Here is a 108895-nt window from a genome sequence, read left to right as displayed (position 1 = left end):
GTGCCACGGGGTACGTACGGCGCGTCCAAGGCGTGGGTCGTCCAGTTCACGCAGGGCGCGGCGCGGGACCTGGCGGGCAGCGGGGTGCGGCTGATGGCGCTGTGCCCGGGCTTCGTACGGACCGAGTTCCACGAGCGGGCCGGGATGGGGACGGACAACATCCCGGGCTGGATGTGGCTGGACGCCGACAAGCTGGTACGGGAGGCGCTGGCCGACCTGGCGCGCGGCAAGACCGTGTCCATCCCGGATCCGCGGTACAAGGCGCTGATGGGTGTGGTGAAGCTGGCGCCGCGCGGGCTGCTCGGCGGGGTGAGCTCCCGGGCCGGGCGCAAGTTCGGGCCGCAGTAGCCGCGGGTTCCGGCGGCCGGGCCTCCGCCGGGAAGTCGGCGGGGCCGGGCGCCCTGCTGACGGAGGGACGGATGCGTGGGCGCGTTCGCCGGGCGCAGTGGTCGGCGGATTCGCCGGGCGTTTCGCCGGCGGATGTGTCGGGCCCGGCGGGAGCGAGCGATCGATCCGTCCCTGCTCCGAGCCGACGATCGGACGCCACCCGTTCGGTCGCGGCACCCGGTGGGGCTCGGCCACGGCGCGCCCCTGCCGGTGGCCGGGGCGGACGGTCCGACGGCGCCGGCGGTGCGCGCCGGGGGCGCGTGGCTCCCGGGAAGGTGGCCGGCCCGGTGCCCGCGGGTGCTGGACCAGGAGGGGTTCGAGGAGGCGGTACGAGCGCTGCACGGGGCGGTCGACCCCGGAGGCGTCTGCGCGGCCCCGGTGCACCACGACGTGGACGCCGTCCTTGTGGTGCAGCGCCTCGCCGAGCCGGGCGTACGGGCGTACGTGCGCCTCGGGGCCTGGCGCTGATCGCGTACGCCGACGAGGCGGCCGCGCTCGCCGGCACACCGCTGACCGCGGTGGCCCCGCCCGAGCGGCCCGGTGCTCCCGTCGCGGGAACACCGGGCTTCCAGCGACACTGGAGAGCCGGACCGACCGCCGGCAGCGTCACGTGAGGAGCCCGGTTCCCCCCATGCACCACGCCACCGACAATCGGTCCGCCGAACGCCCCACCGTGCTCCTGGCCATGGCTCCCGGCATCGCGGACCGCCTGTTCACCGAGGCCCACCGCACCCGCCTCGCCGCCCTCTCCCGTACGGATCCGCACCTCGTCGCCCACGACCTCGCCGCCCCCGCCCCGCAGGTCGCGGCCGCGCTCGCCGGGGCGGAGGTGCTGTTCACCTGCTGGGGCGCCACCCCGCTGACGCCGGCGGTACTCGAACGGGCCCCGCGTCTGCGGGCCGTCGTCCACGCGGCCGGCTCGGTCAAGCACCACGTCACCGACGCCTGCTGGGAACGCGGCATCACCGTCACCTCGGCCGCTGCGGCCAACGCGCTGCCGGTGGCCGAGTACACGCTCGCGGCGATCCTGTTCTCCGGCAAGCACGTCCTGCGCTCGGCCCGGCGGTACGCGGACCTGCGCGTGCCCCACGACTGGCGCGAGGAGCTGTCCGCCGCCGGGAACTACCGCCGCACCGTGGGCATCGTCGGCGCCTCCCGCATCGGGCGCCGCGTCATCGAGCTGCTGCGCCCCTTCGACGTACAGGTCCTGCTGTACGACCCGTACGTGACGGCCGGCGAAGCCGGGGCCCTCGGTGTCGTCCCCGTTCCCCTGGACGAGCTGTGCGCGCGGGCCGGCGTCGTCTCGGTCCACGCGCCGCAATTGCCGGGCACCCGCCACCTGATCGGCGCGGCGCAGCTGGCCCGGATGGCGGACGGCGCCACGCTGATCAACACCTCGCGCGGCTCGCTCGTGGACGAGGCCGCTCTCCTCCCCCACCTCACGTCGGGCCGGCTGCACGCCGTGCTCGACATGACCGAGGCCGAACTCCCGCCGCCGGACTCCCCGCTCTACTCGCTCCCGAACGTCCTGCTCACCCCGCACATCGCGGGCTCCCTCGGCAACGAGCTCCACCGCCTGGCGGACCGGGCGCTGGACGAGCTGGAGCGGTACGCGCAGGGGGTGCCCTTCCGGGACCCGGTGCGGCCGTCGGAGCTGGACCGGTCGGCGTAGCGCGGGCGGGAGGGGGCCGCTGGTGGCGTGAACGCCGGAGGCCCGGTGCTCCCGCGACGGGAGCACCGGGCCTCGGTGACGTTCGGGCGCCGGACGGTCAGGCGTCAGGTGCCGGGCGTCCAGGCGTCAGTGGGAGTGGCCGTGACCGTGGCCCGCTTCCGCCGGCTCCTCTTCCTTCTTCTCCACCACGAGGGTCTCGGTGGTGAGGAGGAGGGAGGCGATCGACGCGGCGTTCTCCAGCGCCGAGCGCGTCACCTTGACCGGGTCGATGACGCCGGCCTTCACCAGGTCGCCGTACTCGCCGGTCGCGGCGTTGAAGCCCTGGCCCTTCTCGAGCTCCGCCACCTTCGCGGTGATGACGTAGCCCTCGAGGCCGGCGTTCTCGGCGATCCAGCGCAGCGGCTCGACGGCGGCACGGCGGACGACCGCGACACCGGTGGCCTCGTCGCCGTCCTTGCCGAGGTTGTCCTCGAGCACCTTGACGGCGTGGACCAGCGCGGAGCCACCACCGGAGACGATGCCCTCCTCGACCGCGGCGCGGGTCGCGGAGATGGCGTCCTCCAGACGGTGCTTGCGCTCCTTCAGCTCCACCTCGGTGGCGGCGCCGACCTTGATGACGCACACGCCGCCGGCCAGCTTCGCGAGGCGCTCCTGGAGCTTCTCGCGGTCCCAGTCGGAGTCGGTGGTCTCGATCTCGCCCTTGATCTGGGCCACGCGGCCGGCGACGTCCTCGGACTTGCCGCCACCGTCGACGATGGTGGTGTCGTCCTTGGTGACGGTCACGCGGCGGGCGGTGCCGAGCACGTCCAGGCCGACCTGGTCGAGCTTGAGGCCGACCTCCTCGGCGACGACGGTGGCGCCGGTGAGGGCGGCCATGTCGCCGAGCATCGCCTTGCGGCGGTCGCCGAAGCCGGGGGCCTTGACCGCGACCGCGTTGAAGGTGCCGCGGATCTTGTTGACGACGAGGGTGGAGAGGGCCTCGCCCTCGACGTCCTCGGCGACGATCAGCAGCGGCTTGGAGGAGCCGGCCTGGATGACCTTCTCCAGCAGCGGCAGCAGGTCGGCGATCGCGGAGATCTTGCCCTGGTGGATCAGGATGTACGGGTCGTCGAGGACGGCCTCCATACGCTCCTGGTCGGTCACCATGTACGGGGACAGGTAGCCCTTGTCGAAGGCCATGCCCTCGGTGAAGTCCAGCTCCAGACCGAAGGTGTTGGACTCCTCGACGGTGATGACACCGTCCTTGCCGACCTTGTCCATCGCCTCGGCGATGAGCTCGCCGACCTGCTGGTCCTGCGCGGAGAGCGCGGCGACGGCGGCGATGTCGGCCTTGTCGTCGATCGGGCGCGCGGTCGCCAGGAGCTCGTCGGAGACGGCCTTGACCGCGGCGTCGATGCCCTTCTTCAGGGCGGCCGGGGAGGCGCCGGCGGCGACGTTGCGCAGACCCTCGCGGACCAGCGCCTGGGCCAGGACGGTGGCGGTGGTGGTGCCGTCACCAGCGATGTCGTTGGTCTTGGTCGCCACCTCCTTCACCAGCTGGGCACCGAGGTTCTCGTACGGGTCCTCGATCTCGACCTCGCGGGCGATCGTGACACCGTCGTTGGTGATGGTGGGCGCGCCGAACTTCTTGTCGATGACGACGTTGCGGCCCTTGGGGCCGATGGTCACCTTGACGGTGTCGGCCAGCTTGTTGACGCCGCGCTCGAGGGCGCGACGGGCGTCCTCGTCGAACTTCAGGATCTTCGCCATGGGGCTGAGTCAGTCCTCTCGTTGCGATCCTCGGCCGCGCCTGCGGCCGCCATCGCCGTGAAACGAACCGCGCCCCTCGCCGCCCGGCACTGTGGAGTCAGCGGGGGCCAGGGGCGCAGCTCAAAGCATTCTCTGCTTCGGGTGACTTACTTCTCGACGATCGCGAGCACGTCGCGGGCCGAGAGGACGAGGTACTCCTCGCCGCTGTACTTCACCTCGGTGCCGCCGTACTTGCTGTACAGCACGATGTCGCCGGTCTTGACGTCGAGCGGCAGGCGCTCGCCGTTCTCGAAGCGGCCCGGGCCCACGGCCAGGACGACGCCCTCCTGGGGCTTCTCCTTGGCGGTGTCCGGGATGACCAGGCCAGAGGCGGTGGTCTGCTCGGCGTCGAGCGGCTGGACCACGATGCGGTCCTCGAGCGGCTTGATGGCAACCTTGGAGCTGGTGGTCGTCACGATCCGACCTCCCCCTTCGGAGATCTCACGGGGTTAACTGTCTGAGGTGGCGACCAGGTGGATCCGTCGTCGCGGGTGCCGGACCTGCCCGTCGCTGTGTTGGCACTCTCCGGGGAGGAGTGCCAGAGCCGAGACTATGACCGCGGTTAGCACTCGGTCAAGCGGAGTGCCAATTCACGACGGCGCGGCGTGTTCCCGGGAGCCTCAGCTACACGTAGTCCTCGAGCCGCGCGACCGCGTATCCCTTGGACGTGACGACGTTCATCACGTGGCGGATCATGTCCGGCATGGTGCCCTTCCAGTCATCGCGGCCACGGAAGTGCGTGAGGATGATGTCGCCGGGGTGCAGGTCCCGGTCCCACTCGCGCCACTCCATGCGGTCGGGGAACGCCTCGGCCGACCACAGGGGCACGGCCTTGACGCCGCAGGACCGGGCGGCGCGCAGCGTGTCGGCGTTGTAGTTGCCGTACGGCGGGCGGAAGAGCGGCGGGCGTTTGCCGTAGCGCTTCTCGATGACGTCCTGCTGGCCGCAGATCTCGCGCTTCTGCTCGGCGTACGACAGGGCGGGCAGGTAGGGGTGGTTGAGGGTGTGGTTGTGCAGGGCGACGCCGGTCCGCTGCATCTTCTCGAAGTAACCGTAGTTCTCCCTGACCAGGTAGTCGCTGAGGAACGCGCTGTACGGGATGTCGAGTTCGTCCATCATGCGCAGCAGCTCGGGGTCCTTCTCCGCGCCGTCGTCGATGGTCAGGAAGACGATCCGCTCCTTGGTGGGCACCGTGGTGAAGACCGGCGGCAGCGTCGCGTCGCCGGCCTCGAAGCCCTTGCGGAAGGTGATCTTCGGCTTGTTGCCGGGCGCGGGGGGCGGCGGGGCGACGAGGGGGGTGCGCGTCAGCCCCCACTTGCGGGCCACGACGGTACGGGCGGCGTGGGCGCGCTTGACCTTGTCGACGTACGCGGCGAGGGCGCCGGCCGGCCCGGCGGCGGCCTGCTGCCCGGGCTCGGGCTGTCCGGGCGCGGGGGCGACGTCGCGGCCGGGGTCGGTCGTGCAGGCGGCCGGGAGCGAGGTGAGGAGCAGCGCCACGAGCACCGCGCGGGCGCGGCGCGGGGTGCGGCGGCGCCACCACGGGAGAGCGTGCCGGGGACAGCGCCGCGCACCGTACATCATTTGTTCTGTTTGTCTTACTAGCTGCATGGCGCCGCATCCTGTCAGCGCCGTGCGCCGCCGCCGCGCCGACACCGCCGCCCGGCGTGCACCATCCCCCGCCTGGCCCACAATGGGGCGGGTGACCGATCTCGCCGCCTTCTCCGCGCTCCTCACCGACGAGGGCCAGTCGCTGCTCGCCGCCCTGCGCGACTACGACCCCGCCCAGGAACTGGCCGTCGCCTCCCGCCTGCGCCGCGAGCACCCGGCCGGGCTGGTCACGGCGGCCCTCGGGCAGGCCCGGCTGCGACAGCGGGCGGTGGCCAAGTTCGGGGCCCAGGACGCCCACCGGATGTACTTCACGCCCCACGGCGTCGAGCAGTCGACGCGGGCCGCGGTCGCGGCGTACCGGGCGGCGCGCTTCGCGGAGCTGGGCGTGCGCAGCGTCGCGGACCTGTGCTGCGGCATCGGCGGCGACGCGCTCGCGCTCGCCCGCGCCGGTATCCGCGTCCTGGCGGTCGACCGGGACCCGCTGACCGCCGCGGCCGCCCGCGCCAACGCCGAGGCGCTCGGCCTGGCCGGACTGATCGAGGTGCGCTGCGCCGACGTGACGGAGACCGACACCTCCGCGTACGACGCCGTGTTCGTGGACCCCGCCCGCCGGGGTGGCCGCGGCGGGGGCCGGATCTTCGACCCCGAGGCGTACTCCCCGCCCCTGTCCTGGGCCGTCGACACGGCGCGCAGCGCCCGGTACGCCGCACTCAAGATCGCCCCGGGCATCCCGCACGAGACGGTGCCCCCGGAGACCGAGGCCGAGTGGATCTCCGACGGCGGCGACGTCAAGGAGGCGGTCCTCTGGTTCGGCACCCGCCCCGGCACGGTCACCGCCACGCTGCTGCCCGGCCCCCGCACCCTCACCGGCCGCGGCCTGCCCGATCCCCCCGTCCGGGAGACCGGCCGCTTCCTGTACGAGCCGGACGGCGCCGTCATCCGCGCCCACCTGGTGGCGGAGGTCGCCGAGGAGCTCGGCGGGGCACTGATCGACGCGACGATCGCGTACATCACGGCGGACGAGCTGCGGCCCACCCCGTACGCCACCGCCTACGAGATCACCGACCGCCTGCCCTTCAACGTCAAGAAGCTCAAGGCGCTGCTGCGCGAACGGGAGGTCGGCACGCTGACGGTGAAGAAGCGCGGTTCCGCGGTCGAGCCGGAGGAACTGCGCCGCAAGGTGAAGCCGAAGGGGCCGAACGCGGCGACCGTGTTCCTCACGAGGGCGGCGGGGGCGCCGACGATGCTGATCGGCCGGCCTACGCAGGCTCCGGCCGTCCCGGCGCCCTGAGCAGCCTCACCGCGAACCGGTAGTGCCCCACCGCCTTGGCGAGGCCGATCAGGCCGTGCACCCACAGGAGCAGCCCGGCGCCCATGCCGTAGGCGACCTCGGCGTACGTGGTGGCGCCGGGGCGCGCCGCCGCCGGGACCGTGAACGACAGCCACAGGCCCGCCGCGCACAGCCCGAAGGACAGCAGGAACCAGGTCACGCTCGGGGCGGGGGCTCGCAGCCGGGCGTCGCGCGCCGGGTCCCGGTCCAGCGCCGCCCACTGCAGCAGCAGTTCGCGGGCCGCCCGGTCCCGGCGCACGGACGATGCCACGGCGTAGCCGGCCGGGATCATCACGGCCGCGCCGAAGCACGCGCCGAGGACGGCGAACAGGCCCGAGAGCGGGTCCACCAGCCCGTCGTCCAGCGACATCAGCGCCCCGCCGACGATCAGCCACCCCACGTGCAGGCCGGCGAGCAACAGCAGGAACAGGGTCAGCCGCTCGCCGCCCAGCAGACGCCGTGTCAACTCGCCCACGGCCAGCGCCCGGTCGGCGAGCAGGGCGTCGCGGTCCGGCCAGGTGCGCAGGTGGACGGGGGGCGGAGGCGGCGGCAGGGGGTTACGGGGCATCCCCCGAGGCTAGCTCCCGCGCCCGGGCGTGCAGGAGCGCCCTCTCCCGTTCGTTGTGCGTGAGGGCCGCCGCCCGCTCGAACTCGGCCCGCGCCTCCCCGGCACGCCCCAGCCGGGCCAGCAGGTCGCCCCGCACGCTGGGCAGCAGGTGGTAGTCCTTCAGGGCCGGCTCACCGGCCAGCGCGTCCACCAGTGGCAGGGCGGCGGCCGGGCCTTCGGCCATGGACACGGCGACCGCCCGGTTGAGTTCGACGACCGGGGAGGGGGTGAGGCCGGCCAGCCGGGCGTACAGGGCGGCGATGGTCCCCCAGTCGGTCTCCTCGTACGTCACCGCCCGCGCATGGCACGCGGCGATCGCCGCCTGGAGCGAGTACGGGCCGGTGCCGGCCCGCTCCAGCGCCGTGAAGCCGCGCCGGATCAGCAGGTGGTCCCAGCGGGCGCGGTTCTGGTCGGCCAGCAGCACCGGCTGACCGTCCGGGCCGGTGCGCGCCGCCGTGCGGGACGCCTGGAGCTCCAGCAGGGCGGCCAGCCCATGGACTTCGGGCTCCTCCGGCATGAGCCCCGCCAGCACGCGGGCCAGCCGCAGCGCGTCCTCGCACAGGGCGGGGCGCAGCCAGTCGTCGCCGGCGGTGGCCGCGTACCCCTCGTTGAAGACGAGATAGATGACCTCCAGCACGGAGTCGAGGCGGGCGGCCCGGTCGGGTCCGTACGGCACCTCGAAGGGCACCCCCGCCTTCGCGAGCGAGCGTTTCGCGCGGACCACCCGCTGGGCGATCGTGGGCTCCGGCACGAGGAACGCGCGGGCGATCTCCGCCGTCGTCAGCCCGCCGAGCAGCCGCAGGGTCAGCGCGATGCGCGCGTCGGCGGACAGCACCGGGTGGCAGGCGGTGAAGACGAGCCGCAGCAGGTCGTCGTCGATGCCGTCGGGGTCGTAGGCGACCTCCGGCTCGTACGCCTCGTCCAGGGCGCGGCCGACCTCGGCGAGCTTGCGGGCGTACGTCTCGCGGCGGCGTACGAGGTCGACGGCGCGGTGCTTGGCCGTGGCCATGAGCCAGGCGCCCGGTCGTTCCGGGACGCCCGACTCCGGCCACTGCTCCAGCGCGGCGACCAGAGCGTCCTGAGCGAGCTCCTCGGCGATGCCGACGTCCCGGACGATCCGGGTGACGGCCGCGATGATCCGCGCCGACTCGATCCTGAACACCGTCTCCACGGCATGGGGTGTGCTCACGGCACCTCATGGTGCCGTACGCCCCCCGGCACCGCGGTCAGGCTTCGGTGATCTCCCGGACCTCGGCGCTGATCGTCCAGTACTCCTCGTGGGTCCCCAGGAACCTCTTGGTCCACTCGATCGCCTCGGCCTTGTCCTTGCACTGGGTGATCCAGTACCCGCCGATGACCTCCTTGGACTCGGTGAACGGGCCGTCCGTGACGGACATCCGGCCGCCGGACCAGGTGACGCGGGTCCCCTCGGAGGTGGGGCGCAGCCCGGCGGTGTCCAGCATGACGCCGGCCTTGGTGATCTCCTCCAGCAGCTTGCCCATCCGCTCCATGAGCTCGGGGCTCGGGCCCTCGGCGGGCACGTTGTTCTCGTCGATGCGGATCATGGTCAGGAAGCGCGGCACGGTGGTCTCCTCGTGGTGCGGCGGCGGGGGCTGTTCCCCCGCCTCTCACCCTTACGTCGAACGGGAACGGGCCGGATCGACACACCGCGGGAAGAAATTTTTCAGAGGTAGTCCTCCAGGCGCGCCACGGTGAAGCCCTGCTCCTGGATGCGGCGCAGCATGTTCGCCGTCATCCCGGTCATCGACGTGCCCTTGAGGTCCTGCTTGCCGCGGAAGTGGGCCAGCACGATGTCGCCCGGGTGCAGCTTCCTGTCGCTGCGCTGGTACTGCATGTTCGTGATCTGCATCGACTCGCGCCACAGCACGATCGCCTCGACACCGCACGCCCGGGCGGCGGTGCGGGTGTCCTCGTTCCAGTTGCCGTAGGGCGGCCGGAAGAGGCGGGGGGCCGTGCCGTACGTCCTCCGGAGCTTCTCCTGCTGGCCGCAGATCTCCCGCTGCTGGGCCGCGGCGCCGAGGGTGCGCAGGTTGGGGTGGGTGAGGGTGTGGTTGGCGACCCCGGCGCCGAGTTCGGCGCTCAGCGGCGTGAAGTACGTGTAGTCGTCGCGTATCGCGGCGTCGGTGAGGAACATCGTGAAGGGGATCTTCAGGTCCCGCATCATCGCGACGAACTCCGGGTCCTTCTCGGCGCCGTCGTCGAAGGTGAGGAAGACGACCTTGTCGGTGGTCGGTATCTCGCTGATGACGGGGACCGGTCCGCCCCCGGTCCGTACGGGCTTGGTCCGGGGCGGTGCGGGAGGCGCCGCCAAGGGCTCGAGGCCCCATTTCGCGTACGCCGCGGCCGTGTCCGCCGCGGTGCCGCCGTCCTCGCCGGCCGGCTTGTCCGGTGCCGCGGGCGGCGGTGCGGCCGCCACCGTCGTCGGCGCCTGCGACGGAGCGGGCCCGTCCGCGTCCGCGGATGCCGTACAGCCCGATATGAGCAGGGCGGCCGCCAGTGCCGCCACCCCCGCGATGTGCTTCCCCACCCTGGAACCCCATGTTCGAACGCCTGATCAGCTGCCTACTGCAGGACGGCTGACCGGCGCCGGGGGTTGCGTCGGGGCTCGCCTCAGCCGGTCCCGTGGGACACGAAGCGCCAGCGGTGCACCGCGCGCGTGACCAGGTCGGCGGGCGGATCGGGCAGTTCGGGCAGGCCGGCGTCGTACGGGGCGTCCCACCAGGTCAGCACGAGCACCCGGTCCTGCGGGGCCGTGAAGGTCTCCCGGCGCAGCGGCCCGCCGGGGAGGCGCTGCGCCCGCGCCCACTCCAGGAGGTCCGCGCCGCGGCCCTCCGCCGCGCGGGCCTCCCACATCAGGGTGACCGTCATGAGTACAGGTTCTCCTTGCTGACCTCGTGCACGTGGTCGTGACCGTTCCCAGGTACGTGCGGGTCGGTCACCGGCAGCGAGGAGTCCGCCGACAGCTCCAGGTCGGAGGCCGGCCTCCCGCGGGCCACCATCTCGGCGCCCAGCGCCGCGACCATCGCGCCGTTGTCGGTGCACAGGCCCGGCCGCGGCACCCGCAGCCGGATGCCGGCCCGCTCGCACCGCTCCCCGGCCAGCGCCCGCAGCCGCGAGTTGGCCGCCACGCCACCGCCGATCATCAGGTGGTCGACGCCCTCGTCCTTGCAGGCGCGCACGGCCTTGCGGGTCAGGACGTCGACGACCGCCTCCTGGAAGGACGCCGCCACGTCCCGTACCGGCACCTCCTCACCGGCGGCGCGCCTGGCCTCGATCCAGCGGGCCACGGCGGTCTTCAGACCGGAGAAGGAGAAGTCGTACGCGGGGTCGCGCGGTCCGCTCAGCCCGCGGGGAAAGGCGATCGCGGAGGGGTCGCCCTCCTTCGCCAGCCGGTCGATCACCGGCCCGCCCGGGAAGCCCAGGTCGAGCACGCGGGCGATCTTGTCGAACGCCTCGCCCGCCGCGTCGTCGATCGTCGCGCCCATCGGCCGTACGTCGGAGGTGATGTCCGGCGCGAGGAGCAGCGACGAGTGGCCGCCGGACACCAGCAGCGCCATCGTCGGCTCGGGCAGCGGCCCGTGCTCCAGCTGGTCGACGCAGATGTGCGAGGCGAGGTGGTTCACGCCGTACAGCGGCTTGCCCAGCGCGTACGCGTACGCCTTGGCCGCCGAGACGCCGACGAGGAGGGCGCCCGCGAGGCCGGGACCGGCGGTGACCGCGATGCCGTCGAGGTCGCGGGCGGTGATCCCGGCCTGCTGCAGGGCCCGCTCGATGGTCGGGACCATCGCCTCCAGGTGGGCGCGGGAGGCGATCTCGGGAACCACGCCGCCGAACCGCGCGTGCGTGTCCACGCTGGACGCGACGGCGTCGGCGAGCAGGGTCGTGCCCCGGACGATGCCGACGCCGGTCTCGTCGCAGGAGGTCTCGATGCCGAGGACGAGGGGTTCGTCAGCCATGGCTCTCAGTGCTCTCAGTTCCTTGTGCGTCAGCTTGTACGGTCAGGCGCATGACGAGCGCGTCGACGTTGCCCGGCTGGTAGTAGCCGCGGCGGAAGCCGATCGGTTCGAAGCCGAAGCGCTCGTACAGCTTCTGTGCGCGGGTGTTGTCCACGCGGACTTCGAGGAGCACCTCGTCGCACTCGAAGGCGGTGGCGTGCCGCAGCAGTTCGGTCAGGAGCCGGGCCCCGAGCCCGGTCCCCCACTGGTCGCGGGCGACGGCGATGGTCTGGACGTCGCCGAGTCCGCCGGCCGCCGCGAGCCCCGCGTAGCCGGCGATCCGGCCGTCCGGGGCCGCGGCGACGACGTAGCGGCGGGTCGCCCGCGGGCCGCGCGCGTGGGCGAGCTCGGACCAGAACATCCCCTCGGACCAGGCGTCCTCGGGGAACAGCTCGTGCTCCAGCTCCAGCACGGGTGCGAGGTCCCACCAGCGCATCTCCCGCAGGACCACGGCCGGTCCGGGCTCCGCGGCCGCTCCCTGCGCTCCGGTCGGCCCGGTGGGCGCGGTAGGTCCGGTCACTTCGGGGTGACCACCTTGTAGTTCTTCGGCACCTGGGCGTCGGGGCGGCGCAGGTACATCGGCCGCGGCTCCTCGAAGGCCCCGCCGGTGCGGAGCCGTTCGGCGGCGAGCGCGGCGAGCGCCGCGGCCGACTGGTGCTCGGGGTCACGGGCGTCGGGGAACACCTCGCCGTAGAGGCGGGCGCCGGCTCCGACGGCGGGCAGGCCCGCGACCCGGTCGGCGATGTCGGCGGGCCGGTCGACGGCGGGCCCGGTCACGCGGGTGCGGCAGTCGTCGTACCGCGCCCAGTAGACCTCCTTGCGGCGCGCGTCCGTCGCGACGACGAACGGCTCCTCGATACCGGAGGCGTACGCGAGGCCGTCCAGCGTGCACAGGCCGTGCACGGGCACCCCGCCGAGCGCCGACGCGAAGGTCGCGGCGGTCACCAGGCCGACGCGCAGCCCGGTGTACGGGCCGGGGCCGACGCCCACGACGATGCCGGTGACGGCGTCCAGCGGCCGGCCCGCTTCCCGGAGCACCCGGTGCACGGCGGGCAGCAGCAGCTCCCCGTGGCGGCGGGCGTCGACCTGGCTCGATACGGCGAGGACGGAGTCGCCGTCGTGGAGCGCGACGGTGACGGCGGGTGTGGCGGTATCCATGGCGAGCAAGAGCACGCAAACAGCGTACGGCTCCGCGGGCGGGGGCACGGCGCCCCGGTGCGCGCTCACACTGCTGCTACCGTCACATCAATACGTACGCGTGCGCGTGAGAGGTGGGGAGCAGGGTGGCAAGGAGCAGCTCGGGATTCGTGGCCGGGCTCACCGCGGCGGCACTGGCCGCGGTCGGATTCCTCGCCTACCAGGCGGCGGCCCACGCCCCGGCCGGCCTCACGGAGAAGCGGCCCGCGGGAGCGGGCGCCGCACCGTCGTCGCCCGCGCCCGGCGGCAGCGCGCAGAAGCCTGCCGCGGACTCGCTGGCCCTGCCGGTGAACTCTGGCTCGGGCGTCCGGGTCGTGTACGCGCTCGGCGACCGGCGGGTGTGGCTGGTGGGCGAGAAGGAGCGGGTGGCACGCACCTTCGCGGTCATGCCGAGCACCGTGCACCCCGAGCCCGGCACGTACTCCGTGACGACCCGTTCGGGCCGGGTGGCCGGGTCCGACGGGGTGCAGATCGAGCACGTGGTGCGGTTCGCCACCGTCGACGGCGTGACGATCGGCTTCAGCGCGGCCGTGGACGGCTCGATGGCCAGTCCCGACCCGGCGCGCAGGACGGGCGGGATCCGGATGAAGCGCGCGGACGGCGACGCGCTGTGGACGCTCGCGACGGTCGGGGCGAAGGTCGTCGTCGTCCCGTAGCGGTGCTCGGGGACGGATCCGGCGTCACGCGGCTTCGGGCGCCTTGTCGTCCGGTGCGACGTCCCGCACCTCGTCCGCCGGACCCTCCGCGGGGTCCTCGGCGGCCCGGGGCGGTGTGGACACGGCACTGGCCGCCGCGCACGACGCCAGCAGATCGCGCATCGACACGTCCTGCTCGGATGTCGACATGGTGCCTCCTGAAGGTCCGGGGGCAGGGCGGGGTTAGGTACACCTAACCCCGTACGGGTACCCATGGGACCACGCCTCGGACGTACGACGCAACATTGTGCCGACGTCTTGTCGGAAAGTACGGCGGCCCGCCGCCCCGGGATTCCCCTACGGCGCCACGTCGAGGTCCACGCCCGCCCAGCGGGCGCCGATGCCGGTCAGCGTCACCACGCGGCGCTCGTCGTCGGTCGAGCCGACGACCCGGTGGAGGACGACGTGCAGCCGGTCCTCGGCCAGGTCCTCGACCCTGCCCTCGCCCCACTCCACGACCACCACCGAATCCGGCAGCGACACGTCGAGGTCGAGGTCCTCCATCTCGTCGAGGCCGCCGCCCAGGCGGTAGGCGTCGACGTGCACGAGGGCCGGGCCGCCGACCAGCGACGGGTGGACGCGGGCGATGACGAACGTCGGGGACGTGACCGCCCCGCGCACGCCGAGCCCCTCGCCGAGCCCGCGCGTCAGCGTCGTCTTGCCCGCGCCGAGCTCACCGGTGAGCAGGACCAGGTCACCGGGGCGCAGCAGCTTCGCGAGCGCGCGGCCCAGTTCCTGCGTCTCCTCGGGCGAGTGGAGGGTCGTACGGGCGGTGGCGGTGGCGGTGACGTCCTGTCCGTCAGCCACCGGGCTGTGCGGTGCTTCCATACGTGCCAACGTTAGTCGCTGCGGGCACCGCGCCCACCCGCACCAGCAGGTCCGCGAGCCGGTCGGTGACCGCCTCGGGGTGTTCCAGCATCACCAGGTGGCCGCCGTCCGGGACGATGACCAGCTCCGCGTCGGGGAGCAGATCGGCGATCGCCTCCGTGTGCGAACTCGGCGTGACCAGGTCCGTGTCGCCGGCGAGGGCGAGCACCGGCACCTCGGCGAAGACGCCGAGCGCTTCGGCCTTGTCGTGCTCGGTGAACGCCGGGTAGAACTCCGCGACCACGTCGATCGGCGTGCCCTCGATCATCCGCTCCGCGAACCGGGCGACGGCCGGGTCCACGTCCCGCGACGAGAACGAGTACCGCTTGATCAGCCCCGCGAAGAGGTCCGCGGTGGCCCTGCGGCCCCGCTCGACCAGCTCCGGCTGCGACCCGAGGGCCCGCAGCACACCGGGCAGGACCCGCCGTATCGCGTTGACCCCCGCCACCGGCAGCCCGTAGTTCACCTCGCCGAGCCGGCCGCACGAGGTGCCGACGAAAGCGACGCCGACGACCCGCTCCCGGATCAGCGCCGGGAACTGGTCGGCCAGCGCCATCACCGTCATGCCGCCCATCGAGTGCCCGACCAGCACCAGCGGCCCCTCGGGCGCCGCCGCGTCGATGACGGCCTTGAGGTCCCGGCCGAGCTGGTCGATGGAGACCGGCACCGCGTCGGGGCCGCGCCGCTGGGCCACTCCCCGCCCGGACCGGCCGTGACTGCGCTGGTCCCAGTGGACGGTGCGCACCAGGCCGCGCAGCGCGGCACGCTGGAAGTGCCAGGAGTCCTGGTTGAGGCAGTAGCCGTGACTGAAGACGACGGTGACCGGAGTGGGCGTCCGGCGCCCGAACAACCGCCGCCGGCGCGGCGCGCTGGTCTCCGCCTCCACCTCGTCGACCTCGTAGTACAGCTCCGTGCCGTCATCGGCGGCCGCCCTGCCGGGGGTGCCGCGCAGCGCGCCGTACGGGCCCGCCGCGTCCAGGGCGAGACGCGCCTTCCTGCGCATGCCGCGCCCGACGGTGAGCCGCTCCAGGGTGACACCGGCGGCCGCGCCCGCCGCGACCACCCCTATCGCCGCGCCGGCGAGACCGGCGCGGCGCCAATTGCCGGCGGCGGCGGCCTCCACCGCACTGATGTCACTCACTACGGCAGCTCCTCGGTCAGCTCGCGTGCGTCACGTTCGTATAGACCCGTGGTACCCGCGATCCGATCCGGGTCACGATCTCGTACGCGATCGTGTCCGCGGCACGTGCCCAGTCCTCCGCGGTCGGCTCGCCCTGATCGCCCGCCCCGAACAGCACCGCGGGCGCGCCGGGCTCCACGGCGTCGCGGCCGAGGTCCACCACGAACTGGTCCATCGCGACCCGGCCGGCGACCGTACGCACCTTCCCGCCGACCAGCACCGGGCCGCGGCCCGACGCATGGCGCGGGATGCCGTCGGCGTAGCCCAGCGGGACCAGACCGAGGTTCGTCTCCCGCTCGGTGACGTAATGGTGCCCGTAGCTCACGCCGTGGCCCGCCGGCACCGTCTTGACCAGCGCGAGGCTCCCGACCAGCCGCATCACCGCCCGCAGACCGAAATCGGCGGCCGTGCCCAGCTCCGGGCTCGGCGACACGCCGTACAACGCGATCCCGGCGCGCACGAGATCGAAGTACGACTCCGGCAGGGTGAGCGTCGCCGGGGAATTGGCGATGTGCCGCACCTCCGGCTCCACCCCCGCCTTCTCGGCGTAGCCGAGCATGTCGTGGAACGCGTCGAGCTGGGCGGCGATGGACGGGTGGCCGGGCTCGTCGGCACAGGCGAAGTGCGACCAGACGCCGGTGATCCGCACCAGGCCCTCGGCCTGGGCCTTCAGCGCCTCCCCGACCAACCGCGGCCAGTCGGCGGGCTGGCAGCCGTTGCGCCCGAGCCCGGTGTCGGCCTTCAGCTGCACCCGCGCGGTGCCGCCGGTCGCGCGGGCGGCCCGCGTGACCTCCTCCAGCGCCCACATCCCGCTCAGGGACATGTCCAGGCCGGCCCGGATGCCCTCGTCCCAGGGGTCGCCGGGCGTCCACAGCCAGCACAGGACGGGCACGTCGATCCCGGCCGCCCGCAGCGCCAGCGCCTCGTGCGGCGTCGCGGTCCCCAGCCAGGTCGCCCCGCCCTCCAGGGCCGCCCGCGCACACGGCACGGCCCCGTGCCCGTACGCATCGGCCTTCACGACGCCCATCACCTGGACGCCCGTCCCCACGCGCTCCCGCAGGGCACGCACGTTGCCGCGCAACGCCCCGAGGTCGATCTCGGCGCGGGCGCGAAGGGTCTGCGGTGTCTCACTCATCGCGCCCAGTGTCTCAGAGGTTTTTTCGAGGGCTCGGTTCGGCTCCGGGGCGCCTGTTGTCGGTGTCGACGGTCGATCTCCCCCTATGCCCGGCGGCGTGGGAGGTACCCCCGCTCGATTCGCTCGCACCTCGCGAATTTCCGCGCTCCCCCTGCCTTCGGCGGGGGGACCCTCATCCCTTTCGACACCGCCGCGTCCCTTCGCCCCACTCGCCACAGGGACCGGGAGTCGAGCCGAGAGACGCACCGGACCGGAACGACACCGCAGCCCGCCGCAGGCACCGGGAGGCTCAGCGGTCCGGGTGGGTGGAGGTGACGTCCCGCCACGCTCCCGGGAGTTCCGCCGCGACGTCGTGGGCCGCGATGGGGGCGCCCCGGGCGGCGCGGCGGGCGGCGAGGCCGTGGAGGTAGGCGGCCACCGAGGCGGCGTCGCGCGGGGCCAGGCCCGCGGCGAGCAGTGAGCCGGCGAGGCCCGACAGGACGTCGCCGCTGCCCGCGGTGGCCAGCCAGGCCGTGCCCGTCGGGTTGACGCGTACCGGGCCGTCGGCCGCGGCGACGAGCGTCGTGGAGCCCTTGAGCAGCACGGTCGCCCCGTACCGCGCCGCCAGTTCCCTCACCGCGTCCAGGCGGCGGGACTCCACGTCCTCGCGGGCGACACCCAGGAGGGCCGCCGCCTCGCCGGCGTGCGGCGTGAGGACGGTCGGCGCCGGGCGCGAGCGGACCGCGGGCGGGTCGAGCTGCCGCAGGCCGTCCGCGTCGACCAGGACGGGTACGTCGGAGGCGAGGACGTCCTCGACGCCGGGCGTGTCGCCGAGGCCGGGGCCGATCACCCACGCCTGGACGCGCCCGGCGTTCGCCGGGGGCCCGTCGTGGACGAGCGTCTCGGGGTGGCGGGCGAGCACGGCGTCCCCCGCGGGGCCGACGTAGCGCACGGCCCCCGCCCCGCCGCGCAGCGCGCCGGCCACCGCGAGCACCGCGGCGCCCGGGTAGCGCCGGGAGCCGGCCACCACGCCGACCACGCCCCGCCGGTACTTGTCGCTCTCGCCCGCGGGCTCCGGCAGCAGCCGGGCCACGTCCGCGTGCTGGAGCGCCTCCAGGTCGGGGACCGGCGGCAGGGACAGGCCGATGCCGACGAGCCGTACCGCGCCCGCGCAGGCGCGCGCCGGGTCGATGAGCAGGCCCGGTTTCCAGGTCCCGAACGACACCGTGGCGTCCGCCCGGACGGCTTCCCCGGCGACCTCGCCGGTGTCGGCGTCCACACCGCTGGGCAGGTCGACGGCGACCAGCACGGCACCCGACGCGCGTGCCGCCCGCACCACGGGCACCGCCTCCGGCCGCAGTCCGCCGCGTCCGCCGATCCCGGTGATGCCGTCCACCACGAGGTCGGCGCGCTCCAGCACCGCGTACGGGTCGTCGGCCACACGGCCGCCCGCCCCGCGCAGCGCCGCCAGGCCCCCCTCGTGGGCGCGCGGGCCGAGGAGCACGGCGGACACCCCGGCGCCGCGCCGGGCGAGCCGGGCGCCCGCGTACAGCGCGTCGCCGCCGTTGTCGCCGCTGCCGACGAGCAGCACCACGCGGGCGCCGTAGACGCGGCCGAGGAGCTCGGCGCAGGCCGCGGCGAGTCCCGCCGCCGCCCGCTGCATCAGCGCGCCCTCGGGCAGCTTCGCCATCAGTGCCGCCTCGGCGGCCCGTACGGTTTCGACACGGTGAGCGGTACGCATGGGGTCAACCCTCCGCGATCACCACCGCGGACGCCACCCCCGCGTCATGGCTGAGCGACACGTGCCACTGCCGTACGCCCAGTTCGGCGGCGCGTGCCGCCACCGTGCCGCGCACCCGCAGCCGCGGCTGTCCGCTGTCCTCGACGTACACCTCGGCGTCCGTCCACAGCAGCCCGCCCGGCGCGCCGAGCGCCTTCGCGATCGCCTCCTTCGCGGCGAACCGCGCCGCGAGCGACGCGACGCCGCGCCGCTCGCCGCTGGGCAGCAGCAGTTCGCGCTCCAGGAACAGCCGGTCCGCCAGGTGCGGCGTCCGCTCCAGCGCCGCCGCGAACCGGTCGATCTCCGCGACGTCGATCCCCACCCCGATGATCATGTGTGTCCTCACTCCACCGTCACGGACTTGGCGAGGTTGCGCGGCTGGTCGACCTCGTTGCCGCGGGCCGTCGCCAGCTCGCACGCGAAGACCTGGAGGGGCACCGTCGACACCATCGGCTGCAGCAGCACCGGCGTCACCGGGACGCGGATGAGGTGGTCCGCGTACGGCGCGACCGCCTCGTCGCCCTCCTCCGCGATGACGATCGTCCGGGCGCCTCGGGCGCGGATCTCCTGGATGTTCGACACGATCTTGTCGTGGAGCACGGACCGGCCGCGCGGCGACGGCACCACCACGACGACCGGCAGGTCCTCCTCGATCAGGGCGATGGGCCCGTGCTTCAGCTCGCCGGCCGCGAACCCCTCGGCGTGCATGTACGCGAGCTCCTTGAGCTTCAGCGCGCCTTCGAGCGCCACCGGGTAGCCGACGTGCCGGCCGAGGAACAGCACGGTGTCCTTGCCGGCGAGCGAGCGGGCCAGCTCCCGTACCGGCTCCATGGTCTCCAGGACCCGCTCGACGTCCTCCGCGATCCGCGACAGGTCCCGCACGACCGCCCGGATCTCGTCGCCCCACTTGGTGCCGCGTACCTGCGCCAGGTACAGGGCCAGGAGGTACACCGCCACGAGCTGCGTGAGGAACGCCTTGGTGGAGGCGACCGCCACCTCGGGCCCCGCGTGCGTGTACAGCACCGCGTCCGACTCGCGGGGGATCGTCGCGCCGTTGGTGTTGGAGATCGCCAGCACCTTCGCGCCCTGCGCCCGGGCGTGCCGCAGCGCCATGAGGGTGTCCATGGTCTCGCCGGACTGCGAGATCGCCACCACCAGCGTCTGCCGGTCAAGGATCGGGTCGCGGTAGCGGAACTCGCTGGCCAGCTCCACCTCGCAGGGGATGCGGGTCCAGTGCTCGATGGCGTACTTGGCGATCAGGGCGGCGTGGAACGCGGTGCCGCACGCCACGATGACGACCTTGTGCGCCTCGCGCAGCACCTCGTCGGGGATGCGCACCTCGTCCAGGCTCAGCGCCCCGGAGGCGTCGACGCGGCCCAGCAGCGTGTCGGCGACCGCCTTCGGCTGCTCGGCGATCTCCTTGAGCATGAAGTGGTCGTAGCCGCCCTTCTCGGCCGCCGAGGCGTCCCAGTCGACGTGGTACGCGCGGACGTCGGCCGGCGCCCCGTCGAAGTCCGTGACCGTCACGCCGTCCCGGCGCACCTCGACGACCTGGTCCTGGCCGAGCTCGATCGCGTTGCGGGTGTGCGCGATGAACGCGGCCACGTCGGAGGCGAGGAACGCCTCGCCCTGGCCGACGCCCACCACCAGCGGCGAGTTGCGGCGGGCGCCGACGACCACGTCGGGCTCGTCGGCGTGCACGGCGACCAGTGTGAAGGCGCCCTCGAGCCGGCGGCAGACCAGCCGCATCGCCTCGGCCAGGTCGCCGCAGGACGAGAACGTCTCGGCCAGCAGGTGGGAGACGACCTCGGTGTCGGTCTCCGACGCCAGGTCGTGGCCGCGCTCCGCCAGCTCGGCACGCAGGGCGGCGAAGTTCTCGATGATGCCGTTGTGGACGACGGCGACGCGCCCGGCGTTGTCCAGGTGCGGGTGGGCGTTGAGGTCGGTCGGTCCGCCGTGCGTGGCCCACCGGGTGTGCCCGATGCCCGTCGAACCGCTCGGCAGGGGCCGGGTGTCCAGCTCCTTCTCCAGGTTGACGAGCTTGCCCGCCTTCTTCGCCGCGGCCAGCCCGCCATCGGCGAGCACCGCCACGCCGGCCGAGTCGTAGCCCCGGTACTCGAGCCGCTTGAGGCCCGCGATCACCACATCAAGCGCCGACTGCCCGCCGACGTACCCCACGATTCCGCACATGGTCCGCAGCCTAGGGGGTGTCCCCTCGATCCGGCCGGACCGGTGAGCGGTGTCCGGTGCCGCGGACCAGCAGGCCGGTCCGGGTCACGCCTTGGCGCGGTACGCCCGCATGGCCAGCGGATAGAACACCAGGGCGATGCCCGCCGCCCAGACCAGCGACCACATCACCGGCCCCGCCACCTCGCCGCCCAGCAGCAGCCCGCGGAACGCGTCCGACAGGTGCGTGACCGGGTTGACCTCCACCCAGGCCTGGAGCCAGCCCGGCATGGTGTCCACCACGACGAACGCGCTGCTGGTGAAGGTGATCGGGAAGATCAGCGTGAAGCCGAACGCCTGCACCTTCTCCGCGTCCCCCGCCAGCATCCCGATGAGCACGGCGCACCAGGACACGGCGGCCGCGAAGAGCATCACCAGCAGCACACCGGCGAGGAACCCGCCGATCCCGCCGGTGATCCGGAAGCCGAGCGCCAGCCCGAGGGCGATCATCAGCAGCACCGCCCACAGGTGCTTGGCCAGATCGGCGGTGATCCGGCCGATCAGCGGCGCGGAGCGGGCGATCGGCAGGCTCCTCAGCCGGTCGAAGACGCCCTTGGTGAGGTCGGTGTTCAGCGCCATGGCCGTGTAGATCGTCATGAACAGGGTGTTCTGGACGATGATCCCCGGCAGCGCGTAGCGCAGGTACGCGTCGGGCGACCCGGCCATCTGCCCGCCCATCACGTACGTGAAGAGGAACACGAACATGATCGGCGTGATGCTGTAGTCGACGAGCTCCAGCGGGTTGTGCTTGACGGCCACCAGGCTCCGCCACGCCATGGTGGCGGTCTGGCGGAGGGCCGCCGCGGGCCGTACGCGGCCGCTCGCGGTGATCGGGGCGACCGGCCCGTCGGCGGTGATGCCACCGGCTGTCATGCCGAACTCACCACCTTCTCGATGTCGCTGTCGTCCGGCTCCGGGGTCTCCTGCCCGGAGTCGCGCTCGGCGCGGTGACCGGTCAGCGCCAGGAAGACCTCGTCCAGGGACGAGCGGCGCAGCGTCAGCTCCCCGACCGCGATCCCCGCCCCGTCCAGCCGGCGGACCACCGCGGGCATCAGTTCGGGGTCGTTCACCGGCGCGGTGATGACCTGGCCCTCGATCTGGGTCTGGCCGCCGGCCGCCTCCGCCACCAGGGCGTGGGCCGCCACCAGGTCCGCGTCCCGTACCGGCCGCAGCTGGAGGACCTGTCCGCCGACCTGGGACTTCAGCTCGTCGGGCGTGCCTTCCGCGATGACCCGGCCCCGGTCGATCACCACGATGTCGTCGGCGAGGACGTCCGCCTCGTTCAGGTACTGGGTGGTCAGCAGGGCCGTGACGCCGTCGGCGACCAGGCCCCGCACCATCTCCCACAGCTCGCCGCGGCTGCGCGGGTCCAGGCCGGTCGTCGGCTCGTCGAGGAACAGGATCCGCGGCCGCCCGACCAGGCTCGCCGCCAGGTCCAGCCGGCGCCGCATGCCCCCCGAGAACGTCTTCACGGCGCGCCCGGCCGCGTCGGTGAGGTGGAACCGCTCCAGCAGCTCGGCGGCCCGGGCCCGGGCCTCGCGCCGCGGCATGCCCAGCAGCCGCCCGATCAGCAGCAGGTTCTCCGTACCGGTGAGGTTCTCGTCGACCGCGGCGTACTGCCCGGTCAGGCCCACCATCGAGCGCACCACGCCCGCTTCCCGCACCACGTCGTGCCCCGCCACGGCGGCCCGGCCCGCGTCCGGCTGGAGCAGCGTGGCGAAGATCCGCACGGCGGTGGTCTTCCCCGCCCCGTTGGGCCCCAGCAGCCCCAGCACCGTCCCCGGACGGGCGGCCAGGTCCACGCCGTCCAGCGCCCGGGTGTCCTTGAACCGTTTGGCCAGGCCCTCGGCCTGGATCGCGTACGCGTACGTCATGGGAGTGTCCCTCGGCTCGGGGTCGCGGCTCGGGGTCGCGCTGCCGCGGGCGGACGACCTGCGCCGGCGCCCACCCTTCCCACAACTGTGACGCACGCCACTGACATTCCGCGTCCGGAGGTGCCACCCGCACCGTGACCGAGCCCACGGCCCACAACGCTGCCGCAGACCCGACAATGGCCGTGTGATCACCTCGTCGCCCCGAAGTGCCGCCGCCCACCGCCGCGCGGAGGCATCGCCGTACGTCGATCTCACCCGCGGGGAGTGGAGCGCCCTGCGGGACAAGACCCCGCTGCCCCTGACGGCCGAGGAGGTCGAGCGGCTGCGCGGGCTCGGCGACGTCATCGACCTCGACGAGGTGCGGGACATCTACCTGCCGCTCTCCCGGCTCCTGAACCTGTACGTCGGCGCCACCGCCAATCTGCGGGGCGCGCTCAACACCTTCCTCGGGGACGTCGGGCAGAAGAGCGCCCAGCGCGGCACCCCGTTCGTGATAGGGGTCGCCGGTTCCGTCGCCGTCGGCAAATCGACCGTCGCCCGGCTCCTCCAGGCGCTGCTGGCCCGCTGGCCCGAGCACCCGCGCGTCGAACTGGTCACCACCGACGGCTTCCTGCTCCCCATGAAGGAGCTCAAGGAGCGCGGCCTGATGTCCCGCAAGGGCTTCCCGGAGTCCTACGACCGGCGGGCGCTGACCCGGTTCGTCGCCGACATCAAGGCCGGGAGGGACGAGGTGACCGCCCCCGTCTACTCGCACCTCATCTACGACATCGTGCCCGGCCAGGTCCTGACGGTCCGCCGGCCCGACATCCTCATCGTCGAGGGCCTCAACGTGCTGCAGCCCGCGCTGCCCGGCAAGGACGGCCGCACCCGCGTCGCCGTCGCCGACTACTTCGACTTCTCCGTGTACGTCGACGCCCGCACCGAGGACATCGAGTCCTGGTACCTGAATCGTTTCCGCAAACTGCGCGCGACGGCGTTCCAGAACCCGTCCTCCTACTTCCGCAAGTACACGCAGGTCAGCGAGGAGGAGGCGCTCGCGTACGCCCGCACGACCTGGCGGACCATCAACAAGCCCAACCTGCTGGAGAACGTCGCGCCGACCCGCGGCCGTGCCACCCTCGTCGTACGCAAGGGCCCGGACCACAAGGTCCAGCGGCTCTCCCTCCGCAAACTCTGAAGGGGCGCCCAACGTGCTGCACCTGCGCCTGATCGTCCCGGACGGCCGCACCGACGAGGTCGTCCACGTCATCGAGAAGACGGTCGGCACCGCGCACCTCGTCGTCCTCCCCGGTGCCGCGCGCGACCCGGCCGGTGATCTGGTCCTGTGCGACGTGGCGCGGGAGGCCGGGGACGAGCTCATCTCCGACCTGTGCGCGCTCGGCCTGGACGAGTCGGGCTCGATCGCCGTCGAGGACGTCGGCCTGTCGCTGTCCCGGCGCGCCAAAGCGGCCGAGGAGGACGCGCCGGGCGAGGGCGCGGACGCGGTGCTGTGGGAGCACCTGTCGGAGGCGACGCACGAGGAGTCCACGCTCTCCGTGACGTACGTGGCGTTCCTCACCCTCGCCACCATGATCGCGGCCTGCGGAGTGGTGCTGGACAACGCCGTCCTGATCGTCGGGGCCATGGCGGTCGGCCCGGAGTTCGGTCCGCTGGCCGGTGTCTGCACGGCCCTGGTACGGCGCCGTCCCCGCCCGGCGATGCGGTCGCTCGTGGCCCTGGTGGCGGGGTTCGCCGCGGCCATCGCGCTGACGGTGGCGTTCAGCCTGGCCATGGACGCGCTGGGCCTGTTCTCCGAGACGAAGCTGCACGGCGACCGGCCCAACACCGGCTTCATCTACGCACCGGACCCGTTCTCGTTCGTCGTGGGCCTGCTCGCGGGCGCGGCCGGCACCCTGTCGCTGACCTCGGCGAAGTCGGGGGCCCTGGTCGGGGTGGCGATCTCGGTGACCACCGTGCCGGCGGCCGCGAACGCCGCCGTGGCCCTCGGCTACGGCGACCTCGCGCAGACCAGGGGCTCGGTGGAGCAGCTGCTGCTGAACCTGCTGGCGATCCTGCTCGCGGGAACGCTGACGCTGCTCGCGCAGAAGTTCTTCTGGACGCGGCAGCGGGAGCGGCGGGCCCGCAAGGCGGCGGCCGCGGAGCACGGCGCCTGAACGGCTCCGGCCGGAACCGCCCGGCGCACGGAAAAGGGGCGCCCCGCCGTGCGGCGGGGCGCCCCCTGACCAGGGGCCCCGGGGCCCTAGCCCAGGGCCGACTTCACGACGTCCGCGAGCTGCCCGGCGACCGCCCGCGCCTGCTCGATGTCGGCGGCCTCGACCATCACACGGACCAGCGGCTCCGTGCCCGAGGGGCGCAGCAGGACACGCCCGGTGGTGCCGAGCGTGCGCTCGGCCTCCGCGACGGCGGCACCCAGCTCGGCGGAGGTCTTCACACGCGACTTGTCGACGTCCTTCACGTTGATCAGCACCTGCGGCAGCCGCTCCATGACCCCCGCGAGCTCCGCCAGCGAGCGGCCGGTGGCGGCGACCCGCGCGGCCAGCAGGAGGCCGGTCAGCGTGCCGTCGCCGGTGGTCGCGTGGTCCATGACGATGACGTGCCCGGACTGCTCGCCGCCCAGCGCGTAGTCGTGCTCCTTCATCGACTCCAGTACGTAGCGGTCGCCGACCGCCGTCTGGACGAGCTGGAGGCCCTCGCGCTCCATGGCGAGCTTGAAGCCCAGGTTCGACATGACGGTCGCGACGACGGTGTCGCCGCGCAGGGTGCCGGCCTCGCGCATGGCGAGGGCGAGCACGGCCAGGATCTGGTCGCCGTCGACCTCGGCGCCCGTGTGGTCCACGGCCAGGCAGCGGTCGGCGTCACCGTCGTGGGCGATGCCGAGGTCCGCGCCGTGCTCGACGACGGCGGCCTTCAGCATCTCCAGGTGGGTGGAGCCGCAGCCGTCGTTGATGTTGAGCCCGTCGGGGGTGGCGCCGATGGTGATGACCTCGGCCCCGGCCTGCTGGAAGGCGGCGGGCGACACGCCGGACGCGGCGCCGTGCGCCTCGTCGAGCACGATCTTGAGCCCGTCGAGCCGGTTCGGCAGGACGCTCAGCAGGTGGGTGACGTACTGGTCGAAGCCCTCCTTGTAGTCGGCGACGCGGCCGACGCCGGCACCGGTCGGCCGGTCCCACGGCTCGCCGGTGCGGTGCTGGTCGTACACGGCCTCGATGCGGTCCTCCAGCTCGTCGGCCAGCTTGTGGCCGCCGCGCGCGAAGAACTTGATGCCGTTGTCCGGCATGGCGTTGTGGCTGGCGGAGAGCATCACGCCCAGGTCGGCGCCGAGCGCGCCCGTCAGGTACGCCACGGCCGGCGTCGGCAGCACGCCGACCCGCATGACGTCCACACCGGCGCTCGCGAGGCCCGCCACGACGGCGGCCTCCAGGAACTCTCCCGACGCACGGGGGTCACGCCCGACCACGGCGGTCGGCCGGTGTCCTTCAAAGGTCCCCGCTTCGGCGAGTACGTGCGCCGCCGCGACCGACAGACCGAGCGCCAGCTCCGCCGTCAGATCCGCGTTGGCGACACCGCGCACACCGTCCGTGCCGAAGAGTCGTCCCACAGCTGTCCTCCGAGTTACTCCGAAAAAGCAAGGTGAAGCGTATAGACGTACGCCCCGGCAGCACGGAGGTGCCGCCGGGGCGTACGTTGAGCAGACCGAGCAGGCGTGATTAGCGCTTGCTGTACTGCGGGGCCTTACGGGCCTTCTTGAGACCGGCCTTCTTGCGCTCGACGGCACGGTCGTCGCGGCTCAGGAAGCCGGCCTTCTTCAGCGGGCCGCGGTTGTTGTCCACGTCCGCCTCGTTCAGGGCGCGGGCCACACCGAGGCGCAGGGCGCCGGCCTGGCCGGAGACGCCGCCACCCGAGATACGGGCGATGACGTCGTAGCGGTTGTCCAGCTCGAGCACCTTGAAGGGCTCGTTGACTTCCTGCTGGTGGACCTTGTTCGGGAAGTAGTCCTCGAGCGTACGCCCGTTGATCTTCCACTTGCCGGTGCCCGGGACGATCCGGACGCGGGCGATGGCGTTCTTGCGGCGGCCCAGGCCGGCGGCCGGCTGCGGCTCGCCGAAGCGGGACGCGAGCGACTCGGAGGTGTACTCGCCCTCGACGGGCACCTCGGACTCGAAGGTGGTGACCTCGGCGTAGGTCTCCTCGCCCTCGATGGGGTTCTCAACAGTGGTCTCGGCCACGATGCTCCTCAGATTTCTTTCGTTCTTAGGGGGTGTGGCCGGAACTACTGCGCGACCTGGGTGATCTCGAACGGGACCGGCTGCTGCGCAGCGTGCGGGTGGTTCTCGCCCGCGTAGACCTTCAGCTTCGAGAGCATCTGACGGCCGAGGGAGTTCTTGGGGATCATGCCCTTGATGGCCTTCTCGACGGCCTTCTCGGGGTTCTTGTCCAGCAGCTCGTCGTAACGGACGGAGCGCAGACCACCCGGGTAGCCGGAGTGGCGGTAGGCCATCTTCTGGGTCTTCTTGTTGCCGGACAGGTGGACCTTGTCAGCGTTGATGATGATGACGAAGTCGCCCATGTCCATGTGCGGCGCGTAGACGGGCTTGTGCTTGCCTCGCAGGAGGTTCGCAGCCGTGGTCGCCAGACGGCCCAGGACAACGTCCTGCGCGTCGATGATGTGCCACTGGCGAGTCACATCGCCGGGCTTGGGGCTGTACGTACGCACTTCGTAGCCTTCGCTTCTTCAGTGGATGGAGTCCAGACACACCTGAAGCGATCATGCAGCTGGGGCCCACACTGCCGGGAACACCGCCCGTATGCGAGCCACTGGTAACTGCTCCAGGGAACTTGCGTAAGGGCTCTTCGCGTAAGAACGACGAAGCCAATACGCATAACAAACCGCAACAGTACCCGCGCCGCCCCCGACGGGTCAAAACTGGTCCGCCCCGCGTGGCACGGACCGGCCGGAACCGGTCAGGGCGCACCCAGGGCACGGGCGAGCGCCTCGGCCTGGCTCCGGGTGAATTTCCCGGTGATCGGAGCGCTCTTGCCCGTGAGCTTTGTCATCACCGTGAAGGAGCTGACCAGCCGGTCCTCCCCCAGGACCAGCGCGATCTGGTTCTCCGGCTCCGCCTGGCCCGCGACCTTCGCGCTGAGGGCGCTGAAGGCCGCCCGGTCCTGCTCACGGAAGGTCACCCTGACCTTCCACGCACCTTCGTCCTCCACGACCTCGACGTTCTCGAAGCGCTCGACGCTCATCCCGCCGGAGTCCTTCGCCACCACACACTGGTCCCGGTTGGCGGAGGAGAAGGAACGCCCCTCCGGGGGCGGGGACTCACCCAGGGGCAGCTGCACCGACTCCTTGTCCGGGTAGCACAGTCCCTGCCGGACGCTCTCCACCTCCAGGATCCGCAGCGGCTCGACCGGCGCGCCGATCGTCCGGGCCTCCCAGGGCCGTACGACCGCGAGCAGCGCCCCCGTCACGACCACCACCGCCGCCGCGGCCGCCCACGGCAGCCGCGGGCGCCGCGCCCACGGGCCGGTCCGGGCCTCCCGGCCGTCCCCGGCCGTGGCCAGCGCGGCCGTCCGCCCGGGTGCCGGCACCGGGCCGGTCGGCGCCTCCGGGTCCACCTGGCGCCGGGCCTCCTCGACCGCCCGGAGCCGTTCCGCCCGGTGGCGTTCGATCTCCGCCGTCCACGCGGGGCTGAGCCACTCGCGGCGCGCGTCCGCGCCTCCGTCCAGCCGTGCCGAGCAGTACGCCAGGAGGTCGGCCGGGGCGGGCCGGTCCGCCGGATCCAGGGCCAGGCAGGGCAGCACCAGGGGCTCCAGCTCGCCCGGCAGCCCCGACACGTCCAGGTCGCCGGTGGCGGCCCGTACCAGCTGCTCCAGTGCCGGGCCCGCGCCGCCGTCGCGGTACGGCGCGCGGCCGACGGCGAGGTGGAACAGGGTCGCGCCCAGCGAGAACACGTCCGACGCCGTGGTCGTCGGCTCGCCGCGCGCCTGCTCGGGCGCCGCGTAGGCGACGGTGCCGAGGGCCACCTCGGTCCGGGTCACGTCATGGGCCTGCGAGATACCGAAGTCGATCACCCGGGGGCCGTCCAGCGGCAGCAGGACGTTGGACGGCTTGACGTCCCGGTGCACCAGGCCCGCCGTGTGCAGGGACACCAGCGCCTCGGCCATGCCCGCCGCGACCCAGTACAGGGCTCGCGGGGCGAGCGGCCCGCATCGTTCGACGAGGTCCTTCAGCGAGGGCGCGGGGACGTACTCGGTGGCCATCCACGGGACCTCGGCCGTGGCGTCCGCCTCCACCACACTCGCGGTGTAGACGCCCCGTACCCGCTGGGCGAGGCCCACCTCCCGGGCGAACCGCCGCCGGTCGTCCTCGCCCACGTTGAGCAGCGTCTTGACCGCCACCAGCCGCCCGCCCGGAGAGCGGGCGAGATAGATCCGCCCCATCCCGCCACTGGCGAGCTCCGCGAGCACGGTGAACGGCCCGAATCTGTACCCCGGACGCATTGGCCCCACCCCCCGGGCGCACCCTACCCGGGCGCGCCCCGCCGTACCCGGCTATCGCGCCCGTTCCACACGACGCTCGTCCCAGACGGGCTCGGGGGTCTCGCGGACCACGCCGTCCGTGCCGAAGACCAGGTACCGGTCGAAGGAGCGCGCGAACCAGCGGTCGTGCGTGACCGCCAGCACCGTCCCCTCGTACGCCTCCAGCCCCACCTGGAGGGCCTCCGCCGACTCCAGGTCCAGGTTGTCCGTCGGCTCGTCCAGCAGCAGGGCCGTCGTGCCCGCCAGCTCCAGCAGCAGGATCTGGAAGCGCGCCTGCTGACCACCCGAGAGCCGGTCGAAGACCTGGTCCCCCTGGCGCTCCAGCTCGTACCGCCGCAGGGCGGACATGGCTCCGCCCCGGTCCTTGGCGTGCTCCTTCCACAGGATGTCGACCAGCGTCCGGCCCTCCAGCTCGGGGTGGGCGTGGGTCTGGGCGAAGTGCCCGGGAACCACCCGCGCACCCAGCTTCCACGCGCCGGTGTGGGCCACGTCCTCCCCCGCCAGCAGCCGCAGGAAGTGCGACTTGCCCGACCCGTTCGAACCGAGGACGGCGACCCGCTCGCCGTAGAAGACCTCCAGCGAGAAAGGCTTCATCAGCCCCGTGAGCTCCAGGTCGGCGCACGTCACCGCCCGCAGCCCGGTGCGCCCGCCGCGCAGCCGCATCCGGATGTCCTGCTCGCGCGGCGGCTGCTGCGGCGGTCCCGCCTCCTCGAACTTGCGCAGCCGGGTCTGGGCGGCCTGGTAGCGGGAGGCCAGCCCGTCGTTGTAGGCGGCCTTGTTCTTCAGGGTGTTCACCAGCTGCTTGAGCTGCGCGTGCTTCTCGTCCCAGCGCCGCCGCAGCTCCTCGAAGCGGGCGAACCGCTCCTTGCGCGCCTGGTGGTACGTGTCGAAGCCGCCGCCGTGCACCCACACGTCCGACCCCGCCGGCCCCGGCTCCACCGCGACGATCTTCTGGGCGGCCCGTGCCAGCAGCTCCCGGTCGTGCGACACGAACAGCACGGTCTTGCGGGTCTCGGCCAGCCGCTCCTCCAGCCACCGCTTCCCCGGCACGTCCAGGTAGTTGTCCGGCTCGTCGAGGAGCAGCACCTCCTCCGGGCCGCGCAGCAGCGCCTCCAGGACGAGCCGCTTCTGCTCACCCCCGCTCAGCGTCCGCACCTCGCGGAACTGCGCCCGCTCGTACGGCACGCCCAGCGCGGCCATGGTGCACACGTCCCAGGCGGTCTCGGCCTCGTACCCCCGCGCCTCCGCCCAGTCGCTGAGCGCCTGCGCGTACCGCAGCTGCGCGGCCTCGTCGTCGACGGTCATGATCAGGTGCTCGGCCTCGTCCACCGCGGCCGCCGCCTCCCGGATCCGCGCGGGCGCGACGGACACCAGCAGGTCCCGCACGGTCCGCTCGTCCCGCACCGACCCGACGAACTGCGGCATCACCCCCAGTCCGCCCCCGACGGCGACCGTGCCCCCGTGCGGCTGCAGCTCCCCCGCGATCAGCCGCAGCAGCGTCGTCTTGCCCGCGCCGTTGGCGCCCACGAGCGCCACCACCGCGCCTTCGCCCACCCGGAACGACACGTCACCGAGGAGCACCCGCCCGTCCGGCAGGTAGTACTCCAGATGCGCGACCTCTACATGACCCATGCCGGGCATTGTCGCCGCGGACCGGGCCCGTCCCCAACCGGTTTAGGATGCGCGGCATGAGCTTTGGGGGACCGCAGTGGCCGCAGGAGCCACACCAGCAGCCGCACCAGCCGTACGGGCAGCAGCCGTACCAGCAGTCCTACGGAACCGACACCCCGGACTGGAGCGCCCTCGCCGAAGCCTCGGCCGCCCGCGCCCGCCGCAGGCGCTGGCTCCTGATCGGCGGCGGCGCACTCGCCACCGCCGCCATCGGCACGGTCATCGCGGTCGCGATCGTCTCCGCCAACAGCGGCGGCGGCGCCACCGGCGACAAGGCGGCGGGCTCCACCACCGCCCCCGAGCTGCCGAGCGACACCACCCAGCCGCAGCCCTCCTTCTCCTCGGTCGCGCCGCCGCCCCCGCCGGACCCGATGGACTTCATCTCCACGGCGCAGAAGGACAAGGCCCCGCTCACGCCCGAATCGCTCTTCCCCGGCAAGAAGCTCACGGTCGGCGACCGGGAGTACCGCAAGGGCGCCGTCGCCTCCACCACCGACTGCTCGGCCGCCGCCCAGGCCGGCCTCGGCGCGGTCCTGCGGAAGCACGGCTGCGACCGCGTCATCCGCGCCACGTACGAGCGGGACGGCGTCGCCATCACGGTCGGTGTCGCGCTCTTCGACACCAAGGGCGACGCCCTGCGGGCCAAGGAGGACGTGCAGGGCGGCGTCACCCCGCTCGCCGGGTCCGGCGTCGGCGGCTTCTGCCAGGCCAAGACCGTCTGTCTGCGCCGCGCCAACTCCCTGGGCCGGTACGCGTACTTCACCCAGGCCGGCTACACCAGCGGCAAGAAGGTCACGAAGAGTGACGAGGTCGTCTTCAAGACGAGCGACGACCTCGGCACGTTCGCCTTCAACCAGATCTACGCCCGGGGCCGCATCCAGGCCTCAGCAGCAGCCGCCGCGCCCGGCCAGTGACCGCTTGTTGCGGGCCTCCAGGTTCCTGGCGGCCAGCAGCTCGTCGGCCGGGTAGCCGACCTCCTCCAGCGTGAGCCCGTGCGGCCGCACGACATGGACGGCGGAGTCCCGCACACCGGCCGCGAGCACCTTCCCGGGCCACTCCACCGGCCGGTGCCCGTCCCCGACGAAGAGCAGCGCCCCGACGAGCGAGCGCACCATGTTGTGGCAGAAGGCGTCGGCCTTGACCGTGGCCTCCAGCACGCCGGACGGCAGCCGCTCCCAGCGCAGCTCCTGCAGCGTGCGGATGGTGGTCGCGCCGTCCCGCTTCTTGCAGTAGGCCGCGAAGTCGTGCTCCCCGGTCAGCCGCTCGGCGGCCGCGTTCATGGCGTCGACGTCCAGCGGCCAGTCGTGCCACAGCACATGCCCGCGCAGCAGCGGGTCGACGCCACCAGGGTTGTCCGTCACCCGGTACGCGTACCGGCGCCAGATGGCCGAGAACCGCGCGTTGAAGCCGCTCGGCGCCTCCTCGACCCGCCAGATCCGGACGTCGTGGCCCAGCCTCCCGGCGAGCCGCCGCAGCAGCTTGTCCCGGTGCTCTGCCCACAGCGCCTCCGGCAGGTCGACGTGTGCGACCTGGCCGCGCGCGTGCACGCCGGCGTCGGTCCGCCCGGCCACGGTCAGCTCGTGCGTCTCGGACGAACGCGTCACCGTGCGCAGGGCGTCCTCGATCTCGCCCTGCACGGTGCGCTGTCCGCCGGCCTGCTTGGCCCAGCCGTGGAAGTCCTTGCCGTCGTACGACAGGTCCAGCCGCACCCGTACGTACCCGGGCCTCACCTCATCGCTCACGCGATCCATCCTCTCAAGCCGAACGGGCCCGCCCCCCGAGAGGGGGCGGGCCCGTCCGTCAGCCTTCAGAACGCGGTTCAGGCGTCCTTCGACTCCTCGGCCGGAGCCTCGTCAGCCTTGGTCTCCTCGGCCTTGGCGGCCTCGTCGGCCTCCTTGACCGCGCGCTTCGTCGCGGCCTCGGCCTCGGCGACGGTCGCCTTCTTCGCGATCTCGCCCTCGACCAGCTCGATCACAGCCATCGGGGCGTTGTCGCCACGACGGTTGCCGATCTTGGTGATGCGGGTGTAGCCACCCGGGCGCTCGGCGTAACGCGGAGCGATCTCGGTGAAGAGCGTGTGGACGATGCCCTTGTCCGTGATCGTCTGCAGCACCAGGCGACGGTTGTGGATGTCGCCCTTCTTCGCCTTGGTGATCAGGCGCTCGGCGACCGGACGCAGGCGGCGGGCCTTGGCCTCGGTCGTGGTGATGCGGCCGTGCTCGAACAGCGACTTCGCGAGGTTCGCGAGAAGCAGCTTCTCGTGCGCGGCGCTGCCGCCCAGACGGGCACCCTTGGCGGGCTTCGGCATGGTGTTTCTCCTTGAAATCTGCACCGGCCGTATCAGGTACCGGTGTCAGGACCCCGCAGGCGGACGCCTGCGGGCAGATGTCGCATGAACCGCGCTGATCCCGGTGAGGGGATCAGCGGCGGATCAGTACTGCTCGGTCTCGACGAAGCCCGCGTCCGCGTCGTCGTCGGCGCCGAAGGCGTCGGCGGCGGCGGTCGGGTCGAATCCGGGCGGGCTGTCCTTGAGGGCCAGGCCCATGCCGGCCAGCTTCGCCTTGACCTCGTCGATCGACTTCGCACCGAAGTTGCGGATGTCGAGCAGGTCGGCCTCGGAGCGCGCCACGAGCTCACCCACGGAGTGGATGCCCTCACGCTTGAGGCAGTTGTACGAGCGGACCGTGAGCTCCAGCTCCTCGATCGGCAGCGCCAGGTCCGCGGCGAGCGCGGCGTCCGTCGGGGACGGACCCATGTCGATGCCCTCGGCGTCGATGTTGAGCTCGCGCGCCAGGCCGAAGAGCTCGACCAGGGTCTTGCCGGCGGAGGCCATGGCGTCACGCGGACGCATCGCCTGCTTGGTCTCGACGTCGACGATCAGCTTGTCGAAGTCGGTGCGCTGCTCGACTCGGGTCGCCTCGACCTTGTAGGTGACCTTGAGGACGGGCGAGTAGATGGAGTCGACCGGGATGCGGCCGATCTCCTGGCCCACCTGCTTGTTCTGGACGGCGGAGACGTAGCCGCGACCGCGCTCGACGGTCAGCTCCATCTCCAGCTTGCCCTTGCCGTTCAGGGTGGCGAGCACCAGGTCGGGGTTGTGCACCTCGACGCCGGCCGGCGGGGCGATGTCGGCGGCGGTGACCAGGCCGGGGCCCTGCTTGCGCAGGTACATCACGACCGGCTCGTCGTGCTCGCTGGACACGACCAGCTGCTTGATGTTGAGGATGAGGTCGGTGACGTCCTCCTTGACGCCCGGCACGGTGGTGAACTCGTGCAGGACACCGTCGATGCGGATCGACGTGACCGCCGCACCCGGGATCGAGGAGAGGAGCGTACGGCGCAGGGAGTTGCCGAGCGTGTAGCCGAAGCCCGGCTCCAGCGGCTCGATGACGAACCGCGAGCGGTACTCGTCGACGACCTCTTCGGTCAGCGAGGGACGCTGAGCGATAAGCATGGTGTGTTTCCTTCAGTCGTGGACGCCCGCTATTTGACGTCCTCGGATAGTGCAAGGGTACGGGCGGCACGCCCCCGAAGAGGCGTACCGCCCGGAAATCCCTGCGTGAAGCAGCCGTGCGTCAGACGCGGCGGCGCTTCGGGGGGCGGCAGCCGTTGTGCGGGGTCGGGGTGACGTCCTGGATGGAGCCGACCTCGAGACCGGTGGCCTGCAGCGAACGGATCGCCGTCTCACGACCCGAGCCCGGGCCCTTGACGAAGACGTCGACCTTGCGCATGCCGTGCTCCTGCGCGCGGCGGGCGGCCGACTCGGCGGCCATCTGCGCGGCGAAGGGGGTGGACTTGCGCGAGCCCTTGAAGCCGACGTGGCCGGCGGAGGCCCAGGAGATCACGTTGCCGGACGGGTCCGTGATCGAAACGATGGTGTTGTTGAACGTGCTCTTGATGTGCGCGTGGCCGTGAGCGACGTTCTTCTTTTCCTTGCGGCGCACCTTCTTGGCAGCGCCCTGACGTCCCTTGGGGGGCATGTCTTTAACTCCTACGGGAGGTGGTCGGTCCTACAGCGAAGACCGTGGACAGTCGTCCGCTGCGGACTACTTCTTGCCCGGCTTCTTCTTACCGGCGATGGCGCGACGCGGGCCCTTGCGGGTACGAGCGTTCGTGCTGGTGCGCTGACCGCGAACCGGCAGACCACGGCGGTGACGCAGACCCTGGTAGGTGCCGATCTCGACCTTGCGGCGGATGTCGGCCTGGATCTCGCGACGGAGGTCACCCTCGGTCTTGAGGTTGGCGTCCACGTACTCGCGGATCTTGACCAGGTCCTCCTCGGACAGGTCACGAACGCGGGTGTTCGGGTTCACACCGGTGGAGGCGAGGGTCTCCTTCGCCAGGGTGCGGCCGATGCCGAAGACGTAGGTGAGTGCGACCTCCACGCGCTTGTCGCGCGGGATGTCAACACCGGAAACGCGTGCCATTCAATGGCTCCTGTGTGTTCGGGGGTCTTCCGCAATGCCGTTCCCGGCCGCCGTACGAGGTACGTTCCGGGTCCCCGGCCCCCGCCGGAGGTACCGCCGGCCCCAGGGGCTTGGCGGGCACTGCGTATGTACGAATTTGCTCGCGTCGCGCGAAGAAACTGCGAGGTGCAGGTCGGCGTGCGTCAGCCCTGGCGCTGCTTGTGGCGCAGGTTGTCGCAGATGACCATGACCCGGCCGTGACGGCGGATCACCTTGCACTTGTCGCAGATCTTCTTGACGCTCGGCTTGACCTTCATGGGATGTGAGGTTCTCCGGGTCAGTGCCACCACCCGCGCGCGGAGCGCGCCGGTGCGGGCAAGATCTACTTGTAGCGGTAGACGATCCGGCCACGCGTCAGGTCGTACGGAGACAGCTCCACGACGACCCGGTCGTCCGGGAGGATACGGATGTAGTGCATCCGCATCTTGCCGGAGATGTGCGCGAGGACCTTGTGACCGTTCTGGAGCTCCACCTTGAACATGGCGTTCGGCAGGGACTCGATCACGGTGCCCTCAATTTCGATGGCACCTTGCTTCTTGGCCACGCTTCGCCCTTCGAATCGGCTACCTTGATCAGCTCCCGTCGCCGTGTGCGGGCACACGGGTACACGAGAGCCGACGCATCAGTCTACGTCAGGGCTTTCGAAAAGACGAATCGGGGAAGTTTGCCCACCACCGTAGATCACTACGCCAGCGGATCCGGTGCCGCCGTGACGCCCAGCTCGGCCAGTTTCGCCCGGCCGCCGTCCGGGGCGGTGAGCACGAGGGGGCCGGCCTCCGTGAGGGCGACGGAGTGCTCCCAGTGGGAGGACCAGGTGCCGTCCGTGGTGATGACGGTCCACTCGTCCTCCAGGACCTCCGTGCGCGGCGTACCGAGCGACACCATGGGCTCGATCGCCAGGCAGAAGCCGGGGACCAGCTTGGGGCCCTTGCCGCGCTTGCGGGAGACGTAGTTCAGCAGGTGCGGGTCCATGTGCATCTCGGTGCCGATGCCGTGGCCGCCGTACTCCTCGATGATCCCGTACTTGCCGCCGCCCGGCTTCGGCTGGCGGCGGATGTACGTCTCGATCGCCCGCGAGATGTCGACCAGCCGGTTGCCGTTCCGCATGGCGGCGATCCCCTGCCACATCGACTCCTCGGTGACCCGGGAGAGCTCGACCAGCTCCGGGGCGTGACCGGAACCCACGAACGCGGTGTACGCCGCGTCGCCGTGCCAGCCGTCGACGACCGCGCCGCAGTCGATCGAGATGACGTCGCCGTCCTTCAGTACCACGTCGTCGCTCGGGATGCCGTGGACGACGACCTCGTTCACGGAGGTGCAGATGGTGGCGGGGAACCCGCCGTACCCGAGGAAGTTCGACTTCGCGCCGTGCTCGGCGAGCACTTTGCGGGCCACCTCGTCCAGGTCCTTCGTCGTGGACCCGGGAACCGCCGCCTCCCGCGTCGCCGCGTGGATGGCGGCGACGACCAGCCCCGCCTCGCGCATCTTCGCGATCTGCTCGGGAGTCTTGATCTGCACCATGACGGCTGACGCCTTTCCAAACGGAGAACGGGGTGACCTCACAACGATACGGCCGTACGACACCGGCCGCGGTGCCCCTGGGGGCACCGCGGCCGGTGTACGACACGTGAGGAGGAGGCTGCTAGGCGGCCTTCTCGCCCCGCAGGGCCTCCATCGCCCGGGCGGTCACGTCGTTGACCTTGCCGAGCGCGGAGATGGTGACCACCAGGCCCTGGGCCTTGTAGTAGTCGATGATCGGCTCGGTCTGCGTGTGGTAGACCTCCAGCCGCTTGCGCACGGTCTCCTCGGAGTCGTCGTCGCGCTGGTACAGGTCGCCGCCGCAGACGTCGCAGACGCCCTCGGTCTTCGGCTGCGAGTACGTCACGTGGAAGACGTGCGCGCTGTCGTTGCGGCAGATGCGGCGGCCCGCGATCCGCTTCACGACCTCGTCCTCGGGGACCTCCAGGTCCAGCACCGCGTCCAGCTTCATGCCCGCGGCGTCGAGCATGGCGTCGAGCGCCTCGGCCTGGGCCACGTTCCGCGGGAAGCCGTCCAGCAGGAAGCCGCGCTCGGCGTCCGGCTGCTCCATGCGGTCCTTGGCCATGCCGATCGTGACCTCATCGGGGACCAGCTCGCCGGCGTCCATGTAGGACTTGGCCTTCAGGCCCAGCTCCGTGCCCTGGCTGATGTTGGCACGGAAGAGGTCGCCCGTGGAGATGTGCGGAATCGACAGGTTCCCGGCAAGGAACGCGGCCTGCGTTCCCTTCCCGGCACCGGGCGGTCCGACGAGGACGATTCGCATCAGCGGAGGAACCCTTCGTAGTTGCGCTGCTGGAGCTGGCTCTCGATCTGCTTCACGGTCTCCAGACCCACACCCACGATGATCAGGATGCTCGTCCCGCCGAACGGGAAGTTCTGGTTCGCGCCACCGAAGCCCGCCAACGCCATCGTCGGCACGAGAGCGATCAGACCCAGATACAGCGAGCCCGGCCAGGTGATCCGGTTGAGCACGTAGCTCAAGTACTCGGCAGTAGGTCGACCAGCCCGGATACCCGGGATGAAGCCACCATACTTCTTCATGTTGTCCGCGACTTCCTCGGGGTTGAACGAGATGGCCACGTAGAAGAACGCGAAGAACACGATCAACAGGAAGTACACGGTGATGTAGTACGGGTGGTCACCCTTGACGAAGTGCGCTTCGATCCAGGTCTTCCAGCCCGCGGTGGAGTTCGAGAACTGCGCGATCAGCGCCGGGATGTAGAGCAGCGACGACGCGAAGATGACGGGAATCACACCCGCCTGGTTCACCTTGAGCGGGATGTACGTGGACGTACCGCCGTAGGAACGCCGACCGATCATGCGCTTCGCGTACTGCACCGGGATGCGGCGCTGGGCCTGCTCGACGAAGACGACGAGCGCCACCATCACGAAGCCGATCAGGATGACCGTGCCGAACTCGATCCAGCCCTTGGCGAGCTTGCCGCTCTCCTTGATGGCCCACAGGGCGCCGGGGAAGCCGGCGGCGATCGAGATGAACATCAGGATCGACATGCCGTTGCCGATGCCGCGGTCGGTGATGAGCTCGCCGAGCCACATGACGACCGCCGTACCCGCGGTCATGGTGATGACCATGGTGATGGTCACGAAGATCGACTGGTCGGGGACGACCTGGTTCGCGACGGTGCAGCCGCTGAACAGGGCGCCCGTACGGGCGGTGGCCACCAGGCCCGTGCCCTGCAGGATCGCCAGCGCGACCGTCAGGTAACGGGTGTACTGCGTGATCTTCGCCTGGCCTGCCTGGCCCTCCTTCTTGAGGGCTTCCAGGCGCGGGATGACCACGGTCAGCAGCTGCAGGATGATGCTCGCCGTGATGTACGGCATGATGCCGAGCGCGAAGATCGTGATCTGCAGCAGCGCCCCGCCACTGAACATGTTCACGAGGCCGAACAGGCTGTTGTTGCCCTGTTGGGCCTGGTCCACACACATCTGGACCTTCTCGTAGCTGACCCCGGGTACGGGGACGTGCGCCCCGAGCCGGTACAGCACGACGATGCCGAGCGTGAAGAGCAGCTTCTTGCGCAGGTCGGGCGTCTTGAACGCCCGGGCGAACGCGGTGAGCACGGTGCCTCCTGCGACCCCCGCGCTATGCGTCAGAGGTGACGGTCTTGAGGATCGACGAATACGAATCAGTCAGTGGTCAGTAAAAACCGCGTGGCCAACCCTGCGGGTGGACCGCGCGGCCCGGGGCGGGGCCCCAAGTCATTACAGCAACACAGTGCACGCCACCTTACCGGCGCACATGCCCCCCTAGGAACGACCAACCGGGGATGCCCCGTTTGAGAGGCATCCCCGGTCGGATGTTCAAGCCATCGAGTCGTCTCAGACGAGCTCGGTGACGGTGCCGCCGGCGGCGGTGATCTTCTCCTTGGCGGAGCCGGAGACGGCGTCGACCGTCACCTGCAGCGCCACGGAGACCTCGCCCTGACCGAGCACCTTGACGAGCTGGTTCTTGCGAACCGCACCCTTGGCGACCAGGTCGGCGACGGTGACCTCGCCACCCTGCGGGTACAGCGCGGCCAGCTTGTCCAGGTTGACGACCTGGTACTCCGTCTTGAACGGGTTCTTGAAGCCCTTCAGCTTCGGGAGACGCATGTGGAGGGGCATCTGCCCACCCTCGAAGCGCTCCGGAACCTGGTAGCGGGCCTTCGTGCCCTTGGTACCACGACCGGCCGTCTTACCCTTCGACGCCTCACCACGACCCACACGGGTCTTGGCGGTCTTGGCGCCCGGGGCGGGACGGAGGTTGTGGACCTTCAGCGGGTTCTGCTCCGCCATGTCAGTCGACCTCCTCGACCGTCACGAGGTGGCGGACGGTGTGCACCATGCCGCGGAACTCGGGGCGGTCCTCCTTGACGACCTGCGTGTTGATGCCCTTGAGACCAAGGGAGCGCAGGGTGTCGCGGTGGTTCTGCTTGCTACCGATGTAGGACTTCGTCTGCGTGATCTTGAGGCGAGCCATTACGCACCCGCCCCGGCACGCGCACGCAGCAGAGCCGCGGGAGCGACGTCCTCGAGCGGCAGACCGCGGCGAGCCGCGATCTCCTCGGGACGCTGCAGGCCCTTGAGGGCCGCCACGGTCGCGTGCACGATGTTGATCGCGTTGTCGGAGCCGAGCGACTTCGACAGGATGTCGTGAACGCCGGCGCACTCGAGCACGGCACGCACCGGGCCACCGGCGATAACACCGGTACCGGGGGACGCCGGCTTGAGCAGGACGACGCCCGCCGCCTTCTCACCCTGGATGGGGTGCGGGATGGTGCCCTGGATACGGGGGACCTTGAAGAAGTGCTTCTTGGCCTCCTCCACACCCTTGGCGATGGCGGCCGGCACCTCCTTGGCCTTGCCGTACCCGACACCCACGGTGCCGTCACCGTCGCCCACCACGACCAGCGCGGTGAAGCTGAAGCGACGACCACCCTTCACAACCTTGGCGACGCGGTTGATCGCGACGACGCGCTCAACGTACGCGGTCTTCTCGGCGGCAGCAGCGCCGCCGTCACGGCCCTTCCGGTCCCGCCGCTCGCCGCCACCGGCACCGCTTCCGCGGCGCTGGGGTCCAGCCATTGGAATTACCTCTCTTCGTTTTCCGCTGAGCTACGGAACCGGCTCAGAACTTGAGCCCGGCTTCGCGGGCGGCGTCCGCCAGGGCGGCGATGCGCCCGGCGTACTGGTTGCCGCCACGGTCGAACACGACAGCCTCGATGCCGGCGGCCTTGGCACGCTCGGCCACGAGCTGGCCGACCTGCTTCGCCTTCGCCGACTTGTCGCCTTCGCCGCCGCGGATGGACGCGTCCAGGGTGGACGCCGACGCGAGGGTGTGACCCGCGATGTCGTCGATGACCTGAGCGGTGATGCCGCGGTTGGAGCGCGTGACGACCAGGCGCGGACGCTCGGTCGTACCCGCGATCTTCTTGCGGATGCGGATGTGGCGACGCTTCAGAGCAGCGCCCTTGTAGGCCTTGCCCTTGGCAATCTTCACGCCGTATGCCATGGCTTACTTACCAGCCTTTCCGACCTTGCGGCGGATGACCTCACCCGCGTACTTCACGCCCTTGGCCTTGTAGGGGTCGGGCTTGCGAAGCTTGCGGATGTTCGCGGCGACCTCGCCGACCTTCTGCTTGTCGATGCCCTCGACCGAGAACTTGGTCGGCGACTCGACCTTGAAGGAGATCCCCTCGGGGGCCTCCACCAGGATCGGGTGGCTGTAGCCGAGCTGGAACTCCAGGTTGGAGCCCTTCGCGGCCACGCGGTAACCGACACCGCTGATCTCGAGCGCCTTCGTGTACCCCTGGGTCACACCGGTGATCATGTTGGCCACCAGCGTGCGGGACAGGCCGTGAAGGGCCTTGTTCTGACGCTCGTCGTTCGGACGGGTGACGTTCAGAACGCCGTCCTCGCCCTTAACGATCTCGATCGGCGCGGCGACGGTGTGGGTCAGGGTGCCCTTGGAACCCTTCACCGTGACCGTGCGGCCCTCGATGGTGACGTCCACGCCGGCGGGAACCGTGATGGGGAGCTTGCCGATACGCGACATTGGCTTTTCCTCCGTTCCCGACTACCAGACGTAGGCGAGGACTTCCCCACCCACGCCCTTCTTCTGAGCCTGCTGGCCGGTCAGGAGGCCGTGGGACGTGGAGATGATCGCCACGCCCAGACCGCCGAGGACCTTCGGCAGGTTGGTGGACTTCGCGTAAACCCGCAGACCGGGCTTCGAGATCCGCTTGATGCCCGCGATGGAGCGCTCACGGTTCGGACCGAACTTCAGCTCGAGGACGAGGTTCTTGCCGACCTCGGCGTCCTCGACCTTCCAGCCCGTGATGAAGCCCTCCTGCTGGAGGATTTCCGCGATGTGAGACTTGATCTTGCTGTGCGGCATCGTCACGGTGTCGTGGTACGCCGAGTTCGCGTTCCGCAGACGCGTAAGCATGTCTGCGATCGGATCAGTCATGGTCATGAATTGGCCTTCGGCCTCTCTCGCCGGGGTTTCCTGTATGCGCCATCCCTCTCCCCGCTCATGGGCGGGACGGGTGCGGTGCGGGGACCTACGGCGTAGTAAGTCGTACGGGCGGCAGGCGCCCAACCACACAAGCCTACGACATGTGGGGAAGGGCTCCTGCCGACCAGATGCTTACCGAGAGACTCCGGTCATCCCAAGTGAGGGATTACCAGGAGCTCTTGGTCACGCCCGGCAGCTCGCCACGGTGAGCCATCTCACGGAGGCACACGCGGCACAGGCCGAACTTGCGGTAGACGGAGTGCGGACGACCGCAGCGCTGGCAGCGGGTGTACGCGCGCACGCCGAACTTGGGCTTGCGGGCAGCCTTCGCGATGAGAGCCTTCTTCGCCATCTCGCTTACGCCTCCTTGAAGGGGAAGCCGAGGTGACGGAGGAGCGCACGGCCCTCTTCGTCGTTGGTCGCCGTGGTCACCACGGTGATGTCCATACCCCGGACACGGTCGATCTTGTCCTGGTCGATCTCGTGGAACATGACCTGCTCCGTGAGACCGAAGGTGTAGTTGCCACGGCCGTCGAACTGCTTGGGGGACAGGCCGCGGAAGTCGCGGATGCGCGGGAGCGCGAGCGACAGGGTGCGGTCCAGGAACTCCCACATGCGGTCGCCACGGAGCGTGACGTGGGCACCGATCGGCTGGCCCTCACGCAGCTTGAACTGCGCGATGGACTTGCGGGCCTTGGTGACGGCCGGCTTCTGACCGGTGATCGTGGTGAGGTCGCGGATGGCGCCCTCGATCAGCTTGGAGTCGCGGGCGGCGTCGCCCACACCCATGTTGACCACGATCTTGACGAGCCCGGGCACCTGCATGACGTTCTCGTACGAGAACTCCTCGCGCAGCTTGCCCGCGATCTCCTCGCGGTACTTCGTCTTCAGACGCGGAGTGGTGGTGGTAGCCATCAGATGTCCTCACCCGTCCGCTTGGCAACGCGGATCTTGTTGCCCTCGTCGTCGAAGCGGTAGCCGACGCGGGTCACGACCTTCTTGCCGTCCTTCTCCACGACGAGCTGGACGTTGCTCACGTGGATCGGGGCCTCGGTGGTGATGATCCCGCCGGTCTGCGAACCACGGGCGGTCTGGCCGGCCTTGGTGTGCTTCTTGACCCGGTTGACACCCTCGACCAGGACGCGGTCCTCGCGCGGGAAGGCCGCGATGACCTTGCCCTGCTTGCCCTTGTCCTTGCCGGTGATGACCTGAACCAGGTCGCCCTTCTTGATCTTCATGCTTACAGCACCTCCGGCGCGAGCGAGATGATCTTCATGAACTTCTTCTCGCGCAGCTCACGGCCCACGGGGCCGAAGATACGGGTGCCGCGAGGGTCGCCGTCGTTCTTCAGAATGACGGCGGCGTTCTCGTCGAAGCGGATGTACGAGCCGTCCTGGCGGCGGCGCTCCTTGACGGTGCGAACGATGACCGCCTTGACGACGTCACCCTTCTTCACGTTGCCACCGGGGATCGCGTCCTTGACGGTGGCGACGATGACGTCACCGATGCCCGCGTAGCGGCGACCGGAACCACCGAGAACACGGATGCAAAGGATCTCCTTGGCACCAGTGTTGTCGGCGACACGCAGTCGCGACTCCTGCTGGATCACGTCTATCTCCTGATCGTCTGCCGGTTCCCGGCAGGGCCTGTGGCGGCCCTGCCGAGCCTGGCGGAACTAAGTGCTGGGGCTGTGACGCCTCAGCGGGGGGCATGCGGGACCCCTCCCGTCAGGGAGGGGACCCCGCAAAATTACTTGGCCTTCTCGAGGATCTCGACGACGCGCCAGCGCTTGGTCGCGGACAGCGGCCGGGTCTCCATGAGGAGGACGCGGTCGCCGACACCCGCGGCGTTCTGCTCGTCGTGCGCCTTGAGCTTGTTCGTACGGCGGATGACCTTGCCGTACAGCGCGTGCTTGACGCGGTCCTCGACGGCGACGACGACGGTCTTGTCCATCTTGTCGCTGACGACCAGACCCTCGCGGGTCTTGCGGAAACCGCGCTCGGTCTTTGCAGTCTCAGTCACGTTGTTCTCGCTCATCAGGCGCTCTCCACCGTCTCGATGCCCAGCTCGCGCTCACGCATCAGGGTGTAGATCCGGGCGATGTCCTTACGGACGGACTTGAGCCGACCGTGGTTCTCGAGCTGCCCGGTCGCCGCCTGGAAACGGAGGTTGAACAGCTCTTCCTTGGCCTCGCGGAGCTTGGCAACAAGCTCCTCGTTGCCCAGCTCGCGCAGCTCGGACGCCTTGGTACCGGCCGACATCACGCTTCACCTGCCTCGCGCTTGACGATCCGGCACTTCATCGGCAGCTTGTGGGCCGCGCGAGTCAGAGCCTCACGTGCGATCTTCTCGTTCGGGTAGGACAGCTCGAACATGACCCGGCCCGGGTGCACGTTCGCGACCCACCACTCCGGCGAACCCTTACCGGAACCCATGCGGGTCTCGGCCGGCTTCTTGGTCAGCGGGCGGTCCGGGTAGATGTTGATCCAGACCTTGCCGCCACGCTTGATGTGGCGGGTCATCGCGATACGAGCCGCCTCGATCTGGCGGTTGGTCACGTACGCCGGAGTCATGGCCTGGATGCCGTACTCGCCGAACGCAACCGTCGTACCACCCTTGGCCATACCGCGGCGCTTGGGGTGGTGCTGCTTGCGGTGCTTGACCCTACGGGGGATCAGCATGTCGGTCAGGCCTCCGTTCCGGTGCTCTCAGCCGGAGCGGCGGCAGCGGCCTCGGCCTTGGGGGCCTCGGCAGCGGAACCAGCCTGCTGCGGCTTGCGACCGCGACCGCCACGCTCGCCACCGCGGCCACCACGGGCCGGGCGGTCAGCGCCACCACGGGCCGGGCGGTTGCCGGCGCGGGCAGCAGCGTTCTCGGCGCGGACCTCGGCGATGTTCTTGACGTCGCCCTTGTAGATCCAGACCTTCACGCCGATGCGGCCGAAGGTCGTCTTGGCCTCGAAGAAGCCGTACTCGACGTTCGCGCGGAGCGTGTGCAGCGGCACACGGCCCTCGCGGTAGAACTCCGAGCGGGACATCTCGGCGCCGCCGAGACGGCCGCCACACTGGATCTTGATGCCCTTGGCGCCGGCCTTCATGGCGGACTGCATGCTCTTGCGCATGGCCCGGCGGAAGGAGACGCGGGAGGACAGCTGCTCGGCAACGGCCTGGGCCACGAGCTGAGCGTCGACCTCGGGGTTCTTGACCTCGAGGATGTTCAGCTGGACCTGCTTGCCCGTGAGCTTCTCGAGGTCGCCGCGGATGCGGTCGGCCTCGGCGCCACGGCGGCCGATGACGATGCCGGGACGCGCGGTGTGGATGTCCACCCGCACGCGGTCACGGGTGCGCTCGATCTCAACCTTCGAGATGCCGGCGCGCTCCATGCCGGACGTCATCATCCGACGGATGGCGACGTCTTCCTTGACGTAGTCCTTGTACAGCTTGTCGGCGTACCAACGCGACTTGAAGTCGGTGGTGATGCCGAGCCGGAACCCGTGCGGGTTTACCTTCTGGCCCATTACCGGGTTCCTTCCTTGCTGCTGACGACCACGGTGATGTGGCTGGTCCGCTTGCGGATCCGGTAGGCACGGCCCTGAGCACGCGGACGGAACCGCTTCAGGGTCGGGCCCTCGTCGACGTACGCCTCGCTGATGTACAGCGAAGAGGCGTCCGTGTGGTCGTAGTTGTGCGCGGCGTTGGCAATGGCGCTGTCCAGCACCTTGCCCACCGGCACGCTCGCGGCCTGCGGGGCGAAACGCAGGACCGCCTGAGCCTCCGTGGCGTCCATGCCACGGATGAGGTCCACCACGCGGCGGGCCTTCATGGGCGTGACGCGGATGTACCGCGCCTGGGCCCTGGCTTCCATGGTTGTCCCTTCAGTGTCTGACACGTTCGTCATGGTCTGTCACCCCGCGTTAGCGGCGCTTCGACTTCCGGTCGTCCTTGACGTGGCCGCGGAAGGTGCGAGTCGGCGAGAACTCGCCGAGCTTGTGGCCGACCATCGACTCGGTGACGAACACCGGGATGTGGGTCTTGCCGTTGTGCACCGCGATCGTGTGGCCGAGCATGGCCGGGACGATCATCGAGCGACGGGACCAGGTCTTGATGACGTTCTTGGTGCCGGCTTCGTTCTGAGAATCCACCTTCTTGATCAGGTGGTCGTCGACGAAGGGCCCCTTCTTGAGACTACGCGGCATCTAAACCCGCTCCTAGCGCTTCTTGTTCGTCTTGCGGCGGCGGACGATGTACTTGTTGCTCGCCTTCTTGGGAGAACGAGTACGACCCTCCTTCTGACCCCAGGGGGAGACCGGGTGGCGACCACCGGAGGTCTTGCCCTCACCACCACCGTGCGGGTGGTCGACCGGGTTCATGGCGACACCACGGACGGTCGGGCGAACGCCCAGCCAGCGCTTGCGGCCGGCCTTGCCCCAGTTGATGTTCGACTGCTCGGCGTTGCCGACCTCGCCGATGGTGGCGCGGCAGCGGACGTCGACCAGGCGGATCTCACCGGACGGCATGCGGAGGTGGGCCATCTGGCCCTCCTTCGCGAGCAGCTGCACGGAGGCACCGGCGGAGCGGGCGAACTTGGCGCCACCACCGGGACGGAGCTCGATCGCGTGGATCGTGGTACCGACCGGGATGTTGCGCAGGGCCAGGTTGTTGCCCGGCTTGATGTCGGCGCCGGGGCCGTTCTCGACCCGGTCGCCCTGGTTCAGGCCACGCGGAGCGATGATGTAGCGCTTCTCGCCGTCCACGTAGTGGAGCAGCGCGATGCGCGCGGTGCGGTTGGGGTCGTACTCGATGTGAGCGACCTTGGCCGGCACGCCGTCCTTGTCGTGACGACGGAAGTCGATCACGCGGTAGGCGCGCTTGTGGCCACCGCCCTGGTGACGGACGGTCACACGACCGGTGTTGTTACGGCCGCCCTTGCTGTGCAGGGGGCGGACCAGCGACTTCTCCGGCGTGGACCGCGTGATCTCGACAAAGTCGGCGACGCTGGACCCACGACGGCCCGGAGTCGTCGGCTTGTACTTGCGGATACCCATTTCTCAGTCCTCGTCCGATATTCGGACGATCCAGACCGCCGTCAGGCGGTCGGACCGCCGAAGATGTCGATACGGTTGCCCTCAGCAAGGGTCACGATGGCGCGCTTGGTGTTGGCGCGCTTACCGAAACCGGTGCGGGTGCGCTTGCGCTTGCCCTGACGGTTGATCGTGTTCACCGACGCGACCTTGACCGAGAAGACCGTCTCGACGGCCTGCTTGATCTGGGTCTTGTTGGCGCTCGGCGCCACGATGAACGTGTACTTGTTCTCGTCGAGCAGCGCGTAGCTCTTCTCGGAGACAACCGGCTTGACGAGAATGTCGCGCGGGTCGGAGAAGGTCTTGCTGGTGATCTCGGCCATCAGGCCTCGCTCCCCTCGTTGTCAGCGGCCTTGGGGCCAGACACGAAGGACTCGAAGGCGGCCTTGGTGAAGACCACGTCGTCGGAGACGAGCACGTCGTACGTGTTCAGCTGGCCCGGCTCCAGGATGTGCACCTGGGGCAGGTTGCGGGCGGACAGCCACGCGGCCTCGTCGGAGCGCTCGGCGACCAGGAGCAGGTTCTTGCGCTCCGAGATCTTGCCGAACAGCGTCTTGGCGGCCTTGGTGGACACCGCGCCCTCGACCACGCCGGAGACGACGTGGATGCGGGAGTGACGCGCCCGGTCCGAGAGGGCACCGCGCAGGGCGGCGGCCTTCATCTTCTTCGGGGTGCGCTGCGAGTAGTCACGCGGCACGGGGCCGTGGACGACGCCACCGCCGGCGAACTGCGGCGCACGGGTCGAGCCCTGACGGGCGCGGCCGGTGCCCTTCTGGCGGTACGGCTTCTTGCCGCCACCGCGGACTTCGCCACGAGTCTTGGTCTTGTGCGTGCCCTGGCGGGCAGCGGCCAGCTGCGCGACGACGACCTGGTGGATCAGCGGAACGCTGGTCTTCGCGTCGAAGATCTCCGCGGGGAGCTCGACGGTCCCGGCCTTGTCGCCTGCCGGCGAAAGGATGTCAATGGTGCTCATCGGTTACCTCAGGCCCCCTTGGCCGCGGTACGGACCAGGACGAGGCCGCCGTTCGGACCAGGAACCGCACCCTTGATCAGGAGCAGGCCCTTCTCCGCGTCAACGGCGTGGACGGTCAGGTTCTGGGTGGTGACCCGCTCGTTGCCCATGCGGCCCGCCATGCGGAGGCCCTTGAACACACGGCCCGGGGTGGCGCAGCCACCGATGGAACCGGGCGAGCGGTGCTTGCGCTGGGTACCGTGTCCGGCGCCCAGGCCACGGAAGTTGTGGCGCTTCATGACACCGGCGAAGCCCTTGCCCTTGCTCTTGCCGGTGACGTCGACCTTGATGCCCGCCTCGAAGACCTCAGCGGTGATCTCCTGGCCGAGCGTGTACTCGGAGGCGTCAGCGGTGCGGATCTCCACCAGGTGGCGGCGCGGGGTGACGTCGGCCTTGGCGAAGTGACCCTTGAGGGGCTTGTTCACCTTGCGCGGGTCGATCTCGCCGAAGGCGATCTGGACCGACTCGTAGCCGTCGGTGTCGTTGGTGCGGACCTGGGTGACGACACAGGGCCCGGCCTTGACGACGGTCACCGGGACGACCCGGTTGTTCTCGTCCCAGACCTGGGTCATGCCGAGCTTCTCGCCCAGGACGCCCTTAATGTTCTTAGCCATCTCGCGCGTCACCTCAGAGCTTGATCTCGATGTCGACGCCGGCCGGCAGGTCGAGACGCATCAGCGAGTCAACCGTCTTCGGCGTGGGGTCGAGGATGTCGATGAGGCGCTTGTGCGTGCGCATCTCGAAGTGCTCGCGCGAGTCCTTGTACTTGTGCGGCGACTTGATGACGCAGTACACGTTCTTCTCAGTGGGCAGCGGCACCGGGCCCGCGACCGACGCACCGGTACGGGTCACCGTCTCGACGATCTTCTTCGCCGAGGAGTCGATGACCTCGTGGTCGTAGGCCTTGAGCCGGATGCGGATCTTCTGTCCCGCCATGGCTACTCAGTAGTCCTGTCTCTCGTAACGCTCTGGTACCTGGTGGGTACGCGTTCTTTTCTCCGACCCACGCGGTCGGGCGTGTCGCAACCCCTCTACGCAGATCTCCCGAAGGATTTCCCAACCAAGGGGGTGCGGGCCCGAGGACCGCGCTGTGCTCAGTGAAGAGCGTCGGGGGCAGAACACCCACCGGGTGCCTGGTCGGCGCCCCGCTGACGCTTCCCGGAAGATTCCCGTACGTCCGCCCCTGATCAGGGGCGACGAGTACTGTGGGACTCGCTTCCGGTCCTCCCGGCGGGAGGCGCGCAGCATCGGCACTCAACCGAGCAACCCGGACAGTCTGCCACACGGGCCCATGCCGACGCCAATCGAGCCGAAGAGATTACCCCGCGGGGTTCGGCTGTCAAACCACGGCACGCGCGCAACGGCTCCGGGCTGCGGTGCGGCCGGCCTGGCGCGCGGCCCGCGGCCGGTGGTGCGGCGACCGGGTGACGCGTGGCCGGCCGAGGCCGCGCAACGCTCCGCCACGGCAGCCCGGGCCGGTTTCCGGGGCCGGTGCTCGTGCCTCGTCTGTGCCGTGCCCGCGCCGGCACCGCCGCTCCTGATCCCGTCGCCGGGGGTGGCGTCTAAGATCGTCGGCCGTGCCGGGCGGGGCTGCCGCCCGCGAGCCGATCATTGGGGGAAATGTGCGCAGGACAGTCACCAGGACAGCCACGGCGACGGCGTTCGTGCTGGCCACGGCCTTGCTGACGGGCTGCGGCGGAGCCGCCGAAGAGGGCGGGGACGGCGGCAAGAGCGCGGGCCGGGAACCGTCCGCCGGGTCGTCGCAGCAGGGGAAGCCGGACACCTCCGGCTCCGCGGGCGAGGGCGCCTCGCACGAGGTGACCATCGAGGTGCGGGGCGAGGGCCGGACGATGGTCATGTGGACCCTCGACGAGTCGAAGACGGAGACGGTGACCCTGCCCTGGAAGCGGACGGCCACCATCGCGCCGCGGGGCGCGGAGAAGGAGGTCGGCCGTCTCGTGATCGTCACGCCGGGCACCGTCCAGGGTGAGGACGGCATGCTGACGGCCGCGTCGTGCACGATCACCGTGGACGGCAAGAAGGTCGCGGACAACGGCGAGGGGAAGATCGCGAAGCCCTGCGCGTACAAGCTGAAGTAGCGGCGACGCCCGTACGTACGCCCCGCACGCCCCGCACCCGGTCCGCCCGGGTGCGGGGCTTCGTCGTGTCCCGTCGCAACGACGGATGTCCTCGGCGGAGGCGCCCCGCCGGAAGCCCACCCGTTCGGCGCATGATTCCGCGTGGCCCGTCGCGTGGCCGGCCGTTCCGGCCCGTCGGTGACCGTACTTTCCTCTCATCGGAGAAGAAGAAAGGGCCATGCGGTCCACCCCGGCCCCCCATGGCCACCGGCCCTTCCGGCAGGACCGCTACCGGGGGCCCGGGGGCCCGCTAGGTCGGCCGGCAGGGAGCCGCCGTGCACGTCGCGGCCCGGTGGTGACCCGGACGCTCTTCCGGAAGGACACGCGCATGGAACGGCCGCACCCCCTCGCTGCGGACGGCGCAGCGGCGACCCGGCCCCGGACCCGGCCGCCCTGGACGGTGGGCGCGCTGATCGCCATCGGCCTGCTCCTGACCGGCGCCGCTCTGCTCCGGCCGGGCGGGCTCTTCTCCGGTCCCCCTGCCCACGACCAGGCCGCCGCCCGCCACCGGCAGGTGGGCGACGCGTACGCAGGACCGGCGTTCGGCCAGGACGGAAAGCTGTTCGCCCCGCGCCCGGTGCGGCGCGACGAGGCCATCGGCGTCCGGCTGCGCACGCAGGGCGGCTCCGGCGCCCCGCTCGCCTCCGAGTGGGTGGACCTCACCGCCCGGGACAGCGGGACGAACACGGGCGGTCCGGTGTCCGGCCAGGCCCACCCGGACGTGATCCGCCGGGCCTGGGACACCTACGTCAACGCGCACACCGTGCGGAACGTGCCGACGCGGGGGCCGCTCGGGCGGCTGTCCGAGGCCTACCTCAAGCGCGCCGTCCTGCAGCGGATCGGCCGTGTGTGGCAGGGCCGCCGGATCGTCGCCCTCCAGGTGTCCGGGCGCTGCACGGCCGGGCCGGCGCCGTCCCGGAACGGCCGGGGCACCACCACCTGCCGCACGCTGCCGTGGTGGCCGGTCACCGACGAGGACCACAGGGCACTGGGGCTCGATCACCGCCCCGGCCGGTGAGGCCCGCGAACCCACCCGGCCCGCCCGGGTGATCACTCGTACATCCGAGGCCCGCAAGGAAGCCTTCTACACGTCAGCCATCTCCGAGGAGATCAGGGACGCAGGCCGGGCAGAGGGGCGCGCCGAGGACATCCTGCTCGTACTCGAGCAGCGCGGCCTCGACGTTCCCGACGATGTACGTGCGCGCATCACCGGCTGCCACGCCCGAGATCCTGCGTGAGTGGCTCATCCGCGCCATCAGCGGCCCTTCGGCCGCCGACGTCTTCCGCGACGAGTGGCGAGGGGGCACGCGGCGCAGCGGCACCTCAGCCCTCGACGATGTGCGCGATGCCGTCCAGGAGGGCCCGCAGGCCGAGGCGGAAGAGGGCGTCCAGGTCGAGGTCGTAGTCGCCGTTCGGGAAGCCGGTGAGGGTACGGGTGACCGCGGGGTAGCGGCCGGAGGCGACGATCGTGCGCAGGGAGGCCTCCTGGCGCGCCATCCACTCCTCGTCCGTGAGGCCGGTCGCCGCCTGGGCCTGGAGTTCGCGTTCCAGGTGGACGGCGAGGCCCTGGACGTGGCTGTAGATCAACAGGTGCACGTCGAACATGGTGGTGGCGTCGAGACCGTGGCCCTCCAGGGCGCTGAGCAGCCACTCCCCGTGGGCCATCAGGTTCGGCAGGACCAGCGGGCGGCCCAGTGGCCCGATGTGGGCGATCCAGGGGTGGCGGCGGCAGACCTGCCACAGGGCCTCGGCGCCCATCTCCAGGCGGGCGCGCCAGCCGGCGGGCGGCACGGCGGGGTGAACGGCCTCGCCGTACGCGGTGTCGGCCATCAGCGCGATGAGGTCGTCCTTGCTGCTGACATACCGGTACGGCGACATCGCCGCCACGCCGAGCCGGGCCGCGACACCGCGCATGGAGAGCGCGGCGAGGCCCTCGGCGTCCGCGATCTCGATGGCGGCGCGGACGATCCGCTCCTGCGAGAGCTCCTGGTCCCGGACGGGGGAACCGGCGGGGGGCCGCGCCGCGGCCGTAGGGGACGGCGACGGCCGCGGGAGCTGCGGGGGCCGGGCGACGACCGTGCCGATGCGCGGCCTCGCCTCGACGGCACCCTCCAGCCGCAGTGTCGTGAGCGCCTTGGTCGCCGTGGCGAGCGCGACGCCCCAGTCCTGGGCCAGGCGGCGCGTCGAGGGGACCCGGTCGCCCGGAGCCAGCTCGCCGGTGGCGATCCGGCGTCGGATGTCGGCCGCGATGCGCAGGTACGGCGGCTCGGACAGCTCGGTCATGCGCCGGTCCTCCGGAGTTTTTTTCGGGCTGCTGTACGGCTGTACTAGCGCAGACCGTACCAGCGGCGACACCTCACCAGAGCCCCGGTGAACTAGTACAGGTCCAGGAAAACACCTGTTGGCACGGGTGCGCGTACGCCGTACATTCAGCGGCGTACACCGTATCGAGGGGGCAGGACATGAAGACCGTACTGATTTCGGGCGGCGGTATCGCCGGTGCCGCACTCGCCCTGCTGCTGCGCCGCAGCGGCTTGGCGCCGGTCGTCGTCGAGCGCGCGCCCGGCGTGCGCGCCGGTGGGCAGGCCGTCGACATCCGGGGCGCCGCTTTGGACGTCATGGACCGGATGGGGCTGCTGCCGCAAGCGCGGCGGATGCGCACACGGATACGCGGCATGTCGATGCTCGACGCCGACGGCCGGGAGATCGAGCGGTCGACCGAGTACGCGCTGAGCAGCGGTCGCCTCGACAGCGACGACATCGAGCTGCTGCGCGAGGACCTGGTCCGGTTGCTGCACGAGCACACGCGCGACGACCCGGCCGTCGAGTACGTCTTCGGGGACACCATCACCTCGATGCACGAGCACGAGGGCGGCGTACGGGTCGGCTTCGCGCACGGTCCCGCGCGGGACGTCGACGTCGTCGTGGGCGCCGACGGACAGCACTCGGCGGTCCGCCGGCTGGCTTTCGGACCCGCTCACGACGTCACTCGCCACCTGGGCAGCTACCTGTCCGTCTTCAGCGCGGACAACTTCCTCGGCCTCGAGGACTGGCAGGTCTGGCTCCGGGACGGGGACGCCGGCTTCGGCATCATGCCGGTGCGCGACAACGCCGAACTGCGGATCGCCTTCGGTTTCGAGTCCGCGCCGCTGGACGGCGACCACCGGGACACCGACTGGCTGCGGCGGCTCGTCGTCGACCGCCTCGCCGCCCTGCGCTGGGAGTCGGACCGCCTGGTGAAGGCCGCGCTGGAGGCACCCGACTTCTACTGCGACGCCCTGGCGCAGATCCGGATGGACCACTGGTCGCGAGGCCGGGCGGTCCTGCTCGGCGACGCGGGCTACTGCGCGTCGCCGCTGTCCGGGCAGGGCACGAGCCTCGCGCTGGTCGGCGCGTACGTCCTGGCGGACGCCCTCACCGGGGCGCCCGGGGACCACCGCGCGGCCTTCGCCGCCTACGAGACCCGCATGCGTCCGTTCGTCGAGGCGAACCAGGCGCTCGCGACGGAGAACCCGGGCGGCCCGGCCTCGGAGGAGTCGATGACGCGGGCCAAGAACGCGATCACCCTGCCGGGCGCGGCGCGCTGACCATGCTGCCGGCCGTGGCCGGGCTGTCCGTGGCCGCGCCGCCGTCCGTGGCCGGACCGTCCGCACGGTCCCCGCTCGTGCCGCCCGTGCTCGTACCGCCCGTGCCGCTCGTGCCGCTCGTGCTCGCGGGCGTACCGAAGACCACCACGCCCTGGTAGTACGTCCACGCCAGCGCGTCGCACGTGGCTCGGGTGGAGTCGATGTAGCGGGCGCACACGCGCCCCAGGTCCGCGTGGAAGGCCGAGTCCAGCCGTGCCTTGTTGGCCTCGAACGCCCCGGCGGCCTTGTAGTTGCGGTAGCCGAAGTCGTGCCGCGCGCAGGAGTTCTGGAAGGGGAAGCCGAGCGGGTTGTCGGGGGCGCCGGAGCAGTAGTCCGTCGACCAGTCGAAGGCGTACGCGCTCCAGGCGCCCTGGTTCTGGCGCGCCGCCCACCAGGCGTCGTAGCTGGCCGCGCTCGACTGCGTCCAGGCGCTGAGGAGCTGCGGCTTGTCGGCGGGTACGGCGGGCGCGGCGGTGGCGGACTGGGCGGGGACCAGGGCCAGCAAGGCGGACGCGAGTGGCAGGGCGAGACGGCGGCGCATACGGAACCTCCGGACGGCGAGCGGTCATGGGTGCGCCCCGCCGGACGTGTTCCGACGGGGCGCCCATAGCCTCCGCTCGTCCGCGGCCGCGTGCCGTCAGCGACGCGCGCTCCGAAGAGTGAACGTGAGTGTGCGGGCCCCGGTGGCACGGTGGAAAGGGGGCGGGCGAGGAGGCCGGAGGTCATGCGTACGAGCGACGAGATCTACCACCGCATCCGCTGGGACCCGCGTCTCGACCCCGCCCGGTTCGTGATGGGCATCAGCCGCCGCGAGGCCGCGGAACCCGGGCGCCTGGCGCTGGAGGACTTCGTACCCGGCGGTGACATTCCCTGGCACCGGGTGGTGTTCTTCGAGGCGGACGGCGAGGTGGTCTGGGACCGTTCGACGGGCGTGGACCGCGTCGACGAGACCGCCGCCGGCCGCGTGAGCGACCGGCAGTCGATCCGGGACCCGGCGGAGGCGGGCGCGGAGAGTGCCGCCGGCGGGATCCTGGCCGTACCCCCGACGCCGCGTACGGCACTGGCGTGGCTCCCACCCGCCGAGCTGTGGCCGGCGATCCAGCACATCCGCCACGAGCACGACCGGCAGTTCCACCGCTGGCCGCCCCATGTGAACGTGCTCTTCGGTTTCGTTCCGGAGGAGGACTTCGGGCGCGCCGCCCCGCTGCTCGCTGCGGCTGCGGCGCGGGTGCCCGCGTTCGCCGTCCGGCTGGAGGGGGTGCGCTGGTTCCGTCACCGGTACGACGCGACCGTGTGGCTGGACCCGGCGGCGGGGGGCGGGGAGCCGTGGGCGCGGCTGTACGACGCGCTGGAGGAGCGGTTCCCGCTCTGCGGCGAGCGCGGCAGGGGCTTCACCCCGCACCTCTCGCTGGGGCGGACGCGGGACCCGCGCCGGCTCGCCACCCACTGCGCCGGCCTCCTCGGCGGCCTGACCAGCCGCGTCACCGAGCTGGCGCTGTTGTCGCGCCGGGGTGACGACCCGATGCGTGTACGGGCGACGCTCGCGCTGGGGACGGGTGAGGTGCGGTGGGCGGCCGGATAGCCCGGCGGGGCTCCTGCCGCCCAGGGCACCGGGCACCTCGGCGCCCAGGTCACGGGGCACCGCGGCGCGGCGCGCACCGGCTCCGTACGACCGTCGCGTCCGCCGCTCGTACGACCCGCTGCTCGGCAGGCAACCCGCCCCACCGATAATCCGTCTAGAAGATCGCGGCGGGCGGCTCGGACCAGCCCCACCGCCGCGGTCCGGGACGGTATGACGCAGACGGGGGCACCGCTGCGGGGGAAGCGGACGGGGAGCTCGACAGGTGAACGGAATACGGGGGGCCGGGCTGCGCCCTGCCATCGTGCGGGCCACGGCGGGACTGCGGAGACGCGGGGTGCTCGCGGCCACGGCGGCCGCGGTCGTCGCCGGGATGACCGGCTGCACCGTACCGACGCCCCGGCGCAGCGGGCCGACCGCGGACCCGGCGCCCGGCATACCGATCACCAGTTCACGGCGCGCGCAGCTGATGCAGATCGCGGCGCACCCGGACGACGACCTGTACTTCATGAACCCGGACACCCAGCGCATGGTCGACGCCGGTGTCCCGCTCGTCTCCGTCTACGTCACCGCGGGCGAGCACGACGGCAAGAACCACATCCCCGGCCGCAAGGACATCAGCGCCGACAAGTCGGCCTACTCCTCCGCCCGGCACCAGGGCCTGCGTCAGGCGTACGCGGCGATGCTCGGCCTCGACATGTTCACCCCGTGGCAGAAGGGCGTCCTCACCCTCCGCGGTGACCGCCGCGCCGAGATCAACACGCTGACCAACGGCAACCGCCGCGTCGAGCTGGTCTTCCTCAACCTCGCCATGCACACGCCCCGCCGCTGGATGGCCGTACCCAGCCTGTGGAAGGACCGCCAGCTCGGCCTGCGGACCGTCGTGGCCGACGACTCCCCCGTGCGCAAGGCCGACGACTACGACTACGACCGGCTCATCGACGTCCTCGTCGGGCTCATGGAGCAGTACCGGCCGACCGTCATCCACACCCTGGACCCCGACCCGGACATCCAGCACAGCGACGAGCGGACCCGCAAGCGGGACTCCGAGCAGCCCGGCTACTCGGACCACGCCGACCACACGGCCGTCGCGTCCTTCAGCTGGGCCGCCATGATCCGCTGGGTCGCGCACGCGACGAAGGACGGCGGCGCGATACCCGCCTTCGTCACCACCTCCTTCCGCGGCTACTACAACCGCCACTGGCCCAAGAACCTCCCCGAGCCGGTTCTGCGCGAGAAGGCGGCGCACCTCGTCCCGTACGGCGGGGACCCGTCCTGGCAGTGCGGCAACAGCGCCGGCTGCGGCGACTACAACGTCGGCGGGACCCGGCCCCTCACCAACAGGAAGGGCTGGGTGCGGGCCACGCACTACCGCTACCCGGACCCGGGCCCCGTCGTGGTCGCCGAGCCGGACGGACGGCTCGCGGTGTACGGGGTGCTGGGGCTGCGCGCCGTGCGCTGGCAGGAGACCGAGCGCGGCAGCGGCCAGTGGGGCGAGCCGGACGACCTGGGCGGCGGGCCCCTCGCGCCCGGCCTCGGCTCGGCGGCCCTCGAGGACGGGCGGCGCCTGCTGTTCGGGCTGCGCTTCGCGGCGCTCGGCGGGCACGGCGGCGCCAACAAGCGCGAGGTCGTGCTGCTGGAGCAGCGCTCGGCGGGCGGGCCGTTCCTGGCCTGGCGCGGGCTGGGCAACCCGGAGTCCGACGACGACCGCGGGCGCCGGCTCGGCGTTCCCGTGGCGGCGACGGACCGGGAGGACCGCGTGCACCTCTTCGTCCGCAACGCGGACAAGGGCGTCAGCACCCGGATCCGGGAGGCCGACGGCAGCTGGGGGCCGTGGCGGGACCTCGGCGGCGAGGAGATCCAGGACGGTCTGTCGGCCACGGTGGACCGGGCCGGCCGCGTCCACCTCTTCGCGGCCGGGCGGGACGGCGTCCACCACTGGACGCAGGACGCGCCGGGCCGGCCGGTGGCGTTCCGCCCGGACAGCGGGCTCCCGGTCTCCGGCGACCCGGTGGCCGTGGCGGCCGCGCCGGACGGCGGCCTGGAGCTGTACTACCGCGCGCCGACCCGCAAGGAGCTGACGGCGGTACGGGTCGACGGGGCCGCCCCGGCCCGCGTCGCGCTCGACGGGTACGGCCCGGTCGGCGCCGCCGCCACGCCCCGGGGCCCGCTGCTGATCGGCAAGGACCTGCACGGCCGCATCCTCGTCCGCACGGTCGCGGGCCGCCTGGTCACCCGTACGCAGGGAGCCGTGGCCCTGGAGTCGGCGGCCCTCCACGTCCACCCGGAGCACGGCACCCTCGCGATCGGCCTCGGCGCCGACGCCCACCCGTGGACCTGGGCGCCGGAGCCGCACACCGAGGGCTGAGCCCCGGCCGGGCCTTGCCGGGGGACGGCGGCCCGGGGGGGCGCTCAGAAGCGCTCGACCTTCTCCCCCTCCGGCACCTGGTAGCAGCCGGACACGACCATCAGGCTGAGCTTGGGCGGATCGTTCTTCGCCCGGTGGACGATGTTGACGCTGTACTTCTTCTTGTCGTTGTCGGCCGTGAGCTGCAGGTTCTTGTTCACGCTGGTGTCGCGGCCGTACTCCACGACTTTCCAGCCGTGCTTCGGCAGCTCCTCCTTCAGGCGTTCCATCACTCCGCCGAGCTCGGCCGCCGATGCCGGCATGAAGCTCCACTTGTGGAAGATCCGGAAGAACTTCTCGGGATCCTTGTCCGAGCAGTCCGAGACGCCGGGCCCGGTGTCGGAGGCCTTGCCCTTGATGCCGATCAGGTCGTAGATCTCGCTGGACACCCTTTCCGCCTCATCGGCCGCGGCGGAGGAGGTGGCGGTGCCCGTGAGCGGGACGTCGTCCGATTCGTTCATGCTGCATCCGGTGAGTGTGGTGAGGACGAGGGACACGAAGAGCGCCTGAGCGCCCAGTCTGGTCTTCAATGCGGGAGCCTCGATGGGTCGGGCGGTGGCGCGGGCCGGCCATCACGCTGTCGGTGCGGGTGTCAGGTCCGGTCGTCGCGGTGTCTCCGGGCCCGGCCGGCACACGAAGGGCGGGCAGGGAGCGTCGGCACGGCTAGCGCGTCCTCTCATAGATGGGGCGCGGCTTCACCTGTTCCGCTTCGTCGCCCTTTCCGGCGACGACCAGGCCTTGGTTGAGCAGGCTCTTGGTGTCTTCCTTCCAGTAGTCGCTGTGCCCCTCGGTGTCCGTGGTGAGCTGGTTGGCGCCGAAGCGTTCGTCACTGGGGATCGTCCAGGGGCCGTCCCAGTCGGTCCCGCCGTGCCCGAAACGTCCGATGTCCGGGACGGGGTCCCCCTTCGCCTCCTGGTTCCACACGTGCCCCTTGGGGACGTCCATGTCCTCCGCCTTGGGCACCTGCACACCCGGGCTGCCCGCGAGGATCACGTCGTCCGCGTTGAGGTCGCCCTGGCGCGCCGCCGATCCGATGAGGGTCGTGCCGTAGGAGTGGCCGATCGCCGTACGGTGCGGATCCGTCTCGACGGTCCGGGAGGCGTCGAGGCCGTCCATGAACCGGTTGAACGCCGGGGCTCCGTCGTCCGCGTAGTGGCTGAAGGGGGAGTCCTTGACGATGTTCTGCGGAGCGTCGTACCCGAGCCACGTGATGGTGGAGACCGACTTGCCGTCGGCCTCGTCGCTCGCCACGCGCCAGGTCTCGACCATCCGGTTGATGTCGCCGCCGATGCTGCCGAGGTTCGACGTCGTGCCCGGCACGTACACCGCCTGGTGGTCGGCCGTATCCGGGTTGCCGTTCGCCACGATGGCTCTGCCGTTGCCCTCCGGGCTGAAGCCGAGCAGATACGCCTCGGGCAGTCCTCGCTCGCCCGTCTGGTCGAAGCGCTGCTGAATGCTCTTCATCCCGTTGAGGGACTTGTTGAGCTGCTCGTACCGGTCCCCGTACTTGTTGTGCCACGCCATCCACTCGTCGGTGTGCACCTTCGACGGGTACGGCCCCGCCGTGATCCAGGTCCACTCGTTGGCGGGCGGCTTGGGGATGGAGTCCAGTTCCATCTGCAGCTGGCCCCGCTTCTCCTCGAAGACGGTGCGGTTGGCCTCGTCGCGGACCGTGGACGGCAGTCCGTCGAGCGCGCCGACGACACCGGGCTGGAGCGAGAGCCAGGCCGCCTGCTCCTCCGCGCTGAGCTTCTTCCACCACGCCGCGTTGTCCTTCGGCGTGCCGTCCTTGGGGGGCTCCGGCAGCGACTCCAGGTAGCTCTTGCCGGCCTCGCGGACCCCGCCCATGTCCGACTGCGCGTCGGACCAGTCGCGGTTCGAGACCACGAGGTCGTCGTCGGCCTTGAGCGCGCGCAGCTTCGGGGCCCACTTCGCGTCCGCGTCGGTGGCCTCCTTCACCGCGTCGGAGATCCGGCTCGCGAACCCGAGGGCCTTGCCGTAATTGGGGTTCGGGTGGACGTTGGCCGCCTGGCGGTACATCGCCGCGGCGGTCGGGTCCGTCGGGGTGCCGGTGCTCTGCACGGTGCCGCCCTCGGGGACCTTCCCGTCGACCGCGTCGCCGCCCGCGGGGAACGTGACCGATCCGTCGGGGTTGACCGTGCAGTTGTTGGCGCTCGCGTCCGCCAGCGCGGCCTCCAGCTTCCGCTTGGCCGCCGCCATGTCGAAGGCGAAGCCGTTGAGGGCGGCGCTGATCAGCCCGCACTCCGTCTGGACGTAGTGGAAGTTCTTCGAGAGTTCCTGCAGCTGCCCGAGCGCGGCCTTCGCCGTCGCGCCCTCCAGCTCACGCCGGATGCCCGGGCAGACCTCATTGTCGATCTTGTCCTTGGCGGTCATGGCCATGTCGCCCGTCGCACGGTAACCGTCCGCGGCTTCCTCGTACTCGGAGGGCTTGAATGCCTTCAGCGCCGCAAGGTCCATGGCCGCGGATCACTTGTCCTTCCCCTGGCCGCCGACGGCCTCGGTGTCCTGGTACTTGGCCTTGATCTTGTCGATCTCCGCCTGGAGGGACGAGTCGAGCATCGACAGGTCACGCCCGGAGCGCTCCAGCAGCCCGCCCAGCTCACCGCACCGGCCGCTGACGTCCCCGACGTACTTCTTCCAGGACTCGAACAGCTCCTTCTGCGCGGCCGCCGTCTGGCACCCGGTCGTCTCCCCGAGCCCGGCCTGCCCGTCCTCCAGCTTGGTCTGCGCCTTGCCGATGTCGTCCTTCAGCCGCCGGACGCCCTCACCGGCCTTGGCCCAGACCCGCTTCTCGGACTTGAGCTTCTCCGACGAACCGCCGCCCTGGTCGGCCGGGTACTGATTGAGCTGCATCTGCGCGCCGCCGCGCGCCGCCGCGTCGGTCTTGAGCTGTTCCCACTCGTCCCATGCCATCCGCGAGCCTCCCCGTGTCCCCGTCGTCCCGGGCGCCCCCGGGCCGAGACGCCATGATCCCCGGAGTCGAACGGAGAAATCAAACCTCCCGGTCGGCGGCCCCGGCCCCCCGGGAACGGCGAAAGGGCCCGTACGACCGAGGTCGTACGGGCCCTTCGCTTGCAGCTCTGCGAGCTACCAGGTCAGACGGTCAAGCGAACTTACTTGACGATCTTGGTGACCTGGCCGGCGCCCACGGTCCGGCCACCCTCACGGATGGCGAACTTGAGGCCCTCCTCCATGGCGACCGGCTGGATCAGCGAGACCGACATGGTGGTGTTGTCGCCCGGCATGACCATCTCGGTGCCCTCGGGGAGGGTCACGACGCCGGTCACGTCCGTGGTACGGAAGTAGAACTGCGGGCGGTAGTTGTTGAAGAACGGCGTGTGGCGGCCACCCTCGTCCTTGGACAGGATGTAGGCCTGCGCCTCGAACTCGGTGTGCGGGGTGACCGAGCCCGGCTTGATGATGACCTGGCCGCGCTCGACGTCCTCGCGCTTGATGCCACGGAGGAGCAGACCGACGTTCTCACCGGCCTGGCCCTCGTCGAGCAGCTTGCGGAACATCTCGATGCCGGTGACCGTGGTGGTGGTCTTCTCGGTCTTGATGCCGATGATGTCGACGGTCTCGTTGACCTTCAGGACACCACGCTCGATACGGCCGGTGACGACCGTACCGCGACCGGTGATCGTGAAGACGTCCTCGATCGGCATGAGGAACGGCTTGTCGACGTCGCGCTCCGGCTGCGGGATCGACTCGTCGACGGCGTTCATCAGGTTCAGGACCGACTCGGCCCACTCCGGGTCGCCCTCGAGCGCCTTCAGAGCGGAGACCTTGACGACCGGAACGTCGTCGCCCGGGAACTCGTACTCGGAGAGGAGCTCACGCACCTCGAGCTCGACGAGCTCCAGGATCTCCTCGTCGTCCACCATGTCGGCCTTGTTCAGGGCGACGACGATGTACGGAACGCCGACCTGGCGGGCCAGGAGCACGTGCTCCTTGGTCTGCGGCATCGGGCCGTCGGTGGCGGCGACCACGAGGATGGCGCCGTCCATCTGCGCGGCACCGGTGATCATGTTCTTGATGTAGTCCGCGTGACCCGGGCAGTCGACGTGCGCGTAGTGACGCGACTCCGTCTGGTACTCGACGTGCGCGATGGAGATGGTGATACCGCGCTGACGCTCCTCAGGAGCCTTGTCGATCTGGTCGAAGGCCGAAGCCTCGTTCAGGTCCGGGTACTTGTCGTGCAGCACCTTGGTAATGGCGGCCGTGAGGGTCGTCTTACCGTGGTCGATGTGACCGATGGTGCCGATGTTGACGTGCGGCTTAGTCCGCTCGAACTTCGCCTTCGCCACTGGGGTCCTCCTGGGGAGTGGTTCTGTACGCCTTACTCATCGGCGCCAGGTGATCTTTGCTGGGATGCCACCCGCCGGGGCCCTGCCTCGGGTTCGGGGCCTTGCCCCGGCGGTTGGTGTCAAGCCTACGGCGTGAACTCGGGTGAGTTACTCGCCCTTGGCCTTCGCGATGATCTCCTCGGCGACGTTCCGCGGAACCTCGGCGTAGGAGTCGAACTGCATCGAGTAGCTTGCGCGACCCGAGGTCTTGCTGCGGAGGTCGCCGACGTAGCCGAACATCTCCGAAAGCGGCACCAGGCCCTTGACGACCCGGGCGCCCGCACGCTCCTCCATGGCCTGGATCTGGCCACGGCGGGAGTTGATGTCACCGATGACATCGCCCATGTAGTCCTCGGGCGTGGTGACCTCGACGGCCATCATCGGCTCGAGGAGCACCGGGGACGCCTTGCGCGCGGCCTCCTTGAAGGCCTGCGAACCGGCGATCTTGAAGGCGAGCTCGGAGGAGTCGACCTCGTGGTAGGCACCGTCGAGAAGCGTGACGCGGACGCCCGTCATCTCGTAGCCGGCGAGGATGCCGAACTGCATGGCCTCCTGGCAGCCGGCGTCCACCGAAGGAATGTATTCCTTCGGGATGCGGCCACCGGTGACCTTGTTGACGAACTCGTACGAGGCGTCGCCGCCCTCGATCGGCTCGACCGCGATCTGCACCTTGGCGAACTGACCGGTACCACCGGTCTGCTTCTTGTGGGTGTAGTCCACGCGCTCGACGGCCTTGCGGATCGTCTCGCGGTACGCGACCTGCGGCTTGCCGACGTTGGCCTCGACCTTGAACTCGCGCTTCATGCGGTCGACGAGCACCTCGAGGTGAAGCTCGCCCATACCGCCGATGACGGTCTGGCCGGTCTCCTCGTTGGTGTGCACCTGGAAGGAGGGGTCCTCCTCCGCGAGACGCTGGATGGCGACACCCAGCTTCTCCTGGTCACCCTTGGACTTGGGCTCGATCGCGACCTCGATGACCGGCGCCGGGAAGTCCATGGACTCCAGGATCACCGGGGACTTCTCGTCGCAGAGCGTCTCACCGGTCGTGGTCTGCTTCAGACCCATGACGGCGATGATGTCGCCCGCGCCCACCGACTCGATCTCCTCACGCTTGTTCGCGTGCATGCGGTAGATCTTGCCGATGCGCTCCTTCTTGCCCTTGACGGAGTTCAGCACCGAGGTGCCGGACTCCAGGCGACCGGAGTAGATCCGGACGAAGGTGAGCTTGCCGAGGTGCGGGTCGCTCATGATCTTGAACGCCAGCGCCGACAGCGGCTCGTCGTCGGACGGCTTGCGCTTGACGACCGTCTCCGCGTCCTTGACGTCGTGGCCCTCGATGGCCTCGATGTCGACGGGCGACGGCAGGTAGCGCACGACCGCGTCGAGCAGGGGCTGGACGCCCTTGTTCTTGAACGCGGTGCCGCAGAACACCGGGGTGACCGTGGTGCCGGTGCCCTTGCCGGAGGCGATGGTGATGCGACGGATCGCGGCGTACAGCTGCTCCTCGGACGGCTCCTGGCCCTCCAGGTACAGCTCCATGATCTCTTCGTCGTTCTCGGCCACGGCCTCGAGCAGCTTGCCGCGGTACTCCTCGGCAGCCTCGGTGTGGGTGTCCGGGATGTCGACGACGTCGTACATCTCGCCCTTGGCGGCCTCGGCGGACCAGACCAGGGCCTTCATACGAACGAGGTCGATGACGCCCTTGAAGTCGGCCTCGGCGCCGATCGGGAGCTGCATGACGATCGGCTGCGCGCCCAGGCGGTCGCTGATCATGTCGACGCAGCGGTGGAACTCGGCACCCGTGCGGTCGAGCTTGTTGACGAAGCAGATACGCGGAACGCCGTAGCGGTCCGCCTGACGCCACACGGTCTCGGACTGCGGCTCCACACCGGCCACACCGTCGAACACCGTCACGGCGCCGTCGAGGACGCGGAGCGAACGCTCCACCTCGACGGTGAAGTCGACGTGACCCGGGGTGTCGATGATGTTGATGGTGTGATCGACGTCCTCGAGCGACCAGTGGCAGGTCGTCGCGGCGGACGTGATCGTGATGCCGCGCTCCTGCTCCTGCTCCATCCAGTCCATCGTGGCGGCGCCGTCGTGGACCTCACCGATCTTGTACGAAACGCCGGTGTAGAACAGGATCCGCTCGGTGGTGGTCGTCTTGCCCGCGTCGATGTGGGCCATGATCCCGATGTTGCGGACCCTGGCCAGGTCAAGCGAAGTGGTAGCCATAAGGCTTCAGTCTTCTCTCGGTCTCGATGTGGGTGCGACTACCAGCGGTAGTGCGCGAAGGCCTTGTTGGACTCGGCCATCTTGTGCGTGTCCTCACGCTTCTTGACCGAAGCACCGAGGCCGTTCGAGGCGTCCAGGAGCTCGTTCATGAGGCGCTCGGTCATGGTCTTCTCGCGACGGGCGCGCGAGTAGCCGACCAGCCAGCGCAGCGCGAGAGTGGAGGCGCGACCGGGCTTGACCTCGATCGGCACCTGGTAGGTGGCGCCACCGACACGGCGGGACTTGACCTCGAGAGACGGCTTGACGTTCTCGAGGGCGCGCTTCAGCGTGATGACCGGGTCGTTGCCGGTCTTCTCGCGGAGGCCTTCCATGGCGCCGTAGACGATCCGCTCGGCGGTGGAACGCTTGCCGTTCAGCAGGATCTTGTTGATGAGCGAGGTCACCAGAGGAGAACCGTAAACCGGGTCGATGATGACCGGGCGCTTCGGGGCGGGGCCCTTACGAGGCATTCTTACTTCTCCTTCTTGGCGCCGTAGCGGCTGCGGGCCTGCTTGCGGTTCTTGACACCCTGGGTGTCGAGCGAGCCGCGGATGATCTTGTAGCGAACACCCGGCAGGTCCTTCACACGGCCACCACGCACGAGCACGATGGAGTGCTCCTGCAGGTTGTGTCCCTCACCCGGAATGTAAGCCGTGACCTCGATCCCGCTGGTCAGACGCACACGCGCGACCTTGCGGAGGGCCGAGTTCGGCTTCTTCGGGGTGGTCGTGAACACACGCGTGCAGACGCCGCGGCGCTGAGGGGAACCCTCGAGTGCGGGCGTCTTGTTCTTCTCGACCTTGTCCTGCCGGCCCTTCCGGACCAGCTGCTGGATCGTAGGCACTACTTCTCCGGTTTCTGTGTGCCGTGTAGTAAAGCTAACCTGGAACGTCGCCGACCCACGCGGTCGGGTGTGTCGAATACTGCGGACCTCCGCCGATCGGCGGAACGAGCGCAGATTGCGGTGACCGTGACCGGCTCGCCATGCGGTTGCAGACACGCACACGAGCCCAGGCACACCCCAGGCACAAGGTCTGAGCGTACCTACCGTACGGAGCTGGGTCAAAACAAATGACCATGCCACCGGGGCGGCCCGCGCGGCGGGACGCGGCGGCACCTCAGGGGTGGTCGCCCGGCCTCCGGCGACGGGCGGGCAACCGCGGAATGGTGGGCACGCGGGAGTTGCGCGACTTGGCGACCAGCTGCGGCGTGCCGGACCCGGCGCGGGGCTCGTCGGACCCCTGCCGCTGCGCTTCCCCGTCGCCGGCCGGGACGCCGGACCTCGGCGTGGCGGCGGGCCCGGACCGGCGGTCGGAACCGGACCGGCTCTCGGAACCGGGCTGGGACTCGGAGCCGGGCTGGGACTCGGGCTGCTGCTCGGCTGCGGGGCGGTCGCCGGAGCCGGGCTCGGGCTGCTGGCCGGCTGCGGGGCGGTCGCCGGAGCCGGGATCGGGCTGCTGGCCGCCCTCGTCCTGCTGGTCCGCTTCGGATCCGCGCGCCGCTCGGGGGCCGGCGGCGGTGCCGGGCGTGTCGCCGGCGCCGCGGGCGGAGTCCTCGGGATGCGGGGTGGCGTTCCGGGCGTCCCGGTGAGCCCGGGCCTCGCCCCGGGGGGCATCCCGGTGGGCCCGGGCCCTGCCCTGGACGTCGCCCGGGGCTTCGGCACGCGGTGCGCCGCCCTCACCGGGCGGGGCGCCCGGCGCCGGCCGGCGGTCCGGGCGGTTGCGGGGGTGCCTCGGGCGCCGGGGGTCCTGGGCGTCGTCGCCGTCCCGGGAGTCGTCGGCGCGCTCGGCAGGGCGCGGGTCCCGGGGAGGGCGCCGGGGGTTCGGCGCCCGCGACGTGCCGCGCGACCGGGACGCGTCTCCGGTCCCCTCGGCCCCGGGGCCCGGGGATCCCGGCCTGCCTTTCCCGCCCGCTCCGCCACCCTGGCCGGAGGGGCCGCCCCCGGCCGGGCCGTCGCCCTGCGGGAACGGGATGACCGCGGCCTGGCCCGGCGTACGGCCGACCAGCCGCAGACGGCGGGTCTGGGCTATGCGGCGCGCCTCCTCCAGGACGGGTTCGTACTCGTCGGCGGCGTCGCGCCAGCCGTTGACGTACGCCTGGAACTCGCGGCGCGCCAGTTCCTCGCGCAGCAGGACCACGACCTCCTCGGGCGGGTGGCCCTCCAGGTAGCGGCCGAGGGTGGCGAGCAGGGCCGGCAGGTCGTCGGCCGGTTCGGGAAGTCCGCGGACGGGGCCCCGGGCCTTCGTCGGGCCCGCCTCGCCGTCGCGCGCCTCGCCGTCGCACGGGTCGCCGTCACGCGGGTCGCCGACCGGCCGGGAGCACCCCTCGCTCTCGACCATCACACTCTCTTTCGCAACCCGTCGCCGTCGGTCCCGCCGAAGACGTCGGTTCAGCCTCCGTGCCGGCGACGCCCATACCTGTGGCGGTACCCCCCGGGAGCTCGGCCGCCACCGGGGCATTGAGCCTGCGAAATCGTGGGGACAGGCACGAACAAGCTTACGAGAGAACGGAGTCAGGCTTCGCGGGCACCCTTCGCGTCCCCCTGCCGCGCCCCCGCGGAACCCTCGCGCTCGCCGGCCGACCAGTCGGGCAGGAACTGCCCCGCGACCCGGATGAACATGTCGCGCTGGTCGGGCGGAATGCCGAGCCCGGCCGCGGCCTGCTCCAGGGTGAGCGCCGACGGCGCGGCCTCCTCGGCGGGCGGCACGTCCCTCGGCAGGCCGGGCAGCGGCAGGTCCTCCTCGGTGAGTCTGCCGGACTTGATGAGCATGTCGCGCACAGGGACGCGCAGCACGTGGGCGAGGCGGCGCATGGTCTCCAGGTCCGGCATGCTCTGGCCCTGGAGGAGCCGGGTGATGGCCGCACGGTGCACGCCGGCCTCGTCGGCGAGGCGGGACTTACCGCCGCCGCGCGGGCTGTCGATGTCGTACCCCTGCCGTCGGATCACCCCTTCGATCCAAGCCGTGAACTCTTCCAGTTCGCTGACGGACATGGGCACGTCCTCCCTTCGAGGCGGTGGCCAGACTATCGCGCTTGCGCGCACCCATTGCGCGCTTACACGCACGCAAGTGTGAAGGTTGCGTCGAGAAGTGGACAGACCGCCCTTCACTTTTGGTTGCGCGCTCGCTCGCAACGTGCCAATGTGCGTGCTCGCAACAACTTTCCCATGCGTCGCAGCACACCAGGGGGGCCTGCGTCATGTCCGTACCGCCGTTACACGTCCGTCCGTCCTCGTCCGCCGAGGAGAAGCGGGAGTTCTTCGGGTGGCAGGCCGACGCCGCCTGCGCGGGGATGCCGCCCCAGGTCGTCTTCGCCCGGCGGCCCTCCGACGCGGCGCCCGCGCTGCGGGCGTGTGCGCGCTGCCCGGTGACGCGCCAGTGCGAGGAGACGGTGGACCCCGCGCACACGTGGTTCGACGGCGTCAGCGCCGGGCGCCTGTGGCACAACGGGCGACCGGTCGACCTGAACCGGGGCAACCGGTCCCGCCCCCGGCGCACCCGCCCGCTCGGCGACGACACCGCCACCGGCACCGCCGCCTGACAGCACCCGCCCGTAGCCCGACCCGCTCCAGCCGACGCCCTCGCCGGCGCAGCACCGCAGGCCGAGCAGGCCCGCCGGGCGCCGACGACCCGCCCAGGAGGCAGCACTCATGTCCGCCAGCCAGCCCACCCCCACCCCCGGTACCACCGCAATCCCCGGAACCGCCGGAATCCCCGGAACCGCCGATGCGGTCGCCGCAGGCGTCGTACGTGACGCCGCCCTGTGGACCGCCATGCTGATCCGCCAGTTCCCGGAGCTCCTCACCGAGCTGGCACCGGCGCCGGGCCGCGGCGCCCCGTCCGTCGACCGACCCACCCCCGGGGCCGCGGAGCTCGCCGCACGCGCCGCCCGTCGGCGGGACGAACGCCAGGAGGCGCTGCTCAACGAGCAGCGGCACGGCCTGTCCGTACCGGGTCACGTCGCCTCCCCCATCCGCCTCCACGTCTCCGACGCGATCCGGGACATCACCGACGGCGTGGTGGAGCTGGAGGAGGCGGTGTACGACCGGCTCGGTATCGGGCGCCCGCGCCGGGCCGACGTAGGACAGCGGCTGCGGCGCATCACCGGGCTGCTCGACCGCGTCGCCGCCGACGCCACGCTCGCCACGCACGTACGGGACGAGATGCGCCGCATGGCGAGGCGCTGCGCGCGGGCGCTCGGTGAGGCGGAGACGATGGTGCGGGTGTCCGGGCGTTGTCCGTGGTGCGACTCGGTGTCGCTGCGGGCGTTCCCGACGAGCCGGGCCGTGGTGTGCGTCAACCCCGGATGCCGGTGCGGCGTGCCGGACTGCGACTGCTCGACCGATCCGGCGTTCCGGCACCTGTGGGCGGAGGACGCCTGGCAGGAGCTGGCTCAGGCGGCGGAGGGCGGCGTGGCCCGGATCGCCGCGCGGATGGACGAGGGCGCGCCGGCCGCGGTGCCGGGCGCGGTCGGAGCGGTGCGCGACGGAGGTGCCCGATGAGCCGTACGAGCGCCGCAAGCCCCGCGAGCCGTGCCCCGATGACGGCCCCGGCACTGGTCACCGGCCAGCTGGCCGCCCAGGAGGCGGGCGTCGTACCCACCACCATCCGCAAGTGGGTGCAGCTCGGGCACCTCGCGCCCGCCGGGCGACAGGGCCGCGCACAGCTCTACCGGCTGGAGGACGTCTTCGCCGCGGAGCGCTCGACGCGCCGGAAGGCGCGGGTGAACGGGGCCTGAGCACCCCTTGGTACGGACGCCGACGCATCGGAACGCCGGGGCGGCCGCTCCCCTTCGGGAGTGGCCGCCCCGGCGTTTCGGCGTCCTGCACCGGCCGTGCGCCGCTGCGTTCCTGCACCGGCCGTGCGCCCGCGCCCTCCTGTGTTCCGGCGTGCGCCCGCGGGCGTCAGGTGCGTTCGGCGCCGCCCGGCCGGGCGGGCATGCGGAACACGGGGGCGGCCGCCGCCGGCGCGGACGGCTCGGCGGTCAGCGCGGCCACGGCCTCCTGCCAGCCGCTGGAGAAGCCGCGCAGCTCGGCGTCGAGGGTGATGCGCGCACCGACCTTGGCGATCACGGCGCTCAGGGCGCGCCCCACCCCTCCGGTGTACGTACCTGCCGCGACGCTCTCCACCGCGACCTCGACGGCTGCGGCGGCGACGTCGGCCAGTCGGTCCTGCGGACTGTTCCTCATCGGCCTTCACCGCCGGCCGCCCGCCCGCTCCTCGTGTTCGTCTCCACGCCCCACCACTCCTCACGCCCGCCCGGGTGCTCCGTACCTTCCGCGTCCACGTCTGCTTCTCGGCCATTTCCTCGAACTACTGTTCGGGTTAGCGAGCGTAGCGCAGATGAAGGGGTCCGCGGCGGACATACGGAGCGTGCCCCGCCGAGGCCCGGAGCAAGTTGGTTGCGGGCGCCGCCGGCCTCGATCACACTTGGAGCAGCGGCAGAGCTGCGCCCTCACCCAGGGCGGCGGTCCTGCCGCTTCGTGTTTTCCCGACTTTCTCCCGAAGGGAGCGTCCATGTGAGCCCTCTCGCCTTCCCGGACGCGGAACGACTCGTGGTCGACCACCTGAAGAACCGGGCGGAACTGGCCGGGGTCGTGGTCGACAACCGGCCGCCCGCCGGGTTCGACGGCACCCAGAAGGCCGTCCTCGTCTCCCGCGTCGGCGGCGCCTGGGTGGACGACCTCCACCTCGACCAGCCGCTGCTCGACCTGGAGGTCTACGGGCCGGACAAGACCGCCGCCCACACGGTCGCGCTGACCGCACGCGCCGCGCTCCTCGAAGCCGCCGGAACGGTGTACGGCGGCGCGTCCGTCACCGAGGTGGCCGAGGCGGACGGCCCGCGCTGGCTGCCCGACTACAACCGGCCGAACGGCAACCGGTACCTCTCGACGGTCCGGCTCTCCATCCGGCCCGCGTAACGGCGGACGGGCCGCGGCCCGGCACCGCCACGCGGCACCGCCGCACCACACCCCCTGCCGCGCGCCCCGCGCGCGGCTCCTGAACAGGCCCTGTCGCACCCGCGGCGGGGCCTTCGCCATATCCGCAGCACCCTTCACCTGAGGAGTTCCCATGCCTGCCAACAACGGAAGCCAGATCCGCGTCGCCGGCACCGGCCGCATCCTGGTCGCCGGCACCGGCGCCACCGCCCCGGCCGCGCCGAAGAACACCACCGAGGAGTGGGCCACCGGCTGGACCGAGCTCGGCTACACCAGCACCGACGGCATCAAGTTCAACAAGAAGGACAAGATCGACCCGGTCGACACCTGGCAGTCCGTGAGCCCGGCCCGCTTCATCTACTCGGACCGCGACCTGACCGTGAAGTTCCAGCTGCTGCAGTTCAACAAGGACACGCTGCCGTTCTTCATGGGCGGCGGCGCGGTCGCCGCGGTGACCGGCATCACCGACACCTACACGTACGCGATGGGCGCCGAGCCGCAGAAGGACGAGCGCCAGCTCGGCATCGAGTTCAAGGACGGCTCGGACGTCACGTACCGCTTCATCATCCCGCGCGGTCAGGTGACGGAGACCGAGGAGATCTCCCTCACCCGCACCGGGGCGCTGAAGCTCGGTGTCACCTTCACCGCCCTCGCCGCCGAGGGCAGCTCCACGCTCGCGACCTGGATCATGAAGGACAAGTCGTACGCGTAAGGGCGCGGCGCTCCCCCGGCGCCGGTCCCTCCCCCACGCCGGTGTCCGGCGCGCGGTCCCCTGTGGCCGCGCGCCGGGCGCCGGCGCCTTCGTTTCCCCGCCTCATTCCTCAAAGGAGCCCACGCATGTCCTCCTTCAACGTCAACGCCGCCCGCGCCCAGCGCCTGGAAGCCCTCGGCCGTGCCTGGAGCTTCGAGCTCGACGACCAGACCTTCCAGCTGCCGACGGAGCTGTCCCGCTCCACCGCCCGCAAGCTGCGCGAGCTCGACGACAACGACGTCGACGGGCTGCTGCGGCTGCTGCTGGGCGAGCAGCAGTACGCCCGCTTCGACCGCCTCGATGTCACGATGCAGGACATCGCGGCGATCCTGGAGGCGTACGGCAAGGAGACGGGGCTCGGCCTGGGGGAAGGCTGAGCCTCGGCGTGCTCGTCGAGGAGCACGCCGAGGCCCTGGAGGCCGACCTGCTGCGCCACTACGGCGTGGACCTGCTCGACTGGCACCGCGGCCGGCTCTCCTCCCGCCGGCTCGCGGTGCTCGTCCGGCACATGCCGCGCGACAGCGCGCTCGCGCGCGCGCTGCACGGCGAGGCGGCGGAGTGGGGAGTGAGCGACTACCTGCTCGCCGCCGCGGTGGACCATCTCGCCGAGTCCAACTGGATGTTCGCCACGGTCAACCAGGACGAGGACGCGGAGGCACTGGAGTACCCGAAGCCGGTGCCGCGGCCCGACGGCGACGGCGGGGAGGCGGAGGAGTCCGCCCCGCCGGAGAGCGGGCCGGCGACTCCGGGCCCGGCCGAACTCAGCCGCTTCTTCGCCTGATCCGGGTCCTGATCCCCGACGCCGATCAATGCCCCGGCCCTGCCCCCGGCCCCAGGTCCGCGAGACCCCTCAGAGCCCCGCCATCAGCGCAAGGGCAAGAAATCCGCAGAGCGCCCCGGCGACGGCACAGAAGAGGGCCAGCACCACGGTCATGACCCCTCCGAGCGGCACGACGATCACAGTCGTGGCGAATGTGGTGGCGACCTTCGGATCGTCCTTGCGGTAGCGGAGCAGGGCCGTGGACCCGACCTTCGGCGTGTCGAGGGAACCGGTGCGCCCCACGTACGCAACGTGCGTCGCACCGTCCGGCGTCGTGAAGCGGTACGAGTGGCGTGTGCCGCCGGTCCCCACACACGTGCCTTTCACGGTCGCACTGGCCGCCATGTCGCGCCGGGCCCCGCGCAGCACCGCTACGCCCTTTCCGGCGACCATCCACGCGCCCCACAGGAACAGCAGGGCCACCGATCCGGAAACAGCCCCGAGAAGAATATTCATTCCCCGCCATTTTCAGTCGACAGCGACCATCGCTAATCGACGGATTATAGCACGCCGGGATCCCGAAAGGAAGAGGGCGATATGGGCACTCCGCCAGAGAAAGAAACCCAGAAGGAAAAGAAGAAGAAAGACGACAAGGATTTTCTCGACCAGGCCGTAAAATTCCTCAAGGACCACATAGACACCTTCGGCGTCAAGAACTCCGAATTCACAATCTTCAAGAGCGAGGTCAACGCGCTGACCGCCGCGGTCAACGCCATCAAGCCCGAGGCCAATGCCGCCGTGGCCACGTTCAACGGCTTCAATGCCGAGGCCACCCTGGTGAAGGCCGAGTGGACCAAGTGGGACCTCGCGCAGATCGCCGAGGACAAAGCCCTCGACATGCGGGGCATGTCGCCGGAGAAGCTCAAACTTCACGCCCAGGCCGCCCTGGACCTGGCGAAGGAGCTCCGCCCGCACGTCCAGCGTTTCATGGACCAGTACCCGAGAGAGCGTTCCGGCGCGATGAGGGACACCGCCCGGGACCACGGCCAGCGGATCCAGAATGTGGAGCGGTACATCCGTGGCCTTCGCAATCGGACAGCCAATTCCGTGGCGCCGACGCGTCGGGCCGAGCCGGTGAACGTGGGGAACGTCCAGGCGGTGGCCAGCCATCTGAACCACCTGGAGCGCCGCATCAACAACCTCATCACCGCCATCGGATGACGAAGAAAGCCGCGTATCCCCGCGGAAAGGAATGACGATGTCTCTGGTCAGTTCCCTGAACAAGGCCGCGGGTTCACTGCGCGGCCTGCGCTCGAACGCCGACTCGGCGTCGAAGCAGATGGGCGGGCTCAAGCGATCGGTCGAGCAGGCCGCCTCGCCGCTGAACCGCATGAAGACCACCGCGGGACAGGCCGACACCGCCCTGTCCAGGATCAAGGGCGGCAGCGACAAGGCGTCCGCCGCCATGAGCAAGGTCAAGGGCGGCGCCGACAAGGCCGGCTCCTCCCTCGGCAAGCTCCGGACCTCCGCGAACAACGGCAACAGTGCCGTCGGCAAGCTCCGGACCGGCCTGAACAACGCCAACACCTCCTTCGGCAAGGCGAAGGGCGGCACCGACAAGTTCAAGACCTCCCTCGACAAGCTCAAGGGCTCCGCCGACAAGGCCAAGAACGCCCTGCGGGACGTCAAGCGACAGGCCGACGCCGTCGAGAAGTCGGTCGGCAAGGCCGGCAAGAACGCCGACAAGACCGGCAAGACCATGGGCGGCGGGCTGGCCAAGGGCCTGAAGGGGGCGAGCCTCGCACAGCGAGGGCTCAACCTGGTGATGGCCGCCAACCCGTTCGGCCTCATCATGGCGCTGCTCGCGCCGCTCATCGCCAAGTTCGTCAACGTCGACAAGATCGTCTCGGTCGTCACCAAGGGCTTCAAGTCCGGCATGAAGGCGATCCAGAGCGCGGTCTCGACAGCGATCGGGGTCATCACGCCGATCCTCAAGGGCATCGGCAACGTCATGCTCGCGCCCTTCCGGGCCTTCGCCACCGCCGTCAACACCATCATCGGCGCGCTCAACGGGTTCAAGGTCTCGATCCCGGGCTGGGTGCCGGTCTTCGGCGGCAAGAGCTTCTCCATCAGCCTGCCGAAGATCCCCATCCCCCACCTCGCCAAGGGCGGCGTCGTCCAGCCCCGCAACGGCGGCACCCTCGCCGTGATCGGTGAGGCCGGCGAGCACGAGGCCGTCATCCCGCTCAGCAAGCTGGAGCGCATGATCGGCCCCGGCGGCAGCCGCGCCCAGATCGCCCGGCTCGCCGAGGCGGTCGAGCGGCTCGCCGAGCGGCCCGTCCACGTCCAGGTCGACGGCCAGACCATCGCCCGCGCCGTGATCGCGGGCCACCGGCAGCTCGCCCGCCGCTAGACCGGCCGCCCGGCCCGCCGCGAAGGACCGGGGCCCTCGCCGGCCTCGCACACCCCGCGGCACCGGAACCCCCGGCTTCGTCGGCCCCGGTGCCCGGCGGCTCCCGTACCCCACGCCCCCGGCGGCGGCCCGGCCCCCCCCGGCCGCCCTCCGGGGCCACCGCCATGCCCTCGGCCCCGTAGCCATGACCAAGGAAGGAGGCACGTCCCATGCCAAGGAATCTCTGGGTCGGCCTGCCCGGACAGCTCCGGGAGATCAGCCAGGCGGCCACCGCCTTCGAACGCGGAGCGGACCTCGGTGTCTCCCAGTTCACCTCGCTGAGCGGCCAGATCACCACGATCGCGCCCAAGCGAGCCCCCCGCCGGATCAAGCTCACCTTCGACCGGCTCTCGCAGGACGACGCGGCGCACCTGGACCGGCTGGCCCGCCGCATCGACGGGCCCGGCCCCGTCGACCTGCTCGACCCGGTGGCGCGCAACCTGCTCGACCCGCTCCAGGCGGAGGGGCGCATCGCGTCCAGCTCCCCGTACAACGTCTGGTACACCTCCGTGAGCGGCAGCGGCAGGCTGGAGCTGTCGACGGCCGCCGGGGCGCTGCCCCAGACGTACGTCTGGAAGGCGGAGACCACCACGGCGCAGCTCAACTGGCAGCGCCGGCCCCGGGCCGGCTTCCCCGTCTCGCCCGGCATGCGGGTGCGGTTCACCCTGCCGAAGTCGTGGCGGGTCGGCCCCTGCGCCACCCGCCTGCACTGGCGGGACGCGGCGGGCACCTATCTGTCGTCCGCGGCCGACACCGGGCACACCCTCGTGGCGACGGTCCCCGCGGGTGCCGCGCTGGTCACCCCTTCGGGGGTCGCCGGCGAGATCGGGACGTACGGTCTCGACGGTGCCGTGCTGACCATCGACGACGACCACGTGCCCACCGCCCCGGTGAACCTGCTGCCCGCCGAGCAGGCCGCCGGCAGGGGCCCGCTCACGCAGTGGTCGGCGACGGGAATCACCCTGTCGACGGACGCCTCGGGGTACGCGGTCGCCTCCCTGGCCGCGTCCACCACCGGAACGCTGACCTTCGTCAACGGCACCCAGAAGGGGCACGCGCTGCCGCCCGGGGCGGGACTGGTCGGCCTGGTGCTGCCCGCGGCGGTCCGCAGCCGCGCCCAGAGCTGCGCGCTCACCTTCCACGACGCCGCCGGCGCGTCCCTGGCAACCGTCACCGGCTGGTCCCCGGCGGCCGTGCCGGCCGGCGCCACCCACGTCTCGGCCACCGTGTCGTTCGCCTCGGCGGCCACGGCGTTCCAGTCGCGGATCGGCCCGGCGAAGCTGCTGCACATCGACCCGGCGGTGCCCCAGCTGCCCGGCGACGGGTGCCCGGTGATGGCCGTCACGGCCTACACCGACTCCCCGGCCCGCCCGCTGCCGTACCGCAACGTCTCCATCGAGCTGGCGGAGGTGGCCGGTGCGAGCAACTGACGAGAAGCTGACCGGCACGCTCCAGTCCGGCTCGCGCGTCACCGACCACACCACCCGCCTCGGCGGCCAGGACGTGTCCGAACAGGTCCAGTCCTGGCAGCTGGAGCGCAGCTACAGCACCGACCTGCCGGACGCCATGCGCGCGTTCTCCGGCAGCTCGTCGGCGCAGTTGCAGCTCCAGCTGTCCGGCACCGGCGGCAAGTCGGCGCCCGCGCTGTACTCGCCGTGGGCGCCGCGCTCGACCGGTGACATCGCCCGCCCCGGCCAGTCCGTGGTCCACCTGTACGGCACCGACGCCGGCGTCCTGCCCGCCTTCCGCGGCACCCTGCGCAACCGGTCCGCCGCCTCCGGCACGGACACCGTGCAGCTGACGGCGCTCGACGGCGCTGAGCGGCTGCACGGTCCCGCGGAGCTGCCCAAGCCGTACGCCGGCTTCTACTGGCGGCGTCCGGTGGCCACCGCCACCTGGTGCGTCGACGAGCTGCTGCGGCAGGCGGGCGTCCACTCCTGCCCGCCGCCGCGCTACCCGGAGTTCGACCCGGCCGCGCCGCTCACCCTGGTGTACGCCTCGCTGCACGGCGGGTTCGCCGCGACCTACGGCCAGCCGGAGGTCGTCCCGGATCCACGGCATTACAGCTGGACCCGGCAGGGCGCCCCGCACGAGATGGCACTCGTGCCGCACGCCGCCGCGCCGGACACCAACGCGATGACCGCCACCTGGTTCCCCCGCAGCCGGGTGACCGTTCCGGGCAGCCGGCTGTTCGCCGAGGCATGGGTGAACAGCGCGGTCGGATTCGGCAGCTCCGTCGTCCTGGAGCTGGACCTCAACCGCACCGGCACCCAGACCGGCCGGCTGCGGCTGGCCGTCGACTTCTCGACCGGCCAGGTGTTCATGCACTCCGGCACCCGGGAGGGCAGCGGCTACTACTACACCTGGGACATCCCGGCGCTCAAGGAGAAGCCCGGCGTCTGGCACATCGGCGGCCTGTTCGACACCACGTCGACCGGGACGACCGTACAGCCGACCGTGCAGCCCTTCCTGACCGCGCCGGACGGGACGCACCACCCGTGCAACCCGGCGACCTTCTCGCACCCCTACGCCGAACAGCCGGCCGCCGAGCTGTACCAGCTGCGGCTGGTGACGCAGCTCGCCGCCGAGGCGGTCCAGCTCACCAGCGGGCTGGCCGCCGCGCCCACGGCCGCGGAGTTCGCCCAGAGGACGTGGGTCAAGGAAGCCGAACTGGACGACGCGATCCTCCCGCTGTACGCGGTCCCGCGGGTGTCCGGATCCCAGTGGGACGTGATCACGCAGATCGCCAAGGCGAGCATGTCGACGGCCGAGTTCGACGAGCGGGGCGTCTTCCACTGGCGCAACTACACGCGCTTCGCGAAGCCCCCGACATCGCCCGACCTGACCCTGACCTCGGTACGGGACATCGCGGCTCTCACCGTCACCGAGGAGATCGACGCCTGCCGCAACTACTGCGTCCAGCCGTTCAAGGACTGGTCGTCGGTGAAGGTCACCAACGGTACGGCGTACAACGACACCGCGGTGCGCGAGGTGCCCGGCAACAGCTCGGTGACGCTGAAGTACGTACTGGCCGACGAGGAGTTCGACGTCGGTCCGCCGAACGTCGACGACGACCAGAGCGTCGCTCCCGGCTTCTCGGTGCGCTTCGCGGCCTCCAACGCGGCCGGCGCGGACGCCGTCAAGGGAGCCGTGGACATCCTCGCGCGGCGGGAGGAGGGATGCCTCGTCCTGCGGTTCACCAACCGCACCGGCCGGCGCCTGTACACGGTGACGGAGGACGGCAAGCCCTCCGTCCACATCCAGACGCTCAAGCCGTCCACCGAGGCGGTCGAGCGGCAGGCGACCTCGTGGATCTCCGGCAGCACGAGCGAGAAGTACCACGGACGCCAGGAGTTCTACGCCGAGGCCAGCGACTGGATACAGGACTACCGGGCGGCGCAGGAACTCGCCGACGCGATGCGGGTGGCGGGTCAGTACCCCGTGCCCGTGCTCGGCGAGGTGGAGGTGCTGTACGACCCGCGCATCCAGCTCGGTGACGTCGTACGCGTCGTGGACTCCACCGGGGCCGCCCTGGACACCCTCGCCTGGGTCGTCGGGATCAAGACCGGCTCCACGGCGGCCGGAACCGTACAGCAGACCCTGACCCTGCGCGGCACCAGGACGAACGGCATTCCGGCGGACGCCGGACTGACGCCCGACACCGCCTCCGACCGCAGCCCCCTGGCGACCGGCGCCACCTACGCGGACGTCGCCGCCGCCCATCCCACGCTGGGAGACCTCGCCGACAGCGGTCTGACCTGGCGGCAGGTGAAGGAGAGCTCGCCATGACCGAGAACACCGACGACGCGACGGTCGAGGACGCCCTCGTGGCCGGGGACGTCCCCGTGCCCGAGGAGCCCGCGCCGCCGCCTGTCACCGAGGAGCCGGCCCCTGCCCCGGTGGAGATCATCACCGAGGCGCCGGGAGACCCGACCCACCCGGTCGGGGTGCTCCTGGAGGAACACCCCGCCACACCCGCTCCCCCGGCCCCCGTCCCGGGGGCGCCGGAGCCCGGACCCGAGCCCGACACCGCACCCGCCGTTCCCGTCTCCGGCGGAGGCCAGGAGGAGATCGCATGACCACCCAGTACACCCCGCTCAGCAACCTCCCCTACCCGCAGCCGAGCGACCCCGCCGACCTGCCCGCGCACCTCCAGTCGCTCGCCCAGTCGCTGGACGGGCGGGCGGTGCTGCGGTTCGCCACCGCCTCCGAGCGGGACACCAAGGTCGCGGCGCCGGTGGCCGGGATGGTGGCGTGGATCGCCTCGCCGGGGCGCCTGATGTACTACACGGGTTCGGCCTGGGCGCCCGTCGGTCCGGTGCCGGTCTTCCGGGTCAACCTCGACGGCGGCAGCACCACCAGCACCGCCTGGGCCGAGACCCTGACGGACGCCGTGGGCGACCCGATGAACGCCTCGTTCACCGTGCCCGCCTCGGGCCAGGTCATCATCACCGTGGGCTGCTACATGCACAGCACCTCCACCGGTGTCGGCTCCTACATGTCGGCGAACGTCCGCAACTCGGCCGGCGCCGTGGTGCTCCCCGCGTCCGACGACCGGGCGGCGCTGGTCAACACCCCCAACCGGTCCTCCGTGTCGACGCAGTTCCTGGTCAGCGGCCTGGCCGTGGGCACCACGCACACCGCCACCCCCGCCTACCGGACGGCCAACGCCAGCAGCACCGGCAACTTCGACACCCGGTTCATCCGTATCGACCCCGTGATGTGAGCCCCGCGGCCGCCGGCCCGCCCCAGGCGGGCCGGCGGCCCCCGGCCCGCCTCCGGGCCCGAACGCTCCGAGCGCTCCGAGCGCCTTGAACGCTCCGAACGCTCCCGAACGACGAGGAGACTCAGCGATGGCAGCTCCCCTCACCCCCGACCGGCTCCTCGCCGCCCTGCGCGCCGAGGGAGTGCGCGTCGTCGAACACCCCGGCTGGCGCACCCGCAACCGCAACCACAAAGGCGCCTGGGGCCCGGTGCACGGCGTGATCGTGCACCACACCGTCTCCAGCGGTTCCGCCGCCTCGGTCGCGCTGTGCCGCGACGGCTACGCGGCCCTGCCCGGCCCCCTCTGCCAGGCCGTCATCGACAAGGAGGGCAGGGTCCATCTGATCGCCAACGGCCGCGCCAACCACGCCGGGTCCGGCGACGGCGACGTGCTGCGCGCGGTCAGGGCGGAGACCGCCACGCCCCGCCCGGACTCCCAGGACACCGACGGCAACGCCCACTTCTACGGCTTCGAGTGCGTCAACCTCGGTGACGGCAAGGACCCCTGGCCGGCCGCCCAGCTGGACGCGATCGAGCGGGCCGCCGCCGCGCTCTGCCGGGCCCACGGCTGGTCCGCGGCCTCCGTGATCGGCCACAAGGAGTGGACCGCCACCAAGACCGACCCGCGCGGCTTCGAGATGGGCACGATGCGCTCCCGCGTCGCCGCCCGGCTCGCCACCGCCGCCCGGCCGGACCGCCCGGCCGGATCCGCCGGCCCCGGCACCCCGGCCGCCCCCCGCCACCAGCCCTTCCCCGGCTCGTCCTTCTTCACCTCCGCCACCAGCTCCCCGGTGATCACCGCCATGGGCCGCCGGCTGGTCGCCGAGGGCTGCTCGGCGTACGAGGTCGGCCCCGGCCCCCGCTGGTCCGAGGCCGACCGGCGCAGCTACGCCCGGTGGCAGCGCAAGCTCGGCTTCTCCGGATCCGACGCGGACGGCGTGCCGGGCCGCACCTCCTGGAACGCCCTGAAGGTCCCCTACACCCGCTGAGGAGTCCACCGATCATGACCGATGCCGCCAAGCGCACGGCCAGAACCATCCTCCAGTCCGCCGTCGGCATCGCCGTTGTGCTCCCCGCGATCGTGGACGCGTCCGGTGTCCCGGCCACCCTCCCCTGGGTCGCCGGAGCCCTGGCCGTCGCCGGCGCGCTGGCGCGGATCATGGCCCTGGAGGCCGTACAGAGACTGCTGCCGTCCTGGCTGAGCAGTGGATCACCGGGAGCCGCCGATGACCGAGACTGACCGGAACGACCCGGTGACCGTCGCCCTCGAGCTGGAACGGCTGCGCGGCACGCTGGAAGCCGGGTTCGCCCGCGCCGACGGCTCGCTGGCCCTGCTCGTCCAGCGCAGCGACCAGACCGACAAGCAGCTCGCCGACCACGAGGCACGGCTCGACGCGCTGGAGCGCACCCGCTGGCCGCTGGCCAGCGTCACGGCGCTCACCGCCGGCGCCGGCTTCGCCCTCGCCTTCTGGCAGGCGGCCGGCCGGTAGGAAGCCCGAAGGGCGGCCACCCCGTGCGTACGGGGTGACCGCCCTTCGGTCGATCAAGCTGCTCGCTTACTGGTTGTACGGACCGTAGTCGTAGTCCTCCAGCGGGACGGCCTGGCCGGAGCCCGTGCCGAACGGCGAGTAGTCGATGTCGTCGTAGCCGACGGCCGAGTACATCGCGGCCTTGGCCTCCTCGGTCGGCTCGACCCGGATGTTGCGGTAGCGGGACAGACCCGTACCGGCCGGGATGAGCTTACCGATGATGACGTTCTCCTTGAGGCCGATCAGGGAGTCGGACTTGGCGTTGATCGCCGCGTCCGTCAGGACCCTGGTCGTCTCCTGGAAGGAGGCCGCGGACAGCCACGACTCCGTCGCCAGCGACGCCTTGGTGATACCCATCAGCTGCGGACGGCCGGAGGCGGGGTGACCGCCCTCGGTGACCACACGACGGTTCTCGGACTCGAACTTCGACCGCTCGACGAGCTCGCCCGGCAGCAGTTCCGCGTCGCCGGACTCGATGATCGTCACGCGGCGCAGCATCTGCCGGATGATGATCTCGATGTGCTTGTCGTGGATCGACACACCCTGCGAGTTGTAGACCTTCTGGACCTCGCCGACCAGGTGGACCTGGACGGCACGCTGACCCAGGATGCGCAGCACGTCGTGCGGGTTGGTGGCACCCGCGGTGAGCTTCTGGCCCACCTCGACGTGGTCGCCCTCGCCGACCAGGACCTTGGCGCGCTTCGAGATCGGGTAGGCCGTCTCGTCGCTGCCGTCGTCCGGGGTGACGATGATCTTCTTCGTCTTTTCGGTCTCCTCGATCCGCACGCGGCCGGAGGCCTCGGAGATCGGGGCGACACCCTTCGGGGTACGGGCCTCGAAGAGCTCGACGACACGGGGCAGACCCTGGGTGATGTCGTCACCGGCCACACCACCGGTGTGGAAGGTACGCATCGTCAGCTGGGTACCGGGCTCACCGATGGACTGGGCGGCGATGATGCCGACCGCCTCACCGATGTCGACCAGCTTGCCGGTGGCGAGCGAACGGCCGTAGCAGTACGCACACGTACCGACCGCAGACTCACAGGTCAGGACCGAGCGGGTCTTGACCTCCTCGACGCCCGCGGCGACGAGCTGGTCGATGAGCACGTCACCCAGGTCGACGTTGGCCGGCGCGATGACCTTGCCGTCCACGACGACGTCCTCGGCGAGCATCCGCGCGTACACGGAGGTCTCGACGTCCTCCGCCTTGCGGAGCACGCCCGTCTCGTCCTTCGCCGCGATCCGCAGCTTCAGACCGCGCTCGGTGCCGCAGTCCTCCTCGCGGATGATGACGTCCTGCGAGACGTCCACCAGACGACGGGTGAGGTAACCCGAGTCGGCGGTACGCAGAGCGGTGTCGGCCAGACCCTTACGGGCACCGTGGGTGGAGATGAAGTACTCCAGCACGGACAGGCCCTCGCGGAACGACGCCTTGATCGGACGCGGAATGGTCTCGTTCTTGGCGTTCGACACCAGACCACGCATACCCGCGATCTGACGCATCTGCATCATGTTTCCGCGAGCACCCGAGTTGACCATCATGAAGATGGGGTTGGTCTTCGGGAAGTTGTCGTTCATCGCCTCGGCGACCTCGTTGGTCGCCTTGGTCCAGATCGCGATGAGCTCCTGCGTGCGCTCGTCCTTGGTGATCAGACCGCGCTCGTACTGCTTCTGGACCTTCTCGTCCTGCGCCTCGTAGCCCGCGACGATCTCCTTCTTCGCCTCGGGAACGACGACGTCGGAGATGGCGACGGTGACACCGGAACGGGTCGCCCAGTAGAAGCCGGCCGCCTTCAGGTTGTCGAGCGTCGCCGCCACGATGACCTTGGGGTAGCGCTCGGCGAGGTCGTTGACGATCTCGGAGAGCTGCTTCTTGCCGACCGTGTAGTCGACGAACGGGTAGTCCTCGGGCAGCAGCTCGTTGAAGAGCGCGCGGCCCAGGGTCGTCCGCAGACGGAACGAGTCACCCTGCTGCCAGGCACCGGCGCCGACGGAGTCGTCGCCGTCCTCCTCCACCGGCGGGGTCCAGCCACGCGGCGGGACGGTGCCGATCGGGAAGCGGATGTCGACCTTCGCCTGGAGCGAGAGCTCCCGGGCGTCGAAGGCCATGATCGCCTCGGCGGTGGAGTTGAACGCACGGCCCTCGCCGCGCACCTCGCGCTCCTCCTCGTCCGTGGTGAGGAAGAAGAGGCCCAGCACCATGTCCTGGGTCGGCATGGTGACGGGACGGCCGTCGGCCGGCTTGAGGATGTTGTTCGAGGACAGCATCAGGATGCGGGCCTCGGCCTGCGCCTCCGCGGAGAGCGGCAGGTGGACGGCCATCTGGTCACCGTCGAAGTCCGCGTTGAACGCGGTGCAGACGAGCGGGTGGATCTGGATGGCCTTGCCCTCGACCAGCTGCGGCTCGAAGGCCTGGATGCCGAGGCGGTGCAGCGTGGGCGCACGGTTCAGCAGCACCGGGTGCTCGGCGATGACCTCTTCGAGGACGTCGTACACGACGGTGCGGCCGCGCTCGACCATGCGCTTGGCCGACTTGATGTTCTGCGCGTGGTTCAGGTCGACCAGGCGCTTCATCACGAACGGCTTGAAGAGCTCCAGCGCCATGGCCTTGGGCAGACCGCACTGGTGCAGCTTCAGCTGCGGGCCGACGACGATGACGGAACGCGCCGAGTAGTCGACTCGCTTGCCGAGCAGGTTCTGGCGGAAGCGGCCCTGCTTGCCCTTCAGCATGTCGCTGAGGGACTTCAGCGGGCGGTTGCCGGGACCGGTGACCGGGCGACCGCGGCGGCCGTTGTCGAACAGCGCGTCGACGGCCTCCTGCAGCATCCGCTTCTCGTTGTTCACGATGATCTCGGGGGCACCGAGGTCGAGAAGACGCTTGAGGCGGTTGTTGCGGTTGATCACACGGCGGTACAGGTCGTTCAGGTCGGAGGTCGCGAAGCGGCCACCGTCCAGCTGCACCATCGGACGCAGGTCCGGCGGGATGACCGGCACGCAGTCCAGCACCATGCCCTTGGGGCTGTTGCTGGTCTGGAGGAACGCGGAGACGACCTTCAGGCGCTTGAGCGCACGGGTCTTCTTCTGGCCCTTGCCGGTACGGATGATCTCGCGGAGGCGCTCGGCCTCCTCCTCCAGGTCGAAGGACTCCAGGCGCTTCTGCAGCGCCGCGGCACCCATCGAACCGTCGAAGTACGTGCCGAAGCGGTCGCGCAGCTCGCGGTAGAGCAGCTCGTCGCCCTCGAGGTCCTGGACCTTGAGGTTCTTGAAGCGGTTCCACACCTCGTCGAGACGGTCGATCTCGCGCTGGGCACGGTCGCGCAGCTGCTTCATCTCGCGCTCGGCGCCCTCGCGCACCTTGCGGCGCACGTCGGCCTTGGCACCCTCGGCCTCCAGCTCGGCCAGGTCGCCCTCGAGCTTCTTGGCGCGGGCCTCGAGGTCGGCGTCGCGGCGCTGCTCGATCTGCTGGCGCTCGACGGAGACGTGGGCCTCCAGCGAGGGCAGGTCGCGCGTGCGGCGCTCCTCGTCGACGTACGTGATCATGTACGCCGCGAAGTAGATGACCTTCTCCAGGTCCTTCGGGGCGAGGTCCAGCAGGTAGCCCAGCCGGGACGGGACGCCCTTGAAGTACCAGATGTGGGTGACGGGAGCGGCCAGCTCGATGTGGCCCATCCGCTCACGGCGCACCTTGGCGCGGGTGACCTCGACGCCACACCGCTCACAGATGATGCCCTTGAAGCGGACACGCTTGTACTTGCCGCAGTAGCACTCCCAGTCCCGGGTCGGACCGAAGATCTTCTCGCAGAAGAGTCCGTCCTTTTCGGGCTTCAGGGTGCGGTAGTTGATGGTCTCCGGCTTCTTGACCTCGCCGTGGGACCACTGACGGATGTCGTCCGCGGTGGCCAGGCCGATCCGCAGCTCGTCGAAGAAGTTGACGTCGAGCACTATGCGTCAATCCCTCTCAGGGTTTGAGTCTCAATCATGGTCTGTACGGGTCCGGGGCAGGGCCGGGGCCTCACAGGGAGGCCCCGACCAGACCCGTCAGACCTCTTCGACGCTGCTCGGCTCGCGCCGGGACAGGTCGATACCGAGCTCCTCCGCAGCGCGGAAGACGTCCTCGTCAGTGTCGCGCATCTCGATGGACATGCCGTCCGAGGACAGCACCTCCACGTTGAGGCACAGGGACTGCATCTCCTTGATGAGCACCTTGAAGGACTCGGGGATGCCGGGCTCGGGGATGTTCTCGCCCTTGACGATGGCCTCGTAGACCTTCACGCGACCGGTGACGTCGTCGGACTTGATGGTCAGCAGCTCCTGGAGGGCGTACGCGGCGCCATAGGCCTCCAGCGCCCACACCTCCATCTCACCGAAGCGCTGGCCACCGAACTGAGCCTTACCACCCAGGGGCTGCTGGGTGATCATCGAGTACGGACCGGTCGAGCGGGCGTGCAGCTTGTCGTCGACCAGGTGGTGGAGCTTGAGGATGTACATGTACCCGACCGAGATCGGGTCCGGGAACGGCTCGCCGGAGCGGCCGTCGAACAGCCGGGCCTTGCCGGACGGGAGCACCATGCGCTCGCCGTCGCGGTTCGGGATGGTGTGCTGCAGCAGACCGGCCAGCTCGTCCTCACGCGCACCGTCGAAGACGGGGGTGGCGACGTTGGTGCCGGGCTCGACCTGGTCGGCACCGATGGCCTGCAGGCGCTGCGCCCACTCGTCCGCGAGGCCGGAGACGTCCCAGCCGCGGCTGGCGAGCCAGCCGAGGTGGATCTCCAGGACCTGTCCCGGGTTCATTCGGGACGGGACACCCAGCGGGTTGAGGATGATGTCGACCGGGGTGCCGTCCTCCAGGAACGGCATGTCCTCGATCGGCAGGATCTTGGAGATGACGCCCTTGTTGCCGTGACGGCCGGCGAGCTTGTCACCGTCGGTGATCTTGCGCTTCTGCGCGACGTACACGCGCACCAGCTGGTTCACACCGGGGGGAAGCTCGTCGCCCTCCTCGCGGTCGAAGACGCGGACGCCGATGACCTTGCCGGTCTCGCCGTGCGGCACCTTCAGCGAGGTGTCACGGACCTCACGGGCCTTCTCACCGAAGATCGCGCGGAGCAGGCGCTCCTCCGGGGTCAGCTCGGTCTCACCCTTCGGGGTGACCTTGCCGACGAGGATGTCGCCGGCGACGACCTCGGCACCGATCCGGATGATGCCGCGCTCGTCGAGGTCGGCGAGGACCTCCTCGGAGACGTTCGGGATGTCCCGGGTGATCTCCTCCGGGCCGAGCTTGGTGTCACGGGCGTCGACCTCGTGCTCCTCGATGTGGATCGAGGAGAGGACGTCGTCCTGCACGAGGCGCTGCGACAGGATGATCGCGTCCTCGTAGTTGTGACCCTCCCACGGCATGAACGCCACGAGCAGGTTCTTGCCGAGGGCCATCTCGCCGTTCTCGGTGGCCGGACCGTCGGCGAGGACCTGGCCCTCGACGACGCGGTCGCCCTCGGAGACGACGACCTTCTGGTTGACCGAGGTGCCCTGGTTGGAGCGGGCGAACTTGGCCAGGCGGTACGTGATGTACGTGCCGTCGTCGTTGGCGACGGTGATGTAGTCCGCGGAGAGCTCCTGGATCACACCGTCCTTCTCGGCCTTGACGACGTCGCCGGCGTCGGTGGCACAGCGGTACTCCATGCCGGTGCCGACGAGCGGGGCCTCCGCCTTGATGAGCGGAACGGCCTGGCGCATCATGTTCGCGCCCATGAGGGCACGGTTGGCGTCGTCGTGCTCGAGGAACGGGATCATGGCGGTCGCGACCGACACCATCTGGCGCGGCGAGACGTCCATGTAGTCCACGTCGTCGGGCGCGACGTAGTCGACCTCACCACCGCGGCGGCGGACCAGGACGCGGCTCTCGGCGAAGCGGAGCTCGTCGGTCAGCGGCGCGTTGGCCTGGGCGATGACGAAGCGGTCCTCCTCGTCGGCGGTCAGGTAGTCCACCTCGTCGGTGACCTGGCCCTCGACGACCTTGCGGTACGGCGTCTCGACGAAGCCGAACGCGTTGACGCGGCCGTACGAGGCGAGCGAACCGATCAGACCGATGTTCGGGCCTTCGGGGGTCTCGATCGGGCACATGCGTCCGTAGTGGGACGGGTGCACGTCACGAACCTCGAAGCCGGCCCGCTCACGGGACAGACCACCCGGGCCGAGCGCGGACAGACGACGCTTGTGCGTCAGCCCGGACAGCGGGTTGTTCTGGTCCATGAACTGCGACAGCTGGCTGGTGCCGAAGAACTCCTTGATGGAGGCGACGACCGGCCGGATGTTGATCAGGGTCTGCGGCGTGATCGCCTCGACGTCCTGGGTGGTCATGCGCTCGCGGACGACGCGCTCCATACGAGCCAGACCCGTGCGGACCTGGTTCTGGATGAGCTCGCCGACGTTGCGCAGACGACGGTTGCCGAAGTGGTCGATGTCGTCGGTCTCGACGACGATCGTGGACCCGTTCTCGCCGACGGTCTCGGTCTCGCCCGCGTGGAGCTTGACCAGGTACTTGATCGTCGCGATGACGTCGTCGACGGTCAGGACGCCGGCGTCCAGCGGCTCGTCCGCACCGAGCTTCTTGTTGACCTTGTAGCGGCCGACCTTGGCCAGGTCGTAACGCTTCGGGTTGAAGTAGAGGTTCTCCAGAAGCGTCTGGGCGGCCTCGCGCGTCGGCGGCTCGCCCGGGCGCAGCTTGCGGTAGATGTCGAGCAGCGCGTCGTCCTGGCCCTGGGTGTGGTCCTTCTCCAGGGTGGCGCGCATGGACTCGTACTCGCCGAACTCCTGCAGGATCTGCTCGGTGGTCCAGCCGAGCGCCTTGAGGAGGACGGTCACGGACTGCTTGCGCTTGCGGTCGATGCGGACACCGACCATGTCGCGCTTGTCGATCTCCATCTCCAGCCAGGCACCCCGGGACGGGATGATCTTGGCGGAGAAGATGTCCTTGTCGGACGTCTTGTCGATGGAGGAGTCGAAGTACACACCCGGCGAGCGGACGAGCTGCGACACCACGACACGCTCGGTGCCGTTGATGACGAAGGTGCCCTTGTTGGTCATGAGCGGGAAGTCGCCCATGAAGACCGTCTGGGACTTGATCTCGCCGGTCTCGTTGTTGGTGAACTCGGCCGTGACGAAGAGCGGCGCGGCGTACGTGAAGTCGCGCTCCTTGCACTCGTCGATCGAGTTCTTCGGAGGCTCGAAGCGGTGGTCGCGGAAAGTCAGCGACATCGACCCGGAGAAGTCCTCGATCGGCGAGATCTCCTCGAAGATCTCCTCCAGACCGGACTTGGTGGGGACGTCCTGTCCGGATTCCAGAGCCGCCTCGACACGAGCCTTCCACGCGGCGTTGCCGAGCAGCCAGTCAAAGCTCTCGGTCTGCAGCGCGAGGAGGTTCGGAACCTCGAGGGGCTCCTTGATCTTTGCAAAGGAGATGCGCAGCGGGGCGGTGCTTGCGCCGTTGTTCGTATTCGCGGTCGAGGCGTTGCGCGAGGCGGCCAAGAGGGGGTCCTTCCGAGGGCTCGGACTCACTACGCGCGTACCGGTCCCTCGCAGCGCACGGAGACAGACGTTCCCGATTCGGCCAAAAAGCCTGGTCAGGGCATTCGGTCAACTGTGCTCTTGCGAGAGTATGCCCCTGGTGACGGGCAGGAGGCAGCTAACAGGCAGCGCAAAGGGTCAGTGTAGCCACTTGGCCCACTGATGTCCAGGGCGAGTAATTCGCGACCCTCGTTGTTCTCAACTCCCGCTGACACCTCGCGCTGTCGGCGCACATCGATACTGCCCGTTCGTCCGTCGATCCATGCCTCGGATCCGGATCGTTGTGACGACGCGTCCTGAGAATCGCGCGCTGCGTGCGGTTCGTCAAGGCCCCCGGTCGAGCGGGGCGCACGGCGAAGATCACCATACTCTGCGTGGAGCTCAGCGCAAGGCAGGCGTCCCGGAGACGCCGAAGGGCGACCACCCGGTTGGGTGATCGCCCTTCGAAGCGCCCTGACGGGCGCTGAGGTGAGTCAGGAGACTCGAAAGGTCACTTGACCTCGACGGAGGCGCCGGCGGCCTTGAGGGACTCGGCAGCCTTGTCCGCGGCCTCCTTGTTGACCTTCTCGAGGACCGGCTTCGGGGTGCCGTCGACGAGGTCCTTGGCCTCCTTCAGGCCCAGGGAGGTCAGCTCACGCACGACCTTGATGACCTGGATCTTCTTGTCGCCGGCGCCGGTGAGGATGACGTCGAACTCGTCCTTCTCCTCGACGGCGGCGGCACCCTCGCCACCACCCTGGGCAGCGGCGGCCACGGCGACCGGGGCGGCGGCGGTGACGTCGAACTTCTCCTCGAACGCCTTCACGAACTCGGAGAGCTCGATGAGGGTCATCTCCTCGAACTGCGCGAGCAGGTCTTCCTGAGACAGCTTCGCCATGATGGCGGTCCTTCCACTAAATCGGCTGGTGCCGGGTGTACATGTGAGGCGGGCGTACGTTGGGCCCGCTACGACCCGCGACGCGTCAGGCGGCGCGGATCACTGCGCGAGCCGAATTACTCGGCACCGCCCTGCTCGGCCTGCTTGGCACGAAGCGCCTCCGCGGTGCGGACGAACTTCGAGGGAAGCGCCTGGAAGAGCGCGGCAGTCTGGGACTGCTTGCCCTTCATGGCGCCCGCCAGCTTGGCGAGCAGAACCTCGCGGGACTCGAGGTCCGCAAGCTTCTTGATCTCATCGGCGGAGAGCGCCTTGCCTTCAAGGACACCGCCCTTGATGATCAGGTTCGGGTTCTCCTTGGCGAAGTCACGAAGACCCTTCGCCGACTCCACCGGGTCACCGGTGATGAAGGCGACAGCCGTCGGACCAGCGAACTGGTCGTCCAGCGTCGTGATCCCGGCCTCGTTGGCCGCAATCTTGGTCAGCGTGTTCTTCACCACGGCGTACTGGGCGTTCTCACCGAGCGAACGGCGCAGCTGCTTGAGCTGTGCCACGGTGAGACCGCGGTACTCGGTCAGCACGGCGGCGTTCGAGCTGCGGAACTTGTCCGTCAGCTCGGCAACCGCAGCAGACTTGTCGGGCCTCGCCATGAGCCTCGGCCTCCTTCCGGGTGATTCGGACCGCGTGGGCTGAAGGAAGGAGACTGGGCAAAACGAAACGCCCCGGCGCAGGCGCACGGGGCGTGACTCGACCGGGCGCGCTCGTCGAGGAGCGGAGTCCGGGAGTTACATCCACAGTCACCTGCGCGGGTCGTCCGCAGCTAGCGGATCCTTCGGCCGCCACGCCCCTCGCGAGGGCACGGCAACGACCAGCGGTCTTTGGCTTCCGTGGAAGAGTACGCGAACGGCACGCCGTCGAGCAAATCGGTCCGGACGGGTGACGCGGCCGGGGTGGCCGGGTGGGCTCCGCCCCGCGGTCCCGGACACCGCCGAGGCCGTACCCCGGGCCGGCAGGGCACCGCACGCCCGCGTCCGGGCACGGTGGCCGACCGGCCCGGGGCCGCCCGGAGACGCCGGGAGACGCCCGCGAGCGCCCCGTCCGGCCGTCACGAGGCGCAGGCGGCCCGCCAGCCGGCCGGCCTGCCCCGGGAACGCAGAAGCGGCCCCCGCCGCTCCGGAGAGCTGCGGGGACCGCTTCGGTGCGCGTACGCGTCCGCGACCGCGGCTGCCGTGAGGATCAGACGGCGGCCGGGTCCTCCTCGACGAGGAGGTTGCGGGTGCGGTTGGCGTCCAGCGGGATGCCGGGGCCCATCGTGGTGGTCAGGGTCGCCTTCTTGATGTAGCGGCCCTTCGCGGCCGACGGCTTCAGACGGAGGATCTCCTCCAGCGCCGCGGCGTAGTTCTCCACCAGCTTGGTCTCGTCGAAGGAGACCTTGCCGATGATGAAGTGCAGGTTCGAGTGCTTGTCGACGCGGAACTCGATCTTGCCGCCCTTGATGTCGGTGACGGCCTTGGCGACGTCCATCGTGACGGTGCCGGTCTTCGGGTTCGGCATCAGACCACGGGGGCCGAGGACGCGGCCGAGGCGGCCGACCTTGCCCATGAGGTCCGGGGTGGCGACGACGGCGTCGAAGTCCAGACGGCCCTTCGCAACCTCGTCGATCAGTTCGTCGGAGCCGACGATGTCGGCGCCCGCGGCCTCCGCGGCCGCAGCACGGTCACCGGTCGCGAAGACCAGGACCCGGGCGGTCTTGCCGGTGCCGTGCGGAAGGTTCACGGTGCCACGGACCATCTGGTCGGCCTTGCGCGGGTCGACACCCAGGCGGAAGGCGACCTCGACGGTGCCGTCGAACTTGGTGGTGGCGGTGTCCTTGGCGAGACGGACGGCCTCGAGGGGGGCGTAGTTCCGCTCCCGGTCGACCTTGGCGTCCGCGCCGCGGAGTGCCTTGCTGCGCTTCACTGCTTCTCCTGGAGGTGGTTCAGGTGTGGAGTTGTGGTCCGGGCCAGCGCGTGGCCCTCCCACAGGTCAGACGGGGCTGATCAGCCCTCGACCGTGATGCCCATGGAACGGGCGGTGCCGGCGATGATCTTCTCGGCGGCGTCCAGGTCGTTGGCGTTCAGGTCGGGCATCTTGGTGGTGGCGATCTCGCGGACCTGGTCGCGCGTGAGCTTGGCGACCTTGGTCTTGTGCGGCTCGCCGGAGCCCTTGTCCACACCAGCGGCCTTGAGGATCAGCTTGGCGGCCGGCGGAGTCTTGGTGACGAAGGTGAAGGAACGGTCCTCGTAGACCGTGATCTCCACCGGCACGACCATGCCACGCTGCGACTCGGTCGCGGCGTTGTAGGCCTTGCAGAACTCCATGATGTTGACGCCGTGCTGACCCAGCGCGGGGCCGACCGGCGGAGCCGGGTTGGCCGCACCGGCCTGGATCTGGAGCTTGATGAGCCCCGTGACCTTCTTCTTCTTGGGAGGCATTGCTCTCTCCGGGTCCTAGTGAGAGTTTTCCAGCCGACCGTCCGGATCATCCGGATGGAGGCATACCGCACAACGATAACGGGTATGGCTGCGCGGCCAAAAACCGAGCAGGTCAGAGCAGCTGCGACAGCTGATCTGACCTGGCCGGAAACCTGTACGGGTTAGTTCTTCTGGATCTGGTCGAAGCTCAGCTCGACCGGGGTCTCGCGGCCGAAGATCTCGACGAGGCCCTTGACCTTCTTCGAGTCGGCGTTGATCTCGTTGATGGTGGCCTGCAGCGTGGCGAACGGGCCGTCGGTGACGGTGACCGAGTCGCCGACCTCGAAGTCCAGGACCTGGACCTCGACCTTGCGGGCCGGAGCCGGCTTGCCCTCGGCCTCGGCGGCCTCACGGGCGGCCTTCTCCTCGGCCTCCGGGGCGAGCATCTTGACGATCTCGTCCAGGGTCAGCGGGTACGGGTCGTAGGCGTTGCCCACGAAGCCGGTGACGCCGGGGGTGTTGCGGACGACGCCCCAGGACTCGTTTGTCAGGTCCATGCGGACGAGCACGTAGCCAGGCAGCTTGTTCTGCTTGACGTTCTTGCGCTCGCCGTTCTTGATCTGGACGATCTCTTCCTCGGGGACCTCGGCCTGGTAGATGAAGTCCTCGACGTTCAGCGAGACCGCACGCTGCTCCAGGTTCGCCTTCACGCGCTTCTCGTAGCCCGCGTAGGTGTGGATCACGTACCACTCGCCGGGCAGGCCGCGCAGTTCCTCGCGCAGGGCGGCGACCGGGTCGACCGGGGCCTCGGGCTCCGCGGCCTCCTCCTCGGCGGCCTCGTCCGCGTCCTCGTCCTCGGCGGTGTCGGCGGCCTCGGCGTCGCCCTCGTCCTCGACGGCCTGGTCCGCGTCCTCGTCCTCGACGTGGAGCGCGGCTTCCTCGGCCGCCTCGTCGGCAGCGGCGTCCGCAGCTTCCGCCTGGTCCTCGTCGGCCGCCTCGACGACGTCGAGCTCGTCCTGGGCGGACTCGTTCAGGTTCGGGTCAGACACGGTGGCTGCTTCTTCCTGGATACAGATGGGGTGGAACATGCGAAAAGGGGCGCCGGGGTGGGCGCCCTCCGCGGGAATCAGCCGAAGACGTACTTGACTGCTTCCTGGAAGCCGAGGTCGATCACGGTCACGAGACCGATCATGACGACGACGAAGATGATGACGACGGTGGTGTACGTCGACAGCTGGCTGCGCGTGGGCCAGACGACCTTGCGCAGCTCCGCGATGATCTGACGGTAGAAGAGCGCGAGACGGCCCAGCGGGCCCTTCTTTCCGCGCTTACCGCCCTTGCGGTTCTTCTTGCGTGCTTCGTCTTCGGCATCAGGCATGTCGATGGAGCCTACGGCGTCCGTCACGTCTCTCACCTGATTCCGGGTCGGCCGTGCCGCGCCCGGGTGGAGCCGCACGGCGGTGCAATGAAGTACATACCTGCGCACACATCCTGGCGGTGTGTGTAGCAGGGCCGGAGGGACTTGAACCCCCAACCGCCGGTTTTGGAGACCGGTGCTCTACCAATTGAGCTACGACCCTTTGTGGTTCTCCCCCAACCTACCGCATCCATGGAGGTGGTCGGTGAGGGCCAACGAGCAGAGAGTGTACGTGGTCAGCGGCGCCGCGTCGAACAGATAGCCCCGGACACTACCGCGGTACGACCCGTCGGCCGGGTCCTGGAGCCGCGGCGCAGCGGCTGACGACCCGTTCGTCCGTACGGCGAAACCTGTGTGCCGCGCCTCTCCTGGGTCTGGGACGATGGGCCGCATGAGCGCTGCAACCTCTCCCTCCGAGCGCCGGGTCTCCGCCCGCATCGGCGCGATCTCCGAGTCCGCGACCCTCGCCGTCGACGCCAAGGCCAAGGCCCTCAAGGCCGCCGGGCGCCCGGTGATCGGCTTCGGCGCGGGTGAGCCCGACTTCCCGACGCCGGACTACATCGTCGAGGCCGCGATCGAGGCCTGCCGGAACCCGAAGTACCACCGCTACACGCCGGCCGGCGGCCTGCCCGAGCTCAAGGCCGCCATCGTCGCCAAGACGCTGCGCGACTCCGGCTACGAGATCGAGGCCTCTCAGGTCCTGGTGACCAACGGCGGCAAGCAGGCGATCTACGAGGCCTTCGCCGCGATCCTGGACCCGGGCGACGAGGTCATCGTCCCGGCTCCGTACTGGACGACCTACCCCGAGTCGATCCGGCTCGCGGGCGGTGTCCCGGTGGAGGTCGTCGCCGACGAGACCACGGGCTACCGGGTGTCGGTGGAGCAGCTGGAGGCGGCCCGTACGGAGCGGACCAAGGTCGTCCTCTTCGTCTCCCCCTCCAACCCGACCGGCGCGGTCTACAGCCAGGCCGACGCCGAGGCGATCGGCCGCTGGGCCGCCGAGCACGGCCTGTGGGTGCTGACGGACGAGATCTACGAGCACCTGGTGTACGGCGACGCCGCCTTCACCTCGCTGCCGGCGCTCCTGCCGGAGCTGCGGGACAAGTGCATCGTCGTCAACGGCGTGGCCAAGACGTACGCCATGACCGGCTGGCGCGTGGGCTGGATCATCGGCCCGAAGGACGTGGTGAAGGCCGCGACGAACCTGCAGTCGCACGCCACGTCGAACGTGTCGAACGTCGCGCAGGCCGCCGCGCTCGCCGCCGTCTCCGGCAGCCTGGACGCGGTCGCGGAGATGCGCACCGCGTTCGACCGGCGCCGCAAGACGATCGTGCGGATGCTCAACGAGATCGACGGCGTCGTCTGCCCGACGCCGGAGGGCGCCTTCTACGCGTACCCGTCGGTGAAGGGGCTGCTCGGCAAGGAGATCCGCGGCAAGCGCCCGCAGACCTCCGTGGAGCTGGCGGCGCTCATCCTGGACGAGGCCGAGGTCGCGGTCGTCCCCGGCGAGGCGTTCGGCACGCCGGGCTACCTGCGCCTGTCGTACGCGCTGGGTGACGAGGACCTGGTCGAGGGCGTCTCGCGGATGCAGAAGCTGCTGGCGGAAGCGCGCGACTGAGGGTCGACGCGTGAGCGGTTCGCGGGCCTCCGGCACTGTGCCGGGGGCCCGCTCCTTCGTTCCGGCAAGCACCCGTTCGGTGAAAGAGGCCGAAAGGGGCTGCCGCGCGGACGGGGGTTTTGGCAAGATCCCCGGATGGAGCACGTACGAGACCTCCGACTGCTGCCCAAGGCCCATCTGCACCTGCACTTCACCGGGTCGATGCGGCCCGCCACCCTGCTCGAGCTCGCCGACAAGTACGGCGTCCACCTCCCCGAGGCGCTGACCGGGGGCGAGCCCCCGAGGCTGCGGGCGACCGACGAGCGAGGCTGGTTCCGTTTCCAGCGGCTGTACGACATCGCCCGGTCCTGTCTGCGCGCGCCCGAGGACATCCAGCGGCTGGTGCGGGAGGCGGCCGAGGAGGACGTGCGCGACGGTTCGGGGTGGCTGGAGATCCAGGTCGACCCGACGTCGTACGCGCCGCGGCTGGGCGGTCTCATCCCGGCGCTGGAGATCATCCTGGACGCGGTCGACGCGGCGTCGCGCGAGACCGGGCTGGGGATGCGGGTGGTCGTCGCGGCGAACCGGATGAAGCACCCGCTGGACGCCCGCACCCTGGCCCGGCTCGCCGTCCGGTACGCGGACCGGGGGGTGGTCGGGTTCGGTCTTTCGAACGACGAGCGGCGCGGCATGGCCCGCGACTTCGACCGGGCCTTCGCGATCGCGCGGGAGGGCGGCCTGCTGGCGGCGCCGCACGGCGGCGAGCTGACCGGGCCGGCCTCCGTGCGGGACTGTCTGGACGACCTGGGGGCGCGGCGGATCGGGCACGGCGTGCGGGCCGCGGAGGACCCGCGGCTGCTGCGGCGGCTGGCCGAGAAGGGCGTGACCTGCGAGGTGTGCCCGGCGTCCAACGTGGCGCTCGGCGTGTACGAGAAGCCGGACCAGGTGCCGTTGCGGACGCTGTACGACGCCGGTGTGCCGATGGCGCTGGGGGCGGACGACCCGCTGCTGTTCGGCTCGCGGCTGGCGGCGCAGTACGAGATGGCGCGCGTGCACCACGGTTTCTCGGACGACGAGCTCGCCGAGCTCGCCCGCCAGTCGGTCCGGGCGTCCGCGGCGCCGGAGGACGTCAGGGGGAAGCTGCTGGCGGGGGTCGACGACTGGCTGGCGGCCGGCCCGGCGGCCTGAAGTGCCGGTGGGGCGGCCGCGCCCGGAAGGCGATGTCGAGCTCGGTGCGGCGCCGGGAGCCGTCCGGCGCGAGAAGCGGCGTGAGCGACGCGACCAGGGCGTCCACGCCCTCGGCCGCCCTCTCGTGGTGCGGCCCGAAGCCCGCGGCGTGCTCCAGCTTCCCGCAGGCGGCGGCGAAGACGTCGCGGGAGCCGAAGAGGAACAGGGTCTGCGCGTGGACGGCCGGGCGCAGCCGGTCGGGTCCGTCGCGGTGCTCGCTGCGCTCCCACCAGGCGGCCGCGTGGGCGGCCGTGCGCCGCTCGTCGGTGCGGACGGTCAGCGGGGTGCCATGGGTCGACCTGCGGCGCAGTTCCGGCCAGGCGGAGGGGCGCAGGCCCAGGGAGTGGTGGGCCAGGACCAGGTCGACGGGTACGCCGGGGGCGTACTGCCGGGGGATGCTCCGCCGCAGCGGTACGTGGACGACGGTGTGCCGGGAGAACGCGGCGAAGGCGAACAGCGCCGCGAGCCGGGAGAGCCCGTCGTGGTCGCCCACCAGGTATCCCCAGCCCTCCAGGGGGTCGCTGAGGGTGGTGTGCCGCAGGGCCGGCCGCGGGACCACGATCCGGTGCTCGTGGGGGCCGGTGCGCGGCCGGAACCGGGTGAGCGTCAGTCGCATGGGACGAGCCTGGCCGTCGGACCCGTGTGCCGGCAACGGGATTCCGGCCGGCGCGGGGCGCCGGCGGTCAGAGGGAGACGCCGACCGTCACCGGCTCGTTGACGAGGGTCACGCCGAAGGCGTCCCGGACCCCCGCGACGACCTCGCGTGCCAGGGCCAGGAGGTCCTCGGTGGTGGCCTCGCCGCGGTTGGTGAGGGCCAGGGTGTGCTTGGTGGAGATACGGGCCGGTCCGGAGCCGTACCCCTTGGTGAAGCCCGCCTTGTCGATCAGCCAGGCCGCCGAGGTCTTGACCCGCCCGTCACCGGTCGGCCAGGCGGGCGGGGCGACGTCCGGGCCGAGGCGGTCGTGGACACGGGCGAGGAAGGTCTCGTACGCGGCCTCGGGGAGGATCGGGTTGGTGAAGAAGGAGCCGGCGGACCAGGTGTCGTGGTCGTCGGGGTCCAGGACCATGCCCTTGCCCGCGCGCAGGGCGAGCACCGTCTCGCGCGCGGTGGCGGCCGGGACGCGGTCGCCGGGCTCGACGCCCAGGGCGCGGGCCGTCTCGGCGTACCGGATCGGGGCGCTCATGCCCTGTGCGTCCTCCAGCTCGAAGCGGACGCGGAGCACCACGAAGCGGTCGGGGTGCGCCTTGAAGCGGCTGTGGCGGTAGGAGAAGTCGCAGGCGGCGTTGGGGAGGGTCACCGTCTCGCCCGCGCGGCGGTCGTACGCCACGACCTCCGTGATGGTCGCGGAGACCTCCTGGCCGTACGCCCCCACGTTCTGGATCGGCGTGGCGCCCGCCGAGCCGGGGATGCCGGCGAGGCACTCGATGCCCGCGAGACCCGCTTCGACGGTGCGCGCGACCGCGTCCGTCCAGACTTCGCCGGCCGCCAGTTCCAGCCGGGTGCCGTCCAGGGTGAAGCCGCGGGTGGCGATGCGCAGGGCCGTTCCGTCGAAGCCCTTGTCGCCGATGACCAGGTTGGAGCCGCCGCCGATGATCAGCAGCGGGGTCCCGGCGGCGTCGGCCTCTCGCACGGCGGCGACGACCTCGTCGTCGGTCGTGGCCGTGAGCAGCCGGGTGGCGGGGCCGCCGAGCCGGAAGGTGGTCAGCGGGGCGAGGGGAGCGTCGTGGAGTTCCTGCACGGGCTCAAGACTACGGGTCGGGTACGACGGCGACCGCGCCTCGGCCCCGGTACGGATGCCGGGGCCGGCAGCCGGCGTCGGCCGGCCGGGCCGGCTGTGCGGGGGCGGGGGTGCGCCGCACCCCCGTACAGCCGCGCCGTGGGGCCGGTCCGTCAGGCGAGCCGGACGACGGCCCGCGACATCCCGAGCACCTTCTGCCCGGCGCTCATCGCGGTCAGGTCGACCCGGACCCGGTTGTCGTCCAGCTTGGCGCCCACCTTGGCGCTGACCTCGATCAGCGCGCCCGTGTCGTCGTTCGGGACGACGACCGGCTTGGTGAAGCGCACGCCGTACTCGACGACCGCGCCGGGGTCGCCGGTCCAGTCGGTCACCACCCGGATCGCCTCGGCCATGGTGAACATGCCGTGGGCGATGACGTCCGGCAGGCCGACCCCGACGGCGAACTTCTCGTTCCAGTGGATCGGGTTGAAGTCCCCGGAGGCACCCGCGTACCGCACCAGCGTCTCGCGGGTGACGGGGAAGCTCTGCGCCGGCAGTTCGGTGCCGACCTCGACGTCGTCGTACGCGATCTTCGCGGTCATCGCGTCACACCTCCTCGGCGGCGCGCGCCACCAGCTTCGTCCAGGCGGTCACGACGTGCTCGCCGGCCTCGTCGTGCACCTCGCCCCGGATGTCCAGGATGTCGTTGCCGGCGAGCGACTTGATCGACTCGATCGTCGAGGTGACCGTGAGCCGGTCCCCGGCCCGTACGGGACGGCTGTACGCGAACTTCTGGTCGCCGTGCACCACCCGGCTGTAGTCCAGCCCCAGCTGGGGGTCCTCGATGACCCGCTCCGACGCCTTGAACGTGACCGCGAACACGAACGTGGGCGGGGCGATCACCTCGGGGTGACCGAGCGCCTTGGCGGCCTCCGTATCGGTGTACGCCGGATTCGTGTCGCCGACCGCCGCGGCGAATTCGCGGATCTTCTCCCGGCCCACCTCGTACGGCGCGGTGGGCGGATAGGTCCGCCCCACGAAGGACTGGTCGAGCGCCATGGACTCGCTACCTCCTGCTGGTTTTCCCTGTACAACGACACGAGGCCGCCCCCGGGTGGGGACGGCCTCGTGTACGAGCCTGTTTCAGCGCGTCTCGCGGTGCGCGGTGTGCGCGTTGCAACGCGGGCAGTGCTTCTTCATCTCAAGACGGTCCGGGTTGTTACGCCGGTTCTTCTTGGTGATGTAGTTCCGCTCCTTGCACTCCACGCAGGCCAGCGTGATCTTCGGGCGGACGTCGGTGGCAGCCACGTGAGTGCTCCTATGACGGACGGATGGACGGGTGAACGCAGAAAAGAGTAGCCGATCGAAGGACCGACCCTGCAATCGGCTACTTTCAGTGAGTAGCGGTGACCGGACTTGAACCGGTGACACAGCGATTATGAGCCGCTTGCTCTACCGACTGAGCTACACCGCTGCGATGCCTGGATCACCTCGCCCGGAGGCGAGGATCACCGAACATCAGAGCCCCAATACGGAATCGAACCGTAGACCTTCTCCTTACCATGGAGACGCTCTGCCGACTGAGCTATTGGGGCGAGCGATGAAGACATTACACGGTCGGCCGCCGTTCGCCCAAATCCGATTCCGGGTGCCGGAGCGCCCCCCGACTCGCCCGTCCCGTACGCCACTCGCGCCCCACGCCGGTACGACTATTGCGCTCCTCCTCGAAGCCCCGTGGCACGGCCCCTAGGCTCGCCTCACGCTGCGTGATCTTGCGCCTCCGCGCCCGAGCCCCGCCAGGAGCCAGATGTCCTCCGACAGCAAGCAGCCGCACCCACCCGAGGGCACCGCCGCCGACACGACCACGCTGCTGCTGTGCGGCGCGCGCCTCACGGACGGCCGGACCGTCGACGTGCGCCTCGGCGGCGGGCGCATCGAGGCCGTCGGCACGGTCGGCAGCCTGCCCTCGCCCGGCGCACGCGTCGACCTGAGCGGCTACCTCCTGCTCCCGGCGCCCGCCGAGCCGCACGCCCACGCCGACACGGCCCTGAGCGCCGACTCCCCCGGCCCCGTCTCGTACGCCACCGAGGACGTGCAGCGCCGCGCCACCGAGGCCGCGCTGCTCCAGCTCGGCCACGGCGCGACCGCCCTGCGCGCCCATGTGCGCATCGGCGACGTGCAGGGCCTGGGGCCGCTGGAGGCGGTGCTGCAGGCACGCCGCTCGCTGCGCGGGCTCGCCGACCTGACCGCGGTCGCCGTCCCCCGGCTGCTGACGGGCGTGGCGGGCGCGGACGGCCTCGCGATGCTGCGCGACGCGGTCAAGATGGGCGCGTGCGTCGTCGGCGGGCGCCCCGACCTGGATCCGGACCCGATCGGGTACGCGGAGGCGGTGCTGGAGGTGGCGGCCGAGCACGGCTGCCCCGTGGACCTGCACACGGACGGGGGGGACCCGGTCCGTCTGGCGCGGCTGGCGGCGATGGCCGGCGGGCTGCGGCCCGGCGTGACCATCGGGCCCTGCGGGGCCCTGGGGCGGCTGCCGGCGGACGCGGCGGCCCGGGTGGCGGACCAGCTCGCGGCGGCGGGTGTGACGGTCGTGTGCCTGCCGCAGGGCGGCTGCGCCGGCACCGAGGTGCGCGGCGTCCCTCCGGTACGGCTGCTGCGGGCGGCGGGCGTGCGGATCGCGGCCGGGAGCGGGGCGCTGCGGGACGTGGCCAACCCGGTGGGGCGGGCCGATCCGCTGGAGGCGGCGTACCTGCTGGCCTCGCAGGGCGGGATGGGCGCGGAGGACTCGTACGCGGCGGTGAGCGGGGCCGCGCGGGAGGCGATGGGGCTGCCGGCCGTGCGGGTGGAGGCGGGGTTCCCGGCGGAGCTGCTGGCGGTGCGCGGGGACCGGCTGCCGGGCGTGCTGTCACTGGCGTACAGCCGGATCGTGGTGCACCGGGGGCGGGTGGTGGCGAGGACGAGCGCGGTGCGGGAGTACTGCGACTCGGCGGCCGCGCTCGAACTGCCGCGCCAGGGACGGCCGGACGCCCGCCCCTGAGGGGGGCGCGAGCGGCACACGACCCGTTCCCGGGCGGTGCGTGCGCGATTTCGCCGCCGGGGTCGTACGGTCGGGAGCATGCGCATTGTCATCGCTGGAGGACACGGTCAGATCGCCCAGCGGCTGGAGCGGCTGCTCTCGGCCGGCGGGCACGAGGTCGCGGGCGTCATCCGCAACCCGGAACAGGCGGACGCCCTGCGCGCGGCCGGCGCCGAACCGGTCGTCCTGGACCTGGAGTCGGCCACCGTGGAGATGGTCGCGGCCGCGCTGCAGGGCGCGGACGTGGCGGTCTTCGCGGCGGGTGCGGGCCCGGGCAGCGGCGTCGAGCGGAAGCACACGGTGGACCGCGGCGCGGCGGTGCTCTTCGCGGACGCCGCGGAACGGGCGGGGGTGCGGCGCTACATCGTCGTCTCGTCGATGGGCGCGGACGCGGACCACCCGGGTGACGAGGTCTTCGACGCGTACCTGCGGGCCAAGGGTGCGGCGGACGACTACGTACGGGCCAGGTCCGGCCTGGACTGGACGATCCTGAAGCCCGGCATGCTGACGAACGACGCCGGGACCGGGCTCGTCCGGCTGGAGGCGTCGACGGGGCGCGGACCAGTGCCCCGCGACGACGTGGCGGCGGTACTGGCCGAGCTGGCGGAGACCCCGGCGACCGCGGGCCTGACGCTGGAGCTGGTGAGCGGGTCCGTGCCGGTGTCGGTGGCCGTCAAGGCCGTGGCGGGCGAGTGATGGCCGCCGGGCCCGTGGTGGAGGAGCGCGCGGAACAGCCGTACGTCTTCATGCGCCGCACGGTGACGATGGACGGCTTCGCGGAGGTCGCCGACCGGCTGCCCGAGCTGGTGGGGTGGCTGGCGGCGCGGGAGATCGCTATGACGGGCGCGCCGTTCTTCCGTTACAACTGCCTCGACCCGGCAGGCGAGTCGGAGGTGGAGGCGGGCATTCCGGTGGCCTCGCCGCTGCCGGAGCCGGAGGGCGACGTCGGCATGGCGCTCCTCCCGGCCGGCCGCTACGCGACGCTGCTCCACCGCGGCCACCCGGACGGGCTGGGGGACGCGGCCCGGACCCTGCTGGAGTGGGCGCGCGAGCGGGGCCTGGCGTGGGACATGCGGGAGGTGGACGGCGTGGAGCGGTGGGGCTGCCGCATCGAGTCGTACCGCACGGACCCGCGCGTCCAGCCCGACCCGTCTCAGTGGGAGACGCAGCTGGCCTTCCGGCTGGCCGACTGACTCCCCGCCGGTCGCTCGGCTCCCGCTCCCCCCTGAAAGCCCGCGCCCGGCCCCACGTCCGCCGTCTTCCGCCGGGCGGCCCTGCTCCACGCCGTTCCGTAAGCAGCGGCACCACCCCTGTCGATCCGTGTTGCCGCGGGTCGACAGGGGTGGCGCATCGCGCGACGGGGCGGGACGCGACATGTCGTCCCTGTATCGCCCACAGACCCGGGGCAGTGGCCCAGGACGGTCAGGACGTCGCTGCGCACGGTGGCGCATCACCCTTCGCGGGGCACGGCGTCACCGCTCCACGTGCAACGCGCCGTCACGAAGGGCCGAGCGCCCTTGGAGTCGGGTGGCGGCGCAGGCAGTCGCGATGGTCGACGACGCCTCGTCGTGAGCCTTCTCTCGCGTGACCGATCAGCCCCATGCGGGGGCGGCGAACATGCTGGCCGCGGTGTAGCCCGAGTGGGGGTAGGCGGCGCCCCAGCTGGCAGCCTCGGGCTGGGTGCGCGGGAAGTCCGCGGCCACCAGCGTCGCCAGATCGAAGTAGGCCTGGCGGGTTCGTGGCTTCATCTGCTCCAGATCGACCTCCGAGCCCGTGGCGAGGTGCTCGTCGAACGGAATCATCACCACGCCCCGGCAGCGGGCGCGGAAGTGGTCCACGACATCGTTCACCTTCACCAGCTTGCTCTTCTGGCGCGGCTCGGAGATCACGGTGATGCTCCGCTGGACGAGGTCGTCGTAGTGGTGCGCCCTGAGCCAGTCCAGGGTGGTGCTGGCGCTGGTGGCACCGTCGACACTGGGTGTGGCGACCACGATCAGCTGGTCCGCGAAATCCAGGATGCCCCGCATCGCACTGTGCAGCAGACCGGTTCCGGAGTCGGTCAGGACGATCGGATAGTGCTGCCCGAGGCAGCCGACCACCCGTCGGTAGTCTTCGTCATTGAACGCCGTGGAGAGCGCAGGGTCCGCGTCGTTGGCCAGGATCTCCAGCCCGCTCGGTGACTGCGAGGTGAAGCGCCGTACGGCCATGTAGTTGTCGATACTCGGGAGCTCGGCCACGAGGTCGCGGATGGTGGCGCTGGTCTCGCAGCGCACTCGCCGGCTGAGCGTTCCCGCGTCCGGATTGGCGTCGATCGCGACGACGCGGTCCTGGCGCTCGGTAGCGAGGGTCGCGCCCAGGGCGGTCGTGGTGGTCGTCTTTCCGACTCCGCCCTTGAGGCTGATGACGGCGATCTTGTGGCACCTGATCACCGGAGTACGGAGGATGGCCAACTTCTGCTCGCGCTCCCGCTCCGCGCCCCTGCCGCCGATGCGCAACCGGCTGAGGCCGCGACGGCCGCTGGGCCGGGTGCGCAGCAGACGGTCGGAGGAAAGCTCAACCGCAGCACTGCGGCCCAGGAGCCCCATCCGGCCACCCCGGTCGGGCCCCGGCCAGAGCGCCGGACCGGGGTGAGCCGGTGGGCTGTAGTACGGCGGCATTCCGGGAGCGCCGTGCGGCACGCGCGCCCGGTCGACATAGGAATGGGCCAAAGGCTGTTCTGCGCCGGGGCCGAGCGGGGCGGGCACTGCGGGCTGGTGCTCCGCCGCGGCGCGCGGCGGCAGGGTCTCGTTCGCGGACAAGGTCTCGTTCGCGCCCCGCGTGCCGGCCCCCGCTTCCGTCGACACGGCGTCCCGGGGCTCGCCGGGGGTACCCGAGGCGGGCGGCGGGAGGTCGGGTCCGTCGGCGACGTCTGGCGTCCTGTCGGGTGCGGGACCGTCGACGGAGGTGTCGCGATCGTTGGTCACAGTGGGTCCTTTCGACTGAGTGAGGGTTCCGTCGGGCACTGGAGCGGCGGGGCGACCGCGGTGTTCCCCGGCCGGTGGTCGGGGCTGTCTGCCGAACCGATGAGGTGGGGCTTCCGCATCGAGGAGGACGCGGGGGGGAGCTGTAGTGACCGGCGGTGTCCCCACCGCCAGGGTCCTGATCCGAGGCTCGGACGAGCCGGCGACGAGCATGCGGCCGGTATCACCCCCAGGGCGGGGTGCCTGGCTTTGCGCGGGGCCGAGTGCGAAACGCATGCCAGGGCCGGGAGGGAGGGCACGTTGCCCGTGACGGGGCAGAACGGCCCCACCCGCGCGGTCCGTCACGGGCTTTAGGAGGCCGGGTGACGTGGGCGGCACGGCGAGAGGGCTCGGCGGGTCGGCGCGGACGAGCGTGCCGTCCCGGGAGAACGTCAGGCCGAGGGCTACGAACTGCTCCACCGTCAGCACCTGTTTGTCCCCGCGCGGGGTGTGCGGGCGCCCATGCCACGACGCGTTCCTGCCGTTGCCGAGCCCGACCGACGGCGCATCCGTGGCGCGATAGCGCGGATCGGCCCGGAGAGCGTGCTGAACCTCGGGCGGGACCTCGAGTCGGCTGCGCACGCGGAACTGTCCTGCCTTCAGGTTCTCCGCTCGCTGCAGCTGCACCTTCAGCGGCCCTACGAACGAATAGCGCTGTTGATCGGCGTACGCACGCAGCTCCAGGACCAGTTTCTCGCCGAGCATGACCAGGCACGCACTCAGCAGTTCGTGATCGCCCGGACTGAGTTCGACTATGAAGCCGTTGGGAGCGATGGTGCAGTCCCGGTTCCAGATCCTGGCGTTGATGTCGCACTCGCGCCTGAGAGCGCCGATGAATTCCATGGGCTGGACCGCAGATTTGAACACCTTGGCGAAGGTTCCGTTGACCAAGTTCTCGAAACGCTGTTCGATTTTGTTCAGCGTCCCCATTGCAGCCTCCGGGGTGCGACTCTGTCGCGGCGGTCATATGAAGTGAAGATTGCCGGTAGTAGCTGTATTGCCACACAAAGCGATCAAGCGCGATGTGCTGCCATAGTTCACCGGATCGATGGCCCGTGGTGGGCGCCCCGGCGGTGTCCCCAACAAGGCGGCTCAGCCCCCTTGACCTGGCCTTTTCCACCGGGATCACCCAGGTGCCGCAGAGCAGGCCCTACAGCCCGTCCGGCGGAACAGGGCCGGACGGGCCCGAAGCCGTGCGTTCACGGTCCGCGGCGCTGCCCGGGCCAGGGTCCCTGCCGCCTTCGGCGGGTATCGGGTGCTCTGCGAGCACGGCAGTACGGAGCCGGAGCCGAGGCGATCCGCACCGTGGTCGAGCGGGGCCCGGCGCTCGGGATCGTGACTCCGTCACCGCGCCGACGGTCCCCGGCCGCGTCGCGGGACCGGTGACCACCCGCCTGCCGGCGGACTCGGCCAGGTCACGTGCTCGCCGGCGCGATCGGCGGACGGGACCCGCGTCGACACCGCCCGCAGTACCGGACAGAGCCGGCGCGCGGCTCGTCACAGCGAGCGCAAGGGCGAGCCCCGGCCGTTGCGTGGCTCCCGACGCGGCATGGTCCAGGAGAGCGGGTACGGGGAAGTCCGGGCGTCCGCACGTCAGCACGCAGGAACCCCAAGCCGGCAAGCACCCCTATGACCTTCGCCGCGCCGCCGTTTCCGCCCGGCACGGCCCCGGGGTGGAACCCCGGCTCGGCGCCCAGCAGGCCGCCCGCCCTCCCGGTTCCTGACGGGCGGCGAACGCCAGGAGTGCGGCTCGGTCGAACCGCACCGCGCCGGCATCCCGGCAGGGGCCCGATGGGGCGGGCGACCGTCCACCGAGCCGTCCGGACTTCCTGGCAGAGGGGGATCGAGCGGGAACGGCGAGACAGCTCCCGTTCCGGTCTCACGTACGCAGAACGGCCCCTGATGCGCGCTTCCGCATATCAGGGGCCGTCTTCATCGCGTGGCGGCGCCAGGATTCGAACCTGGGTAGGCTAAGCCGACGGATTTACAGTCCGCTCCCATTGGCCACTCGGGCACACCGCCATGGGACGTCGCCGTGGAGACGGCCGCTCTTGCGCGGTGCTCCCTGGCAACGACGTAAACAATACCTGATGCCGGGGGGTGCTCCGCCACCGGATTGATCAGCGCTCGGGGCGTGTACGGGTGGCTAGGCTTTGTCGCACCGATACGCACCGACCCAAGGAGCCACAGGACATGGCCGACTCCAGTTTCGACATCGTCTCGAAGGTCGAGCGGCAGGAGGTCGACAACGCCCTCAACCAGGCCGCCAAGGAGATCTCGCAGCGCTACGACTTCAAGAACGTCGGGGCCTCCATCGCCTGGTCCGGCGAGAAGATCCTGATGCAGGCGAACTCCGAGGAGCGGGTCAACGCCATCCTCGACGTCTTCCAGTCCAAGCTGATCAAGCGCGGCATCTCGCTGAAGGCGCTGGAAGCCGGTGAGCCGCAGCTGTCCGGCAAGGAGTACAAGATCTTCGCGTCGATCCAGGAGGGCATCTCCCAGGAGAACGCCAAGAAGGTGGCGAAGATCATTCGCGACGAGGGTCCCAAGGGCGTCAAGGCGCAGGTGCAGGGGGACGAGCTCCGGGTCAGCTCGAAGAGCCGGGACGACCTGCAGGCCGTGATCGCGCTGCTGAAGCAGCAGGACTTCGACTTCGCGCTGCAGTTCGTGAACTACCGGTGATCCCTGCTCCTCACCACCGGTGACGGGTGTGAAGCGCGGGCGGCGCGTGAGGCGCCGACGGGCGGATCGGGGGCGGACGCGGCCGGGTGGCCCGTCCGCCCCCGCCCGTTCCCGCGCCGTGCCGGACGCTCCGGGTCTTCGTGTCCGAATCCCGCCAGCCCGCGGTGGACGGGCGCCGCAGACTGGTGGGGCGGACGGGGACGATGGAGCGTGAGGGAAGGGCAGGACCAGCCATGACGGTGTACGCGTACGTCGAGGGGCCGCTCGGCGAGATGCTGCTGGTCGGCGAGCCCACGGCCGACGGGACGCTGCTGGCCTCGCTGTCGCTGCCGGGGCAGAAGGGCGGCGCGGTCGTCCGGGAGGGGTGGCGGCACGCGCCGGAGGCGTTCGAGGAGATCGCCGGACAGCTCGCCGCGTACTTCGCCGGACGGCTGACGCGCTTCGACATCCCGTGGGCCGGCGGGGCCGGTACGGAGTTCCAGCGGCGCGTGTGGCGGGCACTGGAGGACATCCCGTACGGCGAGACCGTGACATACGGGGAGATCGCCGCGCGTGTGGGGGCGCCCGGGGCGGGGGTGCGGGCCGTCGGTACCGCGATCGGGCGCAACCCGCTGCTGGTCGTACGGCCGTGCCACCGGGTCATCGGGGCCGACGGGGCGCTGCGCGGTTACGCGGGAGGGCTGGAGCGCAAGGAACGGCTGCTGGGGCTGGAGGGGGCGCTCGCCCCATGACCGAGGTGCCGTTCGCGGCCGGGCTGTTCCCGGTGGAGCCGTTCCGGGCCGCGCGTGGGCGGAGCGAAGTCGCCCCCGGAGCGGTGCACGTACCGGGGTGGCTGTCCGTGGAGCGGCAGCGGGCCCTGGTCGAGGCGTGCCGGGGGTGGGCGCGCGGACCGGTGCCGATGCGGCGGACGGTGCTGCCGGGCGGCGGCGTGATGTCCGTCCGCACGGTGTGCGTGGGCTGGCACTGGCAGCCGTACCGCTACAGCCGCACCGCCGACGACGTGAACGGCGCGCGGGTCGCGGCGTTCCCCGACTGGCTGGGGGACCTCGGCCGGGCGGCGCTGCGGGAGGCGTACGGGGACGACGGCAGCCATGACGTCTACGCCCCGGACACCGCCTTGGTCAACTTCTACGACGGCGGCGCCCGGATGGGCATGCACCAGGACAAGGAGGAGCGGTCCGGTGCTCCGGTGGTGTCGCTGAGCGTCGGTGACCGCTGCGTCTTCCGGTTCGGCAACCCGCGGACGCGCGGGCGGCCTTACACGGACGTGGAACTGGCGTCCGGGGACCTGTTCGTCTTCGGCGGGCCCTCGCGCTTCGCGTACCACGGCGTGCCGAAGGTGTGTCCCGGCACGGCCGACCCGGCGGTGGGGATGGTGTCGGGCCGGCTGAACGTCACCCTGCGGGAGACGGGCCTCGCCCCGGGGGGTCAGCGTGAGCGGGAGTGGCCGAACAGGAGCCGGTAGACGATCAGCAGCACGAGCGAGCCGCCGATGGCCGCGGCCCAGGTGGCGCCGTCGTAGAACTCGTTGGTGATGGGGCGGTCCAGGTAGCGCGCCGACAGCCACCCGCCGACGAAGGCGCCCGCGATGCCGATGAGGGTCGTGCCGATCAGGCCGCCCGGGTCACGGCCCGGGAGCAGGATCTTGGCGATGACCCCGGCCAGCAGCCCGAGGACGATCCAGCTGATGATGCTCATGCCGTGAACCTGCCTTTCGTACGGTGTTGTCCTGCAGGACGCCCGCGGCACGACCAGTGGTTGCGGGCCTCAGTAGGGTGCGGCGCATGACAGGGGAACTGCGGAGGTCGCTCGGGGTCTTCGACGCGGTGGTCATCGGGCTGGGTTCGATGGTGGGGGCCGGTGTCTTCGTGGCGCTGGCACCGGCCGCGGAGGCGGCCGGCAGCGGGCTGCTGCTCGGGCTCGCGCTCGCCGCGGCGGTGGCGTACTGCAACGCCATGGCGTCGGCCCGGCTGGCGGCCCGCTACCCGGCTTCGGGCGGCACCTATGTGTACGGTCGCGAGCGGCTGGGTCCTTTCTGGGGCTTTCTGGCGGGCTGGGGCTTCGTCGTCGGGAAGACCGCCTCCTGCGCGGCGATGGCCCTGACGGTCGGCGCCTACGTCTGGCCGGAGCAGGCGCACGCGGTGGCGGTCGCGGCGGTGGTGGCGCTGACCGCCGTGAACTACGCCGGCGTGCAGAAGTCGGCGTGGCTGACCCGCGCCGTGGTGGCGGTGGTCCTGGCGGTCCTGGCGGCGCTGGTCGTCTCCTCCCTGGGGTCGGGCACGGCGGACTTCGGGCGGCTGGAGCCGGCCGGGGACGTGACGGCGGGCGGGGTGCTGCAGGCGGCGGGGCTGCTGTTCTTCGCGTTCGCGGGGTACGCGCGGATCGCCACTCTTGGCGAGGAGGTGCGGGACCCGGCACGGACGATCCCGCGGGCGGTCCCCCTGGCGCTGGGCATCGCGCTCGTGGTGTACGCGGGCGTGGCGGTCTCCGTCCTGTCGGTGCTGGGCGTGCGGGAGCTGGCCGGGGCGGCGGCGCCGCTCGCCGAGGCGGCGCGGGCGGCGGGTGCCGACTGGCTGGTGCCGGTGGTGCGGGCGGGCGCGGCGGTGGCGGCGCTGGGCTCGCTGCTGGCGCTGATCCTCGGGGTGTCCCGGACGACGCTGGCGATGGCCCGGGACGGCCATCTGCCGAAGGCCCTCGCCGCCGTCCACCCCCGCTTCCAGGTGCCGCACCACGCGGAACTGGCCGTGGGGGCCGTCGTCGCGGTGGTGGCGGCGACGGCGGACGTGCGCGGGGCGATCGGCTTCTCGTCGTTCGGGGTGCTCGCCTATTACGCGATCGCCAACGCCTCGGCGTGGACGCTGGGCACGTACCGGGTCCGCTTCCTGGCGGCAGCGGGCCTGGCGGGGTGCCTGCTGCTCGCCTTCGCCCTGCCGGTCTCCTCCGTCCTGGCGGGCGCGGCGGTGCTGGCGGCGGGCGCTGTGCTGTACGCGGTCCGGCGCGGCTAGGGTCTGTCGTTCGGACCAGGCTGGATCA

At 71.0% G+C, this 108895-nt stretch carries 121 protein-coding genes, 4 tRNA genes and 2 pseudogenes (1 of these 127 only partly in view); 38 read left to right on the top strand and 89 right to left on the bottom strand.

All coding sequences use genetic code 11. From position 1 onward, the window contains the following. The 3 genes from IH00_RS0123550 to IH00_RS0123540 all read left to right on the top strand — a co-directional run. Window positions 1–348: the final stretch of an SDR family NAD(P)-dependent oxidoreductase gene (locus tag IH00_RS0123550; RefSeq protein ID WP_031076749.1), read on the top strand. 426 nt of this gene lie to the left of the window's left edge; 348 of the gene's 774 nt are visible here — the last part of the coding sequence; its start codon lies off the left edge, out of view; it ends in the stop codon at window positions 346–348. Between the two features lie 336 nt (window positions 349–684). Then, window positions 685–855 (top strand): hypothetical protein, encoded by a 171-nt coding sequence (locus IH00_RS42855; RefSeq protein WP_158827899.1) that lies wholly within the window; start codon window positions 685–687, stop codon window positions 853–855. A 163-nt stretch (window positions 856–1018) separates the two neighbouring features. Further along, window positions 1019–2059 (top strand): hydroxyacid dehydrogenase, encoded by a 1041-nt coding sequence (locus IH00_RS0123540; protein ID WP_031076746.1) that lies wholly within the window; start codon window positions 1019–1021, stop codon window positions 2057–2059. A 126-nt stretch (window positions 2060–2185) separates the two neighbouring features. Here the strand turns inward: IH00_RS0123540 and groL are convergent, their stop codons facing one another. The 3 genes from groL to IH00_RS0123525 all read right to left on the bottom strand — a co-directional run bounded on the left by groL (window position 2186) and on the right by IH00_RS0123525 (window position 5425). Further along, a complete protein-coding gene (gene groL, locus IH00_RS0123535) occupies window positions 2186–3808 on the bottom strand; it encodes a chaperonin GroEL (protein ID WP_031076745.1) in 1623 nt (540 codons plus the stop codon). Window positions 3809–3954: 146 nt separating this feature from the next. Further along, window positions 3955–4263: a co-chaperone GroES gene (gene groES, locus IH00_RS0123530; RefSeq protein ID WP_010471835.1), complete on the bottom strand. Its 309-nt coding sequence runs from the start codon at window positions 4261–4263 to the stop codon at window positions 3955–3957. A gap of 208 nt (window positions 4264–4471) precedes the next feature. Next, window positions 4472–5425, bottom strand: a complete 954-nt coding sequence (locus IH00_RS0123525) for a polysaccharide deacetylase family protein (RefSeq protein ID WP_234334934.1) — start codon at window positions 5423–5425, stop codon at window positions 4472–4474. 112 nt (window positions 5426–5537) lie between these two features. On the opposite strand from IH00_RS0123525, the gene IH00_RS0123520 reads away from it, so the two are divergent. After that, on the top strand, window positions 5538–6746 hold the full coding sequence (locus IH00_RS0123520; protein ID WP_052411585.1) for a class I SAM-dependent methyltransferase: 1209 nt from the start codon (window positions 5538–5540) through the stop codon (window positions 6744–6746). Here IH00_RS0123520 and IH00_RS0123515 read toward each other — a convergent pair. From IH00_RS0123515 to tsaB, 8 genes are all read right to left on the bottom strand, one after another. Then, window positions 6715–7353, bottom strand: coding sequence for a hypothetical protein (locus IH00_RS0123515; RefSeq protein ID WP_031076741.1), 639 nt, complete (start codon window positions 7351–7353; stop codon window positions 6715–6717). The genes IH00_RS0123520 and IH00_RS0123515 overlap by 32 nt on opposite strands. Further along, window positions 7343–8581: an RNA polymerase sigma factor gene (locus tag IH00_RS0123510; RefSeq protein ID WP_031076739.1), complete on the bottom strand. Its 1239-nt coding sequence runs from the start codon at window positions 8579–8581 to the stop codon at window positions 7343–7345. Before IH00_RS0123510 ends, IH00_RS0123515 begins: the two co-directional genes overlap by 11 nt. 37 nt (window positions 8582–8618) lie before the next feature. Continuing rightward, window positions 8619–8975, bottom strand: coding sequence for a YciI family protein (locus tag IH00_RS0123505; RefSeq protein ID WP_031076737.1), 357 nt, complete (start codon window positions 8973–8975; stop codon window positions 8619–8621). Window positions 8976–9076: 101 nt separating this feature from the next. Continuing rightward, window positions 9077–9940 carry a polysaccharide deacetylase family protein gene (locus IH00_RS0123500; RefSeq protein ID WP_031076735.1) on the bottom strand — a complete coding sequence of 288 codons (864 nt, stop codon included), beginning with the start codon at window positions 9938–9940 and terminating at the stop codon, window positions 9077–9079. 83 nt (window positions 9941–10023) lie between these two features. Then, complete coding sequence (locus IH00_RS0123495) at window positions 10024–10281, bottom strand: hypothetical protein (RefSeq protein ID WP_031076733.1); 258 nt, start codon at window positions 10279–10281, stop codon at window positions 10024–10026. Beyond that, window positions 10278–11369 (bottom strand): tRNA (adenosine(37)-N6)-threonylcarbamoyltransferase complex transferase subunit TsaD, encoded by a 1092-nt coding sequence (gene tsaD, locus IH00_RS0123490; RefSeq protein WP_031076731.1) that lies wholly within the window; start codon window positions 11367–11369, stop codon window positions 10278–10280. The genes IH00_RS0123495 and tsaD overlap by 4 nt, the downstream gene beginning before the upstream one ends. Beyond that, complete coding sequence (rimI, locus tag IH00_RS0123485; RefSeq protein ID WP_031076729.1) at window positions 11362–11844, bottom strand: ribosomal protein S18-alanine N-acetyltransferase; 483 nt, start codon at window positions 11842–11844, stop codon at window positions 11362–11364. The genes tsaD and rimI overlap by 8 nt, the downstream gene beginning before the upstream one ends. A gap of 80 nt (window positions 11845–11924) precedes the next feature. Next, window positions 11925–12581, bottom strand: a complete 657-nt coding sequence (gene tsaB / locus IH00_RS0123480; protein WP_031076726.1) for a tRNA (adenosine(37)-N6)-threonylcarbamoyltransferase complex dimerization subunit type 1 TsaB — start codon at window positions 12579–12581, stop codon at window positions 11925–11927. A gap of 134 nt (window positions 12582–12715) precedes the next feature. On the opposite strand from tsaB, the gene IH00_RS0123470 reads away from it, so the two are divergent. Next, complete coding sequence (locus IH00_RS0123470; RefSeq protein ID WP_031076724.1) at window positions 12716–13261, top strand: L,D-transpeptidase; 546 nt, start codon at window positions 12716–12718, stop codon at window positions 13259–13261. A 24-nt stretch (window positions 13262–13285) separates the two neighbouring features. On the opposite strand, the gene IH00_RS43440 is transcribed toward IH00_RS0123470, so the two are convergent. The 9 genes from IH00_RS43440 to IH00_RS0123425 all read right to left on the bottom strand — a co-directional run bounded on the left by IH00_RS43440 (window position 13286) and on the right by IH00_RS0123425 (window position 22341). Then, window positions 13286–13450: a hypothetical protein gene (locus IH00_RS43440; RefSeq protein WP_199819798.1), complete on the bottom strand. Its 165-nt coding sequence runs from the start codon at window positions 13448–13450 to the stop codon at window positions 13286–13288. Between the two features lie 147 nt (window positions 13451–13597). Then, window positions 13598–14128, bottom strand: coding sequence for a tRNA (adenosine(37)-N6)-threonylcarbamoyltransferase complex ATPase subunit type 1 TsaE (gene tsaE / locus IH00_RS0123460; RefSeq protein WP_031076722.1), 531 nt, complete (start codon window positions 14126–14128; stop codon window positions 13598–13600). After that, entirely contained in the window at window positions 14100–15308 is a 1209-nt protein-coding gene (locus tag IH00_RS0123455) for an alpha/beta fold hydrolase (RefSeq protein WP_031076720.1), read from the bottom strand. The genes tsaE and IH00_RS0123455 overlap by 29 nt, the downstream gene beginning before the upstream one ends. 16 nt (window positions 15309–15324) lie before the next feature. Then, entirely contained in the window at window positions 15325–16482 is a 1158-nt protein-coding gene (gene alr, locus IH00_RS0123450) for an alanine racemase (RefSeq protein ID WP_031076719.1), read from the bottom strand. Between the two features lie 289 nt (window positions 16483–16771). After that, window positions 16772–18202, bottom strand: a complete 1431-nt coding sequence (locus tag IH00_RS0123445) for a bifunctional ADP-dependent NAD(P)H-hydrate dehydratase/NAD(P)H-hydrate epimerase (protein WP_031076717.1) — start codon at window positions 18200–18202, stop codon at window positions 16772–16774. Window positions 18203–18206: 4 nt separating this feature from the next. Continuing rightward, window positions 18207–18575, bottom strand: coding sequence for a holo-ACP synthase (locus IH00_RS0123440; protein ID WP_031076716.1), 369 nt, complete (start codon window positions 18573–18575; stop codon window positions 18207–18209). 8 nt (window positions 18576–18583) lie between these two features. After that, complete coding sequence (glmS, locus tag IH00_RS0123435) at window positions 18584–20431, bottom strand: glutamine--fructose-6-phosphate transaminase (isomerizing) (protein WP_031076715.1); 1848 nt, start codon at window positions 20429–20431, stop codon at window positions 18584–18586. Between the two features lie 84 nt (window positions 20432–20515). Then, window positions 20516–21340: an ABC transporter permease gene (locus IH00_RS0123430; protein WP_031076713.1), complete on the bottom strand. Its 825-nt coding sequence runs from the start codon at window positions 21338–21340 to the stop codon at window positions 20516–20518. Continuing rightward, on the bottom strand, window positions 21337–22341 hold the full coding sequence (locus IH00_RS0123425) for a daunorubicin resistance protein DrrA family ABC transporter ATP-binding protein (RefSeq protein WP_039947341.1): 1005 nt from the start codon (window positions 22339–22341) through the stop codon (window positions 21337–21339). The genes IH00_RS0123430 and IH00_RS0123425 overlap by 4 nt, the downstream gene beginning before the upstream one ends. 184 nt (window positions 22342–22525) lie before the next feature. On the opposite strand from IH00_RS0123425, the gene coaA reads away from it, so the two are divergent. Both coaA and IH00_RS0123415 read left to right on the top strand, forming a co-directional pair. Beyond that, entirely contained in the window at window positions 22526–23518 is a 993-nt protein-coding gene (gene coaA, locus IH00_RS0123420; protein ID WP_031076710.1) for a type I pantothenate kinase, read from the top strand. A gap of 13 nt (window positions 23519–23531) precedes the next feature. Next, on the top strand, window positions 23532–24494 hold the full coding sequence (locus IH00_RS0123415; RefSeq protein WP_031076708.1) for a DUF389 domain-containing protein: 963 nt from the start codon (window positions 23532–23534) through the stop codon (window positions 24492–24494). 86 nt (window positions 24495–24580) lie between these two features. Here IH00_RS0123415 and glmM read toward each other — a convergent pair whose 3' ends face one another. From glmM to IH00_RS0123390, 5 genes are all read right to left on the bottom strand, one after another. Beyond that, the gene (gene glmM / locus IH00_RS0123410) at window positions 24581–25939 is read right to left on the bottom strand and encodes a phosphoglucosamine mutase (protein ID WP_031076706.1); all 1359 of its coding nucleotides are present in this window, start codon (window positions 25937–25939) and stop codon (window positions 24581–24583) included. 109 nt (window positions 25940–26048) lie between these two features. Beyond that, window positions 26049–26567: a 30S ribosomal protein S9 gene (rpsI, locus tag IH00_RS0123405; protein ID WP_031076704.1), complete on the bottom strand. Its 519-nt coding sequence runs from the start codon at window positions 26565–26567 to the stop codon at window positions 26049–26051. 44 nt (window positions 26568–26611) lie between these two features. Continuing rightward, on the bottom strand, window positions 26612–27055 hold the full coding sequence (gene rplM / locus IH00_RS0123400; RefSeq protein WP_031076703.1) for a 50S ribosomal protein L13: 444 nt from the start codon (window positions 27053–27055) through the stop codon (window positions 26612–26614). 248 nt (window positions 27056–27303) lie between these two features. Then, window positions 27304–28845 (bottom strand): serine/threonine-protein kinase, encoded by a 1542-nt coding sequence (locus tag IH00_RS44215; RefSeq protein ID WP_052411584.1) that lies wholly within the window; start codon window positions 28843–28845, stop codon window positions 27304–27306. Between the two features lie 51 nt (window positions 28846–28896). Continuing rightward, window positions 28897–30516 (bottom strand): ABC-F family ATP-binding cassette domain-containing protein, encoded by a 1620-nt coding sequence (locus tag IH00_RS0123390; RefSeq protein WP_031076699.1) that lies wholly within the window; start codon window positions 30514–30516, stop codon window positions 28897–28899. Window positions 30517–30572: 56 nt separating this feature from the next. On the opposite strand from IH00_RS0123390, the gene IH00_RS0123385 reads away from it, so the two are divergent. Next, window positions 30573–31469 (top strand): hypothetical protein, encoded by an 897-nt coding sequence (locus tag IH00_RS0123385; RefSeq protein ID WP_031076697.1) that lies wholly within the window; start codon window positions 30573–30575, stop codon window positions 31467–31469. On the opposite strand, the gene truA is transcribed toward IH00_RS0123385, so the two are convergent. From truA to rpsJ, 31 genes are all read right to left on the bottom strand, one after another. Beyond that, a complete protein-coding gene (gene truA / locus IH00_RS0123380) occupies window positions 31440–32297 on the bottom strand; it encodes a tRNA pseudouridine(38-40) synthase TruA (RefSeq protein WP_031076695.1) in 858 nt (285 codons plus the stop codon). The two genes, IH00_RS0123385 and truA, sit on opposite strands and share 30 nt — an antisense overlap. A gap of 77 nt (window positions 32298–32374) precedes the next feature. Continuing rightward, complete coding sequence (gene rplQ, locus IH00_RS0123375) at window positions 32375–32863, bottom strand: 50S ribosomal protein L17 (RefSeq protein ID WP_031076693.1); 489 nt, start codon at window positions 32861–32863, stop codon at window positions 32375–32377. Window positions 32864–32986: 123 nt separating this feature from the next. Beyond that, window positions 32987–34009 carry a DNA-directed RNA polymerase subunit alpha gene (locus IH00_RS0123370; protein ID WP_003956430.1) on the bottom strand — a complete coding sequence of 341 codons (1023 nt, stop codon included), beginning with the start codon at window positions 34007–34009 and terminating at the stop codon, window positions 32987–32989. Window positions 34010–34130: 121 nt separating this feature from the next. Further along, window positions 34131–34535 (bottom strand): 30S ribosomal protein S11, encoded by a 405-nt coding sequence (gene rpsK, locus IH00_RS0123365; protein ID WP_003956432.1) that lies wholly within the window; start codon window positions 34533–34535, stop codon window positions 34131–34133. A gap of 66 nt (window positions 34536–34601) precedes the next feature. After that, window positions 34602–34982 (bottom strand): 30S ribosomal protein S13, encoded by a 381-nt coding sequence (gene rpsM, locus IH00_RS0123360; RefSeq protein WP_031076692.1) that lies wholly within the window; start codon window positions 34980–34982, stop codon window positions 34602–34604. A 182-nt stretch (window positions 34983–35164) separates the two neighbouring features. Then, complete coding sequence (gene rpmJ, locus IH00_RS0123355) at window positions 35165–35278, bottom strand: 50S ribosomal protein L36 (protein WP_003956441.1); 114 nt, start codon at window positions 35276–35278, stop codon at window positions 35165–35167. A 65-nt stretch (window positions 35279–35343) separates the two neighbouring features. Beyond that, window positions 35344–35565: a translation initiation factor IF-1 gene (infA, locus tag IH00_RS0123350; protein ID WP_003956442.1), complete on the bottom strand. Its 222-nt coding sequence runs from the start codon at window positions 35563–35565 to the stop codon at window positions 35344–35346. A gap of 140 nt (window positions 35566–35705) precedes the next feature. Then, complete coding sequence (gene map, locus IH00_RS0123345) at window positions 35706–36542, bottom strand: type I methionyl aminopeptidase (protein ID WP_031076690.1); 837 nt, start codon at window positions 36540–36542, stop codon at window positions 35706–35708. A gap of 121 nt (window positions 36543–36663) precedes the next feature. Continuing rightward, complete coding sequence (locus tag IH00_RS0123340; protein ID WP_031076688.1) at window positions 36664–37323, bottom strand: adenylate kinase; 660 nt, start codon at window positions 37321–37323, stop codon at window positions 36664–36666. Then, window positions 37323–38642 carry a preprotein translocase subunit SecY gene (gene secY / locus IH00_RS0123335; RefSeq protein ID WP_031076686.1) on the bottom strand — a complete coding sequence of 440 codons (1320 nt, stop codon included), beginning with the start codon at window positions 38640–38642 and terminating at the stop codon, window positions 37323–37325. Before secY ends, IH00_RS0123340 begins: the two co-directional genes overlap by 1 nt. A gap of 258 nt (window positions 38643–38900) precedes the next feature. After that, window positions 38901–39356, bottom strand: a complete 456-nt coding sequence (gene rplO / locus IH00_RS0123330; protein WP_031076683.1) for a 50S ribosomal protein L15 — start codon at window positions 39354–39356, stop codon at window positions 38901–38903. 1 nt (window position 39357) lies between these two features. Continuing rightward, window positions 39358–39540 (bottom strand): 50S ribosomal protein L30, encoded by a 183-nt coding sequence (gene rpmD, locus IH00_RS0123325; RefSeq protein ID WP_010473936.1) that lies wholly within the window; start codon window positions 39538–39540, stop codon window positions 39358–39360. Continuing rightward, window positions 39540–40145, bottom strand: coding sequence for a 30S ribosomal protein S5 (gene rpsE / locus IH00_RS0123320; protein ID WP_005313527.1), 606 nt, complete (start codon window positions 40143–40145; stop codon window positions 39540–39542). Before rpsE ends, rpmD begins: the two co-directional genes overlap by 1 nt. Before the next feature lie 43 nt (window positions 40146–40188). Next, complete coding sequence (gene rplR, locus IH00_RS0123315) at window positions 40189–40572, bottom strand: 50S ribosomal protein L18 (RefSeq protein WP_031076680.1); 384 nt, start codon at window positions 40570–40572, stop codon at window positions 40189–40191. A 3-nt stretch (window positions 40573–40575) separates the two neighbouring features. Next, window positions 40576–41115, bottom strand: a complete 540-nt coding sequence (rplF, locus tag IH00_RS0123310) for a 50S ribosomal protein L6 (protein ID WP_031076678.1) — start codon at window positions 41113–41115, stop codon at window positions 40576–40578. 21 nt (window positions 41116–41136) lie between these two features. Beyond that, window positions 41137–41535 (bottom strand): 30S ribosomal protein S8, encoded by a 399-nt coding sequence (gene rpsH / locus IH00_RS0123305; protein ID WP_031076677.1) that lies wholly within the window; start codon window positions 41533–41535, stop codon window positions 41137–41139. A 208-nt stretch (window positions 41536–41743) separates the two neighbouring features. Continuing rightward, window positions 41744–41929 carry a type Z 30S ribosomal protein S14 gene (locus tag IH00_RS0123300; RefSeq protein WP_003956452.1) on the bottom strand — a complete coding sequence of 62 codons (186 nt, stop codon included), beginning with the start codon at window positions 41927–41929 and terminating at the stop codon, window positions 41744–41746. Between the two features lie 5 nt (window positions 41930–41934). After that, complete coding sequence (gene rplE, locus IH00_RS0123295; RefSeq protein WP_004984522.1) at window positions 41935–42492, bottom strand: 50S ribosomal protein L5; 558 nt, start codon at window positions 42490–42492, stop codon at window positions 41935–41937. After that, window positions 42492–42815, bottom strand: a complete 324-nt coding sequence (gene rplX / locus IH00_RS0123290; protein ID WP_031076675.1) for a 50S ribosomal protein L24 — start codon at window positions 42813–42815, stop codon at window positions 42492–42494. The genes rplE and rplX overlap by 1 nt, the downstream gene beginning before the upstream one ends. A gap of 2 nt (window positions 42816–42817) precedes the next feature. Beyond that, the gene (rplN, locus tag IH00_RS0123285; protein ID WP_003956455.1) at window positions 42818–43186 is read right to left on the bottom strand and encodes a 50S ribosomal protein L14; all 369 of its coding nucleotides are present in this window, start codon (window positions 43184–43186) and stop codon (window positions 42818–42820) included. Window positions 43187–43326: 140 nt separating this feature from the next. Then, the gene (gene rpsQ, locus IH00_RS0123280) at window positions 43327–43614 is read right to left on the bottom strand and encodes a 30S ribosomal protein S17 (RefSeq protein WP_031076673.1); all 288 of its coding nucleotides are present in this window, start codon (window positions 43612–43614) and stop codon (window positions 43327–43329) included. Next, the gene (gene rpmC / locus IH00_RS0123275; protein WP_031076670.1) at window positions 43614–43838 is read right to left on the bottom strand and encodes a 50S ribosomal protein L29; all 225 of its coding nucleotides are present in this window, start codon (window positions 43836–43838) and stop codon (window positions 43614–43616) included. Before rpmC ends, rpsQ begins: the two co-directional genes overlap by 1 nt. Beyond that, window positions 43838–44257: a 50S ribosomal protein L16 gene (gene rplP, locus IH00_RS0123270; RefSeq protein WP_005313579.1), complete on the bottom strand. Its 420-nt coding sequence runs from the start codon at window positions 44255–44257 to the stop codon at window positions 43838–43840. Before rplP ends, rpmC begins: the two co-directional genes overlap by 1 nt. A gap of 5 nt (window positions 44258–44262) precedes the next feature. Next, window positions 44263–45093, bottom strand: a complete 831-nt coding sequence (gene rpsC / locus IH00_RS0123265; protein ID WP_031076668.1) for a 30S ribosomal protein S3 — start codon at window positions 45091–45093, stop codon at window positions 44263–44265. Further along, window positions 45093–45440 (bottom strand): 50S ribosomal protein L22, encoded by a 348-nt coding sequence (gene rplV / locus IH00_RS0123260; protein ID WP_030685471.1) that lies wholly within the window; start codon window positions 45438–45440, stop codon window positions 45093–45095. Before rplV ends, rpsC begins: the two co-directional genes overlap by 1 nt. A 49-nt stretch (window positions 45441–45489) precedes the next feature. Continuing rightward, entirely contained in the window at window positions 45490–45771 is a 282-nt protein-coding gene (gene rpsS / locus IH00_RS0123255) for a 30S ribosomal protein S19 (protein ID WP_031076666.1), read from the bottom strand. A 12-nt stretch (window positions 45772–45783) separates the two neighbouring features. After that, complete coding sequence (gene rplB, locus IH00_RS0123250) at window positions 45784–46620, bottom strand: 50S ribosomal protein L2 (RefSeq protein ID WP_018847502.1); 837 nt, start codon at window positions 46618–46620, stop codon at window positions 45784–45786. A gap of 41 nt (window positions 46621–46661) precedes the next feature. Further along, the gene (gene rplW, locus IH00_RS0123245) at window positions 46662–46979 is read right to left on the bottom strand and encodes a 50S ribosomal protein L23 (RefSeq protein ID WP_031076664.1); all 318 of its coding nucleotides are present in this window, start codon (window positions 46977–46979) and stop codon (window positions 46662–46664) included. Continuing rightward, window positions 46979–47629, bottom strand: coding sequence for a 50S ribosomal protein L4 (rplD, locus tag IH00_RS0123240; RefSeq protein WP_031076661.1), 651 nt, complete (start codon window positions 47627–47629; stop codon window positions 46979–46981). The genes rplW and rplD overlap by 1 nt, the downstream gene beginning before the upstream one ends. Before the next feature lie 8 nt (window positions 47630–47637). Further along, window positions 47638–48282, bottom strand: a complete 645-nt coding sequence (rplC, locus tag IH00_RS0123235; protein WP_031076660.1) for a 50S ribosomal protein L3 — start codon at window positions 48280–48282, stop codon at window positions 47638–47640. A 13-nt stretch (window positions 48283–48295) separates the two neighbouring features. Further along, window positions 48296–48604 carry a 30S ribosomal protein S10 gene (gene rpsJ / locus IH00_RS0123230; RefSeq protein WP_003948644.1) on the bottom strand — a complete coding sequence of 103 codons (309 nt, stop codon included), beginning with the start codon at window positions 48602–48604 and terminating at the stop codon, window positions 48296–48298. Window positions 48605–49290: 686 nt separating this feature from the next. On the opposite strand from rpsJ, the gene IH00_RS0123225 reads away from it, so the two are divergent. Further along, window positions 49291–49767, top strand: coding sequence for a hypothetical protein (locus IH00_RS0123225; RefSeq protein WP_031076659.1), 477 nt, complete (start codon window positions 49291–49293; stop codon window positions 49765–49767). A gap of 367 nt (window positions 49768–50134) precedes the next feature. Further along, window positions 50135–50824 (top strand): DUF5819 family protein, encoded by a 690-nt coding sequence (locus IH00_RS0123220; RefSeq protein ID WP_158827897.1) that lies wholly within the window; start codon window positions 50135–50137, stop codon window positions 50822–50824. A gap of 73 nt (window positions 50825–50897) precedes the next feature. Here the strand turns inward: IH00_RS0123220 and IH00_RS45085 are convergent, their stop codons facing one another. Both IH00_RS45085 and IH00_RS0123210 read right to left on the bottom strand, forming a co-directional pair. Beyond that, window positions 50898–51026, bottom strand: coding sequence for a hypothetical protein (locus tag IH00_RS45085; RefSeq protein WP_267882591.1), 129 nt, complete (start codon window positions 51024–51026; stop codon window positions 50898–50900). Between the two features lie 103 nt (window positions 51027–51129). Further along, window positions 51130–52089 carry a TetR/AcrR family transcriptional regulator C-terminal domain-containing protein gene (locus tag IH00_RS0123210; RefSeq protein WP_031076655.1) on the bottom strand — a complete coding sequence of 320 codons (960 nt, stop codon included), beginning with the start codon at window positions 52087–52089 and terminating at the stop codon, window positions 51130–51132. Between the two features lie 179 nt (window positions 52090–52268). Here IH00_RS0123210 and IH00_RS0123205 point away from each other — a divergent pair, with 179 nt between their 5' ends. Continuing rightward, complete coding sequence (locus IH00_RS0123205) at window positions 52269–53393, top strand: FAD-dependent monooxygenase (RefSeq protein ID WP_031076653.1); 1125 nt, start codon at window positions 52269–52271, stop codon at window positions 53391–53393. Between the two features lie 133 nt (window positions 53394–53526). Here IH00_RS0123205 and IH00_RS0123200 read toward each other — a convergent pair. After that, a pseudogene (locus IH00_RS0123200) lies at window positions 53527–53973 on the bottom strand (phospholipase); the annotation flags it as partial. Between the two features lie 183 nt (window positions 53974–54156). On the opposite strand from IH00_RS0123200, the pseudogene IH00_RS0123195 reads away from it, so the two are divergent. Further along, window positions 54157–55005 (top strand): annotated as a pseudogene (locus tag IH00_RS0123195) (RNA repair domain-containing protein); the annotation flags it as partial. A 379-nt stretch (window positions 55006–55384) separates the two neighbouring features. Continuing rightward, a complete protein-coding gene (locus IH00_RS0123190; RefSeq protein ID WP_052411589.1) occupies window positions 55385–57379 on the top strand; it encodes a PIG-L family deacetylase in 1995 nt (664 codons plus the stop codon). A 44-nt stretch (window positions 57380–57423) separates the two neighbouring features. Here IH00_RS0123190 and IH00_RS0123185 read toward each other — a convergent pair whose 3' ends face one another. From IH00_RS0123185 to IH00_RS0123145, 9 genes are all read right to left on the bottom strand, one after another. Beyond that, complete coding sequence (locus IH00_RS0123185) at window positions 57424–57948, bottom strand: hypothetical protein (protein WP_031076648.1); 525 nt, start codon at window positions 57946–57948, stop codon at window positions 57424–57426. Window positions 57949–58081: 133 nt separating this feature from the next. After that, window positions 58082–59896, bottom strand: a complete 1815-nt coding sequence (locus tag IH00_RS0123180) for an alpha/beta hydrolase (RefSeq protein ID WP_031076647.1) — start codon at window positions 59894–59896, stop codon at window positions 58082–58084. A 9-nt stretch (window positions 59897–59905) separates the two neighbouring features. Next, the gene (locus tag IH00_RS0123175; protein ID WP_031076646.1) at window positions 59906–60352 is read right to left on the bottom strand and encodes a hypothetical protein; all 447 of its coding nucleotides are present in this window, start codon (window positions 60350–60352) and stop codon (window positions 59906–59908) included. Window positions 60353–60552: 200 nt separating this feature from the next. Further along, window positions 60553–61746 carry an elongation factor Tu gene (tuf, locus tag IH00_RS0123170; protein ID WP_031076645.1) on the bottom strand — a complete coding sequence of 398 codons (1194 nt, stop codon included), beginning with the start codon at window positions 61744–61746 and terminating at the stop codon, window positions 60553–60555. 147 nt (window positions 61747–61893) lie between these two features. Continuing rightward, on the bottom strand, window positions 61894–64020 hold the full coding sequence (gene fusA / locus IH00_RS0123165; RefSeq protein ID WP_031076644.1) for an elongation factor G: 2127 nt from the start codon (window positions 64018–64020) through the stop codon (window positions 61894–61896). Window positions 64021–64058: 38 nt separating this feature from the next. Continuing rightward, entirely contained in the window at window positions 64059–64529 is a 471-nt protein-coding gene (rpsG, locus tag IH00_RS0123160; RefSeq protein ID WP_031076642.1) for a 30S ribosomal protein S7, read from the bottom strand. A gap of 2 nt (window positions 64530–64531) precedes the next feature. Then, window positions 64532–64903 (bottom strand): 30S ribosomal protein S12, encoded by a 372-nt coding sequence (gene rpsL / locus IH00_RS0123155; protein ID WP_003948652.1) that lies wholly within the window; start codon window positions 64901–64903, stop codon window positions 64532–64534. Between the two features lie 274 nt (window positions 64904–65177). Further along, window positions 65178–66398, bottom strand: a complete 1221-nt coding sequence (locus IH00_RS39020; RefSeq protein ID WP_052411583.1) for a hypothetical protein — start codon at window positions 66396–66398, stop codon at window positions 65178–65180. Between the two features lie 173 nt (window positions 66399–66571). Continuing rightward, complete coding sequence (locus tag IH00_RS0123145) at window positions 66572–67051, bottom strand: transcriptional regulator (RefSeq protein ID WP_052411582.1); 480 nt, start codon at window positions 67049–67051, stop codon at window positions 66572–66574. Between the two features lie 206 nt (window positions 67052–67257). Between IH00_RS0123145 and IH00_RS37615 the strand changes: the two genes are divergently transcribed. The 3 genes from IH00_RS37615 to IH00_RS0123130 all read left to right on the top strand — a co-directional run bounded on the left by IH00_RS37615 (window position 67258) and on the right by IH00_RS0123130 (window position 68796). After that, window positions 67258–67599: a WhiB family transcriptional regulator gene (locus IH00_RS37615; RefSeq protein WP_078887913.1), complete on the top strand. Its 342-nt coding sequence runs from the start codon at window positions 67258–67260 to the stop codon at window positions 67597–67599. Between the two features lie 109 nt (window positions 67600–67708). After that, on the top strand, window positions 67709–68560 hold the full coding sequence (locus IH00_RS0123135) for a hypothetical protein (protein ID WP_420710907.1): 852 nt from the start codon (window positions 67709–67711) through the stop codon (window positions 68558–68560). Window positions 68561–68598: 38 nt separating this feature from the next. Then, window positions 68599–68796, top strand: a complete 198-nt coding sequence (locus tag IH00_RS0123130; RefSeq protein WP_031076633.1) for a MerR family transcriptional regulator — start codon at window positions 68599–68601, stop codon at window positions 68794–68796. 166 nt (window positions 68797–68962) lie between these two features. Here IH00_RS0123130 and IH00_RS0123125 read toward each other — a convergent pair whose 3' ends face one another. Beyond that, window positions 68963–69247, bottom strand: coding sequence for a hypothetical protein (locus IH00_RS0123125; protein WP_063835436.1), 285 nt, complete (start codon window positions 69245–69247; stop codon window positions 68963–68965). A gap of 330 nt (window positions 69248–69577) precedes the next feature. Here IH00_RS0123125 and IH00_RS0123120 point away from each other — a divergent pair, with 330 nt between their 5' ends. From IH00_RS0123120 to IH00_RS0123105, 4 genes are all read left to right on the top strand, one after another. Further along, window positions 69578–69979, top strand: coding sequence for a hypothetical protein (locus tag IH00_RS0123120; protein WP_031076631.1), 402 nt, complete (start codon window positions 69578–69580; stop codon window positions 69977–69979). Window positions 69980–70130: 151 nt separating this feature from the next. Continuing rightward, complete coding sequence (locus tag IH00_RS0123115) at window positions 70131–70709, top strand: phage tail tube protein (protein ID WP_031076629.1); 579 nt, start codon at window positions 70131–70133, stop codon at window positions 70707–70709. 125 nt (window positions 70710–70834) lie between these two features. Then, complete coding sequence (locus IH00_RS0123110) at window positions 70835–71125, top strand: hypothetical protein (RefSeq protein ID WP_031076625.1); 291 nt, start codon at window positions 70835–70837, stop codon at window positions 71123–71125. A gap of 65 nt (window positions 71126–71190) precedes the next feature. Beyond that, window positions 71191–71529, top strand: a complete 339-nt coding sequence (locus tag IH00_RS0123105; protein WP_031076624.1) for a hypothetical protein — start codon at window positions 71191–71193, stop codon at window positions 71527–71529. A 69-nt stretch (window positions 71530–71598) separates the two neighbouring features. Here the strand turns inward: IH00_RS0123105 and IH00_RS0123100 are convergent, their stop codons facing one another. Next, on the bottom strand, window positions 71599–71991 hold the full coding sequence (locus tag IH00_RS0123100; RefSeq protein ID WP_031076623.1) for a hypothetical protein: 393 nt from the start codon (window positions 71989–71991) through the stop codon (window positions 71599–71601). 114 nt (window positions 71992–72105) lie between these two features. Here IH00_RS0123100 and IH00_RS0123095 point away from each other — a divergent pair, with 114 nt between their 5' ends. The 9 genes from IH00_RS0123095 to IH00_RS0123055 all read left to right on the top strand — a co-directional run bounded on the left by IH00_RS0123095 (window position 72106) and on the right by IH00_RS0123055 (window position 80214). Beyond that, window positions 72106–72729: a hypothetical protein gene (locus IH00_RS0123095; RefSeq protein ID WP_031076621.1), complete on the top strand. Its 624-nt coding sequence runs from the start codon at window positions 72106–72108 to the stop codon at window positions 72727–72729. 37 nt (window positions 72730–72766) lie between these two features. Beyond that, a complete protein-coding gene (locus IH00_RS0123090) occupies window positions 72767–73921 on the top strand; it encodes a hypothetical protein (RefSeq protein ID WP_052411581.1) in 1155 nt (384 codons plus the stop codon). A gap of 209 nt (window positions 73922–74130) precedes the next feature. Further along, window positions 74131–75390 carry a hypothetical protein gene (locus tag IH00_RS0123085; RefSeq protein ID WP_031076617.1) on the top strand — a complete coding sequence of 420 codons (1260 nt, stop codon included), beginning with the start codon at window positions 74131–74133 and terminating at the stop codon, window positions 75388–75390. Next, window positions 75377–77749 (top strand): hypothetical protein, encoded by a 2373-nt coding sequence (locus IH00_RS0123080; RefSeq protein ID WP_031076615.1) that lies wholly within the window; start codon window positions 75377–75379, stop codon window positions 77747–77749. The genes IH00_RS0123085 and IH00_RS0123080 overlap by 14 nt, the downstream gene beginning before the upstream one ends. Then, window positions 77746–78039, top strand: a complete 294-nt coding sequence (locus IH00_RS0123075; protein WP_031076613.1) for a hypothetical protein — start codon at window positions 77746–77748, stop codon at window positions 78037–78039. Before IH00_RS0123080 ends, IH00_RS0123075 begins: the two co-directional genes overlap by 4 nt. Beyond that, entirely contained in the window at window positions 78036–78686 is a 651-nt protein-coding gene (locus IH00_RS0123070; RefSeq protein WP_052411580.1) for a hypothetical protein, read from the top strand. Before IH00_RS0123075 ends, IH00_RS0123070 begins: the two co-directional genes overlap by 4 nt. Before the next feature lie 127 nt (window positions 78687–78813). Further along, a complete protein-coding gene (locus IH00_RS0123065; RefSeq protein ID WP_031076609.1) occupies window positions 78814–79713 on the top strand; it encodes a peptidoglycan-binding protein in 900 nt (299 codons plus the stop codon). A 14-nt stretch (window positions 79714–79727) separates the two neighbouring features. After that, window positions 79728–79964, top strand: coding sequence for a hypothetical protein (locus IH00_RS0123060; protein WP_031076608.1), 237 nt, complete (start codon window positions 79728–79730; stop codon window positions 79962–79964). Then, window positions 79951–80214 (top strand): hypothetical protein, encoded by a 264-nt coding sequence (locus IH00_RS0123055; RefSeq protein ID WP_031076606.1) that lies wholly within the window; start codon window positions 79951–79953, stop codon window positions 80212–80214. Before IH00_RS0123060 ends, IH00_RS0123055 begins: the two co-directional genes overlap by 14 nt. A 66-nt stretch (window positions 80215–80280) precedes the next feature. On the opposite strand, the gene IH00_RS0123050 is transcribed toward IH00_RS0123055, so the two are convergent. The 9 genes from IH00_RS0123050 to IH00_RS0123010 all read right to left on the bottom strand — a co-directional run bounded on the left by IH00_RS0123050 (window position 80281) and on the right by IH00_RS0123010 (window position 92723). Continuing rightward, window positions 80281–84195 (bottom strand): DNA-directed RNA polymerase subunit beta', encoded by a 3915-nt coding sequence (locus IH00_RS0123050; RefSeq protein ID WP_031076605.1) that lies wholly within the window; start codon window positions 84193–84195, stop codon window positions 80281–80283. A gap of 96 nt (window positions 84196–84291) precedes the next feature. Continuing rightward, window positions 84292–87777: a DNA-directed RNA polymerase subunit beta gene (gene rpoB, locus IH00_RS0123045; protein ID WP_031076602.1), complete on the bottom strand. Its 3486-nt coding sequence runs from the start codon at window positions 87775–87777 to the stop codon at window positions 84292–84294. 529 nt (window positions 87778–88306) lie between these two features. After that, window positions 88307–88693 (bottom strand): 50S ribosomal protein L7/L12, encoded by a 387-nt coding sequence (gene rplL, locus IH00_RS0123040; protein WP_031076601.1) that lies wholly within the window; start codon window positions 88691–88693, stop codon window positions 88307–88309. Window positions 88694–88809: 116 nt separating this feature from the next. Next, window positions 88810–89340, bottom strand: coding sequence for a 50S ribosomal protein L10 (rplJ, locus tag IH00_RS0123035; protein WP_031076599.1), 531 nt, complete (start codon window positions 89338–89340; stop codon window positions 88810–88812). A gap of 586 nt (window positions 89341–89926) precedes the next feature. Beyond that, on the bottom strand, window positions 89927–90649 hold the full coding sequence (rplA, locus tag IH00_RS0123030) for a 50S ribosomal protein L1 (protein ID WP_031076597.1): 723 nt from the start codon (window positions 90647–90649) through the stop codon (window positions 89927–89929). A gap of 80 nt (window positions 90650–90729) precedes the next feature. After that, window positions 90730–91164, bottom strand: a complete 435-nt coding sequence (rplK, locus tag IH00_RS0123025; protein ID WP_031076594.1) for a 50S ribosomal protein L11 — start codon at window positions 91162–91164, stop codon at window positions 90730–90732. Window positions 91165–91325: 161 nt separating this feature from the next. Continuing rightward, window positions 91326–92192, bottom strand: a complete 867-nt coding sequence (gene nusG, locus IH00_RS0123020) for a transcription termination/antitermination protein NusG (RefSeq protein ID WP_031076592.1) — start codon at window positions 92190–92192, stop codon at window positions 91326–91328. Between the two features lie 77 nt (window positions 92193–92269). Continuing rightward, on the bottom strand, window positions 92270–92548 hold the full coding sequence (gene secE / locus IH00_RS0123015; RefSeq protein ID WP_031076590.1) for a preprotein translocase subunit SecE: 279 nt from the start codon (window positions 92546–92548) through the stop codon (window positions 92270–92272). Window positions 92549–92650: 102 nt separating this feature from the next. After that, window positions 92651–92723, bottom strand: a tRNA-Trp gene (locus IH00_RS0123010). 228 nt (window positions 92724–92951) lie between these two features. Between IH00_RS0123010 and IH00_RS0123005 the strand changes: the two genes are divergently transcribed. Then, the gene (locus IH00_RS0123005; protein ID WP_031076588.1) at window positions 92952–94178 is read left to right on the top strand and encodes a pyridoxal phosphate-dependent aminotransferase; all 1227 of its coding nucleotides are present in this window, start codon (window positions 92952–92954) and stop codon (window positions 94176–94178) included. Window positions 94179–94313: 135 nt separating this feature from the next. After that, on the top strand, window positions 94314–95345 hold the full coding sequence (locus IH00_RS0123000) for an adenosine deaminase (protein WP_031076586.1): 1032 nt from the start codon (window positions 94314–94316) through the stop codon (window positions 95343–95345). On the opposite strand, the gene IH00_RS0122995 is transcribed toward IH00_RS0123000, so the two are convergent. From IH00_RS0122995 to IH00_RS0122965, 7 genes are all read right to left on the bottom strand, one after another. Continuing rightward, window positions 95287–96000 (bottom strand): hypothetical protein, encoded by a 714-nt coding sequence (locus IH00_RS0122995; RefSeq protein ID WP_031076584.1) that lies wholly within the window; start codon window positions 95998–96000, stop codon window positions 95287–95289. The two genes, IH00_RS0123000 and IH00_RS0122995, sit on opposite strands and share 59 nt — an antisense overlap. A 67-nt stretch (window positions 96001–96067) precedes the next feature. Beyond that, a complete protein-coding gene (locus IH00_RS0122990) occupies window positions 96068–97123 on the bottom strand; it encodes a UDP-N-acetylmuramate dehydrogenase (RefSeq protein ID WP_031076582.1) in 1056 nt (351 codons plus the stop codon). Window positions 97124–97275: 152 nt separating this feature from the next. After that, window positions 97276–97704: a MaoC family dehydratase gene (locus IH00_RS0122985; protein WP_031076580.1), complete on the bottom strand. Its 429-nt coding sequence runs from the start codon at window positions 97702–97704 to the stop codon at window positions 97276–97278. Window positions 97705–97708: 4 nt separating this feature from the next. Next, a complete protein-coding gene (locus tag IH00_RS0122980) occupies window positions 97709–98161 on the bottom strand; it encodes a MaoC family dehydratase N-terminal domain-containing protein (RefSeq protein ID WP_031076579.1) in 453 nt (150 codons plus the stop codon). An 84-nt stretch (window positions 98162–98245) separates the two neighbouring features. Beyond that, the gene (gene rpmG / locus IH00_RS0122975) at window positions 98246–98410 is read right to left on the bottom strand and encodes a 50S ribosomal protein L33 (RefSeq protein WP_003948671.1); all 165 of its coding nucleotides are present in this window, start codon (window positions 98408–98410) and stop codon (window positions 98246–98248) included. Window positions 98411–98503: 93 nt separating this feature from the next. Further along, a tRNA-Met gene (locus IH00_RS0122970) sits at window positions 98504–98576 on the bottom strand. Window positions 98577–98624: 48 nt separating this feature from the next. Further along, window positions 98625–98697: transfer RNA gene (locus IH00_RS0122965), tRNA-Thr, on the bottom strand. 212 nt (window positions 98698–98909) lie between these two features. On the opposite strand from IH00_RS0122965, the gene IH00_RS0122960 reads away from it, so the two are divergent. From IH00_RS0122960 to IH00_RS0122950, 3 genes are all read left to right on the top strand, one after another. After that, the gene (locus IH00_RS0122960; RefSeq protein WP_031076578.1) at window positions 98910–100142 is read left to right on the top strand and encodes an amidohydrolase family protein; all 1233 of its coding nucleotides are present in this window, start codon (window positions 98910–98912) and stop codon (window positions 100140–100142) included. Between the two features lie 78 nt (window positions 100143–100220). Next, entirely contained in the window at window positions 100221–100877 is a 657-nt protein-coding gene (locus tag IH00_RS0122955) for an SDR family oxidoreductase (RefSeq protein WP_031076577.1), read from the top strand. Then, entirely contained in the window at window positions 100877–101374 is a 498-nt protein-coding gene (locus IH00_RS0122950) for a GyrI-like domain-containing protein (protein WP_031076576.1), read from the top strand. Before IH00_RS0122955 ends, IH00_RS0122950 begins: the two co-directional genes overlap by 1 nt. A 399-nt stretch (window positions 101375–101773) precedes the next feature. On the opposite strand, the gene IH00_RS0122945 is transcribed toward IH00_RS0122950, so the two are convergent. Beyond that, a complete protein-coding gene (locus tag IH00_RS0122945) occupies window positions 101774–104110 on the bottom strand; it encodes an FhaA domain-containing protein (RefSeq protein ID WP_031076574.1) in 2337 nt (778 codons plus the stop codon). A 1010-nt stretch (window positions 104111–105120) separates the two neighbouring features. Beyond that, window positions 105121–105202 (bottom strand) — tRNA-Tyr (locus tag IH00_RS0122940). 171 nt (window positions 105203–105373) lie between these two features. On the opposite strand from IH00_RS0122940, the gene IH00_RS0122935 reads away from it, so the two are divergent. The 3 genes from IH00_RS0122935 to IH00_RS0122925 all read left to right on the top strand — a co-directional run bounded on the left by IH00_RS0122935 (window position 105374) and on the right by IH00_RS0122925 (window position 107327). Continuing rightward, window positions 105374–105862, top strand: coding sequence for a YajQ family cyclic di-GMP-binding protein (locus IH00_RS0122935; RefSeq protein ID WP_031076571.1), 489 nt, complete (start codon window positions 105374–105376; stop codon window positions 105860–105862). A gap of 233 nt (window positions 105863–106095) precedes the next feature. Beyond that, a complete protein-coding gene (locus IH00_RS0122930) occupies window positions 106096–106593 on the top strand; it encodes a methylated-DNA--[protein]-cysteine S-methyltransferase (RefSeq protein ID WP_031076570.1) in 498 nt (165 codons plus the stop codon). After that, entirely contained in the window at window positions 106590–107327 is a 738-nt protein-coding gene (locus tag IH00_RS0122925) for an alpha-ketoglutarate-dependent dioxygenase AlkB family protein (protein WP_052411579.1), read from the top strand. The genes IH00_RS0122930 and IH00_RS0122925 overlap by 4 nt, the downstream gene beginning before the upstream one ends. On the opposite strand, the gene IH00_RS0122920 is transcribed toward IH00_RS0122925, so the two are convergent. Next, a complete protein-coding gene (locus IH00_RS0122920) occupies window positions 107291–107560 on the bottom strand; it encodes a GlsB/YeaQ/YmgE family stress response membrane protein (protein WP_031076566.1) in 270 nt (89 codons plus the stop codon). The genes IH00_RS0122925 and IH00_RS0122920 overlap by 37 nt on opposite strands. Before the next feature lie 86 nt (window positions 107561–107646). Between IH00_RS0122920 and IH00_RS0122915 the strand changes: the two genes are divergently transcribed. Then, window positions 107647–108867 (top strand): APC family permease, encoded by a 1221-nt coding sequence (locus IH00_RS0122915; RefSeq protein WP_031076565.1) that lies wholly within the window; start codon window positions 107647–107649, stop codon window positions 108865–108867. The last annotated feature ends 28 nt before the right edge of the window (window positions 108868–108895 follow it).

Source organism: Streptomyces sp. NRRL S-118 (assembly GCF_000716335.1).
Taxonomy (GTDB): Bacteria; Actinomycetota; Actinomycetes; order Streptomycetales; family Streptomycetaceae; genus Streptomyces.
The sequence above is the reverse complement of the archived record's forward strand: the minus strand, read 5'-3'. Positions and strand labels throughout refer to the sequence as shown.

Excerpts from the sequence above, each read along its gene's own strand:
- IH00_RS0123540 (WP_031076746.1), top strand. The coding sequence starts at position 1,019 with ATGCACCACGCCACCGACAATCGGTCCGCCGAACGCCCCACCGTGCTC.
- groL (WP_031076745.1), bottom strand. The coding sequence starts at position 3,808 with ATGGCGAAGATCCTGAAGTTCGACGAGGACGCCCGTCGCGCCCTCGAG.
- IH00_RS0123525 (WP_234334934.1), bottom strand. The coding sequence starts at position 5,425 with ATGTACGGTGCGCGGCGCTGTCCCCGGCACGCTCTCCCGTGGTGGCGC.
- IH00_RS0123520 (WP_052411585.1), top strand. The coding sequence starts at position 5,538 with ATGGGGCGGGTGACCGATCTCGCCGCCTTCTCCGCGCTCCTCACCGAC.
- IH00_RS0123515 (WP_031076741.1), bottom strand. The coding sequence starts at position 7,353 with ATGCCCCGTAACCCCCTGCCGCCGCCTCCGCCCCCCGTCCACCTGCGC.
- IH00_RS0123495 (WP_031076733.1), bottom strand. The coding sequence starts at position 10,281 with ATGACGGTCACCCTGATGTGGGAGGCCCGCGCGGCGGAGGGCCGCGGC.
- tsaD (WP_031076731.1), bottom strand. The coding sequence starts at position 11,369 with ATGGCTGACGAACCCCTCGTCCTCGGCATCGAGACCTCCTGCGACGAG.
- rimI (WP_031076729.1), bottom strand. The coding sequence starts at position 11,844 with ATGCGCTGGTGGGACCTCGCACCCGTGCTGGAGCTGGAGCACGAGCTG.
- IH00_RS43440 (WP_199819798.1), bottom strand. The coding sequence starts at position 13,450 with ATGTCGACATCCGAGCAGGACGTGTCGATGCGCGATCTGCTGGCGTCG.
- tsaE (WP_031076722.1), bottom strand. The coding sequence starts at position 14,128 with ATGGAAGCACCGCACAGCCCGGTGGCTGACGGACAGGACGTCACCGCC.
- alr (WP_031076719.1), bottom strand. The coding sequence starts at position 16,482 with ATGAGTGAGACACCGCAGACCCTTCGCGCCCGCGCCGAGATCGACCTC.
- IH00_RS0123445 (WP_031076717.1), bottom strand. The coding sequence starts at position 18,202 with ATGCGTACCGCTCACCGTGTCGAAACCGTACGGGCCGCCGAGGCGGCA.
- IH00_RS0123440 (WP_031076716.1), bottom strand. The coding sequence starts at position 18,575 with ATGATCATCGGGGTGGGGATCGACGTCGCGGAGATCGACCGGTTCGCG.
- glmS (WP_031076715.1), bottom strand. The coding sequence starts at position 20,431 with ATGTGCGGAATCGTGGGGTACGTCGGCGGGCAGTCGGCGCTTGATGTG.
- IH00_RS0123430 (WP_031076713.1), bottom strand. The coding sequence starts at position 21,340 with ATGACAGCCGGTGGCATCACCGCCGACGGGCCGGTCGCCCCGATCACC.
- IH00_RS0123425 (WP_039947341.1), bottom strand. The coding sequence starts at position 22,341 with ATGACGTACGCGTACGCGATCCAGGCCGAGGGCCTGGCCAAACGGTTC.
- IH00_RS44215 (WP_052411584.1), bottom strand. The coding sequence starts at position 28,845 with ATGCGTCCGGGGTACAGATTCGGGCCGTTCACCGTGCTCGCGGAGCTC.
- IH00_RS0123390 (WP_031076699.1), bottom strand. The coding sequence starts at position 30,516 with ATGGGTCATGTAGAGGTCGCGCATCTGGAGTACTACCTGCCGGACGGG.
- IH00_RS0123385 (WP_031076697.1), top strand. The coding sequence starts at position 30,573 with ATGAGCTTTGGGGGACCGCAGTGGCCGCAGGAGCCACACCAGCAGCCG.
- rplQ (WP_031076693.1), bottom strand. The coding sequence starts at position 32,863 with ATGCCGAAGCCCGCCAAGGGTGCCCGTCTGGGCGGCAGCGCCGCGCAC.
- IH00_RS0123370 (WP_003956430.1), bottom strand. The coding sequence starts at position 34,009 with ATGCTTATCGCTCAGCGTCCCTCGCTGACCGAAGAGGTCGTCGACGAG.
- rpsK (WP_003956432.1), bottom strand. The coding sequence starts at position 34,535 with ATGCCCCCCAAGGGACGTCAGGGCGCTGCCAAGAAGGTGCGCCGCAAG.
- rpsM (WP_031076692.1), bottom strand. The coding sequence starts at position 34,982 with ATGGCACGCGTTTCCGGTGTTGACATCCCGCGCGACAAGCGCGTGGAG.
- rpmJ (WP_003956441.1), bottom strand. The coding sequence starts at position 35,278 with ATGAAGGTCAAGCCGAGCGTCAAGAAGATCTGCGACAAGTGCAAGGTG.
- map (WP_031076690.1), bottom strand. The coding sequence starts at position 36,542 with ATGGTGCAGATCAAGACTCCCGAGCAGATCGCGAAGATGCGCGAGGCG.
- IH00_RS0123340 (WP_031076688.1), bottom strand. The coding sequence starts at position 37,323 with ATGCGAATCGTCCTCGTCGGACCGCCCGGTGCCGGGAAGGGAACGCAG.
- rplO (WP_031076683.1), bottom strand. The coding sequence starts at position 39,356 with ATGGCGGAGCAGAACCCGCTGAAGGTCCACAACCTCCGTCCCGCCCCG.
- rpmD (WP_010473936.1), bottom strand. The coding sequence starts at position 39,540 with ATGGCTCGCCTCAAGATCACGCAGACGAAGTCCTACATCGGTAGCAAG.
- rpsE (WP_005313527.1), bottom strand. The coding sequence starts at position 40,145 with ATGGCTGGACCCCAGCGCCGCGGAAGCGGTGCCGGTGGCGGCGAGCGG.
- rplR (WP_031076680.1), bottom strand. The coding sequence starts at position 40,572 with ATGGCATACGGCGTGAAGATTGCCAAGGGCAAGGCCTACAAGGGCGCT.
- rplF (WP_031076678.1), bottom strand. The coding sequence starts at position 41,115 with ATGTCGCGTATCGGCAAGCTCCCCATCACGGTTCCCGCCGGCGTGGAC.
- rpsH (WP_031076677.1), bottom strand. The coding sequence starts at position 41,535 with ATGACCATGACTGATCCGATCGCAGACATGCTTACGCGTCTGCGGAAC.
- IH00_RS0123300 (WP_003956452.1), bottom strand. The coding sequence starts at position 41,929 with ATGGCGAAGAAGGCTCTCATCGCGAAGGCTGCCCGCAAGCCCAAGTTC.
- rplE (WP_004984522.1), bottom strand. The coding sequence starts at position 42,492 with ATGGCTACCACCACCACTCCGCGTCTGAAGACGAAGTACCGCGAGGAG.
- rplX (WP_031076675.1), bottom strand. The coding sequence starts at position 42,815 with ATGAAGATCAAGAAGGGCGACCTGGTTCAGGTCATCACCGGCAAGGAC.
- rpsQ (WP_031076673.1), bottom strand. The coding sequence starts at position 43,614 with ATGAGCGAGAACAACGTGACTGAGACTGCAAAGACCGAGCGCGGTTTC.
- rpmC (WP_031076670.1), bottom strand. The coding sequence starts at position 43,838 with ATGTCGGCCGGTACCAAGGCGTCCGAGCTGCGCGAGCTGGGCAACGAG.
- rplP (WP_005313579.1), bottom strand. The coding sequence starts at position 44,257 with ATGCTGATCCCCCGTAGGGTCAAGCACCGCAAGCAGCACCACCCCAAG.
- rpsC (WP_031076668.1), bottom strand. The coding sequence starts at position 45,093 with ATGGGCCAGAAGGTAAACCCGCACGGGTTCCGGCTCGGCATCACCACC.
- rplV (WP_030685471.1), bottom strand. The coding sequence starts at position 45,440 with ATGGAAGCCAGGGCCCAGGCGCGGTACATCCGCGTCACGCCCATGAAG.
- rpsS (WP_031076666.1), bottom strand. The coding sequence starts at position 45,771 with ATGCCGCGTAGTCTCAAGAAGGGGCCCTTCGTCGACGACCACCTGATC.
- rplB (WP_018847502.1), bottom strand. The coding sequence starts at position 46,620 with ATGGGTATCCGCAAGTACAAGCCGACGACTCCGGGCCGTCGTGGGTCC.
- rplW (WP_031076664.1), bottom strand. The coding sequence starts at position 46,979 with ATGGCCGAGATCACCAGCAAGACCTTCTCCGACCCGCGCGACATTCTC.
- rplD (WP_031076661.1), bottom strand. The coding sequence starts at position 47,629 with ATGAGCACCATTGACATCCTTTCGCCGGCAGGCGACAAGGCCGGGACC.
- rplC (WP_031076660.1), bottom strand. The coding sequence starts at position 48,282 with ATGGCTAAGAACATTAAGGGCGTCCTGGGCGAGAAGCTCGGCATGACC.
- rpsJ (WP_003948644.1), bottom strand. The coding sequence starts at position 48,604 with ATGGCGGGACAGAAGATCCGCATCCGGCTCAAGGCCTACGACCACGAG.
- IH00_RS0123220 (WP_158827897.1), top strand. The coding sequence starts at position 50,135 with ATGGAACGGCCGCACCCCCTCGCTGCGGACGGCGCAGCGGCGACCCGG.
- IH00_RS0123210 (WP_031076655.1), bottom strand. The coding sequence starts at position 52,089 with ATGACCGAGCTGTCCGAGCCGCCGTACCTGCGCATCGCGGCCGACATC.
- IH00_RS0123205 (WP_031076653.1), top strand. The coding sequence starts at position 52,269 with ATGAAGACCGTACTGATTTCGGGCGGCGGTATCGCCGGTGCCGCACTC.
- IH00_RS0123190 (WP_052411589.1), top strand. The coding sequence starts at position 55,385 with ATGACCGGCTGCACCGTACCGACGCCCCGGCGCAGCGGGCCGACCGCG.
- IH00_RS0123180 (WP_031076647.1), bottom strand. The coding sequence starts at position 59,896 with ATGGACCTTGCGGCGCTGAAGGCATTCAAGCCCTCCGAGTACGAGGAA.
- IH00_RS0123175 (WP_031076646.1), bottom strand. The coding sequence starts at position 60,352 with ATGGCATGGGACGAGTGGGAACAGCTCAAGACCGACGCGGCGGCGCGC.
- fusA (WP_031076644.1), bottom strand. The coding sequence starts at position 64,020 with ATGGCTACCACTTCGCTTGACCTGGCCAGGGTCCGCAACATCGGGATC.
- rpsG (WP_031076642.1), bottom strand. The coding sequence starts at position 64,529 with ATGCCTCGTAAGGGCCCCGCCCCGAAGCGCCCGGTCATCATCGACCCG.
- IH00_RS39020 (WP_052411583.1), bottom strand. The coding sequence starts at position 66,398 with ATGGTCGAGAGCGAGGGGTGCTCCCGGCCGGTCGGCGACCCGCGTGAC.
- IH00_RS0123145 (WP_052411582.1), bottom strand. The coding sequence starts at position 67,051 with ATGTCCGTCAGCGAACTGGAAGAGTTCACGGCTTGGATCGAAGGGGTG.
- IH00_RS37615 (WP_078887913.1), top strand. The coding sequence starts at position 67,258 with ATGTCCGTACCGCCGTTACACGTCCGTCCGTCCTCGTCCGCCGAGGAG.
- IH00_RS0123135 (WP_420710907.1), top strand. The coding sequence starts at position 67,709 with ATGTCCGCCAGCCAGCCCACCCCCACCCCCGGTACCACCGCAATCCCC.
- IH00_RS0123130 (WP_031076633.1), top strand. The coding sequence starts at position 68,599 with ATGACGGCCCCGGCACTGGTCACCGGCCAGCTGGCCGCCCAGGAGGCG.
- IH00_RS0123125 (WP_063835436.1), bottom strand. The coding sequence starts at position 69,247 with ATGAGGAACAGTCCGCAGGACCGACTGGCCGACGTCGCCGCCGCAGCC.
- IH00_RS0123115 (WP_031076629.1), top strand. The coding sequence starts at position 70,131 with ATGCCTGCCAACAACGGAAGCCAGATCCGCGTCGCCGGCACCGGCCGC.
- IH00_RS0123110 (WP_031076625.1), top strand. The coding sequence starts at position 70,835 with ATGTCCTCCTTCAACGTCAACGCCGCCCGCGCCCAGCGCCTGGAAGCC.
- IH00_RS0123095 (WP_031076621.1), top strand. The coding sequence starts at position 72,106 with ATGGGCACTCCGCCAGAGAAAGAAACCCAGAAGGAAAAGAAGAAGAAA.
- IH00_RS0123090 (WP_052411581.1), top strand. The coding sequence starts at position 72,767 with ATGTCTCTGGTCAGTTCCCTGAACAAGGCCGCGGGTTCACTGCGCGGC.
- IH00_RS0123085 (WP_031076617.1), top strand. The coding sequence starts at position 74,131 with ATGCCAAGGAATCTCTGGGTCGGCCTGCCCGGACAGCTCCGGGAGATC.
- IH00_RS0123075 (WP_031076613.1), top strand. The coding sequence starts at position 77,746 with ATGACCGAGAACACCGACGACGCGACGGTCGAGGACGCCCTCGTGGCC.
- IH00_RS0123070 (WP_052411580.1), top strand. The coding sequence starts at position 78,036 with ATGACCACCCAGTACACCCCGCTCAGCAACCTCCCCTACCCGCAGCCG.
- IH00_RS0123065 (WP_031076609.1), top strand. The coding sequence starts at position 78,814 with ATGGCAGCTCCCCTCACCCCCGACCGGCTCCTCGCCGCCCTGCGCGCC.
- IH00_RS0123060 (WP_031076608.1), top strand. The coding sequence starts at position 79,728 with ATGACCGATGCCGCCAAGCGCACGGCCAGAACCATCCTCCAGTCCGCC.
- IH00_RS0123055 (WP_031076606.1), top strand. The coding sequence starts at position 79,951 with ATGACCGAGACTGACCGGAACGACCCGGTGACCGTCGCCCTCGAGCTG.
- rplL (WP_031076601.1), bottom strand. The coding sequence starts at position 88,693 with ATGGCGAAGCTGTCTCAGGAAGACCTGCTCGCGCAGTTCGAGGAGATG.
- rplJ (WP_031076599.1), bottom strand. The coding sequence starts at position 89,340 with ATGGCGAGGCCCGACAAGTCTGCTGCGGTTGCCGAGCTGACGGACAAG.
- rplK (WP_031076594.1), bottom strand. The coding sequence starts at position 91,164 with ATGCCTCCCAAGAAGAAGAAGGTCACGGGGCTCATCAAGCTCCAGATC.
- IH00_RS0123005 (WP_031076588.1), top strand. The coding sequence starts at position 92,952 with ATGAGCGCTGCAACCTCTCCCTCCGAGCGCCGGGTCTCCGCCCGCATC.
- IH00_RS0123000 (WP_031076586.1), top strand. The coding sequence starts at position 94,314 with ATGGAGCACGTACGAGACCTCCGACTGCTGCCCAAGGCCCATCTGCAC.
- IH00_RS0122995 (WP_031076584.1), bottom strand. The coding sequence starts at position 96,000 with ATGCGACTGACGCTCACCCGGTTCCGGCCGCGCACCGGCCCCCACGAG.
- IH00_RS0122985 (WP_031076580.1), bottom strand. The coding sequence starts at position 97,704 with ATGACCGCGAAGATCGCGTACGACGACGTCGAGGTCGGCACCGAACTG.
- IH00_RS0122980 (WP_031076579.1), bottom strand. The coding sequence starts at position 98,161 with ATGGCGCTCGACCAGTCCTTCGTGGGGCGGACCTATCCGCCCACCGCG.
- IH00_RS0122960 (WP_031076578.1), top strand. The coding sequence starts at position 98,910 with ATGTCCTCCGACAGCAAGCAGCCGCACCCACCCGAGGGCACCGCCGCC.
- IH00_RS0122955 (WP_031076577.1), top strand. The coding sequence starts at position 100,221 with ATGCGCATTGTCATCGCTGGAGGACACGGTCAGATCGCCCAGCGGCTG.
- IH00_RS0122950 (WP_031076576.1), top strand. The coding sequence starts at position 100,877 with ATGGCCGCCGGGCCCGTGGTGGAGGAGCGCGCGGAACAGCCGTACGTC.
- IH00_RS0122945 (WP_031076574.1), bottom strand. The coding sequence starts at position 104,110 with ATGGGGACGCTGAACAAAATCGAACAGCGTTTCGAGAACTTGGTCAAC.
- IH00_RS0122935 (WP_031076571.1), top strand. The coding sequence starts at position 105,374 with ATGGCCGACTCCAGTTTCGACATCGTCTCGAAGGTCGAGCGGCAGGAG.
- IH00_RS0122930 (WP_031076570.1), top strand. The coding sequence starts at position 106,096 with ATGACGGTGTACGCGTACGTCGAGGGGCCGCTCGGCGAGATGCTGCTG.
- IH00_RS0122925 (WP_052411579.1), top strand. The coding sequence starts at position 106,590 with ATGACCGAGGTGCCGTTCGCGGCCGGGCTGTTCCCGGTGGAGCCGTTC.
- IH00_RS0122920 (WP_031076566.1), bottom strand. The coding sequence starts at position 107,560 with ATGAGCATCATCAGCTGGATCGTCCTCGGGCTGCTGGCCGGGGTCATC.
- IH00_RS0122915 (WP_031076565.1), top strand. The coding sequence starts at position 107,647 with ATGACAGGGGAACTGCGGAGGTCGCTCGGGGTCTTCGACGCGGTGGTC.